Raw genomic sequence first — 85618 nt, forward strand, 5'->3', positions numbered from 1 at the left:
GCCCAGAAGTCGCGGAGCACGCGGGCACAGCCCTCGGGGTCCTGCAGCATCCAGAAGTGCGTGAGGTTCGGGAGCTCGTGGAACCGGGCGCCCAGCCGTTCGGCGACGGCGCGGTCGTGCTTCAGGTTCGCCATCGGGTCTCCGCTCGGGGCGAGCACGAGACCCGCCGCGGTGGTGGGGCTTTCGCTGGCCTCGCCCCAGTCCGCGTACGGGTTGGGCCACGCGGACCGGTACAGGGACAGGATGGCCGCGTCCATCTCCTCGTCGTGGATCTCGTCGACCTCACGGCCCAGCTCGGCGCTCATCCCGCGCGGCTGGAGCGCGTCCCCGAGGCTGAACCCGCTGCCGGTGGGAGCGTTTCGCAGCCCGGCCAGCATCTCCTCGCCCTCGGGGCTCTTCTGCCACAGCTCGGCGATCTCGTGCCAGCGGTAGCCGGGGTGCCAGCTGTAGGCGATGTCGGTGACCCAGCTGCGGACCGGGACGTCGTAGGCGGTGACGACACGCAGGGTCAGGTGGCCGCCCCAGTCGTGGCCGACGAGGTCGATCGGCCCGCCGATCGCGCGCAGCTCCGCGGCCAGCCAGGCCGCGTACCCTTCCTTGTCCCGCACGTCCTCCGGCCGCTCGACGCCGAAACCCGGCAGCCGCAGAGCGGTGCCGGGTTCTGGGATGAACTCGCGGATCGGGTCCCACAGCGAAGGCGTCTCGGGGACGCCGTGGACGAACACGATGGTCATGACTGCGTGAACGCGTTGGTGTGCAAGGCCGTTCCCGCTCGTCTCGATACGGTCACCGGCTCGGCTGAGCGACGAGCGCGGCCTCGGGGGTGGAGCGACGGCGGCGGGACACGATGTTGCCGCGCCGCTTCGCCAGCCGCATGAACGCCACCGTCACGACGACACCGGCCAGCACCGCGTACGCGCTCGCCTCCGGACCGAACTCGCCACCGCTCACCAGCAGCGGACCGGACGTCACGCTGTCCAGCAGCCCCTGCGGGGCCTCGGTGCCGGAGACGCTCGCGCCGAAGATGCCGCCCTGGACGTAGTTCCAGCCGAAGTGCACACCGATGGGAACCCAGAGGTTGCGCGTGGCGGCGTAGGCGGCGGCCAGCATGAAACCGGCCGAGATGGCGATGGCGGTCGAGGTCCACACCGTGGCGTGCGGGTTCATCATGTGGATCGCGCCGAACAGGACTCCGCTCAGGAGGAGAGCCGCCCACGTGCCGATACCGCGTTCGAGGAAGCGGAACAGGATGCCGCGGAACAGCAGCTCCTCCGACACGACAGCGGCGGCCTGGAAGCCGAAGAGCGCCACCGCACCACCCACCGAACCCATGCCGAGCACCTCGTACCCGCCGAGGAAGGCGATGTTCGCGATCACCGCGGCGAACATCCCGCCACCGATCAGGAACCCGCGTCCGAGGGCGGGGACAGCGCCCCGCACGGCGATCTCGGCGGGGTCGCGGCGTTCGGTCCACCGCACGACCTTGCCGTAGACCCAGAGCGAGAGCGCTGCCATGACGAGGCCGAGGACCAGCGTCGCCGGCACGTTCCACCCCGCGAGCCCCACCACCGCGCTGCTCGCGAACGAGACGAGCAGAACGGCCCCGAGCTGTGCCAACAGTCGCATTCTCGTTCCTTCTCAAGTCGTCGCGGCCACCGTGCCGCGCTGACAGGAACACTATGGAAACGGGCAGCCGCGAACGTCACCTCGGAGCGGACATTCGCGTGTAGCTCTCACGGGGGACGAGCCCGTCCGGCGAACGTCTCATATGGACTGGGCACGGGTACCGTCGAGGAGGTGAACAACACCGATGATCTTCCCGGCAACTGGGGTCGCTGGGGTGACGACGACGAGCTCGGCACGCTGAACCTGATCACCGACGAGGTGCGCGCACGGGCAGCGCGGGAGGTGCGCACCGGACGCTCGGTGTCGCTCGCGGTGCCGATCGAGCCCGCCCCGGTCTACAGCGGCCCGTTCGGCCCGCAGAGCGCCGAGATCTCGCCGGTCCAGCAGGTCGTGGCGTACACCGGCAGCCCGGCTTTCGCGACCGCGGACGTCATCACGGTCACCAACCACCACACGAAGTCGACGCACCTCGACGCGTTGGCGCACATCGTCCACGACGGCAAGGTCTACCCCGGCCGCCCGCTCGGCGAGGCCGTGAGCATGGGCGGCGTCCGGCACGGGTCGACCACGGCGTTCGCCGCGGGCATCGTGACCCGAGGTGTCCTGCTCGACTTCGCGGCCGATGGACCGGTGCCGGTGGACCGCTCGATCACGGCGCAGGACCTCGAAGCGGCGGAGGAACGCCACGGCGTCCGGGTCGAGTCCGGTGACGCGCTCGTCGTCCGGTTCGGCTGGGTCGAGACCCGCTATCGCGGCAACCCGTCGCCCGGCGTGGACATCGACGCGGTGCGCTGGATGCACGACCGCGGCGTGTCCCTCTACGCCGGAGACCTCGGCGACGCGCACCCGCCGCAGTTCGGTTCCCCGTCGGCGCTGCACGGGGTGGCACTGCCGCTGATGGGCATGCCGCTGATCGACGCCGTGGACGCCGACGAGCTTGCGTCCGTCTGCGCGGAGCTCGGCCGCTACAGCTTCATGTTCGTCGCCGCACCTCCACGCATCCACGGCCTGACCGGTGTCCCGGTGAACCCGGTCGCACTCTTCTGATCACGGCTCGGTGATGCGGTAGCCCACACCCGGCAGGGTGTGGGCTACCGGTGGCGCACCGAGCTTGCGGCGCAGCCTGCCGATGGTCACCGTCACGGTGTTGGTGAACGGGTTCGCGTTCTCGTCCCAGACCTGTTCGAGGAGATCCTCCGCGCTGAGGTAGGCAGGGCTGGCGTGCAGAAGCGCCTCCAGCACCGCGAACTCCTTGACGGACAAGGCGAGATCGCGGCCATCGCGCACGGCGGTGCGGTGCACGGGATCGAGTTCGACACCCGCGCACCGCAACGTGCGCGCCCTGGCGACCGGGCGGCGGCGTGCCAGCGCACGGACGCGCAGGACCAGTTCGGGAAAGTGGAACGGCTTGGCGAGGTAGTCGTCGGCGCCCGCGGTCAGGCCGGTCACCCGGTCGGCCGGTGCTCCCGAGGCGGTCAGCATCAGCACCATCGCGCGGCCGTCGTGCTCGGTGATCATCCGGCAGAGCGCGTCTCCATGAATCCCAGGCAGGTCGCGGTCGAGCACGACCACGTCGTAGGCGTTGAGGTCGAGCTTGGCCGCCGCGGCGAGACCGTCGTGCGCGATGTCGACCGCCATGCCCTGGTCACGCAGGCCCTCCGCGACGACCTCGGCGAGCGCGCGGGCGTCCTCGACGACCAGGACTCTCATGCGAGAACAGGCTTCTCGGCGGTGGGAAGCGAGATCGTCACCCGCAGCCCTCCGCCGGAACGCGCCCCCAGCCGCAGCCGGCCGCCGTGGGCCTCGGCGACCGCCGCGACGATCGACAGGCCGAGCCCTGACCCGTTCTCCGAGCCTGTCCGGTCGGCCCCGAGCCGCTGGAACGGCTCGATCAGCCGGTCCGCCTGGTCCTGGTGCAGCACCGGGCCGCCGGTTTCCACGACGAGGTCGCCGCCACTCGTCGCGATCCGCACCCATCCGTCGTGCTGGTTGTGCACGACCGCGTTGTCGATGACGTTCTGGACCATGCGGGCCAGCAGCGTGCGGTCACCGTGCACCGGGGCAGAAGCCTCGTCTTCCTGGCGGAGCGCCAAGTTCTTGCGGGCGATGTCGTCCGCGCGTGCGTCGGCGGCCTCGGACACCAGTTCCCGCAACGAGACCGCGGCGGGGCCGGTGATGCGGCGGTGCCGGCCTCGGCGAGGACGAGCAGGGCGCCGAACAGCCGGTCGACGGTGTCGAGTTCGGTGCGAAGCCGGTTCGCCAGCGCGACGGTCTGCTCCGGCGCCCGCGGTTTGGCGGCGGCCACGTCGAGGGAGGCCCGCATGGTCGTCAGCGGCGTGCGCATCTCGTGCGAGGCGTTGGCGACGAACGCGCGCTGGGCCGCGAAGGAGCGTTCCAGGCGGTCCAGCAGGTCGTCGACGGTGTCCGCCAGGTCCTTGACCTCGTCGGCCGGTCCCGGCACGGCCAGGCGTTCGTGCAGGTTGTCGGCGGAGATGCGGCGGGTCACATCCGATCATGCCGATGAACGTGCGCCCGTACCATTGCTTCTGCTTCTTTGGCCCAGCAGGAGGAAGCCTCTTGGATCTCGCGGACCGGCTGGCAGCAGTCACGACGCTTTTCGAGGCCCACAACAAGGCGCCGTTCCCGAACCAGTGGCGAGGTGCCGACGCGGCAGGCTTCGACATGGCGATGCTTGATGCAGACCCAGCCGGTTGTGTCTCCGTCTGGCTGATGCAACAAGGTCTCCTGGACGACTGGAGATGGAACGTCCTGGCTGAATGCGAACAGCGACTCATTCGGGTTCTCCCCGAGTTGGACGCCTACGGTCGCGAGTACTGCCGAAGACTCCTGGACATGATGGCATTGATACTGGAGGCCGACTGCTCATAGCGGCAGCGTTGTCCTGAGGCAGGACGTTCACTACGTGATCGTGCGCCGCCGTGGCCGCGACGCGGCACGCTGGTAGTCGTCCACGCGCCGGGCCAGAGCGTCCGTCCGGTTGCGCCACGCCCGCCATGCACGCGCGTCAGGCTCGCGGTGTGCCTCCCGGCGGCTACTACGCCGAGTGTGCACCGACAACATCGGTTCCAGGAACCCCAGCAGACGGGAGCGTCCTCCGTGTCCGCCAGTACTTGCCACCCGGTTCGGGTTGGGTCTGATGAGCGTTCAAGCCGGACCGTGTCCAGGTCCAGCGGCGCACGCCGCGCCGGGGCACTTCACGCCGTTCGTTCGCCGCGTGGGACAGATTTCGTGACAAGCGGTGCGGGCGGCTTGTCCACTGAGATGGTGGGAGCGGGCGTCACGAGCCAGGCGAGTTCGGTAGCGACGCCTGCGAGCCGACTCACGGGCTGCGCCGTGTCGCCGTTCGCCAGTACGGCATGGCGTACCTCGGCAGCCGCCGCCTCGACTGTGGCCACGGCCGCCAGCACGTCCCCGTGGTCAGGGACGAGTCGCATGCGGCGGGCACGTCGCCGACATGTGGCGTTGTGGTAGCGCGGGTCTTCCGCGCTTCGCGCCGACCGTCAACGGCTGCCCGCATCCTGCACAGTCCACGACACACCACCCGATTCGTGACGCACGACCGAGTACAGCAGGCGATGTCACGAAAGACGTCACGCAAGTCCGTCGGCGCTGTCTCTCAGGGACTGCACAGCATCGACCAGCCGCTCGACGGTGACATCGACGGGAAGTGGGTCACCAGCCGCTCGAACGTCTCCGCGTACGCCGTCGCTCGCACTCCGCTTCGAGCCACGTCCCGCCGTGCAGGCTGTCGAGGTACACCACGTCCTCGAACTCGTCCTCACGAAACGACAACAGCGTGAGTGACGTCATCCCCGCGAACGCGCTCGCGCCGAACTCACGTCCACGCGCCGCGGAAGTCCTCTTTGGCATGTCTATTTCCTTGCCCTGGTGCGAAGAACGGCCTGGACGCCTTGGAGTTGCTCCCCCAACTCTTCACGCGCCCACACGGCCCTTTGGGTGGCTTCAGCGCAGCGACGGAGGGAGCGCCTACCGAGCAGCACCAGCCAGAGAAGAACAGCAAGAGATCCCCATTACGTCCCACACCACGCCCGTCACCGCCTCCGTAGACCTCAGATCCGCCAACATCAGCTTCTCGGACGGCAGATCGGGCGTAAAAGACCAGGCAGAGACGTAAAGCGACCGCTAGCGACCTGCACTCATCGACGCTGCCATTAGCGAGACGGAGAGGTCAGCCGATGAGTTGCCCACCTCGGAACGGGCAGCCGCAGGCCGCACCCAGTGATCAAGATCTGATCAACTGTTCCAGCTGTAATGCCTGGTCAGGCGTGGTGCCCCCGGTGCGACTCGAACGCACACTGGACGGATTTTGAGTCCGCTGCCTCTGCCGATTGGGCTACGGGGGCGTAGCGGGGTGAACTCTAGCGGATCTCCCCGGCGAGTTTCTCGCAGGGACCCCTACGACTTGACGAGCCTGCCGATCGCCGCGGACGCCTCCGCGAGCTTCTCCTCGGCCACCGGCCCGCCTTCCGCGGCGGCCTGCGCCACACAATGCTTCAGGTGCTCGTCGAGCAACCCGAGGGACACCGCCTGCAGCGCCTTCGTGGCCGCGCTGATCTGGGTGAGGACGTCGATGCAGTATTCGTCGTTCTCGACCATGCGCTGGAGGCCGCGGATCTGTCCCTCGATGCGGCGCAGTCGCTTGAGGTATGCGTCCTTGTCCGCGGTGTACCCGTGCATCGGCTCCTGACCTTCCCTACCCCGTGCGGGTATGTCGAGGATACCTGCACCGGATGGAGGTGCGATATGTACGACGCTGCTCCGTCGGCGGGAATGCGGAAGCGTCCAGCAAGCCCAGCAACGGACCGAGGTGAGACGAACAGCACCACATTTTGGACCCGTAACACCCGTGCGGTTTAGCCGGTAAATGACCCGACCGGGCGGTTGGGTCACATTTTAGCCGCGAAAGGTTCGCCGTTTTTCCTCATGTGGACTATGGTGTTGCCGAAGCACGTGGTTACGTCGAGGATCCGCGTGCTATGTGAGTACCCAACGGAGGAACAGTGGCACAGCAGACCGTCGTCCAACTCATCGACGACCTCGACGGCGGAGAAGCCGACGAGACCGTGACCTTCGCACTTGACGGTGTCGAGTACGCCATCGACCTGTCGAAGGGAAATGCGGAGCGGCTTCGTGAGTCGCTGGCGGACTTCGTCGCCAAGGCTCGTCGTGCGGGCGGCCGCAAGCAGCGCAAGGGCACCGGCAAGTCCACCGTGAAGGCCAGCGACAAGGCTGAGGCGCAGCGCATTCGCGACTGGGCTCGCGCACAGGGGCACCAGATCTCGGACCGCGGTCGGATTCCGCAGAACCTGGTTGTGCAGTTCCAGGAAGCACACGCCTCCTGAGCTGGGCAAACGGGCGAGGTTTTCACACGTCGGCCGGTTCGCCGGCCGACGTGTTAACCCATAGCGGTTCACCACTTCCCGGTTCGTTCACACCATCCCCGGAACGCGGGATCAACGACCTGGAAAGTCCGCTCCGAACAGGCGTGACACGGCAGTGGCCTTGACCGCCGTCTCCTCGAATTCCGCGTCGGCGTCCGACAGCGAGATGACCGCTCCGCCGACCCCGAAACTGACCTGGTCACCGTTCGCGACCAGCGTTCGGATCACGATGCTGAAGTCCGCGGCTCCGTTGAGCGAGAAGTAACCGAGCGCTCCCGAGTACACCCCACGTGGACCGGCTTCCAACCCGTCGAGGATCTGCATGGTCCGGATCTTCGGCGCACCGGTCATCGATCCGCCGGGAAACGCCGCCCGAACACATCGCACAGCGGAACTGTCCGGCCGAAGTCGTGCCCGCACGGTGCTCACCAATTGGTGCACGGTCGCATACGTCTCGACGTCGAACAACCGCGTCACCTCGACGGAACCGACTTGTGCGCAGGTGCCCAGATCGTTGCGGACCAGGTCCACGATCATCAGGTTCTCCGCCCGGTCCTTCACCGAACGCGCCAACTCGGTGCGCGCCATCTCGTCCTCGGCGGCATCGGCACCCCGCGGACGCGTTCCCTTGATCGGCGACGACTCGGCGACGCCATCCCTGTCCACCCGGATAAATCGTTCGGGTGACGTGCTGAGCACGGACAGGTCACCGAAACGCAGCAACGCGCCGAACGGAACGGGATTTGCCGCGCGAAGCAGCCGATAAGTGTCCCACGGGTCGAGCTCGGCACGCCACGACATCAAGTTCGTCAAGCACACCTCGTACGTCTCCCCCGCCGTGATCGCTTCCTGGCACGCGGCGATCAGCTTCAGGTAGTGCGCGCGCGGATGGCGTAACGCTGCTGCGCCGACGACCGGCGGTGAAGGCTCGGCCAAAGGCCGCGAGCTGGACAGGACAGCCGTGACGTCGTCGAACCAGGAGTCATCGGTCAACGAGAGCAAATAGACGCATTCATCGGCGTGGTCGAAGACCACGGCGCGATCGGCGAACACGAACGACGCGTCGGGCTGGTCCGCCCGATGCGCGAAGTCGCCGCCGCACTCCGCTTTCAGCTCATAACCGAGGTAGCCGACCCAGCCGAGCGCGAAGTCGAACGGCACGTCCGGCTGGTCCACGGCCCAGGACGCGAGGTCGTCGTCCAGCCACGAGAAGAACGACGTGCACGGCGTCGGCACGCCGTCGAGGGTGAGCATGCGGTCCGGCACGGAATACCGGGCGACGCGGGCGAGCGGGCCGGAGGCGTCCCCCATGAACGAGAACCGCCCGCCGGAGCCGCTGTCCAGCCAGAACGCGGTCTCAGAGGCCGTGTAGAGCGCGGCGAAGGTCTCTTCGGCCTGAGGAGTCACGTCGAGCTTCCGCACGTGCACAGGACGCTTTCGCGGCTCCGTCCGGACCGGGACCGGCTCGGGCACGGCGGCCGTGCGGGTGGGTGTCAACGCGCTGAAGTTCGCGAGCATCTCGCGCCCGAACTCGGTGCAGATCGACTCGGGGTGGAACTGCACGCCCCACGCGGGCCTATCGAGAGCGCGCACGCCCATCAGCACGGAGTCGTCGCCGCTCCACGCGATGGCTTCCAACGACGACGGCAGCTCGGTAACGGCCAACGAGTGGTACCGCACGACGTTGAACGGAGACGGCAGCCCCGCGAACACGTCGGCACCCGTGTGAATCAGCGGAGACACGGTTCCGTGCCGCGGTACGGGCGCGGGGCCGACGACGGCGCCGTACGACAGACACAGCCCCTGATGGCCTAGACACACGCCCAGCAGCGGGATCTCGGCGTGCTCGACGACCGCGCGGCAGAGGCCGAAGTCGGCGGGGTTGCCCGGCCGGCCGGGACCGGGCGAGATCACCACGTTGTCGAACGACCGCAGCGAGGCAAGCCGGAAGCGCGGGTCGTCGTTGTGGACGACCACGGGCTCGACTCCGTTCACCTCGGCGATGTGCTGGAAGAGGTTGAACGTGAACGAGTCGTAGTTGTCGATGAGCAGAGTCCGCATTGCGGGCGGCACTCTACCTGCCAAAACACCCGAACGGGTGAACGAGAGAGGGCGGTCACCGAGGTGACCGCCCTTCTGTCGTGCGCGTGCCGTCAGCCGCCGGGCAGGAGCTTCGGGTCAGCCGCCAGCGCCGCCAGCGCCGGGGTGAAGAACGGCTGCGCGTCCAGCTTCGGGTGGCCGCTGCCGGGGTCGTCCTCCCGCTGCGTGACCGTCACCGTCCAGCCGCCGGCCGCCCGGTAGGACGCCGTGGTGGACGCGGGCTGGTCGATGCTCGTGGAGGCGGCGGTCCCGACCTGCTTCCCGCCGACGTCGTAGGTCTTGCAGCCGCCGGCACCGGTGTGGCCCTGCGACCTGTTGGCGAACACGCACGGGTCCTCCGGCTCGCCCGGCCGCGGCGTCGAGACCTCGGCGAGGAGCACACCCACCCCGCCGTCCTTCCGCACGGGCACGCGCACCCGGTAGACCCACACCTGCGGTGACTTGTCGGGGCTGCTGTCGAGGTGCGCCTCGGCCAGCTGGTTCAGCTCCGACGTCTCGAACCCCGCCTCCCGGGCGGAGGCGGTGAGCGCGACGAGCAACTGCGCGGCGCGGTCGGCGTGCGGCCCGCTGGTCGGCGTCGCGTCGGTCTGCCCGGCAGGCCACCTGCCGCTACTGCTGCTGCTCGGGCTCGCCAGGAGCAGCTCCCGCGTCCCGCCGGGGTCCACCGCGAACGCCGCCCCGAGGCCGATGCCGGCCACGAGCACCGCGACCACAGCCCCCGCCACCGACGCCCGCCGCCGGGAGCGGGCCTTGTGCGCCGCGCCGAGCGCCGCTCCGGGGTCCATCGGGGGCGGGCTGCTCGCCACCACGTCCCGGAACGCCTTCCTGAGGTCTTCTTCGTTCATCGAACCCTCTCCTGCTCCGAGAGCAGGCCGCGCAGCGTCTGCAGCCCCCGCGCGGCCTGGCTCTTCACGGTTCCTTCCGAACACCTGAGGACAGCGGCCGTCCGTTCGACGGACATGTCCTCCCAGTACCGCAGGACGAGGCACGCGCGTTGTCGCGGAGGCACCTTCGCGAGCGCCTCCATCAGCACGATGCGTTCCTCGGGGTGCACTCCCGACCGGGCAGCCGAGTCGGCGACGTCCCCCGTCGCCGCCTCGAACCGGAACCACCCGCGCCGCCGCTCGGAGAGGAACGTCCGCACCAGGACCTGCCTGGTGTAGGCGTCCAGCGCCTCGTGCCGACGGATCCTCCACCAGACCAGATAGATCTTGGTGAAGGTCTGCTGCACGAGGTCCTCCGCGCGATGCCAGTCACCGCACAGCAGGTACGCCGTGCCGCGCATGACGTCGGAACGGGCCGCGAAGTACTCCTGGAACGCGGCGTCCCGATCACTCATCAGGTATCCCCCTTCTGCGATGCCGGGCTAGTCACGCCGCGAGGGACCTGGCGGGTTGCACGCACTTCGGGAAACGCATACTGGGGTGGTGATCTTCTTCCTCCTCCTGGGCGTTCCGGTCGCGCTGGGCCACCTGTACCTGTGGCGCCGGCTCGTCGTCGACACCACGCGCCCCGGCACGCTCGGCCGCCGGATCGGCGCGGTCGCGGTCGTGGCCGCGTTCCTGGTGCTGATGGCCGCGCTGGTCGTGACGCGGCAGCTGCCACCGGAGGCCGGGAAGTTCTTCGCCTGGCCGGGCTTCGTGTGGCTGGCGCTGCTGTTCTACCTGGTGATCGGGCTCGGCATCGCCGAGATCCCGCGCCGGGTCCTGCTCCGGCGCGCGACGGCGACGACCGCGGCACCGGTGGCCGCGGGAGCGGGGCCGGACCCGGTCGAGCCGGTCGAGGTCGTGCCGGACCCGTCCCGGCGGCTGTTCATCGCGCGGTCGGTCGCGATCGGCACGGGCATCGCGGCGGGCGGTGTCGTCGGCTACGGCATGACGCAGGCCCTCGGCGACCCGAAGCTGCTGAGCGTGCCGGTGACGCTCGACAAGCTCCAGCCGTCGCTGTCCGGTTTCCGGATCGCGGTCGTGAGCGACATCCACCTCGGCCCGCTGCTCGGCCGCTCGCACACCGAGCGGATCGTGCGGATGATCAACGAGCAGGAGGCCGACCTCGTCGCGATCGTCGGCGACCTGGTCGACGGCACCGTGGACGAGCTGGGCGAGGCCGCCGCGCCGTTGCGCGACCTGGTCTCCCGGCACGGCAGCTTCTTCGTCACCGGCAACCACGAGTACTTCTCCGGCCACGAACCGTGGCTCGCGGAGCTGGAGCGGCTCGGCGTGAACCCGTTGCGCAACGAGGGGTTGACCGTCGCGGGCGGCATCGAGCTGGTCGGCGTGAACGACGTCACCGGCAAGGCGTACGAGGACGGCCCCGACTACGACCGCGCGTTCGCCGGACGCGACCGGAACAACCCCGTGGTCCTGCTGGCGCACCAGCCCGTGCAGGTTTCCGACGCTTCCTCACACGGCGCCGACCTCCAGCTGTCCGGCCACACCCACGGCGGTCAGATGGTGCCGTTCAACCTCGTCGTGCCGGTGCAGCAGCCCGGCGTCGCGGGGCTGTCGAAGGTGGACGACACGTGGCTGTACGTCAGTCGTGGCGCGGGTTTCTGGGGCCCGCCGGTGCGCGTGGGCGCCCCGCCGGACATCTCGATGATCGAACTGCGCTCTGCCGGGTAAGTCACACTCTCGTCCGCGGGATTGCGCGATTGCGGTGTGCAGGCCGTAGAGTGGTCGGCCGTGCCCGCGTGCGGAACGCGAGGCGGATGAAGGGGGACCCCTGGGGAAATGACCGAGAGCTTCGCCGTCGATCGGCGCAACGAGGCAGAGGCTCGTATTCGGCGTTTCCTGGACCAGGAGAACCCCTCGACACCGTGCCTGGTGATCGACCTCGAGACGATTCGCGAGCGCTACCAGGCGATTCACACCGCCATGCCGTTCGTGGACATCTACTACGCCGTCAAGTCGAACCCCGAGTCCGACGTGGTCGGCACGCTGGTGGCCGAGGGCGCGCACTTCGACGTGGCGTCCCCGGCGGAGATCGACCTGTGCCTGGCGCGCGGCGCCGCGCCGTCGTCGATCTCCTACAGCAACCCGATCAAGAAGGCGGCGGACATCGCCTACGCGCACTCGCGCGGCGTGCGGATGTTCGTGTCCGACAGCGAGCAGGACGTGCGGTTCGTCGCCGAGCACGCGCCGGGCTCGGCGGTGCTGGTGCGGATCCTCGTCCACAGCAAGGGATCCACCTACCCGTTCGGCAACAAGTTCGGTTGCGATCCGGAGATGGCGACGGATCTCTTGCGGCTGGCACGTGATCTGGGTCTCGTTCCTCTCGGCGTCGCGTTCCACGCCGGATCGCAACAGCTGTCCGTGGAAGGCTGGGACTCCGGCATCGCCGACGCCGCGCTGATCGCGGCGAAGCTGCGTGCCGAGGGCATCGAGACGACGACGGTGAACCTGGGCGGCGGGCTGCCCGCCGTGTACCAGGAGTCCACGCCCTCGCTGGAGGCTTTCGCCTCTGCCATCGAGGCTTCCCTCGCGCGACACTTCGGTGCTGTGCGTCCCAGGGTGATGATCGAGCCCGGCCGGGCGATCTCCGCGGAGGCCGGGATGATCCGCTCGTCCGTCGTGCTGGTGTCACGGAAGTCCTATTCGGACGAACGCCGCTGGGTCTACGTCGACATCGGCCGTTACCAGGGGCTCGCCGAGACCGAGGGCGAGGCGATCGCGTACCGGCTGCGGACCTCGCGCGACGGCGGCGAGACCGGCCCCGTCGTGCTGGCGGGCCCGACGTGCGACGCGGACGACGTGATCTACCAGCACACCCGCTACGACCTGCCGCTCGACCTGAGGGCGGGCGACCACGTGGACATCCTCCACGCCGGCGCCTACACCTCCTCCTATTCGTCCGTGTGCTTCAACGGCTTCCCGCCGCTGGCCACGTACTGCATCTGAGTCCGTTGCAATTCACATAGTTTGGAGTGATTGATGTCCGAAGCGCCCTGTCAGACCGAGGAGACCGTCGGTTTGTTCGCGGGACAGCACGTACTTGCAGAGCTTTCGGGTGTGAGTGCCGATCTGCTCGATGACGAGCAGTTCCTGAAGCACGCCCTTGGTGAGGTTCTCACGCAGGCCGACGCAACTGTGCTGGAGGTGATCTCCAAGAAGTTCGATCCTCAGGGGGTCACGGTGCTGGCCCTGCTGTCGGAATCCCATGCCTCGATCCACACGTACCCCGAGGTGGGTTCGGTGTTCGTCGACGTGTTCACCTGCGGTACTCGTGCGAAACCCGCGCTGGCCGTCCAGCTCCTCGCTGACGCCCTGGGCGCCGCTCACGTGAGCACGGACCTCGTCACCCGTGGCATCAAGGAGCACGCCGCGTGAACACCATCAACGAACCGCTCGCCGAAGGCATGACCCGCCACTGGCGAGTGGACGAGGTGCTGGTCGACACCAAAACCGACTTCCAGCACCTCGTGATCGCCCGCACGGCGCAGGGCGTGTCGTTGTTCTGCGACAACGACCGCCAGTCCACGGAGTTCAGCCAGCTGACCTACCACGAGGCCCTGATGGTGCCGGCGCTGCTGTTGGCCGACACCGTCGAGCGCGTGCTGGTCATCGGCTCCTCCGAGGGCGTCGTGTGCCAGATGGCGGTTCAGCACGGCGCGTCCGTCGTCGACCACATCGACATCGACGAGCAGGCCGTGAAGCTGTGCGCGGAGCACCTCCCGTACGGCTACACCCTCGAGGAGCTGGCGCTCGCCGAGAAGGGCGAAGGCCCGATCCGCGTGCAGTACATCGACGGGTTCGAGTACATCCGCACGACGTCGGAGAAGTACGACATCGTGCTGGTGGACCTGCCCGACGAGCGTGAGGAGGAGGCGCAGCACAACAGGCTGTACGGCGCCGACTTCCTGCGCATGTGCAAGGCGCTGCTGCGTCCCGGCGGCGTCGTGGTGAACCAGTCCGGCTGCCAGACGATGTGGCGCAACACCACGCTGATCCGCTCCTGGCAGCGGTTCAACGAGGTGTTCGAGACCGTCGCGTACTACGGCTCCGACGAGCACGAGTGGGCGTACCTGTTCGGCCGCGCCGACGTCGTCGAGGACCCGACCGCTCTGATGGTGGAGCGGTTGCAGACGGCCGGCTACCAGCCGGAGTCGATCGACGACCTCGCGCTGGTGGGCAACAGCATCCCGCCGTACCGCGTGCGGCAGTCGCTGGCGTAGATCAGGCTTGCGCAAGGGCGCCTTCCTCCGGGAAGGCGCCCTTTTCGCGTCAGGTCCTGTGTGGATGGTGCAGTTCGCCGATCATCAGGTTCGGGTCGTCCCCGGCCAGGTTCGCGCCGTTGGTGAGGTAAACCCGGTTGCCGTGAACGCGCACGGCGGTGGTCCCCTGCAGGCCGTCGTCCGCGTCCAGCAGGGTCTCGGCGCGGCCACCGGAGCTGACCCGCACCAGCTCGCTCGCCTGGTTGACGGCGGCGAGGACCTCGTCACCGCGGCCGGTGAAGTCGAAGTCGTCGATGCCCTCCAGCCCGCGCGCACGCACCTCGGCCGGCCCTGAACCTCTGTCGTGACGGATCGGGATGCGGAGGAGCGTGCCGCGATCGGAGTTGCTGACCCACACGGCACCGGCGTGCACCTTCAGGCCGTTCGCACCGAAGAAGCCGGCAGGCTTCAGCACCGGGTCCGCCGACCAGACCGAGGCCCTGCCGCCGCGCACCGGCGCCTGCCAGACCCGTCCCCCTGTCGAGTCGGTGACCAGGAACCGATCGCCGTCGATGACGAGCCCGTTCGGGAACGCGTCGGCGGGCAGCGGCACGACCAGCCGAGGTCCACCCGAACGGCGGACCTGCCAAATGCCGGTCATCCCTCCCGCACCGGAGGAGTAGAGGAAGTACACCTCACCGGCGCCCGACCGGGCGACCCCGGTGACCACAGGAGTCCCGACGACCGGGGTGGTACCCCCGCCGCCGGGTGGCAACGGCATGGTGACGAGCACCCGCACGGACCCGTCGCGGGCGACCCGTACCACCTGACGAGCCGGAATCATGCCGATGAGCACCCCTCCATCCGGTTCGAGGGCGATGCTCTCGGCGGCCTGCCCCGCGGCGCGGTCGAAGTGGGCGACGACGTGGACATCACGCAATTCCGTGCCTGCGAGAGCCGTCGGCACGTGCGAGACGGTGAACAACACGGCAAGGCAGAACGCGGCGGCACATCGGGGGAAGCGCATGGTCCTTCTTTCATACGTGCGGGAACGAGCTGAAACTCTCCTGGCCGAGCACGGCCAGCAGTTCGAGCTGAGAGACGGCGGCGCTACCGGGCACCGGTGAGAAGACGATCAGGCGCTGGTCCCGCCGGGCCGTCGCGAGAACGTCGAAGTCGAGCTCGACCACCCCGACCGCGGGGTGCAGGACCCGCTTGCGATCGCTGCGACGGACGGCGACGTCATGCCGTTCCCATAACCCGGCGAACTCCGCGCTCTCGGCGTGCAACGCCCTGACCAGCCGCTTCGCCATCGGATCGGCCGGACGCAGCGCGAGGGTCGCCCGCAGGTCGTCCACCTGGGCGCGGCTCTCGTGCTCGTGGTCCTCGGCGGGATGCCGTGCGCGCATCGCCGGGTCGGTGAACCACCGGTAGGTGCAGCTCCGGGCAAGACCGCGGAACCGCGTCTGCTCCCCCAGCAGCGCGTCCGCCACCGCGTTCTGGACCAGCACGACGTTCAGATCGGTGGCGATCAACGCGGGCAGACCGCGCACCCCGTCGAGCAACCGGAGAAGTCCCCTGCTGACGTGCTCGTCACCACCGAGGCAGGGCGGGGCGTGGTGGCCCGCGAGGCGGAACAGGTGGTCGCGCTCGTCGGGCGTCAGCCGCAGCGCGCGGGCCAGCGCCGTGAGCAGCGCGATCGACGGTTGCGGGCCGCGTCCCTGTTCGAGCCGCGCGTAGTAGTCCGGCGACATCCCGGCGAGGCAGGAGACCTCGAACCGCCGTAACCCGGGCGTGCGGCGCCGCCCTCCGGGCGGAAGGCCCACGTCGCCCGGCTGGAGCAGGGCGCGACGGCGGCGGAGGAAGTCCGCCAGATCGTTGCTTTCCACGGGTCCCAGCATGTTCCACGTTCGACGGAACAGCCAGGACCCGTCGGTACCACCATCAGGCGAGCGCCTGCTTCAGGAAGTCGACCTGCAGGAGCAGCAGGTTCTCGGCTACCTGCTCCTGCGGCGTCATGTGCGTGACGCCGGAGAGCGGCAGCAGGGTGTGCGGCCGTCCCGCCGCGAGCAGCGCGCTGGACAGGCGCAGGCTGTGCGCGGCCACCACGTTGTCGTCGGCCAGGCCGTGGATGATCATCAGCGGCTTGGACAGCTTGTCCGCGTCGCCGATCAGCGAGTTCGAGTCGTAGACCTCGGGCTTCTCGTCCGGGTGTCCCAGGTAGCGCTCGGTGTAGTGGGTGTCGTAAAGACGCCAGTCGGTGACCGGCGCCCCCGCGATGCCCGCGTGGAAGACGTCCGGGCGGCGCAGCACGGCCAGCGCCGCCAGGTAGCCGCCGTAGGACCAGCCGCGGATCGCGACCCTGCCCAGGTCCAGGTCGGGTTCGACGGCGGCGGCCGCTCGCAGGGCGTCGACCTGGTCCTCCAGGGTGGCGCCGGCGAAGTCGAACGCGATGGCGCGCTCCCACGCGAGACCACGCCCCGGCGTGCCGCGTCCGTCCACGACCAGCACCGCGAAGCCCTGGTCGGCCAGCCACTGCGACGTCAGGTAGATGTTCTGGGCCGACACGACGCGCTGCGCGTGCGGGCCGCCGTACGGGTCCATCAGCACCGGCAGCTTGGTGCCCGGCACGTGGTCGGACGGCAGCAGCAGCGCGGCCCGCAACTCGCGTTCGCCGAGCGTCAGCAGCCGCGGCGACGCCTTGAGCATCGGCGTCTCCGCGTACGACTCGATCACGTGGTCGCCGACGGAGACCTTCGTGCCGAAACTGTCCACAGTGGCCGAAAGCAGCACAACCGTGTCACCGCCCCGGACAGCGGAGTGCACACCGTCCTCAGTGGACAGCTTTTCGACCTTGTCGCCGACCGAGTAGACGTGCGTCTGCGTCGGGTCGTCCTCCGACGCGGCGACCAGGATCGAGTCCGCGGCGATGTCGAGCACGCGCCGCACCTGCAGACCGCTGGTGAGCACCTCGTCGCCGACGCGCAACGCGTACTCGTCGCCCTCCCCCACGATCCGCACCAGGCGGCCGTCCGGGGTCCACGCCGGAGCCCCGTCGGTGACCTCGAGCCACGCCGGGTCGGTCTCGACGGCGAGCTCGGACGCCACACCGGTCTCGGGGGCCAGCGAGTAGATCGTGCGGGTCCGCTGGTCGCGGGTCTGCGTCGTGATCAACGGCGCCCCACCGGCCGACCAGTGCACGTTGTTCAGGTAGTCGAACTCCAGCAGCACCGGCACGAACGTGCTGTCCAACGACACCACGTGCAGCGACACCGTGGCGTTCGTCGTGCCCGCCGCCGGGTATGCGATCTCGGTGGCGGCCGTGCCGGGGTTCGCCGGGTCGGCGATGTACCAGCGCTGCACCGGCGCGTTGTTCACGCGCGCGGCGATGATGCGCTTGCCGTTCGGCTCCCACCAGTAGCCGCGGTAGCGCGACATCTCCTCGGCCGCGATGAACTCGGCGAGACCGAACGTCACGTCCTCACCGTCGGGCTCGGCCACGGCGTAGTCCTCGCCCGAGCCCAGCTCGACCACCCGCAGCGTGCCGTGCGTGACGTAAGCCACTCGCTGACCCGTCGGGTCGACACGCGGGTCGATGACACCGCCGCGAGTCGGCAGCTCACGAACCTCACCGCCCACCAGGTCGGCCACGAACAACCGCCCGGACAACGCGAACGACGCCACGTTCGCGTCCGCGGACAGGGCGTAGCTCACGATCCCCGCGCCGGACTCCCGCGTGCGTTCACGCCGCGCCTTCTCCTCGGCCGGCAAGTCCTCCGGATCGGTCAGCAGCGTCGCCGGATCGGCGAGCAGCCTCTCGACGCCGGTGGCCGTGTTCAGCTCCCAAAGCCCGTTCGCCCGGCTCGTGGCCGTGGCGGGACGCAGGAAGAAGACACGTGCCCCGTCCGCCGACACCGAGAAAGTCCTCGGTGCGCCGACGGTGAACCGCTGGGTGCGCGCGTGCTGGCGCGGGAAGGAGATGTCGTTGCCCACAACCCAACACTAACCCGCGCGGGCGCGCGACACGGCGCCACTCGGCGTAGCCGCGCGGGAACTTCCCCTCCGCACACCACAACATCCTTCACCGGCGAATGCACCACCAGATTTTTTCGATCGGCCCTGAACGACCCAGTGCCCCTTCTTCACAACCTGACCAGCGGCGACCACCCCACTCCTCCGGCCATCCCGCCCGCGCCGGACGTTCGAGACGCCAAGAGGTTGAGCGCGTTTCTGAACCGAGAAGCAACCCCGCCCGTATGGCCTGGATAGAGCGAACGGATGGACAAGGAGGACATGAGTGTGATCCGACGTAACCGCATTGCCATCGGGCTCGCCGCGGGACTGGCAGTTGTGCTGGGTCTGGGTGTCTGGAGCGCCACGAGCGGTGGCACGAGCTCCAAGCCGGTGGCACAGACCGAAACCGACCTGGGCGTCCTCGGTGACTACGGCGACGTGGGTCAGCCCCCGGTACTCCAGGAACCCGCCCAGCTGCCCGAGACCCCGGTCCAGCAGCAGGCACCGGAAGTCCCTGCAGCGCAGCAACCCCCGGCCGCGCAACCCCCGGCCGCAGCCCCGGTCAGCTCCCTGAAGCTGGTCGGCAAGGCAGTGGACCAGATGGGCCTCGTCGTCCAGGACGGCGACGGCCGCACGATGTACCGCTTCGACAAGGACACCCCGAAGCCGGAAGGCAAGTCGAACTGCAACGGCCAGTGCGCCGAGACGTGGCCGCCGCTGCTCTCCGACACGATCCCGCAGGTCGAAGGCATCAACGCGAGCCTGGTCTCCCTGATCACCCGCGCCGACGGCAAGAAGCAGGTCGCGATCGACGGCTGGCCCCTCTACGCCTACTCCCAGGACCCGAAGCCGGGCGCCTGGAAGGGCCAGGGCGTGGGCGGAACCTGGTACGTGATCCAGCCCGACGGCAAGCGCAACGTGGAGTGCCTGCCCCCCGGCGTCACGGCCCCCGCTGCCTGACCCCCACACACACTTCCTTTAGGACGGTCCATCTGAGACAGACAACACCCTGACGTGCAACCCCGGCCCTGGGGAAGGGGCCGGGGTTCGCGTCGTTCACCCGTTCGCTTCGGTTTCACACCACGTCGCAGGGCGCCACCGCTTCGGTGGCGCCCTGCGACGTTTCGGCGCGGAAGTGACCACTGCCCAACGCAACAGCACCCCGCGCAAAGCACCAGGCGTGCCATCTACCCGCCCGAAGCGCTGGCCGGCCCCCTTTGGGGCTCAATGGCAGAGCCCTCAAGAAGCCACAGGCACGCAAGCGACCACAGGCGTCCCCCCGAACGGAAGACCCCCTGAGCCCAAACGCTGCCCAGGGGGTCCGGCAAGATCATCCGCGAAGCGGCGGTGTCCTCACAACGTCGAGTACAGCGGGTGCTTGGCGGCCAGAACCTCCACCCGAGCCCGCAACTCCTCAACAGCCGCCCCGGGCTTCAAAGCCTCGGCGATGACATCAGCGACCTCGACGAAGTCGGCCTCCCCGAACCCGCGGGTGGCCAACGCGGGCGTCCCGATCCGCAACCCGGAGGTCACCATCGGAGGCCGGGGGTCATTGGGAACAGCGTTGCGGTTGACGGTGATCCCGATCCGGTGCAGGACGTCCTCTGCCTGCTTCCCGTCGAGCTCGGACGAGACCAGGTCCACCAGCACCAGGTGGACATCGGTCCCCCCGGTCAGCACCTTCACCCCGGCCTCGGCAACATCCGCCTGGGACAACCGCTCCGCCAGAATCCGGGCCCCTTCCAACGTCCGCCGCTGCCGGTCGGCGAACTCAGGAGAAGCGGCGTGCTTGAACGCCACGGCCTTGGCCGCGATCACGTGCTCGAGAGGACCACCCTGCTGCCCGGGGAACACGGCAGAGTTGATCTTCTTGGCGATGTCCGCCTCGTTGGACAGGATCACACCGCCACGAGGCCCGCCCAGGGTCTTGTGCGTGGTGGTGGTCGTGACATGCGCGTGCGGCACAGGCGACGGGTGCAACCCAGCAGCCACAAGACCGGCGAAGTGCGCCATGTCGACCATCAGGTAAGCATCGACCGAGTCGGCGATCCGCCGGAACTCCGCGAAGTCCAGCTGACGCGGGTAAGCCGACCACCCTGCCACGATCAACCGCGGCCGGTGCTCGGCAGCCAGCCGCTCGACCTCGGCCATGTCCACGCGCCCGTCGGTGTCGGAGACGTGGTACGGCACGACGTTGTAGAGCTTGCCGGAGAAGTTGATGCGCATGCCGTGCGTCAGGTGGCCGCCGTGCGCGAGGTCGAGGCCGAGGATCGTGTCGCCGGGCTGGAGCAGGGCGAACATCGCGGCCGCGTTGGCCTGGGCGCCGGAGTGCGGCTGGACGTTCGCGAAGCCCGCGCCGAAGAGCGACTTGATGCGCTCGATCGCCAGGCGCTCCACGACGTCGACGTGCTCGCAGCCGCCGTAGTAGCGGCGGCCGGGGTAGCCCTCCGCGTACTTGTTCGTCAGCACCGAGCCCTGGGCCTGCAGCACGGAGACGGGCGTGAAGTTCTCCGAGGCGATCATCTCGAGGGTGCCCTGCTGGCGCGCCAGCTCGGCGGCAACGGCCTCGGCGACCTCGGGGTCGTACTCCGCGAGGGAGGCGTTGAACTGCTCGGACATCTGGAAGATCTCCCTACTTGGCGCGCTTGTAGAACGGAAGTGCGACGACCTCGACCGGCTGCTTCTTGCCGCGGACGTCCACCAGCAGTGAGGTGCCCGGCTCGGAGTTCGCGCGGGACACGTAGGCCATGGCGACGGAGTAGCCGAGGGTCGGGGACAGCGCGCCCGACGTCACCTCGCCCACGACCTCGTCGCCGTTCAGCACCGCGTAGCCGTGCCGCGGGGCGCGGCGCTCGGGAGTCTTCAGTCCGACGAGGACCGAGTCCACACCGGACTCGGCGACCTTCGCCAGTGCCTCGCGGCCGACGAAGTCGCCTTCCTTGTCGAGCTTCACGACGCGGCCGAGGTTCGCGTTGTACGGCGTCAGGGCCGTCGTCAGCTCGTTGCCGTACAACGGCATCCCGGCTTCGAGGCGCAACGTGTCGCGGCAGCCGAGGCCGCACGGCTTGAGGTCGTGCTCCTCGCCCGCGGAGAGCAGCGCGGCCCAGACGGCGGAGGCGTCGGCGGGCGCGACGAACAGCTCGAAGCCCTCCTCGCCGGTGTAACCGGTGCGCGCCAGCAGAACGTCGACACCGGCGACGGTCGAGGGGTAGGAGGCGTAGTACTTGACCGCCGCCAGGTCGGTCTCGGTGAGACCGGACAGGATCTCGACCGACTTCGGGCCCTGGATCGCGATCAGCGCGTACTCGGTCGACCTGTCCGTCACGACGGTGTCGAACCCGGCGGCGCGTTCCACGAGTGCCTCGGCGACGACGGTCGCGTTGGAGGCGTTGGCGACGACCATGAACTCCTCGTCGCCCAGCCGGTAGACGATCAGGTCGTCGAGCACGCCGCCGTCGGCCTGCGTGATCATCGTGTAGCGGGCTTTGCCGACCGCCAGCGCGGAGAGGTGCCCGACCAGCGCGTAGTCGAGCGCCGCGCCCGCCTGCGGTCCGGTCAGGACGATCTCACCCATGTGCGTGAGGTCGAACAGGCCCGCGGACTTGCGCACCGCGTGGTGCTCCGCGAGCTCGCTCGAGTAGCGCAGCGGCATCCGCCAGCCCGCGAAGTCGGTGAACATCGCGCCGAGCTGCTCGTGCTCGGCGTTCAGAGGCGTGAGGCGGGACATCAGAACGCTCCTTGTGGGTGCGCCGAAGAGCCGGGCGGCGCCGGCTGAGGCAACAGAAGAATGACACGGTCCATCGGAGACTCCTCCCTAGAGCGAGCCTCCCCCTCTGTCATGAGCCTGAGAGCTTCACCACCGCAGTGGTTTGCACCGTGGGCGAGGCCGATGGGCCTGCTTTCCAGAGTTGCCTTCGTCGTGCGGTAGGGGTACCTGAGAGATTCCGGGGAGGAGTTGCTCCTTCGGCGCCCGCGGCGGCCCGGGGATCCGGGACCGGCGGGACTCTCCCGCGCGACATCGACGGCCGTGTTCAGTTGTCAGCCCCAGACGCTAGCAGGCCAAACGTCACAGCGGCACGCCCTGCGCGGTCTTCTCGACCACTTTGCGCTCCGCGTAGAACGACACGAACGGGATCGTGCCGGCGAGCAGCACCAGGACCGTGCCCTTGATGGACCAGCGCAGCTTCAGCGCCAGGTCGACGGCGATCACCAGGTACACGGCGTAGAGGAAGCCGTGGATCGGGCCGACGACCTTCATGGCGCCGCCCATGTCGGCGGCGTACTTGAACACCATCGCCACGCACAGGAGCAGGAGGAAGACTCCGACCACGTAAGCCATGACCCTGAACCGGGTCAACGCACCCTTCATCTGCCCGCCTCCGCGCTCAACGACCGTCCCGCGCGTTGAGGTCCGCGAGCATGCGGTTGTAGGCCGCGAGCTCCGCGTCTTCGTCGTCGTCGAGGTGCTCGACAGGCGCGGGTTTGACGGCGTCAACGGTAGCCACCGGCTCGGGCGCGTCCGCAACCGGCTCCGATGCGAGAGCCTCGTCACGGTTCTGGGTCGCCAACCGGCGGAAGCGCCACACCATGAAGATGGGGAAGAGGCCGAAGAGCGGCCACTGGAGCACGTACCCGAGGTTCTGGAACGTGCCGCTGGCGGACTCGAAACGCTGCCACTGCCAGTACGCGAGACCCCAGCACACGACCAGCGCCACCAGACAGGCGAACGCGATCAGCAGGCGTTTGGGGGTAAGGAGGCCGCGCACGACCTCCACACTACTTGGGTACCGCCACCCCGATCGACCACAGGTGAGCGGGGTACCAGCGAACACGGGGCCCCGGTCGGGAGGCCCCGTCCTCTTTTATGCCACGCCGTCCCGGCGCTGCCTCTGCAGACGTGCGACGCACCAGGCCGCGGCGGAGCCACGGCGGAGGTGCTGGAGAACCGTCATCGGTCCCAGGCGCCGTCCGAGGTCGGCGGGCGTCAGGCCGGCAGCGCGGTAGTCGAGCGCGCGCTGGTCCAGCGGGCTGATGCCCGCGTCCCACCACTGCTCGGCCTCGCTGACGTCACCGACGAGCTGCCAGTAGCTCGCTGCGGCGGCGAGCAACGCCTCGGGTGCCTCCGGCGCCCTCTTGCGCATCGCGGCCACGTAGGCCGGATCCGCCGAGTCGACCTTGACCAAGCCGCGCGACCCGCTCCTGGAAGCACCCCGCTGCACGGGAATGCCCGGCGCCGAGGGGGGAGCCTCGGCGAGCCACGCGTTCTTGATCCGGTTCACCTCCTGCATCTCTGCGTCGTCAGACCGTTCAGCCGCCCACTGCTTCAAGAGCTCGTGGACCCCGGAGTCCTCGACCATCCATGCCTCCTCGTCGGTCGGGGATCGGCCATTGCAGCGGAAGGTATTCGGTAGGTCTGACAATCGCCAGACCCTGAATCGCCAGAACACCCGTTACCAGTGCGTGATTGGCCGCATTCCACCCGTCCGGCTCAACGCGAACGGCCGAAGATCACGGAGCGTCACTGGTTGATCGGCGTCGCCGTCCCGAAGAGGCTCCTGACGAAGGTGATGATCGACTCCGCGCCGTCCCGCAGCCAGCCCAGCACCGTCTGGACCGCGCCGGCGGACTCCTCGGGCCGGGTGATCAGGAGGAACAGCACCAGCGCGACGACCGCCAGCACTAGCACCTTCTTGAGGTTCACAGGTACCTCTCCGTCCATGTCGCTCTCAGCTGAGGCGGCGGACCGCCGTGTCACCCGACATGGTCCACCATTCACCCTTGCGATGAACAACGACCACGTCCGACACGCCACACGATCCGGCAGCGACGCACGCCTGCATCGCACCCAATGTCACTCGAATGGCGTATAAAGAGGGCCACATCCAGCGCCGATGTCCTGGGCACGAGGTGAACACGGACTCCCTCGCATCCCACAGCTTGGACACGAACTGATGCACTGAGCCTCACCCGATTGCCGAAGGCCAGGCATCACGCTCCGTCACGTCGTCGTGGCGCAATTTAATGCGCACCCGAACATTCATCCAATTACTCCGGATCGACGCAGTTCCATAATTTCGGCGTCCGGCACACCGATCCCGGCGAGCACTTCCGCGGTGTTCGCCCCCGCCTCGGCGGGAGGGCTCGGGACGGCCGTCGGCGTGCGGTCGAAACGGGGCGCCGGCGCCGGGTGCCGCGCACCCGCGACGTCCACGAAAGTGTTGCGTGCCGTGTTGTACGGGTGATTCGCCGCCTCGTCGGGGCTCAGCACCGGCGCCAGGCACGCGTCCGTGCCCCGCGCGAGGTCCGCCCACTCGTCCCTGGTCTTCGTCTTCACCGCCGCCGCGATGCGTTCCCGCAGCTCAGGCCAGTTCGCCGGGTCGTCGCGCGACGGCGCGTCCGCGAGGTCCAGCACACGCACGAGGTCGGCGTAGAACTTCTGCTCCAACGCGCCCACGGCCACGAACCGCCCGTCCGCGGCCTCGTAGACGTCGTAGAACGGCACTCCCCCGTCGAGCATGTTCTCGCCGCGCCCGCCCCGCCACAGGCCCGCGGACCGCATCCCGTGCAGGAACGTCGTCAGCAACGCGACCCCGTCGACCATCGCCGCGTCGACCACCTGGCCACGCCCGGAGCGCTCCCGTTCGTACAGCGCCGCGAGCACGCCGAGGGCCAGCAGCAGCCCGCCGCCGCCGAAGTCGCCCAGCAGGTTGATCGGGAACGACGGTGGCCCGCCCGCGCGGCCGAGGGGTTCGAGGGCGCCCGCGACGGCGATGTAGTTGATGTCGTGCCCTGCGCGGTCGGCGAGCGGCCCGTCCTGGCCCCAGCCGGTCATGCGCCCGTAGATGAGGCGCGGGTTGCGGGCGAGGCACTGCGCCGGTCCGATGCCCAGCCGTTCGGTGACACCCGGCCGGAAGCCCTCCACCAGCACGTCCGACCGCTCGACGAGCTTCAGCACCAGCTCGGCGCCCTGCGGCGTGCGGGTGTCGATGGCGATCGAGCGCCGGTTGCGGCCGAGGAAGTCGCCCGGGATCATCGGCCGGCTTCCCGGCTTGTGCACCTGGACGACGTCCGCGCCCAGGTCGGCGAGCACCATGCAGCCGAACGGCGCGGGCGCGAGACCCGCGAGCTCGACCACGCGGAGACCTTCCAGGGGGCCGCTCACAGGGACCTCGCGATGATTTCCTTCATGATCTCGTTCGTGCCGCCGTAGATCCGCTGCACGCGGGCGTCGGACCAGGCACGTGCGATCGGGTACTCGGTCATGTAGCCGTAGCCGCCGAAGAGCTGCACGCACTCGTCGACGACCCTGCTCAGCCGGTCGCTGGCCCACCACTTCGCCATCGCCGCGGTCGGCACGTCCAGCTCGCCGCGCAGGTGCTTCTCAATGCACTCGTCGATGAACGCCCTGGTCACGGCCGCCTCGGTGGCGCACTCGGCGAGCTTGAACCTGGTGTTCTGGAACTTGATCAGCTCCTTGCCGAACGCCTGGCGCTCCTTCACGTACCTCAGCGTCACGTCCACGGCCGCCTCGATGCCCGCGATGCTGGCGACGCCGATGATCAGGCGTTCCTGCGGCAGCTGCTGCATGAGCTGGACGAACCCGAGGCCCTCCTGGCCGCCGAGGAGGTTCGCGGCGGGCACCCGGACGTCGTCGAAGAACAGCTCGGCGGTGTCCTGCCCCTTCATGCCGACCTTGTCGAGCACGCGGCCGCGGCGGATGTCGTTGTCCACGACGAGCAGCGAGATGCCGGTGGCGCCCTGCGCCGGGTCGGTCTTGGCAGCGACGATGACGAGGTCCGCGAGCGCGCCGTTGGTGATGAACGTCTTCGAGCCGCTGATGACGTACTCGTCACCGTCCTTGACGGCCCTGGTCCGGATGCCCTGGAGGTCGGAGCCCGCGCCGGGCTCGGTCATCGCGATGGCGCCGACGTACTCGCCGGACGCGAGCTTGGGCAGCCAGCGCCGCTTCTGCTCCTCGGTGCCGTAAGAGTTGAGGTAGTGGGCGACGATGCCGCTGTGCACGCTGTTGCCCCATGAGCTGTCGCCCGCACGCGCCTGCTCTTCCAGCAGCACGGCCTCGTGCGCGAACGTGCCGCCGCCACCGCCGTACTCCTCGGGGATGCTCAGGCACAGCAGGCCCAGCTCACCGGCCTTGCGCCACAGCTCGCGGTCGACCTGCTTCTGCTCGGCGAAGCGTTCGGCGTGCGGCGTGACCTCCTTCTCGAAGAACGTGCGCGCCAACTGGCGCAACTGGTCCAGGTCGCTGTCCATCCACCGCGATCGACGCTCTGCCATGAGGTCCACGAAACCACCGCGAGGTGATCCACGCCATGACCGGCACGCGTCGCCGTCCCCCGAAAATCTGAGCGAAATTCCCACTCCGGCCGCTCGGACGAGCCCATCCTCCCGGTCTCCGGAGCGACGGGTGAGCTAATCGGTCACCCCGCACGGTCATGGCCAGCTCGCCGGGGCGGGCCTAGCGTGGACGTCATGAGCGAAGCCTTGATCTTCGACGCGGTGCGCACGCCGCGCGGCAAGGGCAAGCGCGGGTCGCTGCACAGCGTCCGGCCCGTGGAGCTGGCCGCCGGTGTGCTGCGCGCGCTGTCCGAACGCAACTCCCTCGACACCTCCGCGGTGGACGACGTCGTGTTCGGCGTCGTGTCGCCGCTCGGCGAGCAGGGCGGCGACATCGCCCGCACGGCCGTCCTGGCCGCCGGGTGGGACCAGCGTCCCGCCGGCGTGCAGCTCAACCGGTTCTGCGCCTCCGGCCTGGAGTCGGTGAACCTCGCCGCGGCCAAGGTCGCGTCCGGTTTCGAGGACCTGGTGGTCGCCGGTGGCGTCGAGTCGATGTCGCGCGTGCCGATGGGCTCCGACGGCGGCGCGTGGGCGATCGACCCCACGACCAACTTCGACCTGTCGTTCGTGCCGCAGGGCGTGTCGGCCGACCTGATCGCGACGCTGGAGGGCCACTCGCGCACGGACGTCGACGCGTGGGCCGCCCGGTCGCACGCCCGCGCGTTCGAGGCGCAGAAGAACGGCTGGTTCGAGCGCTCGGTCGTGCCGGTCGTCGACCAGAACGGCACGGTGGTGCTCAAGGAGGACGAGACGATCCGTCCCGAGTCCACCGTCGAGTCGCTCGGCAGGCTCAAGCCCAGCTTCCAGTTCCACGGCGACCTCGGCTACGACACCGTCGCGATCGACCGCTACCCCACCGTCGAGCGCATCAGCCACGTCCACACGCCCGGCAACTCGTCGCAGATCGTCGACGGCGCCGCGGCCATGCTGATCGGCTCCGCCGCGGCCGGGAAGGCGCTGGGACTGACGCCGCGCGCCCGGATCGTGTCCGTCGCGGTCGTCGGCACCGAACCGACGATCATGCTCACCGGCCCGGCGCCGTCGGCCCGCAAGGCGCTCGACAAGGCGGGCCTCTCGGTCGAGGACATCGACCTGTTCGAGGTCAACGAAGCGTTCTCGTCGGTCGTGCTGAAGTTCCTGAAGGACATGGACGTCCCCGAGGAGAAGGTCAACGTCAACGGCGGCGCCATCGCGCTGGGCCACCCCCTCGGCGCCACCGGCTGCATGATCCTCGGCACCCTGCTCGACGAGCTGGAGCGCCGGGACCTGCGGCGCGGCCTCGCCACGTTGTGCGTGGGCGGCGGCATGGGCATCGCGACGATCATCGAGAGGGTCTGAGGACAGTGTCGAACTCTCCTGGCACGTTCCACTACGACAAGGACGCGGACGGCGTCGTCACGCTGACGATGGACATGTCCGGCTCCGCCAACGTGATGAACGACGAGTACCGCGAGCTGATGGGCGACGCCGTCGGCAAGCTCGAGGCCGACGACATCACCGGTGTGATCATCACGTCCGCCAAGAAGACGTTCTTCGCCGGTGGCGACCTGAACGTGCTGATCGCGATCACGCCCGAGACCGCCTCGCAGGCGCTGGAAGGCGTCGAGGAGCTCAAGGCCCAGCTGCGGCGCCTGGAGAAGCTCGGCAAGCCGGTCGTGGCCGCCATCAACGGCACCGCGCTCGGCGGCGGCTTCGAGATCGCGCTGGCCGCGCACCGCCGGATCGTGTTGAACGACAACAAGATCCGCGTCGGCCTGCCGGAGGCGACGCTCGGCCTGCTGCCCGGCGGCGGTGGCGTCACGCGCATGGTGCGGCTGCTCGGCGTGCAGAAGGCGTTGCCGTTGCTCATGGAGGGCAAGCAGCTCCGCCCGGAGCGCGCTCTCCAGGCCGGGATCGTCGACCAGCTCGTCAACACGCCCGAGGAGCTGCTCTCCGAGGCCCGCGCGTGGATCAAGGCGAACCCGTCCGCGACCCAGCCGTGGGACGTGCAGGGCGCGGGCGTGCCGGACCTGAAGTTCGGCGACACCAACAGCTACGGCCTCCTCGCCGCCGCCCCCGCCGTGCTGAGCAAGAAGACGCACGGCGCGTACCCGGCACCGAAGAAGATCATGGCGGCGGCCGTCGAGGGCGCGTACGTCGACTTCGACACGGCGCTGAAGATCGAGGGCCGCTACTTCGTGGAGCTGGCCTCCGGTCAGGTCTCCAAGAACATGATCACGGCGTTCTGGTTCAACCTCAACGAGGTCAACGGCCGCGCGTCGGCCTCCGGCAAGCGCGTGGCGAAGCTCGGCGTGCTCGGCGCGGGCATGATGGGCGCCGGAATCGCCGAGGTGTCCGCGAAGGCGGGCATCGAGGTGGTCCTGAAGGACGTGACGCTGGAGGCGGCGCAGAAGGGCGCACAGGGCCTGGAAGGCATCACGCCGACCGACTCCGACGACGACCTGGCGGGCTGCGACCTCGTCATCGAGGCCGTCTTCGAGAACCGCGAGCTGAAGAACAAGGTGCTGCCCGCCGCCGAGGCGAACGCGCTGCCCGACGCGGTGATCGCGTCGAACACCTCGACGCTGCCGATCACCGGTCTCGCGTCCGCGGTGACGGCGCCGGAGCGGTTCATCGGCCTGCACTTCTTCTCGCCGGTGCCGAAGATGCGGCTCGTGGAGATCATCCGCGGCGAGAAGACGTCCGAGGAGACGCTCCAGCGCGCGCTCGACTACGTGCGGCAGATCGGGAAGACCCCGATCGTCGTCAACGACTCGCGCGGCTTCTACACCTCGCGGACGTTCGGCACGTACGTCATCGAGGCGATCACGATGCTGGCCGAGGGCGTCGCCCCGGCGTTCATCGAGAACGTCGCCAAGAAGGCGGGCATGGCCGTCGGGCCGCTGGCCGTCTCCGACGAGGTGACGCTGACGCTCCAGCTGAAGATCCACGACCAGACGCTCGCCGACGACCCGACTCTCGTGTCGGAGAGCCCGGCGTACGACCTCATCCGCGAGCTGGTGTCGCTGGGCCGCAGCGGGAAGTCGTCCGGCGCGGGCTTCTACGAGTACCCGGAGGGCGGCAAGAAGTTCCTCTGGCCGGAGCTCACCACCCGCTACGCCAAGGCGGACGCGGGAGTGTCCGAACAGGACGTTCGCGACCGGCTGCTGTTCGTGCAGGCGCTGGAGACGGTGCGCTGCCTGGACGAGGGTGTGCTCACGTCCGTGGCGGACGCGAACATCGGCTCGATCTTCGGGTTCGGCTTCGCGCCGTGGACCGGCGGCACGCTGCAGTTCATCAACTCCTACGGCGTGCAGGCGTTCGTGGAGCGGGCCGACTACCTCGCCGACACCTACGGCGAGCGGTTCCGTCCTCCCGCCTCGCTGCGGGAGCGCGACAGGTTCTAGGCGCGGTAGGAGCCGGGTGAGGACCCGGTCCACCGCTTGAAGGCCCGGTGGAAGGCGCTCGCCTCGGAGAACCCGAGGCGCAGCGCCAGCTCCTCCACCGACTCGCCTCCGCGCACCAGTGACGCCACCGCCTGGTCGCGCAGCAGCTGCTCCCGCACCTCGCGGAACGACGTCCCCTCCGCGGCCAGCCTGCGCCGCAACGTCGGCGCGGACACCCCCAGCGCGGCCGCCACGGCCTCCAGCCCCGTCACCCCGCGCCCGAGCAGCCGCCGCACGTGCCCGGCCGTGTCCGCCCCGTGGTCGCGGCGCGACAGCAGCTCCGCCGGCGAGTGCCGCAGGAAGCGCTTCAACGCCGCCTCGTCCTGCACGACCGGCATGCGCAGGAACTTCTCGTCGAACGAGATGGACGTGGCGGGCGCGCCGAACCGCAGCGGACAGCCGAAGATCAGGTGGTACTCGGCGGCGTGGGCGGGCTCGGGATAGCCGAGCTCGGCACTCCTCAACGGAATCCGGCGGCCGATCAGCCACGACGAGAACCGGTGCCACAGCACGAGCAGCGACTCGGTCAGGAAGTGGTCGGGGTCGCCGGGGATGTCGAGCGTGAAGCGCCCCCCGTCGAGCGCCAGCGACAGCGGCTGGTCGAACAGCGAGTAGAACGCGAGGCCGCGCCGCAGCGCCGACTCCAGGTCCGGGCAGTGCACGGCCAGCAGGCACATCATCGCGAACGTGCCGCGTTTGGACGGCCGGGGCCCGAAGCCCATGAACTCGTCGTCGAGGACTTCCCAGAGCGTCTGGATGAACTTCGTGTACTGCGCGGGAGTGACCCGCGCCCGGTCGTCGTCGAGCAGGCTGGCGGGGATGCCCGCGCCCCGCAGCACGACGGACGGCTCCTCGCAGGCGCGCAGCGCGGCCCGCACGTAGTGGATCGCCACGGTCCGGGAGTGCACGACCCACAGTAGAACGCCGACGGCGGTGAGGCGGCTCCAGGGAGAGCAGAGCCGCACCACCGCCGTCGAAAGGCCCACCTGGTGAGCCGGTGCTCCTCGCCGACGGGGCTTCCGCACGCCCATCGGCCAGGGACGATGTGATGTTGTGTCCCCAAACGATATTTGGTCTAGACCAGGAATGTCAATAGAGCGAAAAGAGCACTTTTCGCGGCATGTTTCACGCTTGTTCCAACGGCGCTACGGCGAAGCCCGCGGAGAACCTCTTGCACCAGATCACGACGCTCCGAATGGTCGAGACGTCGACTTCCGCGGGAATCTCGTAGACCTGGTCACCCCGGTTGCCCTTCAGCTTGCCAAGGCTCGTGAACCCCTGCCCGAACGTTTTCTCCGACGAGCCGGACGGGTGCGGCGAGAGGTAAACGTACAGGTCAGGCCCATCACTGGTGTTCAACGCGGCGAACTGGACCGAATGCGCGCCACCCGGCAACCTGACCAAACTCGCCTTACCCGTGGTCGTGTGCTCAAGCGACCGCCACTCCCCAGTCGCCACCTCCCGAGGCGTTTCCTCGACGACCGGCGGAGCACTGGACGAAACTGACTCGGGAGTCAACGAAGGCACCACCTGACTGCTGCTGACCGGCGGCACCAGCAGCGCCTCGTGCGTTTCGCGAACCGTGAGCAGCCGCCAGGGCTGGAAGAGGTACAACCCGACCCCCAACGCGACCACGAGGAAAACTGAGACGGGAATCAGGAATCGACGACGACTCATACCGAAAATACTGACCCAAACAGACCCGGAAAGAGCTTACGGAGTTGTTAGGGCCCGCCACCCGCCCAACCCTCCGCCAGGTTCACTCGCACGGGTGACGCTCCACCGTGGCACTCCTACCCACAACCGCGCTGGTAGCACCCCTTCCCACCCCCGGCGGAGCACCCCCGAACATCACAGTCCGATGACGACACCCACTCAACCACCGCGCCCCGGCAACCGATAAGGCAAACGGCGCCCGTTCCCCACGACATCGCACCGCCGTGTCCAACCGGGAACAGGACCCACCCGACTTCACCCCGAAGAGCAAGTGAGGAGGACTGCTGTGCGCGCACTGTGGGCAGCAGGTGGTTCCGCCGTGTTCGGGTCCGCACTGCTAGGTGTGCTGGTGGGCATGCTCATCCACAACGCGAACACCGACGAACCGCAGAGCGGCCCCCCGGCCTCCACCTGGACCAGCTCCACGTACAGCACCCCGCCGCTCCCGGCGGAAAGCCCCACCCCCGCCAGCACCACCGAGAACAGCCCTGTCAACGCCCCGGACCCCCGGCCACCGGCCCCGCGGGCGACAACCACCCCACCCCCGGCAGAGCCGAACCCGGCGGCCCCACCCCCGGAAACCGCACCCCCACCGCCGACGACGAGCGCCCAGCCGTCAGGCTGGTCGTGCAGCCCCCTGAACCCCCTGCCACCACCCACGTGCAAGAACCAGGAAAACGGCCGCTAGCGGCAGCACGCCGAGCGATGGCGCAGCGAGCGGTCCCGAGCACGGCGAGGCGCGGTGGTGGCTCCTTCGGGAGTGCCGGGAGCCCTCGGAAAAGGTGGGCGACGCCCCCCCAACCGGTCAGGCGGACTCGCGCCGAACCAGCACAGTCGGCAGCATCTCCTTCTTGGACTTCACGGTCTCGTCCCGGAGCAGCTTCATCAGATGCCCGACCATGTGCTTGACCTGCTCATCGGAGTCCTGCCGGACGGACGTCAACGGCGGCGAGGTGTGCTCGGCAATGGACACATGATCGTCGAACCCGACCACGGCGACATCCTCGGGAACCCGCCGGCCAGCCTCGTGCAGCGTCTCCAACGCCCCAGCGGCCATCAGGTCGGAAGCCACGAACACGGCGTCCAGCTGAGGCACCCGCCCCAACAACGCGGCCATGGCCTTACGTCCACCCTCCCGGGTGAACCCTCCGTCCTCGGTCAACCGAGCCACAGCCCGATCGTCCAACCCGAGCGCCGACCGGAAGCCGTTCAACCGGTCAAGAGCGGACAACTCGTCCACCGGCCCGGAAACGTGCACGATCTTCTTGCGCCCAAGCGATTTCAGATGTTCGGTGGCAAGTACCGCGCCACCCTCGTTGTCGTTGTCGACGAGGTGCATCCCGCGCAACGAACCCCAAGGCTTGCCCGCGTACACCACCGGCAACGGCAGCTTCTTCACCACGGACACGAGCTGGTCGTTCTTGTGCGGCGCGAACACCAGCGCACCGTCCACGTGGCCCCCGGCGAGGAACCGGTGGGCACGGGCCTGGTCGTCGGGCGAGTGCACCAGCATCAGGACCATCTGCACGTCGACGTCGGCCAGCGCCCGCGCGCCCGCGCGGATCAGCCGGGCGAAGTGCGGGTCGTCGAAGATCTTGGGTTCCGGCTCGGAGAACACCGCGGCCACGGCTCCGGTGCGGCGGGTGACCAGTGCCCGTGCGGCGCGGTTCGGCTGGTAGCCCAGTGCCAGCACGGCCGCGTTGACCGCCTCCAGCGCTTCGGGACTGACGCGCGGGGACGCGTTCAGCACTCGTGACGCCGTGGCGCGGGACACCCCAGCCCTCGCGGCAACGTCTTCCAACGTCGGACGCGCGTGGATGGACACGGGCACCACTCCTCGATGAAAACCTTTGATCCGCCAAGCAGCTTAGCCGCAAGCGATCTCCGAGGAGTGTCTCCGCGCTGTTCACCGTGTTTTTTCGGGCACCGCCGCTGCCTCGCGGGCCTTCAGCGCACGCCCGCGAGGCGCGATGGAAACGCGGAGCAGTCCGTCCTCCCGGCGTGTCGTGGCTTCGAGGCCCGCGCGGGCGGCGGTGTGGATCAGCGCCGACTCGGACGGCAGGCACCACGCGACGAGCTCGGTGTAGCCGGCGGCCCTGGCGTCGGAGGCCAGCGCGCCGAGCAGGGCCGTGCCGACGCCGCGGCGCTGCCAGGCGTCCTCCACCAGCAGCGAGATCTCGGCGCAGTCCGGTGTGCCGGTCTGGATGAGCTGGCCGAGCGCCACGACCTGGTCCGCGCACTGGGCGAGGACGGTCGTGCCGCGCGGCGGGTTGAGCAGGCGGTGCAGCCAGCGGCGGGGCAGGGTGCGCATGCCGGAGTGGTAGCGGTTGAACAACGTCCTCATGGAACAGCGGGAGTGCAGGCCCGCGACGGCGTCCTCGTCGGACCCGGTGCCGGGACGCAGGACGAAGGCCACGCCGTCGTCGCTCAGCGCGCCCCGCAACGCCGGCGCCGGTGCGTCCACGATGTCCAGCAGCGCCTGCGCGCGGGTCAGCTCGACCTGGGTGAACCTGGACCAGCCGCGCCGGGCCACCAGGTCGCCGAACTGGGCCTGGCCCTCCTCCGCCGTGCCGTGCGTGACCGCGTCGGCGGACAGCACCTGGCGCAGCGCCTCCGCGGTCCGCTCCGGGTCGGCCAGCGCCATCTTCGCCGCGCGCAACGCGGCGGTCGGCTCGTCCACCAGGTCGCGCACGTCGGCGCTGGTGATCCCGACGCACTTGGCGCCTTCGCTGCGGACCGCCTCGACGAGGTCGGCGGGCAGCACCCCTTCTCCCGCGCGCACGACGATCTCGTCGAGCACACCGCCGGGAACGGGGATCACCTGCAACGCGAGGACGTTGCAGTCGGCCGCGGCCAGCCGGACCGTGACGCGTGCAAGCGCGCCGGGGCTGTCGCTGAGTTCGAAGCGCATGCGCCAGGTCGAGGTCATGGCGTCCAGGGTTCACGGGCGTTGTTGCCGCGACGCGAACCACGGGTAAAACGCTCGGAAGCACGGCACGGAGAACATCACTCGCCGTGAGACCGGTCCTGCGCGGTGTGACCACCACAGCAGAGAGCGCTCCCACCCACGAGGGGGTGGGAGCGCCGGATCCTCGATCAGAGGGTGTAGCCCTGCGCGGGCAGGCCGTTCTGGCTGATGATCCGGGACAGCGCGACCGCACTCTCCTTCACCGTGCGCCGCTGCGTCTCGAAGTCGACGTGCACGATCCCGAACCGCTGCGAGTACCCGGCCGCCCACTCGAAGTTGTCGAGCAGCGACCACGCGAGGTAGCCGCGCACGTCGGCGCCCTGCTCGATCGCCTGGTGGACCGCACGGACGTGGTCCAGCAGGTACCTCGTCCGCTCGGTGTCGGTGACGCGGCCCATCTCGTCGACCGTGTCGGGGAACGCGGACCCGTTCTCCGTGACCACCAGCGGGATGTCGCCGGTGTCGCGGGACAGCCGGACCAGCAGCTCGGTGAACGCGCCCGCGTTCTGCTCCCAGCCGAACCCGGTCACCTCGCCCTGCGGCGGCTCCAGCGTCACGCCGCGCAGCCCGGCGTGCGGACCGGCGGGCACGTGGTCCGGGTCGGCGGGAGCGACGCGGGTCGGGCTGTAGTAGTTGACGCCGATCCAGTCGACCGGGGTCGCGATGGTCTCCATGTCGCCGTCGCGCACCACGTTCGTCCAGTCGCCCAGCCACGACGTGTCCTGCAGGACGTCGATCGGGTAGCCGCGGCCGCACACCGGGTCGAGCAGGATGCGGTTCTGCAGGCCGTCGACCTTGCGGACCGCTTCGGCGTCGTCGCCCAGGATCGTGCTGAAGTTCAGCACGATCGACAGCCGGTGCGACTCGGGGGCCTGCGCGCGCAACGCCTGCGTGGCAAGGCCGTGGGCCAGCAGCAGGTGGTGCGCCGCCTCCAGCGACGCCACCGGGTCGGCGATGCCGGGGGCGTGGATGCCGTTGCCGTAGCCCAGGAACGCCGACACCCACGGCTCGTTCAGCGTGGTCCACGCCTGCACCCGGTCGCCCAGCCGGTCTTGCACGATCGTGGCGTACTCGGCGAAGCGGTACGCCGTGTCGCGGTTGCGCCAGCCGCCGAAGTCCTCCAGGACCTGCGGCAGGTCCCAGTGGTAGAGGGTGACCATCGGCTGGATGTCCTTCTCCAGCAACGAGTCCACGAGCCGGTCGTAGAACGCGAGCCCGCGCTCCTCCACCGGGCCGCTGCCGGTGGGCTGGATCCGGGGCCACGCGACCGAGAACCGGTACGCCGCCAGGCCGAGCGAGGACATCAGCTCGACGTCGGAGGCGTACCTGGTGTAGTGGTCGCACGCGGGGTCACCGGTGTCGCCCGCCAGGACCTTGCCGGGTGTCGCGGCGAACGTGTCCCAGATCGAGGCGCCACGTCCGTCCACAGTGGTCGAACCCTCGATCTGGAACGCCGCGGTGGCCGCGCCCCAGAGGAAGTCCGGCGGGAAGGTCAGCACCTCCCGTCCGACCTCGACGTCCGAGTCGGTCGTCATCCTCATCCCTTCACGGCGCCCTGCATGATGCCGCCCACGATCTGGCGGGACAGCAGGACGAAGATCGCGATCACCGGCAGCACCGCGATGGAGGCGCCGGCGAGCATCAGCGAGTAGTCGGTGTAGTAGCCGCTGGCCAGCGTCGAGAGCGCGACCTGGACCGTCGGGCTGTCGTTGGGGTCCAGCACGATCAGCGGCCAGAAGAAGTCGTTCCACGCGGTCATGAACGTGAACATGCCCAGCACCGCCGCCTGCGGGCGCACCGCCGGGAACCCGACGTGCCAGAACGTCCGCAGCACCGAGCACCCGTCGACGCGCGCCGCCTCGATCAGCTCGTACGGCACGGTCTCCTCGCACGCCTGGCGCATCCAGAACACCGCGAACGAGCCGATCAGCACCGGCACGATGACCGCCTGCAGGGTGCCGTACCAGTCGAGGTCCGACATCAGCATGTACAGCGGGATCACGCCGAGCTGCGTCGGCACCATCGCGGTGCCCAGCACGACGAGGAACAGCGTGTCGCGGCCCTTGAACCGCAGCCGCGCGAACGCGAACCCGGCCAGCGTGCCCAGCACGACGTTGGAGATCGCCACGCTCGACGCCACGATGAACGAGTTCTGCATGGCGAGCCAGAAGTCGACGGTGTCGAAGACGCGGGTGATGTTCTCGACCAGGTTGCCGCCGGGGACCAGCGGCGGCGTCTTCTCGCCGAGGACGGAGTTGTCCTTCGACGCCACGATGAACGAGTAGTACAGCGGGAAGATCGACGCGGCGAGCACGGCGACCAGGAACCCGTAGAGCAGCGGTCCTGCCTTCGCGTTCTTCATGCGATCACTCCTTGCCCGCGATGCGCCGCGTCAGCGTGAAGTTGACGATCGCGACCAGCAGGACGACCACGAACAGCATCCACGCGACGGTGGCCGCGTACCCGGCGTCGAACAACCGGAAGCCCTTCTCGTACATGTAGAGCACCAGCGTCTGGAACTGCCGGTCGGAGCCGCCCGTCGAGTTGTTCGCGGCGAACCCGGGGTCGAACAGCGCGGGCTCGGCGAACAGCTGCAGGCCGCCGATCGTCGAGGTGACGACGGTGAAGAGGATCGTCGGGCGGATCGACGGCACGGTGATCGACCAGAACATGCGCCAGCGCGACGCACCGTCCAAAGTGGCCGACTCGTACATGTCCTTGGGCACCGACTGCATGGCCGCCAGGTACAGCAGCGCGTTGTAACCGGTCCAGCGCCACATGACCATCGTGGACACCGCGAGGTGCGAGGCCCACGTCTCGGCGCGCCAGTCGATCGGGTCGACGCCGACGAAGCCGAGCAGGAAGTTCACGATGCCGAAGTCGCGGCCGAAGAACTGCGCGAACACCAGCGCCACCGCGGCGACCGAGATGACGTTGGGCAGCAGCACACCGGCCCGCCAGAAGGCGCTGCCGCGCAGGCCCCGGTCGAGCAGCGCGGCGAGCCCGAGCGCCGCGAGCAGCTGCGGCACCGTCGAGAGCACGAACAGGCTGAGCGTGTTGAACAGCGCGTTCCAGAAGTTGGCGTCACCGAACAGCCGCACGTAGTTCTCGAGGCCGACGAAACCCTGGTCGCCGTCGATGAGCTGCCAGTCGTGCAGCGACACCCACGCCGTGTACACGAGCGGGTAGAGCCCGAAGATCCCGAACACCAGGAAGAATGGGGCGATGACCAGGTACGGCGTGTACTTGGCGTCCCAGTGGCTCAGCTTGAAGCGCTTCGGTTCCTTGGAAGACGAGACCGAGACGGCCGAAGCCGTCTCGGTCTCCTGACGCGTCACCGTCACTTGGCGGCGTCCTGTGCTTCCTTCAGCGCCTGCGTCCACGCGTCAGCCGCCGACTGCTTGCCCTGCTCGACACGGGTGAGCGCGGTGCCGAACACGGGTCCGACCTTCGAGTCCTTCGTGCCGCGGTAGGTCGGCTTCAGCGACTCCGCGGAGGTCGCGAAGATCTGGCCGACGGGAGCGTTGTTGAAGTAGTCGTTGACCGTGGCCTGGACCTCGGCGTCCTGGTAGACCTTCGGCTGGCTGGGCAGGTTGCCGGTCTCCTTGAAGATCCGCTTCTGCTGCTCGGGGGCGGTCAGCCACTTGGCCAGCTCGTACGCCTCCTTGGGGTGCTTGCCCTGCTTCGGGACCGCGAGGAACGAGCCACCCCAGTTGCCGCCGCCACCGGGCGCGGTCGTCACGTCCCACTTCCCGGCCGCCGCGTCACCGGCACCCGCCTTGATCAGCGCGAGCGCCCAGGCCGGGCAGGTGGTGGTGGCGAACGAGCCCTGCTTCAGCGCGACGTTCCAGTCCTGGCTGAACGGTTCGAGCGCACCGGTCTGCTGCTTGGCGCCGATGGCCGCCGCGGTCTCGAAGGCCGTCTTGACCTTGGCGTTCGACTCCGCGATGTAGGAGTCGTCCTTCGCCGAGAAGTAGCCCTCCTCGGTCTGGTCGAGGATCGCCTTGTAGACGTTGCGGCCGGTGTCGACGAACTTCACGTTCGGCGTCTTGGCGGTGAACTGGTCGGCGACCTTGGCGTAGTCCTCCCAGGTCGGCCACAGCTTCGCGACCTCGGTGCGGTCCGTCGGCAGGCCGGCGGCCTCGAACAGGTCGCGGCGGTAGCAGAGGCCGAGGCTGCCCATGTCGGTGCCGAGGCCGAGCACGAACTCACCGCCGTCGGCGGTGCCCTGGTTCCACTTCCACTCGGCCCACTGGTCCTTGAGGTCCTTCGCCCCGTACTCGGCGAGGTTCACGAACTTGTCCTTGGAGGCGCGGAACTGGGAGATCACGCCCTCCTCGAGGGCGACGATGTCCGCGGCACCACGACCACCCGCGAGCTGGGTCGCGAGCTGCGTGTTGTGCTGCTCCATCTTGACCTTGCGCTGCTCGATCTTGATGTTCGAGTGCGAGGCCATGTACTCCTCGATGAGCTTGTCGTACCCGAAGTCGGAGAAGAGGCCCAGGGACAGCTCGATCTTGCCGTCGGCCTCGGAACTTCCGCCGCAGCCGGCGGCCAGAACCATCACGAGGGTCGCAGCCACGCTGCCGACCAGCCTTCTGCTCATCCGTTCCGTCCTCCTCGACGACGCCGGTGTGGCGCAGCTAACCTTGGTGAGAGCGCTCTCACACTCGACTGGCGAGGCGCGGGTGTCAAGCGGTCGACATCGTTCCGTAACTTTGTGGAGACAGGCAACAAAAACCTGCGCGCATTCCGGTGAACGTCCCGCGGGGAACGGCGAGCGGGATCTGAACCGGTGAAGGGGGACGACCGGGCCCTCGCTCCGGTCGTCCCCACCCCAGGTAGAGGGGCTCGCGCCCGAAAAGTGACGCGCGCTCCCGAACTTTCCCGGCTTTCTTCCGCCACGCGGGGGCCCCACGTTGCCCAGAAGGAAACGTAGGGCCCCCGCGTGACCTGAAGAGCGTCGGCATGGTTCCGGGATGCGAAAAAAGTGGAGGTCCGGTGCCCCCACATCACCGGACCTCCACCGATCCCCCCGGCCGTGCGGCCCCCTGCCGCACGGCCGACCCGCCTGGCCCACACCCCCGACAGCGGGGCCGGGCGGGTGTCCTCCCCTACGCCTCCGCCATCCCCGCGACCACGGAGCTCCGCGCCGCCCGGCGGGCCGGCAGCACCGCCGCGAGCACCGCCGCGGTCACCGCCAGCGCGAGCATCCCGCCGATCTGCCCGAACGGGATGGAGAAGCTGACCTGGAGCTCGGGGCTCGACATCGCCTCGACCAGCAGCCAGCCGAACCCGGCGCCGAGCAGGACGCCGACGACCGCGCCGATGAGCGCCATCAGGATCGACTCGACGACCAGCATCTGCCGCAGCTGGCCCCTGGTCAGGCCCAGCGCCCGCAGCAGGGCGGACTCGCGGGTGCGTTCCAGCACCGACAGCGTCAGCGTGTTCGCGATGCCGAACAGGGCGATGACCAGCGCGAGCCCGACGAGGGCCCAGATGAACAGCAGGATCTGGTCGATCTGCCCGTTCAGCTCGGCCTTGACCTCCGCCGCGGAGTCCAGCACCGCGACCGGCGAGGACGCGATGGCCCGTTCCAGGTCGGCGCGCGCCGTGCCCAGGTCGGTGCCGGGCGCGAGCTTGACCAGCATCGTCTGGTAGCCGTTCAGCGGCTCCTTCGAGATCGCTTCGGCGGCGGGCAGCGTCACGATCCCGGCGCCGTAGCTGTTGTCGTTGATCAGCGCGACGATCGTGAAGTCCTTGCCGCTGATCGGGACGGTCGCGCCGAGGGTCAGACCCGCCTCCTTGGCGTCCTTCTCCCGCAGGGCGATCTGGTCGTCCTTCAGGCCGGTCAGCGTGCCCGCGGCGACCGGGGGCCGCACCAGGGAGCCGATCACGTCCGACGGGTAGCCGACGACGTCGGCGTACCGCAGCTTCGGCGACTCGCCCCAGGCCGAGACCTCGGGCGCGACCTTCTCGACGCCACGCACCTGCGCGATCTCGTCGACGAACTTCTTCGGCAGCGGCTGGCTGTAGACGTTGGACGAGATCTGGTAGTCGGTCGGGAACCGGTCGTCGACCTTCTTGGAGATCGTCTCGCGGCCACTGCCCGCCACCACGGTCACCATCGCGACGATGGTCACGCCGATCATCAGCGCCGCCGTCGTCGCGGCCGTGCGCTTGGGGTTGCGGCCGGCGTTGGCCGACGCGAGCTTCGCCGGGACACCGCGCAGCACCGTCCCGAAAAGGCGGTTCACCAGCGGCACGTACAGCGGGCCGAGGAGCAGGGCCGCGAGCAGCAGCACCATCGCGCCACCGCCGGTCAGCGCCATGGAGGCCATCTCGTCCTCCTGCCGCACACCGATGGCGACGACGCCGGCGCCGGCCAGCGCGACCAGTGCGGCGACCGCGATCCGGATCTTGCCGGTGCGGGCGACGTCGTCGGCGCTGTCGGGCTGCGAGCGCAGGGCCGCGACCGGCGCGACCTTCGTGGCGCGACGGGCGGGCAGCACCGCCGACAGCACGGTCACCACCACGCCGACGCCGAACCCGGCGACGACCGTCAGCCACGACAGCGGCAGGCGGATCGGCGCGTCGTCGCCCGCCATGCCGCCGACCGTGCCGACGAGCGCCTGCAGACCGGCCGAGACGCCGAGCCCGCCGAGGATGCCGAGGACGGACGCCACGAGACCCATGAAGACCGCTTCGGCGAGCACGCTGCGGAACACCTGGCCCCGTTCCGCGCCGACGCAGCGCAGCAGCGCGAGCTCCTTCGTGCGCTGGGCGACGAGGATCGTGAAGGTGTTGTAGATGACCATGCCCGCGACGACCAGCGAGATGGCGGCGAACGCGAGCAGGAACGTCCTGATCTCCGTGGCGGCGTCGCCGACCTGCGCCAGCGTCTCCTGGGCCAGCTGCTCACCGGTCTGCACCCGGTAGCCGGTGCCGATGGCCTTGGTGATGTTGTCGACGAGCTGCTGCTGCGACACACCGGGTGCCGCGGCGGCGACGATCTCGTAGACCCGCCGGTCCGGGATCAACGCGCTCAGGCCGTCCGGCGAGAGCACCACGTGGTCGCTACCGGACATCGACAACTTGCTCGTGCCCTGCTGGTAGGTGCCGACGATGGTGTAGACGTGCTCGGCGTTGTCCGCGTCGAGCAGCTTGAGGTCGTCACCGATCTTGAGCTTGGCGACCTGGGCGGTCTTGACGTCGATCGCGGCCTCGTCCGCCTTGGCGGGGAACTTGCCGTCCTTGAGGTCGAAGTCGCGCAGCTTCTCGGTCGTGGGCAGCGGCTGGGCCAGTGCGTTGCGCGCCTTGCCGTCGCCACCGAGCAGCGCGGTGCTGCCCATCGAACGCGAGTCGGCGCCCTCGACGCCCGGCGTGTCGCGGATCTTCCGCAGCACCTCGGCGGGGATGCCGTCCTGGTCGGGGCCGTGCTCCGCCAGGTGCACGGCCGCGTCGACGTTGCGCGCGTTGCGGGCGAAGTTGTCCCTGGTCTGCGCTTCGAGCGCGTCGCCGAGCACGAGGGTGCCCGTCACGAACGCGACGCCGAGCGCGATGGCGACGCTGGACAGCACCAGTCGCGCCGTGCGGGCCCGCAGGCCCGCCAGGATGGTCTTCAGCATTACCTCACGCCCCCAGGTGCGTGAGAGCGTTGACGACGGACTCGGTGGTGGGCTGGTGGATCTCTCCTGCCAGGCGGCCGTCGGCGAGCAGCACCACGCGGTCCGCGTAGCTCGCGGCCACCGGGTCGTGCGTCACCATGATCACGGTCTGGCCCAGCTTGCGCACCGACATGCGCAGGAAGTCGAGGACCTCGGCACCGCTGCGGGAGTCCAGGTTGCCGGTCGGCTCGTCGGCGAAGATGACCTCGGGACGGGCGACGAGCGCACGGGCGCAGGCCACGCGCTGCTGCTGGCCACCGGACAGCTCGGTCGGGCGGTGGGTGAGGCGGTCGCGCAGGCCCAGCACGTCGACGATCGTGTCGAACCACTGCTTGTCGGGCTTGCGGCCGGCGAGCTCGAGGCCCAGCAGGATGTTCTGCTCCGCGGTCAGCGTCGGCAGCAGGTTGAACGCCTGGAACACGAAGCCGACGCGGTCGCGGCGCAGCTTGGTGAGGTCCTTGTCGCTGAGCTTCGTGATCTCGGTCCGTCCGATGTGGATGGACCCGCCGTCGACCGTGTCGAGACCCGCGAGGCAGTGCATCAACGTGGACTTGCCGGAGCCGGACGGGCCCATGATGGCGGTGAAGCGACCGGCCTGGAAGGCGACGTCGATGCCGTCGAGCGCCCGCACGGCGGTGTCACCCTTGCCGTAGACCTTCACCAGGTTGTGGGCCGCCGCGGCGGTAGTGCCGACAGCACTCACATCGGACACCGGTGCAGACATGTCTCTTGCCTTCCTCGCAGGGGGAGTTCGTCGTCGAGGAAGAAGCTATGAGCAGCCCGAGTGCGCGGTCATCAACTCCGCGACGCGTTGGGCATCAGCCTGAGGTATGACAACGGGGCCTACTCCAGCAGACCCCGGTCGTACGCGATGGCCACGGCCTCCGCGCGCCGCGACGCCCCCAGCTTGGCCATGATCCGGGAGAGGTGCACGGAAACGGTCTTCTCGCTGATGTAGAGCTCCTCGCCGACCTCGCGGTTCGTCCGCCCTGAGGCCACCAGCGCGAGCACGTCGCGTTCACGCGGGGTGAAGAGGTCGACCTGGTCACGGACCGGTTCGTCCGCCCTGAGGGTGATGCGGGCCCGCTTGGCGCACGCCGCCACGGCCTCGGCGAGCGGACCGGCCTTGAGCCCGGCCGCCACCTCGTCCGCCTGGCGCAGCTGGGCCGCGGCCTCGTCCCGTCGTTCGGCCGCGAGCAACGCCTCCGCGTACCGCCACCGGCACAGCGCCTGCTCGTAGACGAGGCCGTAGCCGAACCCGTCGACCGCCGCCCGCCACAGCTCCGGGTCGCCCGCGCCGGTCAGCCTCGACTCCTCGGCGAGCGCGCGGGCGAGCCACGCCCTGCCCTCCGGTCCGAGCGACCCGGTGCGCGGGACACCGTTGCGGGCGGTGAGCCTGACGTGCTCGGCCAGCTCGCGGCCCGCCTCGACGGCGTCCGACTCGGCTCGCGCGTCCCGTCTGCGGCGCGCCTTGGCCGCGAGGTCCGCGTACCCGGCGACACCGGTCGCGCCGATCCGGATGTCCGCGAGCACCCACGGCCCGCCGAGCTCGCGCGTCCACTCCAGCGCGTCGGCGACCCGTTCGACGGCCAGCTCCGGACGGCCGCGCCACAGCGCCAGCTCACCCCCGGTGCCGCCGGTGATCACCGCGATCTGGATGTCGCGGTGCCAGTCGCCGCGCAGCTTGGTGATCGTCCGCTCCGCCCCGGCCAGGTCGCCGCGCGAGACCGTGAGGTGCGTGCCCGCGGCGGCCAGGCGTGCCGACACCGTCGACGACACGGGCATGCCGGGCGGTTCGCTCGCCCACTCCGCGTAGTCCCAGTCGCCGAGGTAGTAGTGCACGAGGACCTGGAGGATGCGGATCTCCGTGCCGTAGGTGCTCCAGGTCAGGCCGGTCTCCTGGGCGCGGTCACCCGCCTGCTTGTAGACGCGGGCCGCTTCGGCGAGCTCACCCGAGTCGTAGTACATCAGGCCGAAGTAGTACCAGGCCCGCAGCTCCGTGTTGACCGCGCCGAGCTCCCGCGCACTTTCGATCGCCCGCTCGAAGTGCACCCGCGCCTCGGCGTGCCGGTCCGCGTGGTCGTCGAGAATGCCGAGCGTCCCCAGCGCGTCCGCGACGGCACCGGGCGCCTTCGCCTCCTCGCCGTCCGCGATGGCCTTCTCCGCGAACTCCCTGGCCTCCGCGTACTTCCTCTGCTGACGCAGCAACGCGGCCATGCCACCCAGCACGCGCGCACGAGTGGCACTCGCGGGCCTGTCGCGCATCAGCTCCCACGCGCCGGTCATCACCTCGTCGTGCTCCTGGTCGTTGCCGTCGAGCGTCGACAACGCCTGCGACAACCGCAGCAACACCTCCGCGGCGTCCTCCGGAGTCTGCCCGTCGAGCGCTTTCCTCGCACTGCGCCCGAACGCGACAGCCCGTTCCGGCTGCCCCGCCGTGCCCGCGACCCACGACGCCCGCCGCAGCAGCACCGACTCGTCCACATCGGACGGACGGTCCGCCGCCGGTACGGCCGTCCACAGGTTGAGCGCCTTTTCCAGGTACCGCAACGACTCGGCGGGCGCCCCGGCCCGTTCCGCCTCTCGTGACGCCTTGATCGAGGCTTGCAACGCCTGCGGCAGGTCGTGGCTCTGGAACGCGTGATGCGCCAACGCTGCGGCGGCACCACGTTCGTCGAGGTGCTGCGCCAGGTGATGCGCGTAGGCGGCGTGCAGCCGCACCCGTTCGCCAGGCAGCAGATCGCCGTAGACGGCCTCCCTGAGAAGTGCGTGCCGGAACGCGTAGACCTCGTCGTCCTCCACGACGAGCAGGTGGTGCTGCACCAACTCACGCAACGCCGTGTCGAACGCGATGTCCGTCATCCCGGCCACTTCCCGCAACCGGTAGTGCCGCACCCTGCGCCCACGGACCGACGCGACCCGTGCGACGTGCTGCGCCTCGGGACTCAACCGTTCGACCCGGCTCAGCAACACGTCCGCGAGCGCCGACGGCAACGTCTGGTTGTCGCGCGTCGCGACCGCGATCAGTTCTTCAGCGAAGAACGCGTTGCCCTCGGACCGTTCCGCGACCTTCCGGACGACGTCCTTCGGCAGATCGTCCGACAACGCCTCGACGAACCTGCGCGCGTCCGAGGCGTTGAACGGCGTGAGATCGAGCCTGTCGACGGCGGGCAACCGGAACAGCTCGGACAGCAAGGGCCGCAACGGATGGCTGCGATGCAGATCGTCCGCGCGGTACGTGCAGACGACGAGCAACCGCTGAGAACGCAAGCGCGACAACAGGAACGACAGCAGATAGCGCGTCGAGGCGTCCGCCCAGTGCAAGTCCTCGACGACGAGCAACACCCGCTGCCGCTCGGAAAGATCAGCCAGCAACCCGAGCACCGCGTCGAACAACTGGAGCTGCCCCACGTCCTGCTCGGGCCTGCGCCCGGGAAGGAGACTCGGCGCGATCATGCTCTCCGTGCCGGGCTCCCGTTCGGCGGGCAACGCGAGCTTGGGCAACAACATCGCGAGCGCCGGCCTGCCTGCCGTGTCCGTGAGCGCGCTCAACGCCTCCGCGAACGGCAGGTACGGCAACCCGGTCTCCCCGGCGTCCAGACACCGTCCCGACAGGACGAGCGTGTCCTCCGCACCGGCCGCCAACTCGTCGACCAGCCGCGTCTTGCCGACCCCCGCGTCCCCCGCGACGAGCACTGCCCCGGCCACACCCTCCCCGGCCTGCGCCAACGCGGCACGCAACCGGCCCAGCTCGCGGTCGCGCGCGACCAACGGGATACCCGAACCGAGACGCGCCACGAGAGGCATGCTCGCACACGTCATGCGCCCGCGCCCTCGTGTTTCCGGGAGGTGCGGTGGATCACCCTCTTGATCCACGACGGGCCGGTGAGGCGCTGGGAGCGTGAGGGCTGGGAGTTCGAGCGCTGCCAGTTGCAGCGGGCGGTGCGGTGCCGGTAGTCGATCTCCGCCTTGAGCGCTTCGGGGGTCCATTCGGTCATGGAGGGGAGGGTGGTGCTGAGGGGTGGGGCGGCGGATCGGGTGATCAGGTGGGATTCGCGGGTGAGGGCCTTACGGACGGCGGGGTCGTGCGGCGCGGGTTGCGGCGAGCTCTCGCTTCGAGGTCATGCGTGTTCTCCGAATGAGCGCACCTTCTCACCCGAGCCCTTCTCCCACCACCGCGAGCCCTCTCCGGCCAAGCCCTCAAGCCGAAGAACGACCCGTCACCCCACCGACACCCGGCTCCGAGCCAGTCGCGCCCGCACCCCGTCCGCCTCCGGAGCCCCCAGCTCCGAGAACAGGGCCAAAGCCCGCTGCCAGTGAGCAGCGGCCCCGGCCGCCCCCAGCTCCTCGAACACGGCAGCCAGCCGATCGTGAGCCAAAGCCTGGTGATAGGGCGAAACGGCGTCGGAAGCCACCGCCAGAGCCGTCCGGGCGGCCCCCAGAGCGCCCTCCGCGTCCCCTGTGGCGAGCAGGGCGGTGGACATGTCCACGTGGCAAGCGGCCTCGCCGCACTGCTCGCCGACCTCGTGGTACATCCGCAGCGCCACCCGCAGCCAGGGCATGGCGTCGTCGAACCGCTGGGTCGCCAGGTAGAGGAGGCCGAGGTGGTGGTGGGCGTTGGCCTCCGCCCACTTCGAGCCGGCGATGCGGGAGATCTCCATCGCCTCGCGGTAGTGGGCCTCGGACTCCTCGGTGCGGCCCAGGTCCAGCAGGGTGCCGGCGACGGTGGTCAGGGCGCGGGCCTGCTGGTGCACGTCCTCCTTGCGGCGGGCCACTTCCAGGGCTCCTCGCTGGGCTTCGAGGGCTTCCTCGAAGCGTTCGAACTGCAGGAGGGCCACGCCGAGGTTGAACTGCATGACGAAGCGGGCGTCGTCGTCGTTGAGTGCTATCGCGGCTTGCAGGGCTGCCTCGGTGATGCGCAGCGAGGTCTCGCGTTCGGTGCGGAGCCAGAGGTAGCGGGAGAGGGTGTACGGGAGTTGCCACGCGTGGACGTGCCAGCCGGAGGACGCGGCGTGTTCGGTGGCGGCGATCAGGTTGGCGCGTTCGGCGTCGAACCACGCCATCGCGTCGGCGGCGCCGGTGAGGGGTGGTACGTGGGTGGGGCGGTGTTCGGGTGCCACGAGGACGCTGCCGCGGTTGATGGGCAGAAGGCCGTCCGCCAGGTCCGCGCAGTGCAGGTAGTAGTCGAGCATGCGGGCCGTGGCGGCGTCGCGTTCCGGTTCGGACAGCTCGCCCGCCAGGGTTTTCGTGTAGACGCGGACGAGGTCGTGGGCGACGTGCCTGCCCTGTTCGCTGACGGACAGGAGGTTGGCGGCGGTCAGTGCGTCGAGGGCGCGTTGTGCTTCCACCAGGGAGATGTCGCCCATCGCGGCCACGACGTGGGGGGTCAGGTCCGCGCCGGGGTGCAGGCCCACGATCGCGAGCAGCCGGGCCGGTAACGGCGGCAGGGCTCTGCGGGACGCGTCCAGCGCGGCTCGCACGGTGCCCTCGCCGTCCTCCAGGCCCAGCGCGACCAGCCTGCCGTGTTCGTCCTGGAGCTCCTCGACCAGCTCGGCGACGGCGAGCTTCGGGGAGACGGCGAGGCGGGCCGCGGCTATGCGCAGTGCCAGCGGGAGGCCGTCGCACAGCTCCGCCAGCTGGCGGAGGGCTTCCGCCTCGATGTCCTGCCTGCCCGCTATGCGGCCGAGCACGTCGACGGCGGCGTCCGGGGTGAGCATGTCGAGCTCGATCAGCTTCGCCTCGACCTGGGCGACGAGGCCCGCGAGGCGGCGGCGCGAGGTCACCACCACGCACGACGGCGCGCCGGGCAGCAGCGGCAGCAGGTCGGCGGAGCCGCGGACGTTGTCGAGCATCACGAGCATGCGGCGGTCGGCCAGCAGGGTGCGCAGCAGGGCCGAACGCTCGTCCACCGAGACGGGGGTGTCCGCGGCCGGGACGCCCAGGGCGCGCAGGAACCGGTTGAGCACCTCACCGATCTCCAGCGGCTCCCGGTTGGGGTCGTAGCCGTGGACGTCGACGTAGAGCTGGCCGTCCGGGAACTCCTCGCGCACCCGGTGAGCCCAGTGCAGCGCGAGCGCGGTCTTGCCGACGCCCGCCGGGCCCGTCACGAGCAGCACCGGGCCGTCGTGGTCGCGCAGCACGCCGTCCATCGCCGCCAGCTCGGCGTCCCTGCCGACCAGTGCGACCGGTGCGCGCGGCAGCTGGGCGGGGACCGTCACCGGTGCGGGCTCCGGCGGCTGGGCCTTGACCGGGGCGCGTTCCGGTTCGGGACTCTCCCCGGCCAGCACGGCCTGGTGCACGCGGCGCAGCTCGGGACCCGGTTCGACGCCGAGCTCCTCGATCAGCACGCGGCGGGCCTCCCGGTACGCCGCCAGCGCCTCGGCTTGGCGGCCCGCCTGGACGAGCGCGCGCATCAGCAGGCCGTGGCCGCGCTCCCGCAGCGGGTGCTCGGCGACCATCGTGCCGAGCTGCGAGACCAGCTCGGGTCCCTGGCCGATCGCGAGGCCCAGCTCGGCGCGTTCCTCCAGGACGGCGAGGCGGCGTTCCACCAGACGGCCGCGTTCGACGTCGGCGAAGAGACCGGAGACACCGCCCAGCGGTTCCGCGCGGAACAACGCCAGCGCGTCGTCCAGCTCCACCGCGGCTCCGGCCAGGTCACCGGTGGCGCGCAGGCGGTTCGCGAGGAGCACCTGACGTTCGAAGACGTCGAGGTCGAGCGCGCCGGGCTCGACGCGCATCAGGTAGCCGTCGCCGACGGACGTCAGCAGCTCGGCCGGCGCGCGGCGGGCGCGGTCCGGTTCGAGCGCCCGGCGCAGGCCCGCGACATAGGTCTGGACCAAATTCACGGCGCTGGAGGGCGGGTTGTCACCCCAGACGGCCTCGATGATCTGGCCCCTGCTCACCGGGGTGCCGCGGGCCAGCAGCAGGACCGCGAGCACGGCGCGCTGTTTCGCCGCACCCAGATCAACGTCCTGACCTGCGCGAACGGCTCGGAGGAGGCCGAGAACCTCGTACCTGAGGGCTTCCTCGCCGTGCGTCACCGATGTGTCCCCCGCCTGGTGGCCACCTGGAGCTTGAAGATCACTTCAGTCGGGCTCCAGTCGTGCTGTAGAAGGCATTCTTACGCTTAGCGTGTCCAACCAACCACAGACGGCGAGATCAACGGAAACCGGGGATCCGCCAGTCGGTGCGGGTTGGACCGGACAGCGGAACACCCGCTGCTCCCCATGATCGACGTGGGCCGGCCGGCGTGCAAGGGGCATCCAGCCCGCGGCGGCGGAACGCCGGCCGGCCCACGTCCCCCTTCGGAAAACATGAGAACGCCCCGGCTGGATCATCCAGCCGGGGCGTCGTTCTGCACCTGTCGATCAGCTGACGAAAGAGCCCGCCTTCGCGGCGGCGAGGAAGGTCTCCCACCCTCCGTCGCCGAACCTCAGCCGGGCGCCGTCCACGTTCTTGCTGTCACGAACGGCCGCACCGCACCCGACGAGCGCGATCTCCACGCAGTCGGGTCCACTGGCGGACGAACGGCTGCTCTTGCGCCAACGCAAGCTTTCCACTCTGTGCTCACTCCTGGTCTCGACTCACGTGAGAGTGCGAGCGACTTCGGTGATCAGGGACGCAGATGCCGCCGACGAAAGGGCGGACTTCACCAGACGCTCGAACACCTCGGCGTACCAACTGACGTCTCCCGGCTGCTCCAGGTAGACGCCGCTTCTAGTGCTCTCGATGTACACCACGTCGGGGTCGAGCTGCTCGGGAAAGCTCAGGATGACGAACGGCCCGTCCATCGCAGCGTAACCACCGGCGCTGAACGGCACGACCTGCACCGTGACGTTCGGCAACGCACCCATCTGGAGCAGACGCGCCATCTGCGCGCGCATCACCTCCGCGCCGCCGACGAGCCTGCGCAGGGCCGCCTCGTCGATCACGACGTGCAGGCGCAGCGGGTCGTCCTCGCTCAGCAGGGCCTGCCGGGCCTTCCGCAACCGGACGCGCCGGTCGATCTCCGCGGGGCTCGCGTCCGGGAGCACCTCGGAGATCAACGACCTCGTGTACGCCTCGCACTGCAGCAGACCGGGGATCATCAGGCCCTGGTAGGTCCTGATCGAGTCCGCGTCGGCCTCGTACCCCACGTAACGACCGGGCACGATGTCGCCGAACTCGTCCCACCACGCCTTGCGGCGGGCCTCCCTGGCCAGCTGGACCAGTTCTTCCAGGGTGGCGAGGTCCGCCCCATAGACGGTGAGCATGTCCCGCACGTCGCGCGGGCTCACCCCCACCCGGCCCGTCTCGATGCGGCTGATCTTGGACGCGGAGCACTCCAGCCGCTCTCCGACCTCCTCGATCGTCAGCTCGGCCGCCTCGCGCAGGCGCCGCAGCTCGCTCACGAGCCGCCGCTTGCGCACGGTCGGGCTGCTTCCCCGCATGACACCTCCCGGGTGACACCACACCTCTGGTCGCCCTCAAGTTTGAGAGCAAAGGAGCCGGCCGCAAAGGGACGTCATCCATTCGTGTACTGCAACTTGCAGTCCGCACGGCTGGGAGGACAGGCTGCATGGGTTGCTCACGCAAGGACTGGAGCTCTGAGCCTGATGGCCGTCACGGTGTTCAGCCAACTGGACAAGTCGCTGCACTCCCACCTGGCCACGCTCACCGAACTCGCCCGGCGCGGCGACGACCAGACCGCACTCGTGCTCGCCAGGGTTGAGCTGCCGAGGGTGGTCGCGGTGGTCAAGGCGCTGTTGGACGAGCACCAGCCCGACGAGCACGGACGGTGCGCGACCTGCCGGCGAGGCTGGTTGTCGCGCCGCACACCCGCGCCGTGCCGCGCGTACCTCTCGGCGCAGCTGGTCCTGACCGTGGTGGGTCAGGAGCCTTCGCACGGCAAGCACCTGCGCCCGGTGGGCTGAACCTCCGCACCACGGCACAGCTCCTCGCGGTCCGTCACGACCTGGGCCGGCTCCGCACCCCCCGACCGGAGCCGGCCCTCCCGCGTCATCACGTGCCGTGACGACAAACGGCGAAGATCAACACGGTTGGCTGAAACATCTGTCACAGCACCGTTTCCGCGGTCATCATGGTGGCGACGCGGACCTGATCCCGCCCTCGATGCCTGTGCCGACACGGAGGTGCCCCCGTGCCGACCCCGCATGACCGCGCCGACGCGCTCGAAGCCGTCCGGCCGCGCAGGATGCTGCCCTTAGAGCGCCTCTAGAGCGCTTCCGGCTCACTCCCTCCCCACCGCCCTGTGCCACGTGCCGCACAGGGCCATGCCGTCATCCCAGGAAAGGGACTCCGCCGTGAACCACCTCCACAGGTCCAACGCCGCCGACCACACCCCGCACGGTCCACCGGTGGTCCTGCGCAACGACCTGCCAGCGAGTCTGGTGCTGTTCCTCATCTCCATCCCGCTGTCGCTGGGCATCGCGCACGCCACCGGCGCCCCGCTGATGGCCGGGATCATCTCCGCGGTCGTCGGCGGCGTCGTCGTGGGCGCGATCAGCGGAGCGCCGCTGCAGATCAGCGGCCCCGGAACCGGGCTCGTGGTGATCGTGGCCGGCCTGGTGGCGCAGTTCGGCTGGGCGGCCACGGCGGCGATCACGCTGGCGGCGGGCGTGGTGCAGCTCGCGCTGGGACTCACCGGGATCAGCAGGCTGGTGCTGTCGCTGTCCCCCGCCGTCGTGCACGGCATGCTGGCGGGCATCGGCGTCTCCATCGCCGTGGGGCAGCTCGTGGTCGTGCTGGGCGGCGCAGCGGCACCGACCGTGCCCGCCAACCTCGCGCTGCTGCCGGACGCCCTGGCCGCGGGCGAGCTCGGCTCGATCGCCGCCGGTGCCGTGGCCATCGCGATCTTGCTGCTGTGGCACCGAGTTCCACGCGTGTCCGTCGTTCCGGCGCCGCTGGTCGCCGTCGCCGCGGCCACGGCGCTGGCGTACTTCCTCCGCGTGGACGTCGCGCGGGTCGACCTGCCGGACAGCCACGCCCTGGTGTTCCCGCAGATGCCGCAGGCCGCGACCGGAACGGTGCTCACGGCCGTCGTGACGGTCGCGCTGGTCGCGAGCATGGAGTCGTTGCTGTCGGCCGTCGCCACGGACAGGCTGCACGACGGGCCGCGCGCCCGGCTGGACCGGGAGCTGGTCGCCCAGGGCACCGGCAACGTCCTCGCGGGAGCGCTCGGCGGGTTCCCGATCAGCGGCGGGCTCGCGCGCAGCTCCACGAACGTCGCCGCGGGCGCGAAGACCCGCTACGCCGCGGTGTTCCAGGGCGCCTGGACCGCGGTGGCGGTGCTGGCGTTCGCCCCGGCCCTCGAACTGATCCCGTTGTCCGCGCTGGCGGGCGTGCTGCTCGTCATCGGGCTCCGGCTCGTGTCGGTCAGCCGGATGCGAACCCTGTGGCAGCACGGCGAGCTCCTCGTCTACGCGGCCACCGCGGGCGGGGTCGTCCTCTTCGGACTCCTGGAGGGCGTGGCCGTCGGGGTCGGGATCGCGCTCGTACGCGCGCTGTACCGGTTGACGCACTGCTCGGTGCGCGTCGAGGGCGACCTGGTCTGCGTGCGGGGGACGCTGGTGTTCCTCGGTGTCGGACGGCTCGTGCGCGAGCTGCGGCGGCTTCCGCTGGGCCGCACCGTCGTGCTGGAGCTGCACATCGACTACCTCGACCACGCCTCGTACGAGGCGATCAACGACTGGCGTGAGGGCTACGAGCGGCTGGGCGGCCGGGTGCGCGTCGACGAGGTGCACGACACCTGGTACGACCGGGCGAGCCGCGGGAAACCGGGACGGTGCAAGACGTTGCCCGGTCCGCTGCCGCGCTGGTTCGCGCCGTGGTCGCACTGGCAGGGCACGCCCGGCGCGGTGACGCTGCCCGCGCAACGGTCCTCCGCCGAGCAGGCCGGTCCCGCGAGCGACCCGATGCTGCTGGGGATGCACGAGTTCGAACGCCGGTCGGCGCCGCTGGTGCGGCCGTTCCTGCAGGAGCTCGCCACGCACGGGCAACGCCCGCGGCAGCTCTTCATCACCTGCGCGGACTCCCGCCTGGTGCCGAACCTGATCACCACGTCCGGTCCTGGCGACCTGTTCTGCGTGCGCAACATCGGCAACCTGGTGCCGATGTCGTCCGCCGACGACAGGTCGGTCGGGGCGGCCGTCGAGTACGCCGTGGAGATCCTCAACGTCAGCACGATCGTCGTGTGCGGGCACTCGGACTGCGGCGCGATGAAGGCGCTCGTGCAGGGGTCCGCCGGGCGCGGCTCGCACCTGCGGTCGTGGCTGCGCAACGCCGACCCGTCGCTGATCCGGTTCCACGCGCCGATGTCGGCCGGCTGCGAGCACCTGCCGGTGACCGACCGCCTCGCGGTCGCGAACGTCGCGCAGCAGCTGGACAACCTGCTCGGCTACCCGTGCGTGCGGGAGGCGGTCACCGCGGGCGCGCTGACGTTGAAGGGCCTGTACTTCGACATCTCGGACGCCCGCGTCTACCTCGTCGACCCCGACCGCAACGGGCTGGAGCCGGTGTCCTCACCGGCCTAGAAGCCCGGAAAAGGGACCGCGGCCGAAACGCCGGAGCCGCCCCGGTTCGCACCGAGGCGGCTCCGGCTCCGTCCACAACGGACTAGCAGGTTCCGATCCAGGAGCACTCCACGTCGAAGCGCTCCTTCGCGGGAACGGCGACGCGTTCCTGCGCGGGAACCTTGCGCTGCTGCGGCACCGACTGGACCTGCGGCTGCTGAGCCACCTGGGTACCGCCCTCGGACGCGAGCCGCACGGCGACCCTGTCCTCGATGGCCCTCGGGCTGTTGAACAGCAGCACGTTGTTCTGCACCAGCGAGAACACGAAGTCACGCCCGTCCTGCGTGCGCACGTAGCCGGACAGGGCCGACACGCCGCTCAGCGAGCCGGTCTTGGCCTTCACGTTGCCCGCGGCCGGGGTGTTGCGCATGCGGTTGACCAGCGTGCCGTCGACGCCCGCCACCGGCAGGCTCGCCTGCCACGTGGAGAACCACGGCTTCGTCTTCGCCTTCAGCAGGATCGCCGCCAGCGCGTCCGGCGAGAACTGGTCCATCCGGGACATGCCGGAGCCGTCGAAGACCTCGACCGCGTTCGGGTCGACGCCGAGACCGGCCCATTTCGTGCTCATCTGGTTGATGCCGTTGACGAAGGACTTGCCCGCCGACTTCACGAGCACCTCGGCGATCATGTTGTTGCTGTCCTTCAGCAACGGCGTGACCAGCTGACCGAGCGTCTGCGACTGGTCGGACGCGAGCACCGCGGCACCGGCGGGAGCCGCCGCCCTGACCACGTCGCCGGTGAACTCGATCCCGTTCTCCCGCAACGCGTTACGGAAGACGGACGAGACCAGCGCGGTCGGGTCCTTGACCGTCGACAGCGCCGTCGTCTCGACGTTCGTCGAGCCGGTGACCCTGATGACGTTGGTGCCGTGCTCGCGCTCGACGCTCACACCACCGCTGCCGGTGGTCGCCGTGCTGACCACGTGGACGACGTCGTTCTCCGGTTCCGTCGTGACGACGACCGGGGCACCCGCCGCGGCGCCCGGCTTCACGCGCACGATGACCGTGCCGGCGCTGAACTTCGCGTCCGGCGACAGCGTCAACGCGGAGGTCTCCGCGTTGTAGGAGTACGGCTCGTCGTCCCACGCCCACCCGGTGCCGTACGGCTGGGCGTCGAACGCGGTGCCGTCGAGGACCAGCGAACCGCTGATCTTCGTGACACCGCTGTTCTTCAGCGTGGTGGCGAGAGCCGCGTAACGGGACCTGCTCATCGTCGGGTCGCCGGTGCCGCGCAGGACGAGGTCGCCCCGCAACGTCGATCCGTCACGCGTGCCCGAGGAGAGCAGCTCCGTCTTCCACCTGTAGTCGGGCCCGAGCAGGTCGAGCGCCGCCGTCGTCGTCAGGAGCTTCAGGTTCGAAGCGACCTGCTGACGACGGGAGCCCGACCTGGTGTAGACCACGTCGCCGGTGTTCGCGTCGCGCACGACCAGGCCGACGTCCGCGCCGTTGAGCGCGGGGTCGGCCAGGATCGCGTCGAGGTCACGGGTGAGTGCCTCGTTGCCGACGGCCACCGCGCCGCCGCTGGACGTCAGGGTCAACCCCGCAGCCGCAGCGACGACCACCCCCAGAATACGAAATTTCACGCTTCCACCTCAGACCTGTCGCCTGACCACAACGTGTGGAAGCTACCGCTTTTGTCGATGCGCCTGTACGTGTGCGCACCGAAGAAGTCGCGCTGTCCCTGCACCAGGGCGGCAGGCAGTCGCTCCGAACGGAGGCCGTCGTAATAGGCCAAAGCGGAGACGAAACCTGGCGTTGGGACGCCGGACTCCACCGCTCGGACCACTACCCTGCGCCAAGCAGCCTCAGCGTTTTTGACTGCGTCTCGAAAGTATTCGTCCACCAAAAGAGACGCCAGATCACCATTTGTGTCGTACGCCTCACGAATGCGGTTGAGGAACTGAGCGCGAATGATGCACCCGCCGCGCCAGATCGTCGCCATCGCTCCGAGGTCGATGTTCCAGTCGAAGTTCTTCGACGCTTCGCGGATCATGTCGAAGCCCTGCGCGTACGCGACGACCTTGGACGCGTAGAGCGCCTGGCGCACGTCGTCGACCAGTTCGGCGTCCGGCTTGGCGACGACCTCGCTCGCGCCGAACGCGTCGCGCACGGCCTTGCGCTGGTCGGTGTGCCCGGACAGGCTGCGGGCGAAGACGGCCTCGGCGATGCCCGTGACCGGCACGCCCAGCTCGAGCGCCTCCTGCACGGTCCAGCGGCCGGTGCCCTTCTGCTCCGCCGCGTCCTCGATCACCTCGACGAGCGGCCTGCCGTCCGCGTCGACGTGCTTGAGCACCTCGGCGGTGATCTCGACCAGGTACGACTCCAGGTCGCCCGAGTTCCACTGCGTGAAGACCTCGGAGATCTCCGCCGGCGTCTGCCCGCCGATGCGGTTGAGCAGGTCGTACGCCTCGGCGATCAGCTGCATGTCGGCGTACTCGATGCCGTTGTGCACCATCTTCACGAAGTGCCCGGCACCGTCCGGCCCGACGTGCACGCAGCACGGCTGACCGTCCACCTTGGCGGCGATCTCCTCGAACACCGGCCCGACGTGCTTGTAGGACTCCGCGGGCCCGCCCGGCATGATGCTGGGACCGTTGAGCGCGCCCTCCTCGCCACCGGAGATGCCGGCGCCGACGAACAGCAGCCCCTTCTCCTTCAACGCGGCCTCACGGCGGCGCGTGTCGGCGTAGTGCGCGTTGCCGCCGTCGATGACCATGTCGCCGGGCTCCAGCAGCCCGCTCAGCTCGTCGATGACGGCGTCGGTGGGGCCCCCCGCCTTGACCATGATGATGATCTGGCGCGGCGTCTGCAGGCTGTCGACCAGCTCCTGCAGCGTCTCGGCGCCGACGAAGTCACCCTCGTGACCGTGCTCGTCGAGCAGGGCCTTCATCTTCGCCGGGGTCCGGTTGTGCACGGCCACCTTGAAGCCGTGGCGCGCGAGGTTGCGCGCGAGGTTGCTGCCCATCGTGGCGAGCCCGGTGACCGCGATTCGTGCTTTGCCTTCCGTCATAGGCACAGCCTGCCGTGTTCCCGGCCGTTTCGCGAGGTGTCACAGGGTGTTCTCATATTCCGTTTGACCAGGTGAACCGCATCACGTGGCGACACGTATTGATAGGCGTAGGTTGGCTGCATGGCGGAATTCACGAGCGTGGGACGCTCGGCGACCGAACGTGCCTCCAGGTACGGATCGCAGCTGGTCAAGCACTTCACGCACAAGGACCTCGAAGGGTCCTGGGAGGACGGACGCGGGTTCGTCCGCTTTTCGGCGGGTTTGGCGGAGTTCGAGGCTCAGGACGACGCACTGGTGCTGCGCGTGGTGACCCAGTCGGAGGACGACGCCGCCCGGCTCAGGGACGTCGTGGAACGGCACCTCGTCCGGTTCGGGACGCGGGACGAGCTGACCGTGACCTGGGACGCCGGGGCGAGCTGACTCGTGGGAGCGGTCCCACATGCCGCTCCCACCTCACGCCGGCCTTCGGCTTCTGCTGACACCGAGCCGAAAACCCGCAGGCGTTGGCTGATGTGTCGTGGTGTCTCAGCCCGCCGCCTGCGCGTTCGAGGCTGGCAGCAAACCCTTCACCACGTGCGGCGTTTCCCACGCCCAGGATGCAGGAAGCGCTGCACGGAACATTCATGTCTGGACCGGGTCACCGCTGCGGAGGCACTAGCGGCGGCGAACCAGCGCGTCGAGGTCGAACTCCAGTGAGGCAGGCCGGGTCAGCCGTATCCGGCCTACTCCGTCCTCCACGTGCTTGTAGACACCATCGACGAGTTCGAACGCTGTCAGGCTGATCGGATCTCCGAGTTCGACCAGCCAGTAGTGTGCGATCCCCGCCTTCGCATACTGGGTGGGCTTGGTGACGCGGTCGATTCGCTCGGAGCCAGGAGACACGATCTCCACCGCGAGAACCACGTCCGCCGCGTCAAAACGCTTCGGGTTGCGGTCGGCTGCTTCCGCAGTCACCACCACGATGTCAGGTTTGCGCACAGTCGGTCGATCCGAGCTGTCGATCACCACATCGACGTCTTGGTAGGAAACCAAGCTCTGCGGGAGCTGCTCGTCGAGCCAGTTGTCCAGCCTGCTTTGAGCTTTTTGATGCATAGGTACTGCGGCGGGCACCACGTGCAGGACTCCGTCCACGAGCTCGAGGGTCTTGTCCTCTGGCATCGCGTCCCACTCGTCCAAGGTCACCAGGTGCTCCGGCCAGGCTTGCGCGGTCAAAGCGCTCACCTTCCTCTGTCGCGAGGTCGACTACCAGACGATTCTAATCATCGGCGCGTCGTCCGGTGCAGTTGATCACTCACACGGGCGGATCGAACACAGGTGCGAAATCACGCCTCACCTGGAGACGGCTTGATCACCCGGATCAGGCCCTCCTGCACGACGGTCGCCACCAGCGCCCCATCCCGCGTGAAGAACTGCCCGGTCGCGAGCCCCCGGTTCCCGGACGCGGACGGCGACGAAGTGTCGTACAGCAGCCACTCGTCGGCGCGGAACGGGCGGTGGAACCACATCGCGTGGTCCAGGGACGCGCCGAGGACCTTGTCGAGGCCCCAGTACACGCCGTGCCGGGCCAGGACGCCGTCGAGCAGCGTCATGTCGGAGGCGTAGGTCATCACGCACAGGTGCAGCATCGGATCGTCGGGCAGCTTGCCGTCCGCCTTCATCCACACCCGCGACGCCGCCTCGCCGGGACCGTCCTCACGGGACTCCCACGGCGGTGACGTCACGTACCGGACGTCGATGGGGCGCGGGAACTTGATGTTCGGCGGCAGGTACCCCCTGGCGGACTCGACCCACGTCGGCAGGGTCTCGGGGTCCGGCACGTCCGGCATCGGCGAGGCGTGCTCGACGCCCTGCTCCTCCACCTGGAAGGACGCGGAGAGGGAGAAGATCGCCTTGCCGTGCTGCACGGCCACGACGCGGCGGGTGGTGAACGAGCGGCCGTCGCGGATGCGGTCGACCTCGTAGACGATCGGCACGCGCGGGTCGCCGGGGCGGATGAAGTACGAGTGCAGCGAGTGCACGCGCCGTTCGACCGGCACGGTCCTGCTCGCGGCCACCAGTGCCTGGCCCGCCACCTGGCCGCCGAACACGCGCAACGGCGACTCGGCGGGTGAGACGCCGCGGAAGATGTTCTCCTCGATGCGTTCCAGGTCGAGCAACGCGACGAGGTCGTCCACTGCGGATTGTCCGCTCAGGCCGGAAGGGTTCTCGGCGGCGGCGCGGGCGGCCTCGGTCACGGTGGGACTCTCCTCGGAACACGACGGTCGGACACGGCGCGGCCCCGCGCCCTCACACGTCCAGTATGAGGGGGCGGGGCCGGCATCACGACGTCACGGGCTGAGAGTCCAGCCACTACGCGTGGTCGTCCTCCCCGAGGCGGTGCACCCGGATGAGGTTGGTCGAGCCGATGGTGCCGGGGGGCGAGCCCGCGACGACCACCATGAGGTCGCCCGCCTGGTAGCGGCCGATCTCCAGCATGGCCGTGTCGACCTGGCGGACCATCTCGTCGGTGGACTCCACCTTCGGGACGATGAACGTCTCGGTGCCCCACGTCAGCGCGAGCTGCGAGCGGACCGACGGCTCCGGCGTGAACGCCAGCAGCGGCAGGTGCGTGTGCAGACGCGCCAGGCGGCGGACCGTGTCACCGGACTGGGTGAAGGCGACGAGGGCCTTCGCGTTGAGGCGCTCGCCGATGTCGCGGGCCGCGTACGAGATCACGCCGCGCTTGGTGCGCGGGACGTGGGTCAGCGGCGGCACGACGGTGGACTCCGTCTCGACGGCCTCGATGATGCGGCCCATCGTCTGGACGGACTCGATGGCGTAGCGGCCGACCGAGGTCTCACCGGAGAGCATCAGGGCGTCCGCGCCGTCGAGCACCGCGTTCGCGACGTCGGACGTCTCGGCGCGGGTCGGGCGGGAGTTGCTGATCATCGAGTCCAGCATCTGGGTCGCGACGATGACCGGCTTGGCGTTCTCGCGGGCGATCTGGATGGCCCGCTTCTGCACCAGCGGCACGCTCTCCAGCGGCAGCTCGACGCCCAGGTCACCGCGGGCGACCATGACGCCGTCGAAGGCCAGCACGATGGCCTCGAGGTTGTCCACGGCCTCCGGCTTCTCGATCTTCGCGATGACCGGGAGGCGCTTGCTGCCCTGCCGGTCCATCACCTGGTGGACCAGGTCGATGTCGGCGGGCGAGCGGACGAACGACAGTGCGATGAAGTCCACGCCCAGCGAGAGCGCGAACTCGAGGTCCTCGATGTCCTTCTCCGACAGCGCCGGCACCGAGACGTCCATGCCGGGCAGCGAGAGGCCCTTGTTGTTGCTGACGGGTCCGCCTTCGGTGACCTCGCAGACGACGTCGGAACCCTCGACGTCGACGACCACGAGGCCGACCTTGCCGTCGTCCACGAGCAGGCGGTCGCCGACCTTGGCGTCCTTCGCGAGCTCCTTGTACGTCGTCGACACGCGGTCGTGCGTGCCCTCGACGTCTTCGACGGTGATGCGGACGACGTCGCCGGTGTTCCAGTCGACGGGGCCCGCTGCGAACCTGCCGAGCCGGATCTTCGGGCCCTGGAGGTCGGCGAGGATGCCCACGGCGCGGCCCGACTCGTCGGCTGCGGCGCGGACCATGTCGTAAACCTGCTTGTGGTCGGCATGGCTGCCGTGGCTGAAGTTCATCCTGGCCACGTCCATACCGGCCGCTACCAGGTCGCGGACCTTGTCCGGCGTGCCAGTGGCGGGACCGAGGGTACAGACGATCTTTGCGCGTCGACTCACGTCTAGAGAGAGTAGTCCTGGTTCCTGGACCGATCCCGAACTACCCATCGGTAATGTTTGGACGATGGGTCGAGTACTCCCGTTCGTGACCGCGGCGTTGCTCAGCGTCGTCGTTCTGTTCACCCCGGAGTCAGGTGTGCCGAGCTCGCCGCCCGGCACCGACAAGGTGGTGCACACGGTGCTGTTCGCGCTGCTCGCGTTCACCGGCCTGTACGCGAAGATTCGTCACATTTTGCCGGCCCTCGTCGTCTACGCGGGCCTGTCCGAGGTGCTCCAGCAGGTCATCACCCCGCTGCACCGCAGCGGCGACGTCGTCGACGCGCTGGTCGACGTGCTCGGCATCGGCCTGGGCTGGGCTATCGCCGCGGCTGTTCGCTCACGCCGACGTGGTACTCGCACCAGGCGTTGAGGTCCCTGAGCTGCCGCCACGACCTGCGCACCCGGTCGAGGCACTCCGGCTCGTGCAGCGCGTCGTCGGGCTCCCACACCTTGCGGACGTAGATCGACCGGTGCTTGAGCAGGTCGAGGTGGGGGTGGTCGTCGGCGAACCCGCGCGGCTTCGACTTCATGACGTCACCGGCGAGCGTCCAGCCCTGCTTGACGAGCTTGTCCACGATCTTGCGCAGCAGCACGCCGTGCGCGTCCACCGAGGCCCGGTAGCGGGCCAGCTGGTCGGAGGCCATGTGGAACGACCCGCCGCCGACCATCAGCCCCTCGGGACCGATCTGCACGTAGTACGCGCCGCCGCCCCGGCCCTTCTCGATGACCGCGCCGCAGTGGTCCTTGTACGGCGTCTTGTCCTTGGCGAACCGCACGTCGCGGTACGGGCGGAACACCTTCCCCTCGCCGAACTCCTTCTCCAGCGCGAGCAGCAGCGCCTCCATCGGCGCCCGCACGTCCCGCAGGTAGGTCTCCTTGTTGTCGTCCCAGTACGCCTTCGTGTTGTCGAGGACGAGCCCGTCGAAGAAGTCGATGGCGTACTCGCCGAAACCGCTGAACGTCACCGAGTCAGCCTAGGCGCATCGCCCGAGAGCGTGAAAAATCGTTTGAGGGCGCACAACCAGGGCCATAATCCGGGGAATGCCACGCCGTATCAACGCGCTCGCGACCTGGCTCCTCCAACTGGGACAGGACGAGGTGGCCACGGTTCTCCTGCACCGCCGAGACGTCGCCGACCGCTTCGTCCGCACGATGAAGGACCTCGCCACGCAGCTCACCGACTCCGACTCGGTGCGCGCCGCCGAGGACACGCTCGACCAGGGCGCGCTCGACGTGCTCGCGGTGATCGTCGCGCAGGTCAACGCGGGCACCGTCGACACGGTCCGCACGGAACTGGGCTGCACGACCGACGAGTTCGAACGGGCCTTCCAGCAGCTCAAGGACCGCGCTCTCGCGTGGCCGGACGGAACGCGGCTGATAGCGGTGAACTCGGTGCGCGCACACGGTGCGACGCAGGGCAAGCTCACGCCGCGGCCGAAGGCGCCGCGCCGGCGCACGGCGTCGGAGGTCTCGCCCGTCGTCGCCGCCATGTCCACCGTGGACGGAGTGGCGCGGCTGCTCGCGCACTGCGAGCACGACACGTTCGACGCCCGGTACACCGGCGGCATCGCGACGGTCGAGATCCGGCGGGTCGCGCGGGCCCTGCGGGTCACCGACCAGACGCTGCGGCTGTGGCTGGAGCTCGGGGTCGAGGCGCAGCTGCTGGGCGTGGAGCGCTCGCGGCTGTTACCGACCGAGCACGGCGACGCCTGGCTCGGCTCGCACCCCGGCGCACGGCTCGCCGCGCTGGTGGCGGCCTGGCAGCGGATGGACTGGCGGCCGGACCCGGACCAGGCTCGGGCGGCGTTGCGCGACTACTCCGGTGCCGCCGGGCTCGCGTTGCGGCGCGGCACGCTCGCCCGGTTCTCGGCGGAGGAGGCGTTCGCCGACACGTCCGAGCTGGTCGAGGACCTGGTCTGGGAACGGCCGGCGGTGCACGACAGGAGGGCGACCGCGGCGGTGGTCGGCGAGCTGGAGTCGCTGGGCCTGGTCGCGGGCGGCGCGCTCACGAAGCTCGGCGTCGCGCTGCTGCAGGGCGGTGACGTCGAGGCGGCCGCGACGGAGCTGATGCCGGCCGCCGCGGAGAAGGCCGCGTTCCAGACGGACATGACGGCGGTGGTGAACGGGCTGCCGTCGCCGGAGCTGAGCGCGACGCTGAACCTGGCCGCCGACCTGGAGGACAACGACGCCGCCCGCGTGTGGCGGCTGTCCGCGGGCTCGGTGCGGCGGGCGCTCGACACGGGCCTGTCCGCCGACGCCGTGCTGTCGAGGCTGGCCGCGGTCTCGGAGGCGCCGCTGCCCCAGGTGATCGAGTACCAGGTGCGGGACGTGGCGCGGCGGCACGGGCACCTGACGGTCACGGACGTGAAGAGCTGCGTGCGCGCGGCGGACTCCGCGCTGCTGCACGAGATCTCGAAGTCGAAGCGGCTGTCGTCGCTGAAGCTGCGCTTCCTCGCGCCGACGGTGCTGGCGTCGGACCGGCCGATGGCGGAGACGCTGGCGGCGTTGCGGCGGGCGGGGTACGCGCCGACCGGAGTGGACTCCGGCGACCAGTCCATCGTGGAGAACGTGCGCAAGCTGCGGGCTCCCGCGCGCGGCGAACGCCGCCAGGAGGGGTGGTGGCGCACCGAGCCGGACGACCTCGAGCTGACCCAGCTCGCGATCCGGCTGGTGGAGCAGGAACGGCCGACCGTGGGGCGCGGGACGCCCAGGGCGGGGGCCGCGCGGGTGCTGCGCGACCAGAACGTCTTCCTGCGCGACGAGGAGGTCGTGCTCCTCGCCTCGGCGCTGGTCGACGGCAGCCAGGTCGCGATCAGGTACGCCAGCGGCCCGCGCAGGACGGAGACGCACGTCGTCGTGCCCACCAAGCACCTCGAAGGCGTGCTCAGCGTGGAGTGCGCCGACGGCACCAGCCGCGAGCTCGCGATCGGGCACGTCCGCGAGGTGGCCCTGCCGGGGTAGGAGTCACCAGCGGATGTCGGACAGGCTGTCCAGCGGCGCGCGTTCGGACTCGTCCAGCAGCTGCACGGACGCCGTGTCGGCGGCGTGCAGCTCGGCCGGGAAGGTGAAGCTCGTGCGCTTCTCCACCTCGGTCAGCGACACCTGGAACACGCGGAACTCGTCGAGGTCGAGCGCCTCGGTCAGGACGAGGTTCTGCGTGAGCAGGAACGCGCTGCAACGCAGCTCACCGTCCACGACGAACGCGATCGCCTTGTAGAACTCGCGAGGGAGCGCGACGCCGCGGAACAGCCTGTCGTCGGCGTTGAAGACCGGGCCGCCGTAGACGCTGACCTTGAGGTCGTCGACGTCGACGTCGGCGAGCACCGCGTCCTCCAGGCGGCCCCAGAGCCCTTCCTTGGTGCTCTGGTTGAAGTCGTCCATCTGCGGCGTGATGTTCGTGAAGAAGAACGAGTCGCGGTTCGCGCGCTGCGCCTCGTCCTTCGGGCCCCAGCACAGGTCGGCGCGGCGGGCGACGTGGCCGCGGTCGAGCCGGTTGTCGCGGTACAGCTCGTCGCCGGTCTGGAACCCCGCCGGGACGCGCGGGTCCTTGACGAACGGGATTCCGTTGCGGCTCAACGCCTTCAGGTCGCCGCCGTCGATGTTCCACGCCACCCAGCTCGCGAACTTGCGCGACTTGCTCATGGCGAGCGAGAAGTGCGTGTAGTCGATCGTGGTCGTGCCGTTCACCTCGACCGCGTCGGCCGCGCCGGACTCGGTCAGCACCGGAGCCCCCGCGTCGGTGCCGAGGAACTTCGCGTCGAATCCCGTCATGTCTCCCCCTGCCGTTCACCTGCAGGGTCGAGCCGCCTCACCCGCTCGTTAGCCGGATGCACCCGAACGGCCCAGTGCGACGCCCAGACCCTGCCTCCCCACCAGTTCTACCGTCCGCCCGGCCCTGCGCGACTCGTCCACCCACTGGTCGATCGCCTGGCCGCACGCCTGGTCGAGGTGCCGGACCTCGCTCAGGTCCATCCGGACGTGCGCGCGGTCGAGCCGCTCCAGCTCGTCGAGCAGCCGCGGCAGCCGCAGGAACGTCGCGTTGCCGCGCAGCGCGAGCCCGTCCGCCGTGACGACCACGGACAGCCTCGACACGTCCCAGGCCGTCTTCACGACCGCCGCCAGCAGGCCGACGAGCGTGCCGGTCAGCAGGTCCGTGGCCACGATGAGCCCCGCGGTCAGCACGAGCACCGCGACCTCGGCCCTGTCCTTGCGCCACAGCGCGACCAGCGGCCCGGCGCCGAGGAGCTTCCACCCGGCGTGCACCAGCACCGCCGCCAGCACGGCGACCGGGATCAGCGTGAGCAGTCCCGGCGCCGCCACCACGAACAGCAGCAGCCACACGCCGTGCAGCACCCGCGACGCCTTGGTGCGCGCCCCGGCCGACACGTTCGCCGCGCTGCGCACGATGACCGCCGTCATCGGCAACGCGCCGAGCAGGCCGCAGATCGTGTTGCCCACGCCCTGCGCGACGAGCTCACGGTTGTACTGCGTGCGCGGGCCGTCGTGCATGCGGTCGACGGCGGCGGCGCTGAACATGCTCTCGGCCGACGCCACCAGCGCGAACACCACCACGGCGCCGAGCACACCCGCGTCGAGCAGCCCGAGGTCCGGCAGGTGCACGTCCGCGGACAGCGTGCCGACCGCGATCCGGTCGACCGGCGACTCCAGCAACGCCGCGACCGCCGTGCAGACGACCACGCCCACCAGGACGCCCGGCACGACCCGCACCGGCGCCCGCTGCCACAGCAGCATGATCACGACCGTGAGGAGCCCCAGCGCGAGCGCGACGGGCGACGCCAGAACCGGCTTGAGCTGGCCGGAGATCAGCACCAGCCCGATGCCCGCGAGCATCCCCTGCACCACCGACGGCGAGATCGCCCGGAACCACCGCCCGCACCGGGCGAGGCCCAGCACCACCTGGAGCAGCCCGGCGCCGAGGACGATCACGCCGAGCGCCTCGATGCCGTGCCGGCCGACGGCGTCCGCCACCAGCACCGTCAGCCCGGCGGCGGGCCCGCTCACCTGCATCGTGCTGCCGGGCAGCAAGCCGACGACGATGCCGCCGACCACCCCGGTCACGATGCCCAGCTCGGCGGGCACACCGGACGCCACCGCCACACCCACGCACAACGGCAGTGCCACGAGGAACACGACGACCGATGCGCCGAGGTCGGCCCAATGCTTCTTCATCATCGAGACCCCTACAGCGGAAGGAAGGCGTGCTCGTCGCACACGGAGACCCGACCGGTCTCGATGTCGTAGAACCAGCCGTGGACGCGCACCTCACCCGCCGCCACCTTCTCGGCGACGAACGGGTACGCCAGCAGGACGCCGAGCTGCGCGCGGACGTGCTGCTGCCCCTCCTCCCGCATGGCCGGATCGCTCACCTCCCGCGGCGCCGCGGGCCGCAGCCAGCCGCGCATGGCGGGCAGGTGGTCGATGCCGCCGCCGTGCAGCGCGCCCACCGCGCCGCAGTGGGAGTGGCCGCACACGACGACCTCGCTGACGCCGAGCTGCAGCACGGCAAACTCGATCGTCGCCATCTCGCTGCTGGGCGCGCGCAGCGAGTAGGGCGGGATGACGTTGCCGGCGGTGCGCAGCTCGAACAGCGAACCGGGCTCGGCACCGGTGATGGCGGCCGTCACGATCCGCGAGTCGGCACAGGTGATGAACATCGTGCTGGGGTGCTGGCCCGCGGCGAGCCTGCGGCCGAGTGCGAGCGGGCGGGAACCGGCGTGTGCGCGGGCATGCTGAACAAAGCGATGGAAATCCACGGGAATCCCTCACTGCGTCGAGAAAGTGTTCGGTTTGATCGGACAGGTGGAACGATCAGTTCCGGAACACCTGCAATGCGGGAGGCGTACGCCAGACGACTATCCGTTCGGCGAAGGACTCGACGGCCGGAGCCGGAGCCGGGTGCGGCTCGGACACCGCCACGAACGACGGCGCGGCGACGGCGGAAACCCGTTCCGCGGACGTGACGAGCAACCTCACCCTGCCCGGCTCGCGCTCCTCGCGGGGCGCTTCCTCCTTGGGCGCGGACGAGCCCGGCTTCGGCGGCGGCGCACCGGCCGCCGCTGCCGGGACGGCGGGCGCCAGCACGGCGCACAGGGCCACCACGATCGCCAGCAGAATGCTGCGCACGGCTCACCCCCCGACCGAGTTGATCTACCACACTCATTTTTACCGGAGCGGATGACGAAATAGTGAATACCGGACGCGGAGCACCGCCTCAGGAACGGAAACCACCCGAAAGGGTTTCCCTGTCTCACGCACCGGAACGGGTTCACCGGCCGTACAAGGTTCGTCCCAGATTCGTCCGAAACCCGGTCGCCACACTCGTCGCATGGTTGCAGGGGGAAGTGGCCTGACGGTGAACGAGGACAACGTCCTCGCGATAGGTGCGGCGTTCCACGCGGAGGCCGAGCGGATCGACGGTCTCGTCGGCACGTTCGCCGGGCAGATGGTGACGAGGCCGGCTCTGGGGGACCCGGCGAGCGCCGACTACGCGGCCGCGCTGAGCGGGCTGCTCGTGCACAACCCGGACTCGTACCTCGTGCGGGCGCGCGAGTACGTGGCCGAGCTGCGCGGGGTGGCGGCGGAGTGCGAGGCGTCGGCTCGGGCCTACGGCTTCACCGACGAGGAGATCCGGACAGCGTTCAGGGGGTGAACGAGGTGATCGGGTACTACCGGTACGAGGGTTATCCGCTCGAGCAGAAGATCGGCTGGATCAGGGACGGCGCCGGGCCGTCCGCGCTCAGCGGAGCGCAGGACGCCCTGGTCGGCCTGACCACGGCACTGGCCGACTCGGAGGAGCGGCTGCGCAGGCTCGTGGAGGAGCTGGGGGGCTCCTGGAAGGGTGCCGCGGCGGAGAACGCGGGGAAGTCGGTGCGCCGCGCGCTGACGTGGTCGGGCGACTCCGGACAGGTCACGGGGGACGCGAAGACGAGCGTCGACCTGCAGGCCGAGCAGGTGGCGCTGACCCGCAACCTCACGCCGGGCTGCGCGCCGGGATCGCCGGAGTACGGGCTCGACGACGCGCTGGCGGACGGCTTCAACGCCGTCACCGGCGGGTTGTTCGACGTGCAGACCAACTTCGACGAGCAGGCGGCCAAGCGGCGGGCGCTGGAGGAGCAGGTCGACCGCGTCCTCTACGCCCACGAGGCCGCCTCCCGCACGAACCTGGCGGCCGTTCCGGCGCTGGCCGAGGTTCCCAAGGTCACGACCCGCTCCGAGCCGCCGGCGACCGACTGCCTGCCGGTCGTCCCCGTGCGGACGACCGACGAGCCGCCGCCGTCCATCGGCGAGCGCGAGGAAGAGGTGCGCAAGGACGAGAAGACTTCCGAGCGTTCGGCGGAGGACCGCAAGACCAGCCGGAAGGAAGGCGAGGACGACGGCAAGCCCGGCCAGGTGGAGCCGGAGCGCGAACGCACGACCACTGCGGCCCACGCGACGTCTCCGCCCGAGACCAGGCAACAGCCGGTCGCGGAGCCGCAGCAGCAGAACCAGAACAACACCCGGCCCAGCACCGTCCACACCGGACTGCCGGCGGTCGGCAGAGCCGAGGCGGGAAGACCCGGTGCGGGCTCGCCCTTCTCCCCCGGCCCGCTCACCACGAGCGGGTCCGGTGGCCGGGTGGGAGCGGGCCGGTCGGCGGGCACGGGTTCGAGCAGCGGGCGGGCAGGCGGTACCGGTGTCGTCGCCTCGGCGGGCAGGGGGCCCGAACAGCCGAGGACGCCCGGCGGCGGCACCGCCGTCCGCTCCGCTCCGGCACCGGGTTCGTCCTCCGCTCGGCCGGGCGCTCCCGGCCAGCCGCGCGGAGGTCTGACGGGTGCGGGCTACGGACCGCAGGGCGTGGCGCAGCGGGAGGAAGACGCCGAGCACTCGGACAGGTACTACGCGCGCAACGACGACATCTTCGGACTGGCCGACCTGGGCGCCGCGCCCACCGTGCTGGGTGAGGAGCCGGGATGATCGCGTTGTCCACCACCGAGTTCGAGGTGTGCTGGCAGGTGCTGGGCCTCGGCCCGCTGCCGCTCGTGCTGCACCTGCCGAGCGAGGGCCGCACGGAGGCCGAACGCCGGGAGGTCGTCGCACAGGCCGCGCGGGTGCTGCGCCACCCCGGCCTCCGGCCCCACCTCACGACGCTGGCGGCGCACGACTGGGCGGTGGACAGCCGGGTGCTCGGTGCCCGGCGGCTGCGGGCCAGGGGTGCCGCCGCCGGCACGCGCGGCGTGATCGCCGTGCACGAGGGCGACCACGTGGTGCTGCGGCCGATGGCGGCCGACACGGTGGTCATGGGCATGGCGCTGCTGGCCGGTGACGTGCCCGCCGCTCCCGGCACCGCGGTGAACGTGCGGGCCGACGCCCTGGACCGGGTCCGCGAGCCGCACCGGCTGGGCGAGACCCTGCTGGCGCTCGGGGAACGTCCCGCCGACGTGCGCGGTCTCGAACGGCTCTGCGCGGGGGCGCACACCAGGGGGCAGTTCAGCGTGCCTGCCGTCAAGGACGTCGTGGCGTTCCACGACACCCCGGCCGGCCGCTGTCTGCAGCTGCGGCGCGACGGGTGGGTGACCGTGCTGCCCGCGTCGACCACGCAGCTGGCCGACCGCATCGGGCAGCTGTTGCACGGAGAGGGGGGAAGGCGTGCAGGGCAAGGAGGTCGACATCCAGCTGTTGCGCGATGAGGCGGAGAACGCCGAGTCCGCCCGGCAGATGCTCCGGTCGGCCCGGTACCGGCTGACGACCGTGCGCGACCTGTTCGGCGGCGACCACTGGGGTACGTCGCCGGAAGGGCAGGCGCTGAAGAACAGCCTGCTGGCGGTCGTGGACCACCGGCTGGCCGAGGTCGATCAGCTCGTCGCGGCGGCGGAGAAGATCGCCGTCGGACTGGCGGAGACCGCCGACCTCGAGGAGAAGACCGAGCAGGAGGTCGGGGACAGCTTCCGGAAGGTGATGCCCCGATGACCTCCCGGAACAAGGAGCACCAGGAGCTCCTGCTCACTCCGCAGGTGACGGCGTTGCTGTTCGCGATGGGCTTCGACCCGGCCGCCGACGTCGAGAAGCTCAACATCGACTACGACCTCTACGCCAAGGGCGAGGACCAGGTGGAGGCCGCCTACCGCGAGGTCCGCGGCGCCACCGACGTCCTGGCGCGCGTGCGCGACGAGGTCGGGGCGAGGTGGACGGGCAGCGCCGCCGAGCAGTTCGACCGCTACGCCGAGAAGGTCGTCTCGGCGGGCGCCGCCGAACGGGGCCTGCTCGACGCGCAGGACAAGGCGACGACCGAGTTCTTCGAAGAGATCAAGAAGAACGTGCAGGAGGCGCACGACGCGATCATGAAAGCGGTTTCCGGGGCGATGTTCGTCATCAACCCCGCGATGTCGTTCGCCGTGGAGCTCGGACGCCTGTTCAACGGCACCGGTGACGCCCCGGGGCTTGCGCTGCCGACCGACGTCTACGCGGCGATCGAGGAGGTGGCCAAGGCGCTGGGGCAGATCGTCGACCTGCCCAAGAAGTTCGGCGAGGCGAAGTTCGACAGCGACATCGGCTCGTTCGCGTTGAACGACACCGCCGACTTCCGGATCTCGGCCGACCACTCCGACGGACGGGTTCCCACCGGGCTCGACGACAACGAAAAGGACGTGGACGCCTGGAAGGAGCGCTGAACCGTGGCATCTTGGCCTCATGGGGATGGGGTTCGAGGTGCTGGGGGACGTGGGGGCGCGGGTCGACGGCAGATGGCTCGACCTCGGGCACGCCCGGCAGCGGTGCGTGCTCGCCGTGCTGGCGCTGGAGGCGAACCGGGTCGTGCCCGCGGACCGGTTGATCGACCGCGTGTGGGGTGAGAACGCGCCGCACGGTGCGCGCACGACGCTGTACGGCTACCTCTACCGCCTGCGCCGGCTGCTGCCCGAAGGCGTCATCGTGCGGCGCGGCGGCGGTTATCTCCTCGCTGTGCCACCGGAGGCGGTCGACGCGCACCGCTTCACCGCGCTGGTGGAACGGGCCAGGGCCACCGGCGACCTCGCGCTGTTCGACGAGGCGCTGGCGCTGTGGCGCGGCGAGGCGCTCGCCGGTCTGGACACGCCGTGGCTGACCGAGGTCGCGGCCGGCCTCGACCGCGCCCGGCTGGCCGCCGAGCTGGACCGGGCGGACCTGGCACTGGCACAGGGAAAACACCTGGCCGTCGCCGCGCAGCTGCCCGCGCTGGCCGAGGCCAACCCGTTGGACGAACGCCTCGCCGCGCAGCTGATCGTCGCCCTGCACGCGAGCGGGCGGCGGGCGGAAGCCCTGGAGCACTACCACCTCGTGCGTTCCCGGCTCGTCGAGGAGCTGGGCACCGAACCGGGCGAGCTGCTGCGGGAGGTGCACCTGCGGGTGCTCGGCGAAGGCCACTCCCCCGTCCCCCGCCAGCTGCCCGGTGCGCCCACGCCGTTCGCCGGACGCGTCGAGGAGCTGGCCGAGCTGGACAAGATGTTCGGTGCCACGAACGTCGTGGCCGTCGGCGGCACCGGCGGGGTCGGCAAGACGTGGCTCGCGCTGTGCTGGGCCCACCGCGGGCTCGACCGGTTCCCGGACGGCCAGCTGCACGTCGACCTGCACGGCTTCGACCCGGTGACCGGGCCGACGCCCCCCGCCACCGCCCTGCGCCGCCTGCTCGACGGGCTCGGCGTCCCGGCCGAGGGCGACGCGGACGTGCTCGCGGCCCGGTTCCGCAGCGCCGTGGCGGGCAAGCGGCTCCTGGTGCTGCTCGACAACGCCCAGGACGAGGACCAGGTCGTGCCGTTGCTGCCGGGCGACCCCGGCTGCGCGGTGCTGATCACCAGCCGGAGGCAGCTGTCCGGCCTGGCCGCCCGCCACGGCGCGCAGCTGTTGTCGCTCGGCACGATGTCACCGCCGGAGTCGGCCGGTGTGCTCGCCGGACATCTGGGCGCGGACCGGCTGGCGGCGAACCCCGTCGCGGTGGAAGCGATCCTGGACCACTGCGCGGGGCTGCCGCTGGCGCTGGGCATCGCCGCGTCCCGTGCGGCCGTCCACCAGGACCTGCCGTTGTCCGTGCTGGCCGAGGAGTTCCAGGAAGATCGGCTCGACTCGCTGCGGTCCGTTTTCGCGTCTTCGGTGCGCGCCCTGGACTCCGAGGCGGCCGAGGTGTTCCGCTCGGTCGCGGCGGCGCCGGGGCCGGACATCGAGGTGCGGTCGGCCGCCGCCCTCACCGGCCTGCCGAAGGTGCGGACGGCGTTGCGGCGCCTGGAGAACGCGCACCTGGTCCTCCGGCGCGGTGCGGCGCGCTACCGGATGCACGACCTGGTCCGCCTTCACGCCACCGAGCTCGGAGCGGACCTCGCCGCGGTCCGGCGGCTCGTCGAGTTCTACGTCGAGACCGCGTGGGCGGCGGACTCCGTCTTCAACAAGCCCACGGTCGGCGCGCCGGGCAAGGCCGTGCCGCTGGAGTTCGCGAACGCCGAGGAGGCGCGGGCGTGGCTGAGCGCGGAACACGCGTGCCTGCTGGCCGCGCAGGCGTGGGCGGAACGGCACGACATGCCGGACGCGGTGTGGCACCTCGCCTGGTTCCTCGACCAGTTCCACTGGCGGCACGGGCTGCTGGCCGCCCACCTGGAGGTGTGGCAGGCGGCCGGCCGGGTGGACGTGGACGACTGGCGGCGCGCGCAGGGGCACCGCCGCTACAGCCACGTGCTGATGCGGGCCGGGCGGTTCGACGAGGCGCTGGACGAGCTGAACGCGGCGCTCGTGGTGCACGAACGCACCGGGTCGGCGCTCGACCAGGGACACGTGTTCCACGACATCGCGGCGATCCTCGGGCACTCCGGCGACCTCGCGCGGGCGATCGAGCACGCCGAACGGTCACTGCCCTTCTACCGCGCGGCCGAGAACGCCACGCAGTGGGAGGCCAACGCGCTCAACACGCTGGGCTGGTTCCTGGCCAAGGCGGGCGAGCACGAACGCGGCCGCGTCCACTGCGCGCAGGCCGTCGCCCTGTGCCGGGCCGCGGGCTACCCGGACGGCCAGGCCGCCGCCCACGACAGCCTCGGCCACATCGCGCACACCACCGGCGCGCACCGCAGGGCGCTCGGCCACTACCGCCAGGCGTTGCGCCTGCGCCGCGAGCTGGGCGACCCGTACGAGGAGGCGGACGCCTTGCTGTCACTGGGAAAGGTGCACACCGCGCTGGGCGAGCACGCGCAGGCGCACGAGCTGTGGAGGACGGCCGCCGGCCTCTACCGCGGCCAGGGCAGACAGACCGAGCTCACCGAGGTGACGCGGCTCCTCGAACAGGCGAACGCCCCGGTCGACGCCGTTGTCGGCCGGGGCGTTCATGCTGCTCTCCGCTGACTGACTCCGTTGTCAGACCACAGCGAGCGGAAGCTGGTTGGGGATGACGGGCGACGGCAGGCTCGACGCGCCCGTGAGGAACTTGTCGACGGCGTTCGCCACCGACCGGCCCTCCGCGATGGCCCACACCACGAGGGAGGCGCCGCGGTGGGCGTCACCGCAGACGAACACGCCGGGCGCGGTCGTCTGCCAGTCCGAGCCGCACGAGATGGTGCCGCGCGTCGTGAGCGAGATGTCCAGGTCGTCCAGCAGGCGCATGTGCTCGACGCCCTCGAAGCCGATCGCCAGCAGCACCAGGTCCGCTGGCAGGACCTCGATCTCGTCGGACACCGGGATGACCTGGCGGCGGCCGGACGAGTCCTTCTCGACGCGCACCTGCTGCAGCTCGATGAACCGCACGTGGCCGTCGTCGTCGCCCACGAAACGCTTGACCGCCACGGTGAAGCGGCGTTCGCCCGCCTCCTCGTGCGCCGGGTAGGTGCGCAGGATGTGCGGCCACACCGGCCACGGCGACCTGTCGTCGTCGCGCACGGAAGGCGGCATCGGGTACTGGTCGAGCTGCGTCACCGACAGCGCGCCCTGGCGGGTCGCGGTGCCGTAGCAGTCGGCGCCCGTGTCGCCACCGCCGATGACGATGACGTGCTTGCCCTCGGCGGAGATCTCCGACGGGCCGTCGCCCTCGCACGCGCGGTTCGCGGGGACCAGGTGGTCCATCGCGAGGTGCACGCCCTTGAGCTCGCGGCCCGGCGTCGCCTTGTCGTCACGGCCGCGCAGCGCGCCCACGGCGAGCACGACGGCGTCGAAGTCGGCGCGCAGCTGCTCGACGGTGATGTCGACGCCGACCTCGCAGCCGGTGACGAACTTGGTGCCCTCACGGCGCAGCTGCGCGAGCCTGCGGTCGAGGACCTTCTTCTCCATCTTGAACTCGGGGATGCCGTACCGCAGCAGGCCGCCGAGCCGGTCGTCCCGCTCGTAGACGGTGACCTCGTGGCCGGCGCGGGTCAGCTGCTGCGCCGCGGCGAGACCGGCGGGACCGGAACCGACGACGGCGACGCGCTTGCCCGTGGACACCGCGGCGTGGGACGGCTTGACGTACCCGCCCTCCCACGACATCTCCGCGATGGTCTCCTCGACCCGCTTGATCGCGACGGCACCGCCGGAGTCGTGCGAGATCGAGAGGACGCACGCCGCCTCGCACGGCGCCGGGCACAGCCTGCCCGTGAACTCCGGGAAGTTGTTGGTGGCGTGCAGGCGGTCGGAGGCCAGCTCCCAGTCGCCGCGGCGCACCAGGTCGTTCCACTCGGGGATCAGGTTCCCGAGCGGGCAACCGGCGGTTCCGCTGTGGCAGAACGGGATGCCGCAGTCCATGCACCGCGTCGCCTGCGTGCGCACGGCGGCGTTGCGCTCCTCCTGGTCCTCCTGGAGGTAGACCTCGTTCCAGTCCTGCAACCGCTCCGGCTTCGGGCGCTTGGGCGCGTCCGAGCGGGAGTACTTCATGAAACCCTGTGGATCAGCCACGAGACGCCTCCATGACAGCCGCGTCAACGTCCCGGCCCTCGGCGCGCGCGAGGCGCATGGCCTCGAGAACGCGCTGGTAGTCACCGGGCATGACCTTCGTGAACGCACCGGCTCGCCGGGTCCAGTCACCGAGCAGCGACGCGGCCACCGCGGAACCGGTGTGCCGGTGGTGCTTGGTGACGGCGTCCTTGAGCCAACGCAGGTCCTCGGCGTTGAGGCGCTGCAGTTCCACCATCTCCTGGTTCACCGACAACGGGTCCAGGTCGAGCACGTACGCGATGCCGCCGGACATGCCGGCCGCGACGTTGCGCCCGGTCGGGCCGAGCACCACTGCCCGGCCACCGGTCATGTACTCGAAGGCGTGGTCGCCCACGCCCTCCGCGACGAGCAGCGCGCCGGAGTTGCGGACGCAGAAGCGCTCGCCGACCCGGCCGCGCAGGAAGACCTCGCCGGACGTGGCGCCGTAGCCGATCACGTTGCCCGCGATCACCTGGTCCTCCGCGCGGAACGGCGCGTCGTCGTGCGGGCGCACGATGATCCGCCCGCCGGACAGGCCCTTGCCGACGTAGTCGTTCGCGTCGCCGACCATCTCCAGCGTGATGCCGCGCGGCAGGAACGCGCCGAGCGACTGCCCGGCCGACCCGGTCAGCTTGACCTGGATCGTGTCGTCCTCCAGGCCCTCGCCGCCGTAGCGGCGGGTGACCTCGGCGCCGAGCAGCGTGCCGACCGTGCGGTTGACGTTGCGGACGGGCAGCTCCAGCGTGACCTGGTGCGCGTCCTCCAGTGCCGCCTCCGCGAGCTGGATGAGCGTGCGGTCCAGCGCCTTGTCCAGGCCGTGGTCCTGCTCGCGGATCCGGCGCTTCGCCGTCGGGTAGGGAGTTTCCGGCACCTCGAACACCGGGTCGAGGTTCAGGCCCCCGGCCTTCCAGTGCTCGATCGCCTCGTCCTTGTCGAGCAGCTCCGCGTGACCGACGGCCTCGTCGATCGTGCGGAAACCGAGCTCCGCCAGCAGTTCCCTGACCTCCTGCGCGATGAACTCGAAGAAGTTCACGACGTGGTCGGCCTGGCCGGTGTAGCGGGCGCGCAGGTCGGGGTTCTGGGTGGCGACGCCGACCGGGCACGTGTCGAGGTGGCAGACGCGCATCATCACGCAGCCCGCGACGATCAGCGGTGCCGTGGCGAAGCCGAACTCCTCCGCACCCAGCAGAGCCGCCACGACGACGTCGCGGCCGGTGCGCAGCGCGCCGTCGACCTGGACCGTGATGCGGTCGCGCAAGCCGTTGAGCAGCAACGTCTGCTGGGTCTCGGCGAGGCCGATCTCCCACGGCGTTCCGGCGTGCTTGAGCGAGTTCATCGGCGAGGCGCCGGTGCCGCCGTCGTAGCCGGAGATCAGCACGACGTCCGCGTGCGCCTTGGCGACACCCGCCGCGACCGTGCCCACGCCGATCGACGAGACGAGCTTCACGTGAACCCGTGCCTGCTCGTTCGCGTTCTTCAGGTCGTGGATGAGCTGCGCCAGGTCCTCGATCGAGTAGATGTCGTGGTGCGGCGGCGGCGAGATCAGGCCGACGCCCGGCGTGGAGTGCCGGGTGCGCGCGACCCACGGGTAGACCTTGAAGCCGGGCAGCTGGCCGCCCTCGCCGGGCTTCGCGCCCTGCGCCATCTTGATCTGGATGTCCGTGGAGTTCACGAGGTACTCGCTCGTGACGCCGAACCGTCCACTCGCGACCTGCTTGACCGCCGAACGCCGTTCGGGGTCGTACAGGCGCTCGCGGTCCTCGCCGCCCTCACCGGAGTTCGACCGGCCGCCGAGGCGGTTCATCGCGATCGCGAGGGTCTCGTGCGCCTCGGCCGAGATCGAGCCGTACGACATGGCGCCGGTGTTGAAGCGCTTGACGATCGAGCTGACCGGCTCGACCTCGTCGATCGGGACCGGCGTGCGGCCCTCGGTGCGGAGCTTGAACAGGCCGCGCAGCGTGCCGCCCTGCCGCGAGATGCGCTCGACCTCCGCCGTGTACTGGCGGAAGACCTCCTCCTTGCGCGTCTTCGTGGCGTGCTGCAGCAGGAACACCGTCTCCGGCGTGAACAGGTGCAGCTCGCCCTCGCGGCGGTAGGAGTAGTCGCCGCCGACCTCGAGCCGGCGGTGCTCGCGCGCCGTCGGGTTCTCCTGGTGCGCGCGGCGGTGGCGCTGCGCGACCTCCTCGGCGAGCACGTCCAGGCCGGCACCGCCGAGCTTGGACTGCGTGCCGGTGAAGTACTCGTCCAGCAGGTCGTTGGACAGGCCGACGGCCTCGAAGATCTGCGCCGCGGTGTAGGCGCCGACGGTCGAGATGCCCATCTTCGACATGATCTTCAGGACGCCCTTGACGAGCGCCTTGACGTAGTTGCGGATCGCCTTGTGCGCCGGGACGCCGGTGATGGCGCCCTGGCTGATCAGGTCCTCGATCGTCTCGAACGCGAGGTACGGGTTCACCGCGGCGGCGCCGTAGCTCAGCAGCGCGGCGACGTGGTGGACCTCGCGGCAGTCACCCGACTCGACGACGAGCGCGACGCGCAGGCGCTCCTTGGTGCGCACCAGGTGGTGGTGCACCGCGGAGACGAGCAGCAGCGACGGGATCGGCGCCATCCGGTGGTCCGAGTCGCGGTCGCTGAGCACCAGCGTCCGAGCACCGTTCGCGATGGCCTCCGACGCCTCGCGACGCACGCGCTCGATCGCGGCGGCCAGCGCCTCGCCGCCACCGTCCACTTCGTACAGTCCGGACAGGACGGTGCAGGCGAAGCCCGGCAGGTCGCCGTCGTCGTTGATGTGGATGAGCTTCGCGAGCTCGTCGTTGTCGATGACCGGGTAGTCGAGGTTGATGTGCCGGCACGAGACCGGGCCCGGCTCCAGCAGGTTCTGCTCAGGCCCCATCACGCGCTTGACGGACGTGACGATCTCCTCGCGGATCGCGTCCAGCGGCGGGTTCGTGACCTGCGCGAAGTTCTGCACGAAGTAGTCGTAGAGCAGCCGGGAACGCTGGCTGAGCGCCGCGACCGGCGTGTCCGAGCCCATCGACGCGAGCGGCTCCGCGCCCGAGACGGACATCGGCGTGAGCAGGATCCGCAGCTCCTCCTCGGTGTAGCCGAAGGTGAGCTGGCGGCGCACGACCGACTCGTGGCTCTGCACGACGTGCTCGCGGTCCTGCACGTCGGCGAGGTCGAGCAGACCGGCGTGCAGCCACTCGTCGTAGGGCTGCTCCGACGCGAGGGAGGACTTGAACTCCTCGTCGTCGATGATCCGGCCCTGCGCGGTGTCCACCAGGAACATGCGGCCCGGCTGCAGGCGGCCCTTCGCGACCACCTCGCTGGGCGCCACGTCGAGCACACCGGTCTCCGAGGCCAGCACGACGCGGCCGTCGGCGGTCTGCCACCAGCGGGCGGGACGCAGGCCGTTGCGGTCGAGGACCGCGCCGACGATCTCGCCGTCGGTGAAGGTGACGCAGGCGGGGCCGTCCCACGGCTCCATCAGGGAGGCGTGGAACTGGTAGAACGCACGGCGCTTCGGGTCCATCGTGGCGTGGTTCTCCCACGCCTCCGGGATCATCATCAGCACCGCGTGCGGCAGGCTGCGGCCACCGAGGTGCAGCAGCTCCAGCACCTCGTCGAACGACGCCGAGTCCGAGCCGTCCGGGTTGCAGATCGGGAACAGCCGCGCGAGGTCGCCGGGGATCAGCTCGCTGTCGAGCAGCGCCTCACGGGCACGCATGCGGTTGCGGTTGCCGCGCACGGTGTTGATCTCACCGTTGTGGGCGACGAACCGGAACGGGTGTGCGAGCGGCCACGACGGGAACGTGTTCGTCGAGAACCGGCTGTGCACCAGCGCGATCGCGCTGTGCAGCCGCTCGTCGAGCAGGTCGGGGAAGAACGCCGGCAGCTGCTCGGTCGTCAGCATTCCCTTGTAGACGATCGTTCGCGACGACAGCGACGGGAAGTAGACGCTGCCCTCGTGCTCCACCCGCTTGCGCAGGCAGAAGGCGAGGCGGTCCAGCTCGATCCCGCTCTCGTCGCGCGTGCCCTTCACGAACAGCTGTGCGAAGTGCGGTGCCACCGACAACGCCGTCGGGCCGACGTCCGCCTTCTCCGGGTCGACCGGCACGTCGCGCCAGCCGAGCACGACGAGGTTCTCCTCCTCGGCGATGCGCTCGATCTGCCGCATCGCGTCGGCGCGTTCCTCTGCCTCGAACGGCAGGAACGCGATGCCCGCCGCGTACCGGCCGCGTTCGGGCAGGTCGAAGCCGACGACAGCGCGCAGGAACTCGTCCGGCAGCTGCAGGAGGATGCCCGCGCCGTCACCCGACGTGGGTTCGGCGCCCGCGGCACCGCGGTGCTCCAGGTTCGCCAGTGCCGTCAAGGCATCGCGCACGATGCCGTGGGAACGCCTGCCCTTGATGTCGGCCACCATGGCGACGCCGCAGGCGTCGCGCTCGTCGGCGGGGTCGTACAGACCCTGGGGGCCGGGGATGGCGGAGAAGATCACTGCGCAGACCTCCTTCGTCGTCCTCGCGTAAAGAACTGATGTCCTCGTGCTCAGACCTCGTACCTACAGGTGGAGCACGGGACGACGATGGCCCGCGTGTTGACGCGACTTTAACAGCCGCGAAACCCAGTGACACCCGCCAATGGGTGATCTAGGTCATGGATGTGTAACGATTCCCCGCTGAGGAGCGACATTGCCGCCAACGTCGGCGTTCGTTACATCCGAGTAAGCGTAACCGAACGTTCAAGCGGGGCAACTCGGATGAGAGCTGCGCTACATTCGGGCTTTACCACTGGTTGCACTGGGTACTGAATCGTTTTCGCTGATCAGCGGCGTGCCATCCCAGTTAGCGGACGCTCACAGAGTGGGACCCGGCGCTGTGCGGACCGCTCTCCACCCCCAGACGGGGATTGTTCCCCACCAAACGAAGCCGAGGTCCCGTTCCCCCGCGTCGTGCGCGGGAGAACGGGACCTCGGCATTCCTGGAGGTCACGGGTCTCGTGGCCGGAGGAGGGAAGCACCACCTCCGGCCACGGACGACTCAGCGGGCCGCGACCGGCTCCGCGGCGGCGGCGTCCTCGCCGGACTGCTTGGCCAGCAGGTCGTCGACGTCGACGCTGTCGGGGTTGTTCAGGACCTCGGTCAGGCGCTCCTTGTCGAGGCCCTTCTGCCAGGCGGCGACCACGAGCGAGCCGACGCCGTTGCCGATCACGTTGGTGATGGCGCGGGCCTCGGACATGAACCGGTCGATGCCGACGATGAGCGCGATGCCGACGGCCGGGATGGCCGAGTGGGCCTCGAACGCCTGCAGCGAGGCCGCCAGTGTGACGAGACCGGCACCGGTGACGCCCGCGGCACCCTTCGACGCGATCAGCATGAACAGCAGCAGGCCGATCTGGACGCCGATCGACACGTCGTGCCCGGTGGCCTGGGCGATGAAGATCGCGCCCATCGTGAGGTAGATGCACGTGCCGTCGAGGTTGAACGAGTACCCGGTCGGGATCGTGAGGCCGACGACCGACTTCTGCGCGCCCGCCGCCTCCAGCTTGACCATCATGCGCGGCAGCACCGACTCCGAGGACGACGTGCCGAGCACGATCAGGATCTCGTCCTTGATGTAGCGCAGGAACTTGAAGAGGCTGAAGCCCGCGAACTTCGCCACCAGGCCGAGCACCACGATGACGAACAGCAGGCAGGTCGCGTAGAACGAGCCCATCAGCCAGAGCAGCTTGCCGAGCACGCTGCCGCCGAACTTGCCGACGGTGTAGGCGATGCCGCCGAAGGCGCCGATCGGCGCGACGTACATGACGATCTTGATGATGCCGAACATCACCTTGGACAGCGTCTCCATCGCGGAGACGACCTTGGCGCCGCGCTCCCCCATGCCGGCGACCGCGACAGCCACCAGGATGGCGACGACGAGCACCTGGATCAGCTGCCCGTCGGTGAAGGCGCTGACGAACGACTTCGGGATCAGGCTGAGGATGAAGCCGGTGACACCGGTCTCCGCGCTCGCGGCGGACTTGAGCGTCGCGTCGGCCTGGCTCGCGTTCAGCTCGATGTCGCCGCCGTGGTGGCCCGGCTGCACGACGTTCACGACGATGAGGCCGATGGCGAGCGCCACCGTCGTCATCGCGGTGAAGTAGAGGATCGTCCGCAGGGCCAGGCCGCCCGCCTTGGCGAGGTTCCCCAGACCCGCGATGCCGACGATGATCGTCGCGAAGATGGTCGGCGCGATGACGACCTTGACGAGGTTGACGAACAGGTCGGCGAGCCACTTCATCTCGGACGCCTGCGCCGGGAACAGGAAGCCGACTGCCGCGCCGAGCACGATGGAGACCAGCACCCAGAAGTACAGGTGCCGGTAGATCGGTTTGCGGCCGGTGGTGGTCGTCGCCACGGTTCCTCCTCGAACTTCGTGTTGGGTAGTGAGGGTGGGGGCCGCCACAACACCCGACAAGGCGACGTCGCGAAACTTCAGACAGACCTGACGTAACAGCTAGGCTTCGCCGGTGTCGCTCAGCCGTCGCACGCTTCTGCTAGGGGCCGGTCTGGCCCTCGCGGGGTGCACCCCGCGCAGGGTCGAGGCGCCCGCTGAGCTGCTGCTCGCGACCGGTCCGGAGGGCGCTGTCTTCCGCGAGGTCGGCGGCGCGCTCGCCGCCGCGGTGGCCGAGCAGCTGCCCGGCACGAGGGTCATCGCGATCCCGACCGCGGCGTCGGTGGAGAACATCCAGCTGCTGCGCTCCGGTGCGGCGCAGCTGGCTCTGTCCTCATTGGACGCCATCGAGGACCCGCCGGGGCTGCGCGCGGTCGGCAGGCTCTACGACAGCTTCATGCAGATCGCCGTGCCGATCGCGTCACCGATCCGCACGTTCGCCGACCTGGCGGGCAAGCGGATCTCGCTGGGCCCCAAGGGATCGGGCACGGAGTTCACCGCGGTGCGGATGCTGCGGGAGTTCGGTGTGTCCGCTGTGGACGAACGCATGGCCCACTCCGAGGCGTCCCGCAGGGTCGGGAACGGCTCGCTGGACGCGATGCTGGCGCTGACCGGCATCCCGACGCCCGCCATCACCGACCTGAAGGGCAAGGTCCGGCTGATCGACATCACGCCGGAGGCGACCAGGCTCGCGGACAACTACCAGGGCCCGTACATCCCGGCGACCATCCCGAGCACCACCTACGAGGGCGTGGCGGCGAACCACACGTTCGCGGTGCCGAACCTGCTGCTGGCACGCGACTCGCTGAGCGCGGACGTGGTCGAGGTCGTGACGCGCACGGTGTTCACCGAGACGGCGCGGATCGTGGAGGGGCACCCCGAGGCGTCGCGGATCAACGTCCGCACCGGCATCGCCACCGGTCTCGTGCCGCTGCACGACGGCGCTATGCGCTGGTTCCGTTCCGCGAAGCGCTGAGGGCCACCCGCACGTCCAGGCCCGGACCGGCGTCGTGCAGGGTGAGCGTGCCGCCTGCCGACTCGATGAGCTCGGCGCAGATCGCGAGACCCATGCCGGTGCCCGCGACGTTCTGGTGCCTGGTGGCCCGCCAGAACCGCTGCAGCGCCAGCTCCCGTTCCTCGGCGTCGAGCCCCTCGCCGTTGTCGACGACGTGCAGCTCGCCGGGTCTGCCGGTGACGCGGACCTCCGTGCCGCCGGACAGCCGGATCGCGTTGCTGACCAGCTCGTCCAGCACGCTGCCGAGCCCGCCGGGCGGCTCCTGCATGGTGAGCCCGGCCGGCAGGTCGATCCGCAGCTCCACCTCGGCCCTGCTCGCCAGCGCCTGCCACGCGGGGGTGTGGGTCGCGAGGAGCTGGTCGATGTCGACCGGCTCGGTCTGCCGGGCGCTGTCGAGCCGGGTGGCCGCGAGCAGCGTGTCGAGCACCCGCCCCATCTCCTCCGCCTCCTCGACGGCGATCTGGTGCGCCTCCCTGGCGTGCTCGCCCTCGACGTGCGGCTCCAGGTTGTCGACGGCGAGCCGCAGGCTGGCCAGCGGGTTGCGCAGCTGGTGCGAGGCGTCCGCGACGAACGCCCGCTGCCGGTTCAGCGCCCTGCCGACGACGTCGACCATGGTGTTGAAGCTGCGGGCCAGGCGCCGCAGCTCCGGCGGCCCGCCGACCTCGTCCGCCCGCACGTCCAGGTTGCCCTGCGCGACGGCGGCGGTGGCCTCGTCGAGCTTGCTGACCGGCCGCAGCACCCACCGCGACATCGGCCAGGCCGCGGCGACCACGGCCAGCATCGGCGCCAGCCCGACCAGCGCCATGAGCCCCCACTGCCGCAGCACCTCGGTCCGCAGCCCGCCCGTCTGCGAGATCGTGACGACGGCGGCCACGACCTCGCTGTCCCGCCCGACCGGTTCGACGACGACCATCGGCCCGGTGCGCCACGGCCAGCCCGTGTAGTCCGGCTCCGGCCGGATGCCGCCGTTCAACGCCGTGTCGAGGGCCTTCGTGACCGCGGGGTCGTCAGCGGGGTCGAACCCCGGCTCCGACGCCAGCAGAATCCGCCTGTCCGCGCTGACCAGCGCGACCGGGACGTCGTAGAGGACGTCGTAGCGCCGGATCTCCTGGCTCAGCGCCTCCAGCCGGTCCGACTGCAACGCGCTCTCGGCCAGCGAGGCGAACCTGCTCGCGTCGGCGAGGCGGTCGAGGTAGGTCGTCTGCGTCTCGCGCTGCACCACCGCGGACGCCAGCGGGATGCCGAGCGCCGCGACCAGGGCGACGAGCAGCGGAACGGTGATGACGAGCAGTCGGCGGAGCATCGCCACGGATTGTTCCGCACCCGCGACGCACTGTCTCCCGGGGACTCGTCACGTGGCGAGGCGGTAGCCCACTCCCCTGACCGTCTCGATCCGCACGTGCCCGCCGAGCTTGCCGCGCAACGCCGCGATGTGCGTGTCCAGCGTCCGCGACGGCGCCTCCCAGTGCGCCTGCCACACCTGGTCGACGATGAAGTCGCGGCTCACCACCTCGCCCCTGCGGGCCGCGAGGAGCGCGAGCAGGTCGAACTCCTTGCGGGTCAGCGCGAGCGCCTCCCCCGCGAGCGTCGCGGTGCGCGTCGACGCGGTGATCTGCAACGGGCCGACCTCGACGGGTGCCTCGGTCTCCGGACCCGCGCGGTGGGCACGGGTCCGCCGCAGCACGGCCTCGATGCGGGCGAGCAGCTCGGACGTGCCGAACGGCTTCACCACGTAGTCGTCGGCGCCCGCCCGCAGGCCGAGCACGCGCTCGCGTTCCTCGCCGCGCGCCGTCACCGTGATGACGGCGGTGCCCGGACGGTGCCGCAGCTCGCGCAGCACGTCCAGGCCGTCGCCGTCGGGCAGGCCGAGGTCGAGCAGCACCACGTCGGCGGGAGTGGCCCGCAACGCGTCGGCGGCCGTGGCCACCCGGTGCACCTCGTAGCCGGCGTGCCGCAACGCGGTCACCAGGCCCCTGGCCACCCGGTCGTCATCCTCGACGACGAGCACGCGCACAGGTCACTCCGGTTTGACGGACTCCGGGGAGTCCTTCTGGTCCTTCGCGTCACCGGCGTCCACGACCGGCTCGCCGGTCGCCTCGCCCACGGGCGTGTCGGTGGCGCGCGACGCCGCGATGTCCTCACGTTCGCCGCGGGACCGCGCGATGATGAAGTACGCGACCGCCCCGAGGAACACCAGCGCCGACACGAACACGTTCACGCGCGTGCCGAGGATCAGCGTCGCCTCGTCGGTGCGCATCAGCTCGATCCAGAACCGCCCGGCCGTGTAGCCCGCGACGTAGAGCGCGAACACGCGGCCGTGGCCCAGCCGGAACTTGCGGTCCGCCCACACGATCAGCAGGGCGACACCGAGGTTCCACAGCAGCTCGTAGAGGAACGTCGGGTGCACGACCTGGATCGGCGTGTGGTCGATCGCGACACCGGCCAGCGCGTCCTCACGGCCTTCCGGCGTGACGCGGCGGTAGATCTCCAGACCCCACGGCAACGTCGTGTCGCCGCCGTAGAGCTCCTGGTTGAAGTAGTTGCCGAGCCGCCCGATGGCCTGCGCCACCACGATGCCGGGCGCCAGCGCGTCCGCCATGGCGGGCAGCGGGATGCCCTTGCGGCGGCACCCGATCCACGCACCCACGGCACCGAGCGCGATGGCGCCCCAGATGCCGAGACCACCGTTCCAGATCTCCAGCGCCGTGAGCGGGTTCTTGCCCGGCCCGAAGTACTTCTGGTTGTCGGTGATGACGTGGTACAGCCGGCCGCCGACCAGGCCGAACGGCACCGCCCACACGGCGATGTCCGTCACGTCGCCCTTGATGCCGCCGCGTTCGACCCACCGGCGCTCACCCCACCAGATGGCGACGATGATGCCGGCGATGATGCACAACGCGTACGCCCTGAGGGGGAGCGGACCGAGGAACCAAACACCACGGTCTGGGCTCGGGATCGTGGCCAGGACGGCGTTCAACCCGTTCAACACGTCGACCACCGTACCGGTGGGCCCGTGAGCGCCCCGTGGGGACGCGCGATCGTTACCGACCTCGAACCACAACGGCGCCTGCGCGCGACCCCCGCTGGCGGTTCCGCTCCTAGATGATTGATTCCGTTTGGCTCTTGAGCTGAAGGCGGTCCTGAGACGCAGGAGGAGGGTGTCAAGATCAGGTTTGTGACGACCGATCTGGACACCCTCCTGACTGCACTTTACGTGTTCTGCGATGACCACCTGACACCACCCGAACGCAGACGTCCCGGCCGGCGCAAGAAGCTCTCCGACGCGGAGTTGCTGTGCCTGGCCGTGGCCCAGGTACTGCTCGGCTTCCCGTCGCAGCACCACTGGCTGCGTTTCGCCTACGGCAGGCTCGGGCACCTGTTCCCGTACCTGCCGCACCAGCCCGGCTACCACAAACGCCTGACCGCGGCGACACCGCTGATCCT

General features: G+C 70.0%; 73 protein-coding genes, 1 tRNA gene, 2 pseudogenes and 2 riboswitches (1 of these 78 only partly in view). Of the genes and pseudogenes, 23 read left to right on the forward strand and 53 right to left on the reverse strand.

Going from position 1 to position 85618, the window contains the following annotated elements:
* A protein-coding gene (locus BLT23_RS29235) for an alpha/beta fold hydrolase (RefSeq protein ID WP_090054671.1) crosses the window boundary here: on the reverse strand, window positions 1-734 show its 5' portion. 13 nt of this gene lie to the left of the window's left edge; the window shows 734 of its 747 coding nt (coding positions 1-734); its start codon is at window positions 732-734; its stop codon lies off the left edge, out of view.
* 52 nt (window positions 735-786) lie between these two features.
* Entirely contained in the window at window positions 787-1626 is an 840-nt protein-coding gene (locus tag BLT23_RS29240; protein ID WP_090054674.1) for a CPBP family intramembrane glutamic endopeptidase, read from the reverse strand.
* A gap of 171 nt (window positions 1627-1797) precedes the next feature.
* On the opposite strand from BLT23_RS29240, the gene BLT23_RS29245 reads away from it, so the two are divergent.
* A complete protein-coding gene (locus BLT23_RS29245) occupies window positions 1798-2673 on the forward strand; it encodes a cyclase family protein (protein WP_090054676.1) in 876 nt (291 codons plus the stop codon).
* Here BLT23_RS29245 and BLT23_RS29250 read toward each other — a convergent pair whose 3' ends face one another.
* The 3 genes and pseudogenes from BLT23_RS29250 to BLT23_RS41850 form a co-directional block, all read right to left on the reverse strand.
* Window positions 2674-3336 (reverse strand): response regulator transcription factor, encoded by a 663-nt coding sequence (locus tag BLT23_RS29250; protein WP_090054679.1) that lies wholly within the window; start codon window positions 3334-3336, stop codon window positions 2674-2676.
* Window positions 3333-3767, reverse strand: a complete 435-nt coding sequence (locus tag BLT23_RS41845; RefSeq protein ID WP_245744297.1) for a sensor histidine kinase — start codon at window positions 3765-3767, stop codon at window positions 3333-3335. The genes BLT23_RS29250 and BLT23_RS41845 overlap by 4 nt, the downstream gene beginning before the upstream one ends.
* A 107-nt stretch (window positions 3768-3874) precedes the next feature.
* Window positions 3875-3970 (reverse strand): annotated as a pseudogene (locus tag BLT23_RS41850) (hypothetical protein); the annotation flags it as partial.
* A gap of 233 nt (window positions 3971-4203) precedes the next feature.
* Between BLT23_RS41850 and BLT23_RS29260 the strand changes: the two are divergent.
* The gene (locus BLT23_RS29260; RefSeq protein WP_090054682.1) at window positions 4204-4515 is read left to right on the forward strand and encodes a hypothetical protein; all 312 of its coding nucleotides are present in this window, start codon (window positions 4204-4206) and stop codon (window positions 4513-4515) included.
* Between the two features lie 804 nt (window positions 4516-5319).
* On the opposite strand, the gene BLT23_RS29265 is transcribed toward BLT23_RS29260, so the two are convergent.
* The 3 genes from BLT23_RS29265 to BLT23_RS29275 form a co-directional block, all read right to left on the reverse strand.
* Complete coding sequence (locus BLT23_RS29265; RefSeq protein WP_090054684.1) at window positions 5320-5517, reverse strand: hypothetical protein; 198 nt, start codon at window positions 5515-5517, stop codon at window positions 5320-5322.
* 417 nt (window positions 5518-5934) lie between these two features.
* Window positions 5935-6011: transfer RNA gene (locus BLT23_RS29270), tRNA-Leu, on the reverse strand.
* A 52-nt stretch (window positions 6012-6063) separates the two neighbouring features.
* Window positions 6064-6345, reverse strand: a complete 282-nt coding sequence (locus BLT23_RS29275; RefSeq protein ID WP_030466675.1) for a metal-sensitive transcriptional regulator — start codon at window positions 6343-6345, stop codon at window positions 6064-6066.
* 323 nt (window positions 6346-6668) lie between these two features.
* On the opposite strand from BLT23_RS29275, the gene BLT23_RS29280 reads away from it, so the two are divergent.
* Window positions 6669-7010 carry a histone-like nucleoid-structuring protein Lsr2 gene (locus BLT23_RS29280; protein ID WP_030466676.1) on the forward strand — a complete coding sequence of 114 codons (342 nt, stop codon included), beginning with the start codon at window positions 6669-6671 and terminating at the stop codon, window positions 7008-7010.
* Window positions 7011-7121: 111 nt separating this feature from the next.
* Here the strand turns inward: BLT23_RS29280 and pabB are convergent, their stop codons facing one another.
* The 3 genes from pabB to BLT23_RS29295 form a co-directional block, all read right to left on the reverse strand.
* A complete protein-coding gene (pabB, locus tag BLT23_RS29285; RefSeq protein WP_090054686.1) occupies window positions 7122-9110 on the reverse strand; it encodes an aminodeoxychorismate synthase component I in 1989 nt (662 codons plus the stop codon).
* 92 nt (window positions 9111-9202) lie between these two features.
* Complete coding sequence (locus BLT23_RS29290) at window positions 9203-9994, reverse strand: hypothetical protein (RefSeq protein WP_090054688.1); 792 nt, start codon at window positions 9992-9994, stop codon at window positions 9203-9205.
* Window positions 9991-10488: a SigE family RNA polymerase sigma factor gene (locus BLT23_RS29295; protein ID WP_090054691.1), complete on the reverse strand. Its 498-nt coding sequence runs from the start codon at window positions 10486-10488 to the stop codon at window positions 9991-9993. The genes BLT23_RS29290 and BLT23_RS29295 overlap by 4 nt, the downstream gene beginning before the upstream one ends.
* An 88-nt stretch (window positions 10489-10576) precedes the next feature.
* On the opposite strand from BLT23_RS29295, the gene BLT23_RS29300 reads away from it, so the two are divergent.
* The 4 genes from BLT23_RS29300 (at window position 10577) to BLT23_RS29315 (ending at window position 14319) form a co-directional block, all read left to right on the forward strand.
* Window positions 10577-11770 carry a metallophosphoesterase gene (locus tag BLT23_RS29300; protein ID WP_342713706.1) on the forward strand — a complete coding sequence of 398 codons (1194 nt, stop codon included), beginning with the start codon at window positions 10577-10579 and terminating at the stop codon, window positions 11768-11770.
* A gap of 108 nt (window positions 11771-11878) precedes the next feature.
* Window positions 11879-13045, forward strand: a complete 1167-nt coding sequence (locus BLT23_RS29305) for a type III PLP-dependent enzyme (RefSeq protein WP_090054693.1) — start codon at window positions 11879-11881, stop codon at window positions 13043-13045.
* 33 nt (window positions 13046-13078) lie between these two features.
* Complete coding sequence (speD, locus tag BLT23_RS29310) at window positions 13079-13474, forward strand: adenosylmethionine decarboxylase (RefSeq protein ID WP_065916957.1); 396 nt, start codon at window positions 13079-13081, stop codon at window positions 13472-13474.
* A gap of 29 nt (window positions 13475-13503) precedes the next feature.
* A complete protein-coding gene (locus BLT23_RS29315) occupies window positions 13504-14319 on the forward strand; it encodes a spermidine synthase (RefSeq protein WP_090054839.1) in 816 nt (271 codons plus the stop codon).
* Window positions 14320-14368: 49 nt separating this feature from the next.
* Here BLT23_RS29315 and BLT23_RS29320 read toward each other — a convergent pair whose 3' ends face one another.
* The 3 genes from BLT23_RS29320 to BLT23_RS29330 all read right to left on the reverse strand — a co-directional run bounded on the left by BLT23_RS29320 (window position 14369) and on the right by BLT23_RS29330 (window position 18291).
* Entirely contained in the window at window positions 14369-15265 is an 897-nt protein-coding gene (locus tag BLT23_RS29320) for an SMP-30/gluconolactonase/LRE family protein (RefSeq protein WP_143036085.1), read from the reverse strand.
* Window positions 15266-15335: 70 nt separating this feature from the next.
* Window positions 15336-16187 (reverse strand): MmyB family transcriptional regulator, encoded by an 852-nt coding sequence (locus tag BLT23_RS29325; RefSeq protein ID WP_090054841.1) that lies wholly within the window; start codon window positions 16185-16187, stop codon window positions 15336-15338.
* Window positions 16188-16242: 55 nt separating this feature from the next.
* Window positions 16243-18291: a S9 family peptidase gene (locus BLT23_RS29330; RefSeq protein ID WP_090054700.1), complete on the reverse strand. Its 2049-nt coding sequence runs from the start codon at window positions 18289-18291 to the stop codon at window positions 16243-16245.
* A 300-nt stretch (window positions 18292-18591) separates the two neighbouring features.
* Here BLT23_RS29330 and BLT23_RS29335 point away from each other — a divergent pair, with 300 nt between their 5' ends.
* Complete coding sequence (locus BLT23_RS29335) at window positions 18592-19272, forward strand: COG4315 family predicted lipoprotein (protein WP_245744299.1); 681 nt, start codon at window positions 18592-18594, stop codon at window positions 19270-19272.
* Window positions 19273-19665: 393 nt separating this feature from the next.
* Here BLT23_RS29335 and glyA read toward each other — a convergent pair whose 3' ends face one another.
* From glyA to BLT23_RS29375, 8 genes are all read right to left on the reverse strand, one after another.
* Entirely contained in the window at window positions 19666-20931 is a 1266-nt protein-coding gene (gene glyA, locus BLT23_RS29340) for a serine hydroxymethyltransferase (protein ID WP_090054703.1), read from the reverse strand.
* A gap of 13 nt (window positions 20932-20944) precedes the next feature.
* Window positions 20945-22039: a glycine cleavage system aminomethyltransferase GcvT gene (gcvT, locus tag BLT23_RS29345; protein WP_090054706.1), complete on the reverse strand. Its 1095-nt coding sequence runs from the start codon at window positions 22037-22039 to the stop codon at window positions 20945-20947.
* Window positions 22040-22138: 99 nt separating this feature from the next.
* Window positions 22139-22223, reverse strand: a riboswitch (glycine riboswitch).
* A gap of 1 nt (window position 22224) precedes the next feature.
* Window positions 22225-22333, reverse strand: a riboswitch (glycine riboswitch).
* Window positions 22334-22378: 45 nt separating this feature from the next.
* Entirely contained in the window at window positions 22379-22681 is a 303-nt protein-coding gene (locus BLT23_RS29350; protein ID WP_090054709.1) for a DUF3817 domain-containing protein, read from the reverse strand.
* A 16-nt stretch (window positions 22682-22697) separates the two neighbouring features.
* A complete protein-coding gene (locus BLT23_RS29355; protein WP_176946971.1) occupies window positions 22698-23087 on the reverse strand; it encodes a hypothetical protein in 390 nt (129 codons plus the stop codon).
* An 87-nt stretch (window positions 23088-23174) separates the two neighbouring features.
* Window positions 23175-23669, reverse strand: a complete 495-nt coding sequence (locus BLT23_RS29360; protein ID WP_090054712.1) for a transcriptional regulator — start codon at window positions 23667-23669, stop codon at window positions 23175-23177.
* A gap of 161 nt (window positions 23670-23830) precedes the next feature.
* On the reverse strand, window positions 23831-24013 hold the full coding sequence (locus BLT23_RS29365) for a hypothetical protein (protein WP_425434421.1): 183 nt from the start codon (window positions 24011-24013) through the stop codon (window positions 23831-23833).
* Between the two features lie 336 nt (window positions 24014-24349).
* Window positions 24350-25474, reverse strand: a complete 1125-nt coding sequence (locus tag BLT23_RS29370) for a CaiB/BaiF CoA transferase family protein (RefSeq protein ID WP_090054717.1) — start codon at window positions 25472-25474, stop codon at window positions 24350-24352.
* Entirely contained in the window at window positions 25471-26607 is a 1137-nt protein-coding gene (locus BLT23_RS29375; protein ID WP_090054849.1) for an acyl-CoA dehydrogenase family protein, read from the reverse strand. Before BLT23_RS29375 ends, BLT23_RS29370 begins: the two co-directional genes overlap by 4 nt.
* A 195-nt stretch (window positions 26608-26802) precedes the next feature.
* Between BLT23_RS29375 and BLT23_RS29380 the strand changes: the two genes are divergently transcribed.
* A complete protein-coding gene (locus BLT23_RS29380; RefSeq protein WP_090054720.1) occupies window positions 26803-28005 on the forward strand; it encodes an acetyl-CoA C-acetyltransferase in 1203 nt (400 codons plus the stop codon).
* A gap of 5 nt (window positions 28006-28010) precedes the next feature.
* Window positions 28011-30053 carry a 3-hydroxyacyl-CoA dehydrogenase NAD-binding domain-containing protein gene (locus BLT23_RS29385; RefSeq protein WP_281248917.1) on the forward strand — a complete coding sequence of 681 codons (2043 nt, stop codon included), beginning with the start codon at window positions 28011-28013 and terminating at the stop codon, window positions 30051-30053.
* On the opposite strand, the gene BLT23_RS29390 is transcribed toward BLT23_RS29385, so the two are convergent.
* The 15 genes from BLT23_RS29390 to BLT23_RS29465 form a co-directional block, all read right to left on the reverse strand.
* Entirely contained in the window at window positions 30050-31000 is a 951-nt protein-coding gene (locus tag BLT23_RS29390; RefSeq protein ID WP_090054851.1) for an AraC family transcriptional regulator, read from the reverse strand. The two genes, BLT23_RS29385 and BLT23_RS29390, sit on opposite strands and share 4 nt — an antisense overlap.
* A 217-nt stretch (window positions 31001-31217) precedes the next feature.
* Entirely contained in the window at window positions 31218-31769 is a 552-nt protein-coding gene (locus tag BLT23_RS29395; RefSeq protein ID WP_090054724.1) for a DM13 domain-containing protein, read from the reverse strand.
* A gap of 844 nt (window positions 31770-32613) precedes the next feature.
* Window positions 32614-33642 (reverse strand): LacI family DNA-binding transcriptional regulator, encoded by a 1029-nt coding sequence (locus BLT23_RS29405; RefSeq protein ID WP_090054730.1) that lies wholly within the window; start codon window positions 33640-33642, stop codon window positions 32614-32616.
* 72 nt (window positions 33643-33714) lie between these two features.
* Window positions 33715-34737 (reverse strand): GNAT family N-acetyltransferase, encoded by a 1023-nt coding sequence (locus tag BLT23_RS29410; RefSeq protein ID WP_090054732.1) that lies wholly within the window; start codon window positions 34735-34737, stop codon window positions 33715-33717.
* A 167-nt stretch (window positions 34738-34904) separates the two neighbouring features.
* Window positions 34905-36311 carry a GH1 family beta-glucosidase gene (locus tag BLT23_RS29415; RefSeq protein ID WP_090054735.1) on the reverse strand — a complete coding sequence of 469 codons (1407 nt, stop codon included), beginning with the start codon at window positions 36309-36311 and terminating at the stop codon, window positions 34905-34907.
* A 2-nt stretch (window positions 36312-36313) separates the two neighbouring features.
* On the reverse strand, window positions 36314-37138 hold the full coding sequence (locus BLT23_RS29420; RefSeq protein WP_090054737.1) for a carbohydrate ABC transporter permease: 825 nt from the start codon (window positions 37136-37138) through the stop codon (window positions 36314-36316).
* A gap of 4 nt (window positions 37139-37142) precedes the next feature.
* A complete protein-coding gene (locus BLT23_RS29425) occupies window positions 37143-38042 on the reverse strand; it encodes a carbohydrate ABC transporter permease (RefSeq protein ID WP_245744317.1) in 900 nt (299 codons plus the stop codon).
* A gap of 74 nt (window positions 38043-38116) precedes the next feature.
* Entirely contained in the window at window positions 38117-39382 is a 1266-nt protein-coding gene (locus tag BLT23_RS29430; protein WP_090054740.1) for an ABC transporter substrate-binding protein, read from the reverse strand.
* A gap of 508 nt (window positions 39383-39890) precedes the next feature.
* Complete coding sequence (locus BLT23_RS29435) at window positions 39891-42404, reverse strand: ABC transporter permease (RefSeq protein ID WP_090054742.1); 2514 nt, start codon at window positions 42402-42404, stop codon at window positions 39891-39893.
* A 4-nt stretch (window positions 42405-42408) separates the two neighbouring features.
* Entirely contained in the window at window positions 42409-43167 is a 759-nt protein-coding gene (locus BLT23_RS29440) for an ABC transporter ATP-binding protein (RefSeq protein ID WP_090054745.1), read from the reverse strand.
* 119 nt (window positions 43168-43286) lie between these two features.
* Window positions 43287-46250, reverse strand: a complete 2964-nt coding sequence (locus BLT23_RS29445) for a helix-turn-helix transcriptional regulator (protein ID WP_090054747.1) — start codon at window positions 46248-46250, stop codon at window positions 43287-43289.
* Between the two features lie 11 nt (window positions 46251-46261).
* Complete coding sequence (locus BLT23_RS29450) at window positions 46262-46441, reverse strand: hypothetical protein (RefSeq protein ID WP_090054750.1); 180 nt, start codon at window positions 46439-46441, stop codon at window positions 46262-46264.
* 222 nt (window positions 46442-46663) lie between these two features.
* The gene (locus tag BLT23_RS29455) at window positions 46664-49483 is read right to left on the reverse strand and encodes an AfsR/SARP family transcriptional regulator (RefSeq protein ID WP_090054753.1); all 2820 of its coding nucleotides are present in this window, start codon (window positions 49481-49483) and stop codon (window positions 46664-46666) included.
* A gap of 327 nt (window positions 49484-49810) precedes the next feature.
* Window positions 49811-50002 carry a DUF397 domain-containing protein gene (locus BLT23_RS29460; RefSeq protein WP_090054756.1) on the reverse strand — a complete coding sequence of 64 codons (192 nt, stop codon included), beginning with the start codon at window positions 50000-50002 and terminating at the stop codon, window positions 49811-49813.
* A 24-nt stretch (window positions 50003-50026) separates the two neighbouring features.
* Window positions 50027-50872, reverse strand: a complete 846-nt coding sequence (locus BLT23_RS29465; protein WP_090054758.1) for a helix-turn-helix domain-containing protein — start codon at window positions 50870-50872, stop codon at window positions 50027-50029.
* Window positions 50873-51037: 165 nt separating this feature from the next.
* Here BLT23_RS29465 and BLT23_RS29470 point away from each other — a divergent pair, with 165 nt between their 5' ends.
* Together BLT23_RS29470 and BLT23_RS29475 are read left to right on the forward strand one after the other, a co-directional pair.
* Window positions 51038-51355 carry a hypothetical protein gene (locus tag BLT23_RS29470; RefSeq protein ID WP_090054761.1) on the forward strand — a complete coding sequence of 106 codons (318 nt, stop codon included), beginning with the start codon at window positions 51038-51040 and terminating at the stop codon, window positions 51353-51355.
* 390 nt (window positions 51356-51745) lie between these two features.
* Window positions 51746-53974 carry a SulP family inorganic anion transporter gene (locus BLT23_RS29475; RefSeq protein ID WP_245744305.1) on the forward strand — a complete coding sequence of 743 codons (2229 nt, stop codon included), beginning with the start codon at window positions 51746-51748 and terminating at the stop codon, window positions 53972-53974.
* Between the two features lie 82 nt (window positions 53975-54056).
* Here the strand turns inward: BLT23_RS29475 and dacB are convergent, their stop codons facing one another.
* A complete protein-coding gene (dacB, locus tag BLT23_RS29480; protein WP_090054768.1) occupies window positions 54057-55595 on the reverse strand; it encodes a D-alanyl-D-alanine carboxypeptidase/D-alanyl-D-alanine endopeptidase in 1539 nt (512 codons plus the stop codon).
* Window positions 55592-57022: an NADP-dependent phosphogluconate dehydrogenase gene (gndA, locus tag BLT23_RS29485; RefSeq protein ID WP_090054770.1), complete on the reverse strand. Its 1431-nt coding sequence runs from the start codon at window positions 57020-57022 to the stop codon at window positions 55592-55594. Before gndA ends, dacB begins: the two co-directional genes overlap by 4 nt.
* Before the next feature lie 120 nt (window positions 57023-57142).
* Here gndA and BLT23_RS29490 point away from each other — a divergent pair, with 120 nt between their 5' ends.
* Window positions 57143-57442 carry a DUF2218 domain-containing protein gene (locus BLT23_RS29490; RefSeq protein WP_090054773.1) on the forward strand — a complete coding sequence of 100 codons (300 nt, stop codon included), beginning with the start codon at window positions 57143-57145 and terminating at the stop codon, window positions 57440-57442.
* Window positions 57443-57676: 234 nt separating this feature from the next.
* Here the strand turns inward: BLT23_RS29490 and BLT23_RS29495 are convergent, their stop codons facing one another.
* From BLT23_RS29495 to pyk, 3 genes are all read right to left on the reverse strand, one after another.
* Window positions 57677-58234 carry a Uma2 family endonuclease gene (locus BLT23_RS29495; protein ID WP_143036086.1) on the reverse strand — a complete coding sequence of 186 codons (558 nt, stop codon included), beginning with the start codon at window positions 58232-58234 and terminating at the stop codon, window positions 57677-57679.
* A 110-nt stretch (window positions 58235-58344) separates the two neighbouring features.
* Entirely contained in the window at window positions 58345-59256 is a 912-nt protein-coding gene (gene tesB, locus BLT23_RS29500) for an acyl-CoA thioesterase II (RefSeq protein WP_090054778.1), read from the reverse strand.
* Window positions 59257-59371: 115 nt separating this feature from the next.
* Window positions 59372-60796: a pyruvate kinase gene (gene pyk, locus BLT23_RS29505; RefSeq protein WP_090054781.1), complete on the reverse strand. Its 1425-nt coding sequence runs from the start codon at window positions 60794-60796 to the stop codon at window positions 59372-59374.
* 64 nt (window positions 60797-60860) lie between these two features.
* Between pyk and BLT23_RS29510 the strand changes: the two genes are divergently transcribed.
* Entirely contained in the window at window positions 60861-61205 is a 345-nt protein-coding gene (locus BLT23_RS29510) for a VanZ family protein (protein WP_090054783.1), read from the forward strand.
* On the opposite strand, the gene BLT23_RS29515 is transcribed toward BLT23_RS29510, so the two are convergent.
* Window positions 61153-61800, reverse strand: coding sequence for a DUF2461 domain-containing protein (locus tag BLT23_RS29515; protein WP_090054786.1), 648 nt, complete (start codon window positions 61798-61800; stop codon window positions 61153-61155). The two genes, BLT23_RS29510 and BLT23_RS29515, sit on opposite strands and share 53 nt — an antisense overlap.
* A 76-nt stretch (window positions 61801-61876) precedes the next feature.
* On the opposite strand from BLT23_RS29515, the gene BLT23_RS29520 reads away from it, so the two are divergent.
* The gene (locus BLT23_RS29520; RefSeq protein WP_090054788.1) at window positions 61877-63796 is read left to right on the forward strand and encodes a helicase-associated domain-containing protein; all 1920 of its coding nucleotides are present in this window, start codon (window positions 61877-61879) and stop codon (window positions 63794-63796) included.
* 3 nt (window positions 63797-63799) lie between these two features.
* On the opposite strand, the gene BLT23_RS29525 is transcribed toward BLT23_RS29520, so the two are convergent.
* The 4 genes from BLT23_RS29525 to BLT23_RS29540 form a co-directional block, all read right to left on the reverse strand.
* The gene (locus BLT23_RS29525) at window positions 63800-64606 is read right to left on the reverse strand and encodes a DNA/RNA non-specific endonuclease (RefSeq protein WP_090054790.1); all 807 of its coding nucleotides are present in this window, start codon (window positions 64604-64606) and stop codon (window positions 63800-63802) included.
* A 48-nt stretch (window positions 64607-64654) separates the two neighbouring features.
* The gene (locus tag BLT23_RS29530) at window positions 64655-66028 is read right to left on the reverse strand and encodes a SulP family inorganic anion transporter (protein ID WP_090054795.1); all 1374 of its coding nucleotides are present in this window, start codon (window positions 66026-66028) and stop codon (window positions 64655-64657) included.
* Window positions 66029-66036: 8 nt separating this feature from the next.
* The gene (locus BLT23_RS29535; protein ID WP_245744307.1) at window positions 66037-66510 is read right to left on the reverse strand and encodes a carbonic anhydrase; all 474 of its coding nucleotides are present in this window, start codon (window positions 66508-66510) and stop codon (window positions 66037-66039) included.
* 154 nt (window positions 66511-66664) lie between these two features.
* Window positions 66665-66979 (reverse strand): hypothetical protein, encoded by a 315-nt coding sequence (locus tag BLT23_RS29540; RefSeq protein WP_090054797.1) that lies wholly within the window; start codon window positions 66977-66979, stop codon window positions 66665-66667.
* 202 nt (window positions 66980-67181) lie between these two features.
* Between BLT23_RS29540 and BLT23_RS40245 the strand changes: the two genes are divergently transcribed.
* From BLT23_RS40245 to BLT23_RS29565, 6 genes are read left to right on the forward strand one after another with little or no spacing between them, the layout of a single operon-like run.
* Window positions 67182-67505 (forward strand): hypothetical protein, encoded by a 324-nt coding sequence (locus BLT23_RS40245; RefSeq protein WP_143036087.1) that lies wholly within the window; start codon window positions 67182-67184, stop codon window positions 67503-67505.
* Window positions 67502-68809, forward strand: a complete 1308-nt coding sequence (locus BLT23_RS29545; protein ID WP_176946972.1) for a PPE domain-containing protein — start codon at window positions 67502-67504, stop codon at window positions 68807-68809. Before BLT23_RS40245 ends, BLT23_RS29545 begins: the two co-directional genes overlap by 4 nt.
* Window positions 68806-69522, forward strand: a complete 717-nt coding sequence (locus BLT23_RS29550) for an ESX secretion-associated protein EspG (RefSeq protein ID WP_090054799.1) — start codon at window positions 68806-68808, stop codon at window positions 69520-69522. Before BLT23_RS29545 ends, BLT23_RS29550 begins: the two co-directional genes overlap by 4 nt.
* The gene (locus BLT23_RS29555; RefSeq protein WP_090054800.1) at window positions 69482-69802 is read left to right on the forward strand and encodes a hypothetical protein; all 321 of its coding nucleotides are present in this window, start codon (window positions 69482-69484) and stop codon (window positions 69800-69802) included. The genes BLT23_RS29550 and BLT23_RS29555 overlap by 41 nt, the downstream gene beginning before the upstream one ends.
* Window positions 69799-70503, forward strand: coding sequence for a hypothetical protein (locus BLT23_RS29560; protein ID WP_090054801.1), 705 nt, complete (start codon window positions 69799-69801; stop codon window positions 70501-70503). The genes BLT23_RS29555 and BLT23_RS29560 overlap by 4 nt, the downstream gene beginning before the upstream one ends.
* Before the next feature lie 19 nt (window positions 70504-70522).
* Complete coding sequence (locus BLT23_RS29565; protein ID WP_090054802.1) at window positions 70523-73189, forward strand: AfsR/SARP family transcriptional regulator; 2667 nt, start codon at window positions 70523-70525, stop codon at window positions 73187-73189.
* A 12-nt stretch (window positions 73190-73201) separates the two neighbouring features.
* Here the strand turns inward: BLT23_RS29565 and BLT23_RS29570 are convergent, their stop codons facing one another.
* The 3 genes from BLT23_RS29570 to dctA form a co-directional block, all read right to left on the reverse strand.
* Window positions 73202-74707 carry a glutamate synthase subunit beta gene (locus tag BLT23_RS29570; RefSeq protein WP_090054804.1) on the reverse strand — a complete coding sequence of 502 codons (1506 nt, stop codon included), beginning with the start codon at window positions 74705-74707 and terminating at the stop codon, window positions 73202-73204.
* Complete coding sequence (gltB, locus tag BLT23_RS29575; RefSeq protein ID WP_090054807.1) at window positions 74700-79223, reverse strand: glutamate synthase large subunit; 4524 nt, start codon at window positions 79221-79223, stop codon at window positions 74700-74702. Before gltB ends, BLT23_RS29570 begins: the two co-directional genes overlap by 8 nt.
* Before the next feature lie 541 nt (window positions 79224-79764).
* Window positions 79765-81123, reverse strand: a complete 1359-nt coding sequence (gene dctA, locus BLT23_RS29580) for a C4-dicarboxylate transporter DctA (protein WP_090054808.1) — start codon at window positions 81121-81123, stop codon at window positions 79765-79767.
* Window positions 81124-81235: 112 nt separating this feature from the next.
* On the opposite strand from dctA, the gene BLT23_RS29585 reads away from it, so the two are divergent.
* Entirely contained in the window at window positions 81236-82135 is a 900-nt protein-coding gene (locus BLT23_RS29585; protein WP_090054809.1) for a TAXI family TRAP transporter solute-binding subunit, read from the forward strand.
* Here the strand turns inward: BLT23_RS29585 and BLT23_RS29590 are convergent.
* The 3 genes from BLT23_RS29590 to lgt are packed head-to-tail and all read right to left on the reverse strand — an operon-like array spanning window position 82104 to window position 85172.
* The gene (locus tag BLT23_RS29590) at window positions 82104-83477 is read right to left on the reverse strand and encodes a sensor histidine kinase (RefSeq protein WP_090054853.1); all 1374 of its coding nucleotides are present in this window, start codon (window positions 83475-83477) and stop codon (window positions 82104-82106) included. The two genes, BLT23_RS29585 and BLT23_RS29590, sit on opposite strands and share 32 nt — an antisense overlap.
* 48 nt (window positions 83478-83525) lie before the next feature.
* On the reverse strand, window positions 83526-84188 hold the full coding sequence (locus BLT23_RS29595; protein WP_090054811.1) for a response regulator transcription factor: 663 nt from the start codon (window positions 84186-84188) through the stop codon (window positions 83526-83528).
* A 3-nt stretch (window positions 84189-84191) separates the two neighbouring features.
* The gene (gene lgt, locus BLT23_RS29600) at window positions 84192-85172 is read right to left on the reverse strand and encodes a prolipoprotein diacylglyceryl transferase (protein WP_425434422.1); all 981 of its coding nucleotides are present in this window, start codon (window positions 85170-85172) and stop codon (window positions 84192-84194) included.
* Window positions 85173-85349: 177 nt separating this feature from the next.
* Here lgt and BLT23_RS29605 point away from each other — a divergent pair.
* Window positions 85350-85618 (forward strand): annotated as a pseudogene (locus BLT23_RS29605) (IS982 family transposase); the annotation flags it as partial.

The sequence above is a fragment of the Lentzea fradiae genome (assembly GCF_900100955.1).
GTDB classification, from domain to species: Bacteria; Actinomycetota; Actinomycetes; order Mycobacteriales; family Pseudonocardiaceae; genus Lentzea; species Lentzea fradiae.

Coding starts and splice junctions, on each gene's coding strand:
- BLT23_RS29395 (WP_090054724.1), bottom strand. CDS start 31,769: ATGAGTCGTCGTCGATTCCTGATTCCCGTCTCAGTTTTCCTCGTGGTC.
- BLT23_RS29250 (WP_090054679.1), bottom strand. CDS start 3,336: ATGAGAGTCCTGGTCGTCGAGGACGCCCGCGCGCTCGCCGAGGTCGTC.
- BLT23_RS29520 (WP_090054788.1), top strand. CDS start 61,877: ATGCCACGCCGTATCAACGCGCTCGCGACCTGGCTCCTCCAACTGGGA.
- BLT23_RS29375 (WP_090054849.1), bottom strand. CDS start 26,607: ATGGCAGAGCGTCGATCGCGGTGGATGGACAGCGACCTGGACCAGTTG.
- BLT23_RS29465 (WP_090054758.1), bottom strand. CDS start 50,872: ATGCGGGGAAGCAGCCCGACCGTGCGCAAGCGGCGGCTCGTGAGCGAG.
- pabB (WP_090054686.1), bottom strand. CDS start 9,110: ATGCGGACTCTGCTCATCGACAACTACGACTCGTTCACGTTCAACCTC.
- BLT23_RS29560 (WP_090054801.1), top strand. CDS start 69,799: ATGACCTCCCGGAACAAGGAGCACCAGGAGCTCCTGCTCACTCCGCAG.
- BLT23_RS29360 (WP_090054712.1), bottom strand. CDS start 23,669: ATGGTCGAGGACTCCGGGGTCCACGAGCTCTTGAAGCAGTGGGCGGCT.
- BLT23_RS29440 (WP_090054745.1), bottom strand. CDS start 43,167: ATGTCTGCACCGGTGTCCGATGTGAGTGCTGTCGGCACTACCGCCGCG.
- BLT23_RS29590 (WP_090054853.1), bottom strand. CDS start 83,477: ATGCTCCGCCGACTGCTCGTCATCACCGTTCCGCTGCTCGTCGCCCTG.
- BLT23_RS29550 (WP_090054799.1), top strand. CDS start 68,806: ATGATCGCGTTGTCCACCACCGAGTTCGAGGTGTGCTGGCAGGTGCTG.
- gndA (WP_090054770.1), bottom strand. CDS start 57,022: ATGACGGAAGGCAAAGCACGAATCGCGGTCACCGGGCTCGCCACGATG.
- BLT23_RS29445 (WP_090054747.1), bottom strand. CDS start 46,250: ATGCCTCTCGTGGCGCGTCTCGGTTCGGGTATCCCGTTGGTCGCGCGC.
- BLT23_RS29265 (WP_090054684.1), bottom strand. CDS start 5,517: ATGCCAAAGAGGACTTCCGCGGCGCGTGGACGTGAGTTCGGCGCGAGC.
- BLT23_RS29275 (WP_030466675.1), bottom strand. CDS start 6,345: ATGCACGGGTACACCGCGGACAAGGACGCATACCTCAAGCGACTGCGC.
- BLT23_RS29295 (WP_090054691.1), bottom strand. CDS start 10,488: ATGAGTGATCGGGACGCCGCGTTCCAGGAGTACTTCGCGGCCCGTTCC.
- BLT23_RS29305 (WP_090054693.1), top strand. CDS start 11,879: ATGACCGAGAGCTTCGCCGTCGATCGGCGCAACGAGGCAGAGGCTCGT.
- BLT23_RS29415 (WP_090054735.1), bottom strand. CDS start 36,311: ATGACGACCGACTCGGACGTCGAGGTCGGACGGGAGGTGCTGACCTTC.
- BLT23_RS29430 (WP_090054740.1), bottom strand. CDS start 39,382: ATGAGCAGAAGGCTGGTCGGCAGCGTGGCTGCGACCCTCGTGATGGTT.
- BLT23_RS29450 (WP_090054750.1), bottom strand. CDS start 46,441: ATGACCGAATGGACCCCCGAAGCGCTCAAGGCGGAGATCGACTACCGG.
- BLT23_RS29420 (WP_090054737.1), bottom strand. CDS start 37,138: ATGAAGAACGCGAAGGCAGGACCGCTGCTCTACGGGTTCCTGGTCGCC.
- BLT23_RS29525 (WP_090054790.1), bottom strand. CDS start 64,606: ATGACGGGATTCGACGCGAAGTTCCTCGGCACCGACGCGGGGGCTCCG.
- BLT23_RS29435 (WP_090054742.1), bottom strand. CDS start 42,404: ATGCTGAAGACCATCCTGGCGGGCCTGCGGGCCCGCACGGCGCGACTG.
- BLT23_RS29565 (WP_090054802.1), top strand. CDS start 70,523: ATGGGGATGGGGTTCGAGGTGCTGGGGGACGTGGGGGCGCGGGTCGAC.
- BLT23_RS29335 (WP_245744299.1), top strand. CDS start 18,592: ATGAGTGTGATCCGACGTAACCGCATTGCCATCGGGCTCGCCGCGGGA.
- BLT23_RS29530 (WP_090054795.1), bottom strand. CDS start 66,028: ATGATGAAGAAGCATTGGGCCGACCTCGGCGCATCGGTCGTCGTGTTC.
- gcvT (WP_090054706.1), bottom strand. CDS start 22,039: ATGTCCCGCCTCACGCCTCTGAACGCCGAGCACGAGCAGCTCGGCGCG.
- BLT23_RS29315 (WP_090054839.1), top strand. CDS start 13,504: ATGACCCGCCACTGGCGAGTGGACGAGGTGCTGGTCGACACCAAAACC.
- BLT23_RS29240 (WP_090054674.1), bottom strand. CDS start 1,626: ATGCGACTGTTGGCACAGCTCGGGGCCGTTCTGCTCGTCTCGTTCGCG.
- BLT23_RS29490 (WP_090054773.1), top strand. CDS start 57,143: ATGGCGGAATTCACGAGCGTGGGACGCTCGGCGACCGAACGTGCCTCC.
- BLT23_RS29410 (WP_090054732.1), bottom strand. CDS start 34,737: ATGACCTCGACCTGGCGCATGCGCTTCGAACTCAGCGACAGCCCCGGC.
- BLT23_RS29510 (WP_090054783.1), top strand. CDS start 60,861: ATGGGTCGAGTACTCCCGTTCGTGACCGCGGCGTTGCTCAGCGTCGTC.
- BLT23_RS29350 (WP_090054709.1), bottom strand. CDS start 22,681: ATGAAGGGTGCGTTGACCCGGTTCAGGGTCATGGCTTACGTGGTCGGA.
- BLT23_RS40245 (WP_143036087.1), top strand. CDS start 67,182: ATGGTTGCAGGGGGAAGTGGCCTGACGGTGAACGAGGACAACGTCCTC.
- BLT23_RS29290 (WP_090054688.1), bottom strand. CDS start 9,994: ATGAACGAAGAAGACCTCAGGAAGGCGTTCCGGGACGTGGTGGCGAGC.
- glyA (WP_090054703.1), bottom strand. CDS start 20,931: ATGTCCGAGCAGTTCAACGCCTCCCTCGCGGAGTACGACCCCGAGGTC.
- BLT23_RS29470 (WP_090054761.1), top strand. CDS start 51,038: ATGGCCGTCACGGTGTTCAGCCAACTGGACAAGTCGCTGCACTCCCAC.
- BLT23_RS29535 (WP_245744307.1), bottom strand. CDS start 66,510: ATGTTCATCACCTGTGCCGACTCGCGGATCGTGACGGCCGCCATCACC.
- BLT23_RS29380 (WP_090054720.1), top strand. CDS start 26,803: ATGAGCGAAGCCTTGATCTTCGACGCGGTGCGCACGCCGCGCGGCAAG.
- speD (WP_065916957.1), top strand. CDS start 13,079: ATGTCCGAAGCGCCCTGTCAGACCGAGGAGACCGTCGGTTTGTTCGCG.